We start from the raw sequence: 112,331 nt of genomic DNA, 5'->3' as shown, positions 1-112,331 counted from the left end.
ATGCCCTGCAGCGCACGAGAGCGAGCGAAGACATGCTGCGGCTCGCGGGCCGCATGGCTCGGTTCGGGGGGTGGTCGGTGGATGCTCGCACGAAGCGCATCCGCCTCACCGACGACACACTGCGCATGTTCGGGATCTCGACAGAGATACCTCTCACCAACGAGGTCGCGTGGAACCTCCATCCTCCGGGCGACCGCGAGCGCGTTGCGGGCCTGCTGCAGCGATGCCTCGACACGGGCGAGTCGTTCGATGTTGAGTCGACCATGGTTACGACCGACGGCACGCGTCTCACGGTGCGAACGATCGGTGAGGCCGAACGCGGGAGCGATGGCTCGATCGTCAGGGCGCACGGTGCCGTGTGGGACATCTCTGAGTACGCCGTGGAACGCGGCCGCGCTCGCGATCTTGAAGAGCGCCTCGCGACGTCGCTGCGCACGATCTCAGACGGGCTGATCTTTCTCGACGCCTCGTGGCGTGTGACCTTCGTGAACCCCCGAGCCGAAGAGCTGCTCGGTAGGCAGGCTGCCGAGCTCGTGGAAACCGACCTGTGGAGCGTCTACCCCTCGACGATCGGAACCCCGTTCGAGACCGCCTTTCGACAGGCCGCCAACTCGCGCGAAAGCGTCGTTCACCAGGAGTGGGTCGAACTCACCGAGCGTTGGGTCGACGTCACGATCTACCCGGTCGAGACCGGCGTTGTGCTGCACATGCGCGATGCGACGGCCGACGTGTCAGCACGTGAACGAGAACTCGACACCACTCGGCGACTCGCAGAACAGGCAGCGTTGCTCGATATCGCGCGCGATGCCATCATCGTGCGAGGTCTCGACCACCGGGTGCGGTACTGGAACCGCTCGGCGGCCGAGCTCTACGAGATTCCCGTCGCTGAAGCGCTCGGCGCGGTGGTCACCGAGCTGATCTACGACGACCTCGACGAGTTCAACGCTGCAGCAGACGAAGTGATGCGCGAGGGCTACTGGGCGGGCGAGCTCATGCAGCGCACTCGCGGCGGCAGGTCGATCGTGGCCGACTGCCGATGGCAGGTGCTGCACGGTGCCGACGGTGAGCCCGAGGCCGTGCTCTGCGTCAATACCGACATCACGGCCTACCGCAGAGAGCAGGAGACTCGGGCGCGCTCGCAGCGCATGGAGAGCCTCGGCACGCTCGCGGGCGGCATCGCTCACGACCTCAACAACGTGCTGACCCCGATTCTCATGTCGGCTCAGCTGCTCGCGCACGATGAACGAGACCCCGGCCGACTCGAGTTGCTCGCGACCCTTGAATCGTCGGTGAAGCGCGGCGCCGAAATGGTGCGTCAGGTGCTCGCGTTCGCCAGAGGTGTCGAAGGTCGTCGCGAGAGTATTTCGATGGACAACTTGCTCGACGACGTCGAGACCTACGCGCGCGACGCCCTGCCACACACGATCGCGCTCGAGGTCAACCGCCCCGAATCGCTTGCCTCGTCGACGGGCGACGCGACTCAGTTCATGCAGGTCATGATTAATCTGCTTCTGAACGCACGAGATGCGATGCCCGAGGGCGGCCGATTACGGGTTACCGCAGCCATCGAGCAGCACGACACCGAGGTCGTCTCTATCGGGCACACGGCCTCGGCCGGCGAGTACGCAGTGTTCTCGGTCGAAGACTCGGGGCACGGTATGACGCCCGACGTCGTGGCGAAGGTCTTCGAGCCCTTCTTCACGACGAAAGACGCGGGCAAGGGCACAGGGCTGGGCCTCTCGACCACGCTGGCGATCGTGCGCAGCCACGGCGGCTTCTTGCAGGTCTACAGCGAGCCCGATCATGGCACGTGCTTTCGCGTCGGTGTTCCGATCAGTTCGACAGTCGAGCAATCGCGACCGACTCTGGCCGACGGCGAGCCGCTGCCTCAGGGAGCGGGCGAGCACGTGCTCGTCGTGGATGATGAAGAGTTCGTCAGACGCATCACGTGCCAGACCCTCGAAGCCCACGGTTTCCGCACGACACAGGCGTCGAATGGTCAGGAGGGGATCGACTTCATCGAGTCGGGCGGCGATCCCGTCGATCTGGTCATCACTGACATGATGATGCCCGTCATGGATGGCGCGGCGACCACCGCGTACCTCGAAGAGCATCACCCTGAGATTCCGATCATCGCGGCGAGCGGGTTGACCTCGCACGGCGATTCTTCCGCTTCGGTCGGCATGGGCGTGTCACGGTTCTTGCCGAAGCCCTACACCACGAGCCTGTTGCTGCGAACCGTTCGCGACACGCTTCACGAGCACGAGTCGACGAGAGCGGATCGAGAATGAGCACAGCCGAGAACCGGGCCCTGCGCGTCGTGATCGCCGACGACGACGCGTTCACCCTCTCGCTCGTCCGTGGCGGACTCGAAGCACAGGGCTACGCCGTCACCGCGACCACCTCAGTCGAGCAAGCGCTCGAAGCCGTGCGCGACACCGACCCGCACGCCGTGATCAGCGACCTCAACTTCGGCACCGCCGAGAACGGAGCCGACCTGCTGCGATTCGTCGCCGACGAGTTTCCGTGGGTTGGCCTGGTCGTGCTCACCTCGCATCGATCGCCTGAGCTCGCCGTTCCTGACCCACAGCGGATTCCTCGCGGTGCCGTCTACCTCGTGAAGTCGCAGCTCGGGCGCATCGACGAGCTGGCAGACGCCGTTCAACGCGCGATCAGCGGCGCACCGGATGATCACGCCGACCTCTTCGACGAACCGCACGACGACGGCGTGCCGTCGGTGACAGCGGCGCAAGCCGAAGTGCTGCGCATGCTCGCGGCAGGCGCGTCGACCCGAGCACTCGCCGAAGCGCGGGGCACAACCACGCGAGCGGTCGAGACGATGCTGCATCGCCTCTTCGTCGCACTCGGTCTCGATACAAGCGAGAACGCGAACCCCCGTGTCGCTGCTGTCACGATGTGGCAGCGTGGGGGGATTCGCGTTCGCTGAGACGGCGCGTCGCTCAGAAGGGGGTCGTCGCCCCCGCTGGTACCAACTCTGACTCTGCCGGTGCGGCGTCGAGCAGTGACCTGTCGGTCGCGCCATCGCCCTCGTCGGCCGCCGCGCCCGCGCTCGGCGACGTGTCAGACGCCTCGGCGCTGCCGCCCTCGCCGCGCGATGCGATGACACTGCGCGTGAAGGTCGCACGACCCCAGGTGAGGTCGTGCCCGATCGACTCTGCATCGATCTCGATGGTCGTGCCCGACTTCTCGCCGCTCTCCCAGTCGCGCACGCGCACGCGCCCGGTGACGATGACGCGCTGCCCCTTCTCGACCGATGAGGCGACGTGCACGCCGAGTTGGCGGAACGCCGTGATCGTGTACCAGTTCGTGTCGCCGTCGACCCAGGCGTTCTGACCGCGGTCGAAGCGGCGCTGGTTCGAGGCGAGCCGGAACGAGGTGATCGCGAGCCCCTCGCTCGTCGTAATGTGCCGGGGGTTCGTGGCGACGAGCCCGGTCAAAGTGATGATGTCGGTCATGGTGTCCTCCTGCGGATGAGTGTCGGGTGGGCGCCGACGGTTCGTGCCGGAGAACGCCGGCGCCCGTGCAGGAGTGTGCTCGTCAGCACGCGCGTCATCGAGCGAGCATCCGCGAACGGGGAGAGAACTCGCCACAGCCGCGGTGGGGAGGAGCGCGCGAGGCCGACCCGCTGGCTGTTCGGTCAGCAGGTCAGCCGCGGCGTCTGTCAGTGGCCGACAAACTCTGGCCGCTCGGCTCCCGGGCCCAGTGCGGCGTGCAGCGCGCGCTTCGCGACCTCGAGCGAGGCGAACGGTCCGCGCTCGTCAGCGTGCGACGCGATGCGCACTCTGTACCCCTGATCGTCGCGATGAATCGTGCCGACGGTGCCCGCGCCCCCGCGGGCCACCCAGGTCGTCGTCTCTGTCGATGCGCTCATGAGAGCCTCCTTCGTCGTCAGGCCGAACAGCTCTGGTGCGCGGCCGACGATACGCTCCTCAGCGACCCGTGTCGAGGGGGCGGATGCTCTCAGGAGGCCTTGACATACGAGGCGTACGACTGCCGAATCTTGTTGACCTTGGGCAGCGCGACAGCAAGGCAGTAGCCCTGCCCCGGGTTCTTGGCGAAGAAGTCTTGGTGGTAGTCCTCGGCGATGAAGTACTTCTCCAGCGGCGAGATCTCGGTGACGATGCCGCCCTCCCAGTACTCGGAGGCTCGGTCGCGTGCCGCCTCGAACAGAGCCTTCTGCTCGTCGTCGGCGTAGAACATGGCAGAGCGGTACTGCGTGCCCACGTCGTTGCCTTGACGGTTGAGCTGGCGCGGGTCGTGCAGCGTGAAAAACACGTCGAGAATGACGTCGGCGGGGATCACGTCGGGGTCGAACGTGACCGCGACCGCTTCGGCATGACCGGTCGACCCGGTGCAGATGAGCTCGTAGGAGGGGTTCTCGACGTGGCCGCCCGTGTACCCCGAGACGACGTCGTGAACACCGTCGAGCACGCGGTAGACCGCGTCGAGGCACCAGAAGCAACCGCCGGCGAGATGAAAGGTTCGCATGGCCGAATACTACGACCGAGCAGCGTGTGCTGGCCGGGTGCCGGCCGGTCATACGCTGTACTCATGCCTGACACTCATGACGCTTACACCGCCGCTGCTGACCGCTACGAGCTGCTCGAATATGCGCGGGTCGGGCGCAGCGGACTGCGTCTGCCGCGCATCTCGCTCGGCCTGTGGAACAACTTCGGCGACGACCGAGCGATCGAGACGCAGCGCGCGATCGTGCGTCGGGCGTTCGACCGCGGCGTCACCCATTTCGATCTGGCGAACAACTACGGCCCGCCCGCGGGCAGTGCCGAAGAAAACTTCGGCCGGCTGCTGCGCGACGATCTTCGGCCGTACCGCGACGAGCTCATCATCTCGACGAAGGCGGGCTACTACATGTGGCCGGGGCCTTACGGCGAGTGGGGTTCGCGCAAGTACCTGCTGAGCTCGCTCGACGCGAGTCTCACGCGGCTCGGGCTCGACTACGTCGACATCTTCTACAGCCACCGCCCCGACCCCGAGACCCCGCTCGACGAGACGATGGGCGCCCTCGCCACCGCAGTCACGAGCGGCAAGGCGCGCTACGCGGGCATCTCGAACTACGACGCGCAGCAGACGCGCGAGGCGCACCGCATCCTCGGCGAACTGGGTATTCCCCTGCTCATTCACCAGCCCCGATACAACATGTTCGATCGGCGCATGGAAGACGGCTTGCTGGATGCTCTCGCAGAGCTCGAGCTGGGCAGCATCGTCTTTTCTCCGCTCGCCCAGGGCCTGCTCACCGGGCGGTACCTCGACGGTATTCCCGCCGACTCGCGCGCGGCCGAGGGCCGGTGGATCAGCGGCGACAACATCGATGAGGCCTACTTGGGCCGAGCGCGGGCGCTCAACGCGATCGCCGAGGCGCGCGGTCAGTCGCTCGCGCAGCTCGCGCTGCTGTGGGTGCTGCGCCACCCCCAGGTCACGAGCGCGCTCATCGGCGCGAGCAGTGTGCGCCAGCTCGACAACAGCCTTGACGCACTGCACGGCGACGCCCTCACCGCCGACGAGCTCGCCGCCATCGAACCCCACGCGGTGCACGGCACCGGCTCGCGCTAGCCACGGCGGTGGGATACGTCTACGCGCTGCTCGCAGCGGTGCTCTTCGGGGCCAACGGTTCGGTCACCAAGATCACGATGGAAGCAGGGCTTTCTCCTGCGCAGGTCACCGAGTTTCGTCTCGTCGGCACGGCCCTCATCGCCGGGTTGGTGCTGCTCGTGATCGACCGCCGGGCCTTCCGACTACCGCGCGACCAGTGGCTCATCATGATCGTGCTGGGAGTATTCGGCGTCGCACTGCTGCAGGCGACTTACGCCGCAGCCGTACAGCTGCTGCCCGTGGGCATCGCGCTGCTGCTCGAGTACACGGCCGTGCTCATGGTGGCGCTCGTCGCCTACTTCGTGCTGAAAGAACCCGTCAAGGCGCGCCTGTGGGTCGCGATCGCTTTCGTACTCGTGGGTCTCGCCGTGGTCGCGCAAGTGTGGGCCAGCACCCTCGATGCGCTCGGCGTCGTGCTCGCCCTGGCCGCGGCCGTGTGCCTCGCGCTCTACTTCTTGGTCGGCGAGCGCCAAGTATCGCGCATCTCTCCCCTGGCGGTCTCGTTCTGGACCATGACGATCGCCGCGATCTTCTGGTCGTTTGTCAGCGGCTGGTGGGAGCTCTCGCCGGGCATCTTCTCGACCCCCGTCGACATCGGCGGGGCGGGTGCCGTGCTCGAGGTGCCCATGGCGGTTCCGCTGGCCTGGAACGTGGTGATGGGCTCGTTCGCGCCCTTCTTGCTCAGCCTCGCCGCCCTGCGTCATCTGCCCGCCACGGCGGCAGGCATTGTCGCCTCGAGCGAGGTTGTCTTCGCCTTCGCCGTGGCCTGGGTCTGGCTCGGCGAAGCGCTCGACCCCGTGCAGATCATCGGGGCTGGCATCGTGCTCGCGGGCATCATCGTGGCCCAGACCGCCCGCGCCGGAAAGGTGATTGACGCCGACCTGGCGCTCGATACGGGCCCTATCACGACGATCGCTCAGCGGCAAGAGGATGGCAGAAAGTAGCGTCTACCCCCAGACGGGGGGTACTCTGCCGAGCATGACATGGGGGAACGACTTTCTGGCGTGGTGGGCGTCTGACGACGGTTGGCGCGTGCTGACGAGTGCGGTGATTCCCGCACTCGCCATTCTCACGGCCGGCATCATCGCGGCACTCATCGGGCGCGGTGCGAGCCGACGCCTCATCGCGCTGCACCGGCAGGATGCTCTGGCGGCGGCCATCAGCGGTTTCATGCTCGCCGGGCGCAAGTCGGCGCAGTGGCACGACCTCACCGAGGTCGAACGCGCGCAGCTCGAGCATCTGGCGGCTGAGAGCGAGACGCGCATTCGGCTGCTGCCGATCGCGGGCTCGGCGCTCGCGGCGTCGTGGGCGTCGCACCAGCTCGAGTCGATGAAGCGCGACTCGTCGGGGTTTCGCTTTCAGGCGCAGCAGACCCTCGCGGAGTACCGCGACCGACTGGTCGAGTGGAGCGAGAAGCCCAAGTCGGCGAAGAAGCTGTTCGGGGCCGACCTCGAGCGCTGGTCGTTCGAGGTCGCCGACGACGCGCCGACGAGCCCGGCCGGCGCGGTCGTCGCCTCGCCCGTGAGCGACACCGAGGCCGCTTGGGTGTCGTCGCCGGGCGCCCTCGACGATCTGCCGCTGACTCCCGAGCCACCGACCTCGGTCGTCGCGCACACCGGCACGATGCCACTCATCATCACGCACCCGCGGCCTGCGAGCACCGTGCGCGATCGGCTGGTTCCCGGCTCGGCCTAAAGCTCAGTGGACCGCGCGCTCAGCGAGCATCGCGCTCAGTGCGTCGCCTCGTACGCCCGGCGCGACCACATTGACACGTGGTGGTGCATCTCAGGAATCAGCGGCTCGTGCTCGGGCTTCATGAGCACGCTGCGCATGATGCGCGCGCGCTCGGCATCCTGCTCGAGCTCGATGCCGCGGGCCTGTAGCTGGGCAGGTGTGACGACGTAGGTCGCCAAGTGTGTTTGCTGCGGGCGCGTCGTGTCGGCGGCCATCTCGAAGATCGCATGGCTCACCCTGTCGAGCTCAGCCATGGTGCGCACGCGCGGCAGGTACGTGATGATGTCGAGCTCGGGCCGCTGGTAGGGCTGCAAGATGTCGCTCTCGGCGATGAGCCCGTGCCAGGTCTGGGCGGCCCGGTAGCCGGGCAGCACGATGGCCCCGAGCCCCTGCATCGTGAGCGGAAAGACCTTGAGCGTGGCCCACAGCGCCGCCGCGCTCGCGCCCGCGCGTGAGCACTCGAGCTGTATCTCGCCGAAGTGCCGCTCGGTGCTCGCGAAGTAGGTGTAGGGCGACTCGTGGTGGTAGTACCGCAGAATCGACTGGTCGTTGAACAGCACCGCCCCGCAGCCGTAGGGCTGCAACCCGTGCTTGTGCGGGTCGACCACGACCGAGTCTGCCTGAGCGATAGCGCGGAAGTGGCGGGCGGTCTCAGTGTCGAGCTCGTCGGCGATGATCGAGAAGAAACCTCCGTACGCGGTGTCGACGTGCACGCGCGCGCCGTGCTCGCGAGCGAGCGGGATGATCTCCGCGAGCGGGTCGACGGCGCCGAGCCCCGTCGTGCCGAGGGTCGCGACGACGACGCCGATGCGGCCGGTGGCGAGCTCGCGCTCGAGAGCGTCGAGACTCATGCGCCCGTCGGCCTCCGTCGCGATTCCCACCGTGTCGATGCCGAGCACCTCGCCCATGCGCGAGTGCGTGTAGTGGGCATCCGTCGAATGGGCGATCGCCTTGCCGGGCGCGATCTCGCGACTGACCCACAGGGCCTCGAGGTTCGCCGTGGTGCCGCTCCACGTGAGGTGACCCATATAGTCATCGCCGTAGCCGAACATGGCGGCGAGCTGGTCGAGAACCTCGTGCTCCATGGCCGTGGTCGCACGGCTCGCGTCGATCGAGTGGTTGTTGGGGTTGAGCTGCATCGTCGCGACGTACGCCGCGACGGCCACGGGATGCGGCGGCTTGAGCATCTGGCCCGCGTACTGCGGGTGAAAGTACGGAAAGTCGACGTCGAGGCGCTCGACGAGCTCACCAAGCACCGCCTGAACATGGTCGACATCGACGTGCTGGCTGGGGTGGACGTCCCAGTCGCCGAAGGTCTCTTTGAGGGTCTGGATGCCCTGAATCGGCTGGTCGAGCAGCTCGCTCAGTGACACGGCTCGCTTGTGGCTCACGCCGCACTCCTTTGTGAGGATGGTTGTGCGTGCGAGTCTATCGCGGGGTCGTTCGGGGGCGTACGACCTCAGCCGTCGGTGCGCGAGAGTCGCCGCGTTCCGATGGCGAAGGAAGCACCGATGCCCAGCATCAGCGCTGCGAGGCCGCCGAGCAGGCTTGACGCGGCAGTGTCGGCACCAGTGGCGGCGAGTTCACTGCCAACCTCGGCCTCGCCGAATTCGAACGCTCCCGCATCAGAGCGGCCCTGCCGCTCTTCGCCGCGCTGATCGGTCTCGACCTCAAGGTCGGCCGGCTCGAGCACGGGAATCTCGGCCGACGAGGTGTCGATGTCGCTCCAGCGATCGTCCGCGGGGTCGCTGTCGGTCGGCTCGCTCAAGAACGTCACGGAGGGTGAGGGGCTCGGCTCGAGCGGCGGAACGGCATCGATGGCCGGGCTGCCCGAGACGAGTGCGACCGTCTCGCTCGGCCCGCCGTTGTCGGCCGCGCTCGGGGTGCTCGAGCCGAAGATCTGCGCCATCGTCAGGCCGAAGAGGGTGCTCTCATCGGGGTCGGGCAGGTTGTCGATCTCTTGCGCTTCTGTAGTCGTGAACAGGTTGCCCGCGAGGTCGACGAAGGCATCGCCGGTGTAGAGGTGATTGGTAGAAGTCGTCGAAGCGAAGATGTTGCCGCGAACCTCCATACCGAACTCACTCGCGATCGAGTCTCCGGTTTCCTCGCCGGGGCCCTCGTCTCCGAAGGCCTCGTTGTTCACGAAGGTGCTGAAGGTCACTCGGCCTTCGGGCGCCTCGATCGCACCGCCGATCACACCCGCGGTGTTGCCGACGAAGGTCGAGTTCGTGATGTCGACGTAGTCGTAGGCCTGAATCGCGCCGCCCAGATCATCGGCCTCGTTGTCGAGGAAGGTCGACGTCTCGAGCTGAACGACCTCGTACGCCAAGATCGCTCCGCCAGAGCCGGCGGAGATATTACTGTCGAAGGTGCTGCCTTCGCCGAAAACGACCTCGGCCAAGACGGCACCACCGAAGTCGGTCTCTGCTTCATTGCCGACGAACCATGAGTCGATCGTCGCCAGGCCGTAGGCAGAGACCGCGCCGCCGATGTCGGCCACGTTGTCGCGGAACACCGAATTGATCGCGACCACGGCGTAGGCGCTCACGGCACCGCCATCGAAGGCAGAACCGTTCTGGAGCGTCATTCCCTCGAAGATCACGTTCTCGCTGGAATCGGAGTTGACGATCTGCGTGACGCCACCGCCGTCGAGAACGGCACCGGTGAACGAGGCGAACGTGACCTCTTGGTCGACCAAGAGCGTCGACGAGATGTCGAACGTGCCGTTGAGGCAGATGAGCGGCGCGCCATCGTCGAGAAGTGCCTGAATGTCGGCGTTGTCGTCGGCGGGCGCCGTGAGCGTATTGTCGTTCGCCGTGCCGTCGTCGACGCAGTCAGAGGGCTCGGCCGCATAGACGGGTGCGGCGGCGAGAGCGCCGCCGCTCGCGAGCAGGCCGCCCAGGGCGACGAACGAACCGGCGCGCCGCATGCGGCGGACTCGGAACGCACTACCGGTCAACTGCTCAGCGTCAATGGCGGCCATCGGGAGACTCCTCGGGGTGGGATGTCGTGCACGCGCGGACGCGCATAGCGCGACGCGAGGTCGAGACAGAGCCTACAGTGAGGATGCTTCTGCATGAAGGACTTTCGAGGAGGAACCTGTGGTCACGTCGATCGTCTCGCTGCCCGCGCGGCACGCCGCCGAAAGGCCCGGCGAGCTCGCGCTCGTGAGCATCGACCGCGCCTGGACCTTCGCCGAGCTCGACGCGGCGGTCGCGGGCATCGCCGCGCGACTTCACGAAGCAGGAGTTCGACCGCGCAACGTGGTCGCGACTGACCTTCCCGCCGCTCTCGACTGGCTCGTGGGCCTTGCTCTGCTGCGGCTGGCGTCACGCGGACTGTCGCTCAACGGCATGACCACCGCACCGAGCACCGCGGTCGACGTGCTCGTGACGCGGCCAGGAGCCCGACTCGTGCCGAGCAGCCTCGTGGTCGAGGTCGACGAGTTCTGGGTGGCGGGCGGCCTTGAGCGAGCATCCGAGGCCCCGATGTTCGCGTATGCCCGGCCCGACTCGATCTGCCGCCTCATTCTCACGAGTGGCACTACCGGAGCACCGCGCGCTGCCGCGCTCACGGTGCAGGCGGTAGAGCATCGCCTCGCGCACCTGCACCACTACTGGAGTGACGAACGGCGCGAGCTCGAGCTGATGTCGCTCTCGACGACAGGCGGCTTCCACTCTGCGCTCGCGGCCCTTCAGCACGGTGTGCCCTACCTGGCGGTCGATCACATCAACGCGGCGTCGCTGCGACTCGCGGCCGAGCACGGAGTGCGCGTGCTGTGCGGGTCGCCCGTCCACCTTGGCACGGCGCTGCGCGTGCTCGCCGAGCACGACATCGCCCTGCCCACGCTCGACGAAGTGCGTGTGGCGGGTGCGGCCGCGAGCGACTCGCTGCTGCGGGCGATCGAGCAGCAACTGGGCGTGCCGGTGCGCGGCGTCTACGGGTCCACGGAGGGCGGTGGCGCGGCGATGCGGATGCTCGCGAGCGGTGACGACGCGGCCGCAGTCGGCGCGCCGCTGCCGGGGGTCGAGCTACAGATCGTCGACGACGCCGACAAGCCGGTCGCGGCCGGCGTCGACGGGTTCGTGCGCTATCGCGGACGCGGACTCGCGGCGGGGTATCTCGAGCACGGTGAGCTCGTCGAGGGCGACGTGCACGGGGGCTGGTTCTACCCGGGCGACACCGGCACGCTGCGCGACGGCCAGCTCGAGCTCGGCGGTCGAAAGAGCGAGGTGCTCAACCTCGGCGGCACCAAGGTCGACCCTGAGCGCATCGACGAGATCGCCCGCGAGTTCGTCGGCGTGCGCGATGCGGCCGCCTACCCGATCGAGCGACGACCGGGCATCGTCGAGATCGGTCTCGCGGTGGTTGCTGAGCCGCACTGCGACCTGCGCGCCCTCGATGCGCACTTGCGAAAGGTGCTTCCCGGTAGGTTTCCGACCGTCTTCGGCCGCGTCGCCGAAGTGCCGCGCAACCGCATGGGCAAAGTGCAGCGGCATCTGCTCACCACCGAATTCGCCCGGCGGTTCGCTGTGCCCGACGCGCCGCGCTGACGGCGGGTCGGTCTATCGACCGCGCGAGGCGCGCAGTGCCCCGAGCAGCAGCCGGAACGACAGCCGCGGCTCGGCGAGCTGATTGATCGTGCAGACGGCGTAGAGCCCGCTCACCGGGTCGGCGAACATCACGTGCCCGGTCATGCCGGCGTGGCCGTAGAGCAGCCCGGGCTTCGGCAGCCGGGTCAGCAGACGCGGCAGGCTCAGCGCCATGATGCCGACGCCATAGGTCACCCGCGGAAACAGCGGCAGGCGGTCGCTCAGCGCACGATCGAGCGTGGCCGGATCGAGCGCCTCACCCTCGAAGACCGCTCGCAAGAATCGCATCGTGTCAGCCGTGCTGGAGACGAGAGCGCCCTCCGCGCCCAATGAGCCCAAGCGGCGAGCGCCGCGGTATGACTGCGTGCCGTAGAGCAGCGGCGATGCGGCGTCGAAGTACTCGGTCGATTCGCGCGTCATCAGCGCCGTGTCACGCAGCCCGAGCGGCACGAACAGCTCGCGCTCGAGGGCGTCGGCGAGCGAGCATCCGTACAGGGTCTCGATGAGGCGCCCGACGAGCTGATAGTTCGTGAAGCTGTACTCGGCGCGGCCCGAGTGCGGGGCGAAGGCGGCGGTCATGCCGCGAGCGACCTCGAGGGTGTCGGCGTAGCTCCACCCGGGGTCGGTCTCCGTCAGCGCCGCGATATCGCTCTGCGGCTCGAGCGCCTTCGTCGCGTAGTAGTTCGGAATGCCCGAGGTGTGCGCGAGCACGTCGCGCACGGTGATCTCATCGGCGTGATCGACGTCGCCGAAGCGGTTGAGCCCGACCAGATCATCGCGGGGCAGGATGCTCACGAGCGGCTGCTCGAGCGTCAGGTCGCCTGCGGCGACCTTGCGCAGCACGAGCACGGCGGCGAAGGTCTTGGTGCTGCTCGCGATCGCGTGCGTCGCCCGTGAACCGGGCGCCGCCCAGCTGTAGTCGATCGTGCCCGCGCGATCGCCGACTCGCAGCTGCAGCTCGCTCACCCGCTGGTCGCGGCTGAGCTTCTCGCACACCCGATCAAAGCGCTGCTCGTGGGTGGTCATGGTGCGAGGGTAGCGTCGGACGTGCTCAGCGACCGGTTCGCTCGAGCCAGTCGAGCAGAGCCGCGACGAACTGCTCGGGCCTTTCTTCGTGCGGAAGGTGACCCGCTTCGTCGATGACGACGAGCTCTGGCCGGTTGATCGCACCCCCCAACTCGGTCGCGAGGCGCTCGGTATCGTCGGTCGGCACGACTGTGTCAGCATCGCCCGTGATGAGCAGGGTCGGCTGCGAGATCGACGCCACCTGAGCGAGAAGGTCGTTGTCGCGCGGCGCTGTCGTGAAGCGCCAGAAAGCTTGCTCCCAACCGATGACCGTCAGCGGTGCGCGATAGCCCTGTCGCACCTCGTCGGTCAGCAGCGACTGGTCGACGAAGCTCTGCACGAGCAGTTGCTCACCTGATGTCGCGATGCCCTGCACCAGCATCGGGCCCAGTCGCTCGATCTGCGGCAGGCCGAGCATAGGGGCGAGCCAGGCGGGCACCCCGCCGGTCGAATAGACGGCGGGAGCGACGAGCACGAGCTGATCGATGATCTCGGGGTTGAGTCGCGCATACTCAGCGGCGAGGAGACCCCCGGCAGAGTGGCCCACCAGTATGACGTCGCGATCGGGGGCGAGGTCGGTGAGCAGGGCGTCCAGCAGCGCCAGGTTGCCGGGCGTGCCGTAGGGGTTCTCCCCTGACCACTCGGTCGGCCTCTCGGTGAATCCGAAAGCGGGGCGGTCGTAGGCGATGACGTCACCCGCCTCGGCCAGCGGCTCGATCACTTCACGCCACGAGAAGGTGCTCGCACCGAAACCGTGCATCAGGACGATGAGCGGGGGTTGAGCATCACCCCCGGTGTAGTTGGCGGTCTCCACGTGCACCTGGAGCCCACTCGCGGCCAGAAACCGCGCATCGTCGCCCGCTGCCTCGGTCGCGGTGAGCGTGCCACTGGACTCGAACGGAATCAGGAACGGCACGATGAGGAAGGCGAGCACGCCGCTTGCCAGAGCGATCAGCATGATGCGTCGAAACCGCCTCATGGCTGGAGAGTACGCCCCCCCGGCAGGAATCGAACCTGCGACCAAGAGATTAGAAGGCTCTTGCTCTATCCACTGAGCTACGGAGGGATGCCTCAAGGGTATCGGAGGGGGGCAACGGCAGCGCCCCGCGCCTCCCCCCGAACGGGTCTCGACCTCCCCCTATCGGTGAGGGGTGCTCAGAGGTTACGGTGAGCAAGCAGATCTCATCTTCTTGCGCTTCTGCACATTCCTCTCGACAGAAAGTTGTGCCACTGTGCCCGTTGCACCCCCTCGCCCGAGCCGTTGGTCGCGCCCTGCAGTGACGTTCGTCGCCACCGTGGCCGTCGTTGCCTCGCTCGCCGTCGCGCCTGCCGCCACCGCTGCCAGCACCGACGATGTTTTCGACCCGTCGATCATCGGCGGCACCGCCATCTCTATCGATCAAGCGCCTTGGCAGGTCGGCCTCGTCTTCTCGGACGCGTCGAATGACTACCTGGGGCAGTACTGCGGCGGCTCGATCGTGTCGTCGTGGGAAATCGTGACGGCCGCGCACTGCGTGGTCTTTGAAGGCTCGGTGCTCGCGCCGTCTGACATTCGGGTCATGACGGGCAGGGCGACTCTCAGCACCTCGGCACGCACCGGAGTGTCAGTGCAGTCGATCACCGTGCACCCCGGGTTCGATGAATCGACCTATGAGTCCGACGTCGCCGTGCTGCGTCTGGCCGAACCGATCGCTCTGACGCCGGGCGTGCAGCAAGCGATCCCGCTGCAGCAGTCAGTGGTCGGTGACGGCGTCGCGGCGCGCGTCACCGGCTGGGGCAACACCTCGACGACCGGTTCAGACTTTCCGACCCAGCTGAGGCAAGCCACCGTCAACACGGTGTCAGACGCATCGTGCGATACCGCGTACGCCGCCGAAGAGTTCACTGCGTCGACGATGCTCTGTGCCGTCGGCCCCGGCTTTACGACCGACACCTGCCAGGGCGACAGCGGCGGGCCGCTCGCCGTGCAATCGGGCGGCACCTGGTACCTCGCCGGCATCACGAGCTGGGGATACGACTGCGCCGACTCGCCCTACCCAGGCGTGTACACCGAGGTCTCGGCTTTCACCACGTGGATCAACGACCAGCTGCTCGGCTCCCCACAGGTCGCCCGCATTGCCGGCTCGAGCCGGTACACCACGGCGATTGCGATCTCGACGGCAGCATTCCCCGATCCCGTCTCGAGCGTGCCGGTCGTGCTTGTCGCATCCGGAACGAACTTCCCCGACGCTCTGAGTGCCGGACCGGTGGCCGCAGCTCTCGGCGGACCTCTGCTGCTCACGAACCCGACAAGCCTGCCGACCGAAGTCATCGCAGAGATCAATAGGCTCAACCCCGACGAGATCATCGTGGTCGGCGGCACCGGTTCAGTGTCGGCATCGGTCTACACCGCTCTCAGTGGCTTGGCACCCTCGATCAAGCGCGTCGGCGGCGCCGATCGGTACGCCACGTCACGCTTGATCACTCTCGAGGGCTTCCCCTCGGCGACCACCGCCTTCGTGGCCGACGGCCGCGGGTTTCCCGACGCGCTCGCAGCAGGCGCCGCGGCTGGAGCTTTCGGAGCACCCGTGGTGCTCGTACCCGGAGACGCCCCAGTCGTTCCGATCGACACGATGGTCTTCTTGAACTCGCTGGGCGTGAACGCCATCTACGTGGCGGGCGGACCAGGTGTCGTCTCGAACTTCGTGGTGTCGGCGCTCAACAACACGGCACCGACCACACGGCTGGCGGGTGCCGATCGTATCGCCACGGCGGTCGCCGTCAACGCGCTCGCCTTCTCGTCGAGCGAGTACGTCTATCTCACGAACGCGTTCTCGTTTCCGGATGCTCTTGCCGGAGGTGTGCTCGCCACTCGTGAGCCTGGTCCGCTCTTCACCGTGCCCGCGACGTGCGTGCCGGCCGCCGTGCTGTCGGCGATCGACGCGCTCGGGGCCAACGAAGTGCGCCTACTCGGCGGCACGGGAATCGTGACGGTCGGGGTGGCGGCTCTGCGCACCTGCTGACGAGAGCGATCAGTCGACGGTACTCGCTAAGGCGGTGAGCAGGCGCTGCAGAGTGGGCACTCCGCTCGCCCGCAGCACCTCGGCACCGTCGGCGCTGTAGATGATCGTTGTCGGAGTGCTCGTGAGTCCCAAGTCGGCGGCGCGGGCCTGATGCGCGGCGACGTCGCGCTCGGTGACCTCGAGGGCGGGCACGAGCCGTTGCGCTTCGGCGACGACCTCGCGCGCCCGATGACACGGGTCGCAGAAGGCGGAGGTGTAGAGGTCAAGGCGCACACCCCCAGGCTACGCGGGTCGCCTGAGCGCGCGACAAAGGGGATCAGAGCGCCTGGATAGACTGCACCGGTGAGTTCAACGACCGATCGTCTCGTCTGGATCGACTGCGAGATGACCGGTCTCGATGTTGAGGTCGACGACCTCATTGAGGTCGCCGTCGTCATCACCGACTACGAACTCGAGCCCGTGCATCCGGGTTTCCAGATTGTCATCGCGCCCACCGAGGCTGGCTTGGCGAACATGGGCGAGTTCGTGACGGCCATGCACGAGTCGAGCGGACTGCTGGCTGAGCTCGCCGAGGGAGTGCCGCTCAAGGATGCTGAGCAGCAGGTGCTCGCCTACATCGCGGAGCACGTGCCGACAGCCGGGCAGGCGCCCCTCGCTGGCAACACGATCGGCACCGACCGCGCGTTCATCACGAAGTACATGCCGACTGTCGACGCGCACCTGCACTACCGCTCGGTTGACGTGTCGAGCATCAAAGAGCTCGTGCGGCGCTGGTTTCCGCGCGTCTACTTCAATGCGCCGCCCAAAAACGGCGGGCACCGGGCTCTCGCCGACATTCTCGAGTCGATTCGCGAGCTCGAGTACTACCGCCGCGCGGGGTTCACGGGCGAACCCGGGCCGAGTTCTGACGACGCGCAGCTGATCGCATCAGAGGTCATTGCCAAGTGGGAGTCTCGGCTGTAATAGACTGTCGTGTCGGCTCTCGCGAGAGGGCTTGCATGGTGGGTATAGCTCAGCTGGCAGAGCGCCTGGTTGTGGTCCAGGAGGTCGCGGGTTCAAGCCCCGTTACTCACCCCAATTCGTATTTATCCCACGACGCTGTATCTGGTGCCGGTCGGCCTGTTCTGCGCGGCGATTCAGCGTCGACCGGCAGACTGGCCGTGTGACTCCCCCGGCCGCGGCTTCGCCTCAGCTCGACGAGAAACTCGTCGAGCTGCCGGTGCACGCCGCCGAAGTGCCGTGGCAGATCGTCGTGTGGAACGACCCGGTCAATCTCATGAGTTACGTCTCCTGGGTGTTCCGGCGTCATTTCGGGGTGGATGCTCGCACCGCCGAGCACCTCATGATGCAGGTGCACACCGCGGGGCGCGCGACTCTCGCCGAGGGCAACCGCGAGCACATGGAGCGTCACGCCGAGGCGATGCACGAGTACGGTCTGTGGGCCACCGTCGAGAGGGCGCCACGATGAAAATCAGCGCCGCAGAGCCCGATGACGACGACAGCGTCATCGGCATCGCCGTGGTCGAACCGGCAGAGGCAAGCATTCTCGTCTCGCTCGCCGACCAGCTGCAGGCTTTGCTGGCCGAGTCGCTCGAGTCGCCCGTCGACACCGACTCGGCCGTACTGAGGCTGTTGCCTGACGCCTATCGCTCTGACCCCGAGCTCGCCGACGAGTGGCGCCGGCTGAGCCGCCGGGGTCTCGTCGACCGTAAGATCGGCTTCGCGCACTCGCTCTCGAGCGCGCTCGCCCCCGGCGTCGAGAGCGACGAAGCGCGCACCGTTCGCCTCTCGACAGAGGTCGCACTCGACTGGGTGCGCGGCCTCGGCGATCTGCGCCTCGTCATCGCCGACCGCATGGGCATCGTCGTCGACGGCGACGAAGGCACCTTCGCCGAGCCCGGCCTGCGCGATGTCTACGACCTGCTGGCCTGGATGCAGGACGCTCTCGTGCAGGTGCTCGAGCGCGCAGAGCAGTCGTCGACGTCAGAGTCATCATGACCGACGAGGCGACGGCATCGCCGCTCGAGCTCGACGAGGCCGCGTTCGAAGAACTCGTCGTCGATGAGCTCGACGCCCTGCCCGACGAGATGGTCGAGGGGCTCGAGAACGTCGTCTTCGTGACCGAGGCTCGGCCCGACGACGGCTCACTCGATCTGCTCGGGCTCTACGAGGGCACGGCGCTCACCGATCGCGGGCAATACGGCTTCGGCGAGCTGCCCGACCGCATCATTCTCTACCGCGAGCCCTTACTCGCGATCAGCGCCGACCTCGACGAGCTGCGCGACCAGATTCACGTGACTCTCGTGCACGAGATCGCCCACTTCTACGGAATCGACGACGACGAGCTGCACCGCCTGGGGTGGGCATGAGTCGCGCGCGTCGGGTGCGCGGCATCGTGAGCGGGATGCTCGCTCTGGTCGTCGTCGCTGTGCTCGCCTATGCAGCCGCCGCCATGCTCAGCCCGTTGCCGCGGCTGCACGTCGAGCAGACGCTGAGCTCGGCCGTCGACGGCAGTTGGAGCGAATCGCTCACGCTGCCCGACGCGGGCTCGACGGCCGCTCTCGCCGAGAGCGGCTCCATCGTCGCGAGCGGCAGCACCGAGCCGCGAGCGATCGCGGGCGCCGCCAAACTCGTTCTCGTGAGCGTGGTGCTCGACGCCGAGCCGCTCGCACCGGGTGGAACGGGGCCAGCGATCACGATCGATCAGGCTGCAGTTGACCGGTATCGCGAACTTGATGCCGCCGGCGCCCGCACTGTGCCGGTGCAGTTCGGGCAGACCCTTACCCGCCGAGACCTCATCGCCGCGACCCTGCTCGGCTCGGGCAACAACACGGCGGAGCTGCTCATCGACGCCGTGTTCGGCGGGCTCGACGACTATCTCGAGGCGGCCGCCGCGTGGCTCGACGAGCAGGGGCTCTCGAGCACGACGGTGACCGACGGCACGGGTCTCGACCCCGGCTCGCGCTCGACCGCGAGCGACCTGGCGCGGCTCGGGCAGCTCGCGCTCGCGAATCCCGCCCTCGCCGACCTGCTCGACACCCGCCCGCGCACAACCTCGGCCGGTTCGAGTTTCAGCGACCAGGCCGCGTTTCTTCCCGAGCTCGGCACCGTCGGGCTCGTGCGTTCGTACACCGACGCGGCCGGCGTCTGCGTGCTGCTGGCCGTGCCGATGGGCGACGAGACGATCATCATCGCGATGCTCGGCCAGCCGAGCTACCCTGCCGCTGAATCGGCAGCCAGCGCGCTCGTCGCTGGCCTGCGCGAGGCCGTGCGCGAGGTTGAGGTCGTGGCCGCCGGGGGCGTCGTCGGCGTCGCGCGCTCCGCGTGGGGTCAGTCGACCGACCTGGTGGCGACCGAAGCGATTTCGGTCAGTTCGACCGAACTCGACGGCCTCGGTGTGCGCATCGAGACGGCTTCACGCTCAACGATTTTCCGCGGCGCAGACGCCGGCAGCCTCATCGTCACGGCCGGGGGCGAGCAGCAGACGGCGCGCCTTGAGTCGACGAGCGCCATCACCGAGCCGGGAGTCGCCTGGCGCTTCGCCGACCCCGCCACGGTGTTCGGCCGCTGGTTCGGCTGATCTACCTCAGCCGTCGATCACCTCGTCGGCGGTGCCGCGCGGATCGTGCAGGCGCGCGTGCCACTCCTCCTGCCGCGCCCAGCGCTGCCAGTTGCGCGCGAACTGCTCGCCATCGCGGGCGATCGCGCGACGGCGGCGCTCGTCGTCGGGCAGCTCGAGGTAGACGGCGTGATCGGCCAAGGCCCGTGCTGCAGGGCTGATCGCGCCGCAGCCCTCGACGACGAGCGGGCACATCGGGTCGAGGTCGTGCCATGAGCCGGGGCGAGCATCCGCCCAGTTCCACGACCGCCAGCGAGCGGGCTGCCCGGTCGCGAGCGCACGCAAGACGTGCCGCAGCACGTGGGCCTCGCCGGCCTCGAGGCCGTCCCACCCCGGATACACGTCGTCGAGACTCAGCAGCTGCGCGCCGGTCGAGCGCGCGAGCTCGGTCGCGTAGGTCGTCTTGCCCGAGCCCGACCGCCCGTCGATGAGGGTGATGCGCTCTCTACCCACCGACCACTCCGATCACGGGGTTGAACGTTCCGACGAGCACCGCCGTGGTCACCGCGGCGACCGACACGAGAACGGCGATCGCGACGACAGCGGTGTCGGATGCTCGCCACGGCGACGGCCGAATCCACGTGCGCGGCCCCGGGGCTCCGAACCCGCGCGCCTCCATGCCGATCGCGAGCGCCGACCCCCGGCGGATCGACAGCACGAGTAGCGCGAACACCAGACCCGCGGCACGCCGCACGCGGCCGCGATCGCCGAGGCCGCGCGCGCGACGCGCCCGCTCGAGCAGCCGCGCGTCGTCGCGCAGCACGGTCAACAGTCGCAGGGCTGCGACTCCCCCGAGCACGAAGCGACTGGGCAGGCGCAGGTTCTGACCGAGAGCATCCCCCAGCCGCGTCGCATCGGGCCGCGAGAACAGGGCGATGGCCGGAATCGCGATGGCCAGAATGCGCAGCAGGGTGGCGAGGGCCAGCTCGAGCGAGCCGTCGCTGATGCTCACGAGCCAGAACTCGGCGTAGACCGTGCCGCTCGGCTGGCCGTAGAAGACGATCGTGAGGGCGGCGAACGGGGCCGCGATGAGAATGGGGGCGATGCGCCGCAGCAGCAGACGGGCCGGGATGCCCAAGAAGGGTATGAGCATCAGCTGCAGGCCGAGGGCGACCGCAGCCGACACCACGTCGATCGTCGAGACGAGCAGCAGGGCCGGCACGAGCGAGGCCGCGATCGACGCGACCGGGTTGAGCCGCTCGCCGAGCCTGGTCTGCCCGCGCCTCGCACTCGCGCCCGACGAGCCCGCGCCATCCCCGCCCGCAGTCGCCTCGCCCCCTGTCGCCCCGCCCGCTGTCGCCTCGCCCGCTGTCGCCTCGCCCCGGAGTTCGCCCGGCTCGCGCGGCGTGTCGCCCGCGACACGCCGTGCCGGCTGCGATTCACCGGGTGGTTGCGACACCGCCGGTTGAGGAGCACGTGCTGCCAGGGCGACCTCGCGCGCGCCGAGTGCCTCGACGAGGGCGCGGTCGTGGGTCGCCATGACGACGGCTCCCCCGGCGTCGCGGTGCTCGGCAAGCAGGGTGGCGAGCTCGGCCCAGGTGCGCGAGTCTTGCCCGAACGTGGGCTCGTCGAGCAGCAGCACGGGCGGCGCGGTGGCGAGCGCGGTCGCGACCGAGAGCCGGCGCTGCTCGCCGCCGCTGAGTGAGAAGGGGCTCACGCCCGCGAGCCGGCGCAGCCCGAGCCGGTCGAGCAGCGCGTCGGCCCGGCCCGCCGCAACGTCGGCGCGCAAGGGCGAGTCGTCGAGCGACCCCGCACGCGGTGCGGAGAGCCCACGAGCACGGTCACCGCGGGCGCGAGCGAGCGCCCGCGGCCCGACGGCGAGTTCGTCACGCACGGTGCCCGCGACGAACTGGTGCTCGGGGTTCTGAAACACGACGCCGAAGCGGGCGGCGAGGTCGGACGAGCTCCAGTCGCCAGGCGCGCCCGCCTCAAGCGCCGCGATCGAGCCGGCGGCAGGCGGCAGCAGCCCTGCCAGAGTGAGCAGCAGCGTGCTCTTGCCGCTGCCGTTGGGTCCGGTCAGCGCGACGACCTCGCCCGCGCGCACCTCGAGGTCGAGCCCGAGACTGATCGACTCGCCCCCCGCGGGCTGCACGTCGAGCCCCGCCGTCTGCACGAGCACCTCGCCGAGCGGTGACGAGGCGGCGGGCGGATGCTCGGGCTCACGCCCCGGAACCCACACGCCGCGCGCCGCGAGCTCTGCACCCTGCGCGGCCAGCACCTCGTCGACGGGCCCGTCGGCGACCACACGGCCGCCATCGAGCACGATCACGCGATCGACGAGGGCAGCCCACACGTCCACGCGGTGCTCGACGACCACGAGGGTGAGGCCGCGCTCGCTCACGAGGTCGGCGACCGCCTGGGCGACCTGCTCGACGCCGGCCGGGTCGAGCTGCGCGGTCGGCTCATCGAGCAGCAGGGCCGCGGGCTCGAGCGCGAGCACTCCGGCGAGCGCGAGCCGCTGGCGCTGCCCGCCCGAGAGCCGGGCGCCCTCGGCGTCGGCGGGCAGGTCGAGCCCGACGGCCCGCAGCGACGAGTCGACGCGCTCGACGATCTGCGCGGCCGGCACCCCGAGGTTCTCGGGGCCAAAGGCCACGTCGTCTCGGGCACGGGCGAGCACGAGCTGAGCATCCGGATCCTGCAACAGCAGCCCGACGCGACCGCGCGTCTCAGCCACCGGGCGGTCGTCGACCGTCAGACTGCCGCGCTGATCGCCCTCGTCTGACCCGCCGAGCACGCCCGCCCATGCCTGCAGCAGCGTCGACTTGCCGCTGCCCGAGGCGCCGAGCAGCAGCACGCGCTCGCCCGGAGCGATGCTGAGGTCGACCCCGTCGAGCACGGGCGTCGAGCGGCCCGCGGGGGTCCAGCCCCAGTCGTGCGCCCCGAGCGCTGCGGCCGCGGTCGTCACGAGGTCGATGTGCGCTCCTGCGCCTCGGGGGCCGGGCTGGCCGACGCGGGCGCACCAGCCGCGACCTCGTCGACCTCCGTACGCTGCGCGATCTCGCGACCGGCCGCGAAGCGCGAGAGCGCACCCGTGCGCGCAAGGCCCCGCACGATGAGCCAGCTGCCGAGGCCCGCGATGACGGCGCCCGAGAGCATGGCACTCACGGCATACACGACCATGAACTCGGGTCGTGCGGCGGCGTAGTAGAACGTGAGGTCCATGATCGTGAGGCCGGCTCCCGCGCCCACTCCCGCGAGGATCGCGGGCACGAGGCCCCAGGCGCGGTAGAGCAGAATCGCGAAGACGAGCTCGGCCCCGAGGCCCTGCACGAGACCCCAGGCCAGGGCCGTCCAGCCCCAGAACCCGCCGAGCAGCGCCGAGACGGCGGCTGCGACGAGCTCACCATAGAGGGCTGCGCCGGGCTTGCGCACAATAAGCCCGACGAGCACGGCCGGAAACAGCCAGACCGCGTAGACGAGCGCCTGCAGGCCCGGCAGCACCGCCTCGATCGGCGCGGTGAGCGGCGAGTAGACGAGGTTCCACAGTGTGAAGACGAGCCCGCCGCCGACGCCGAGCACGCTCGCGATGACGATGTCGACGACGCGCCAGCGCATGCTCGGGCGCGCGGCGTGGGTGGAGGGGGATGCGGTGCTGGTCATATGCGTGCCTTTCGCTCAGCGCGGGCACGGCGTTCGCGCCCGCGAATTCGGTCGGCACGGGTGCGAGAAGTCCTCCCTGCGCCGGCATGATCCGGATCAGGTTCGACGGTCGAAGCTTGGAATGAGCTTCCTCTCAGCCCGGCTCACCGGACTCCCGTGTACGAGCACGAGTGTACGCCGACTCGTCGCCGACATCGAGCAGATCGCCGAGCGCGGCCGCCGCGAAAGCGATTCGGCGGGAACCTCACCATCGCTCACTAGTATGCGGGGATGGAATTCGTCTTCTCGCCCGAGCTGCTGATCGCCTTCGCCACACTGCTCGTGCTCGAGATCGTGCTCGGCATCGACAACGTGGTGTTCATCTCGATCCTCGCGGCGAAGCTGCCGCCCGAGCAGCAGAACCGGGCTCGCATCGTGGGTCTCTCGCTCGCCATGATCATGCGCATCCTGCTGCTGTTCGCGGCGAGCTGGATCATCAGCCTCACGAACGACCTCTTCGAGCTCTTCGGCATGGGCTTCTCGGGCCGCGACCTGATCTTGATTCTCGGCGGGCTCTTCCTCGTCTACAAGGCCGTCGTCGAAATTCACGAGAAGCTCGAGGGGGCCGAGGGCCACCAGCAGTCGAGTGGCAAGACCGTGACCTTCGCGGGCATCATCGTGCAGATTCTGCTCATCGACATCGTGTTCTCTCTCGACTCGGTCATCACCGCCGTCGGCATGGTCGACGAGCTGTGGATCATGATTGCAGCCGTCGTCATCGCCATCACTCTCATGCTCTTCACGGCCAAGGCGATCAGCGACTTCGTGAACCGCCACCCCACCGTCAAGATGCTCGCCCTCGCCTTTCTCGTGCTCATCGGGTCGACCCTCATCGCCGAGGGCTTCGACGTGCACATCGACAAGGCCCTCATCTACGGCCCCATCGCGTTCGCCATCGGTGTCGAGGTGCTGAACCTGGTCTACCGCCGCCGCCAGGCAAAGAAGCGTGCAGAGGCGATCGAGCCCGTCGAGCTGCGGCCGTTCCTCGTCAAAGACGAGGTTTCGGGTGACGTCACGCCCGTGCCGCTGCGCGGCGGTCGTCGCCCAGCGGCCGACTCGACAAATCACCCTGACGGCGCACCGTGACGTCTGCCGAGCAGCGGGCGCGCACCGTTGAGGCGGGCGCGGCGCAGAGCCCTGTTGTCGATGCGCTCGTGCGGCGCATTCTCGACCGGGCATCGACGACTGATGAGGGCTACCATCGCATCGGGCTGCTCGTCTCGGCCGCGCGTGCCGTCACCGAAGATCTCGAGCTGACGGCAGCCCTGCAACGCATTGTCGCCGTGGCCCGCGAGCTCGTCGGCGCGCAGTACGGCGCGCTCGGCGTCATCGGCCCCGACGGTGCCCTCGAGCGCTTCTTGCACTCGGGGCTGAGCGACGAGCAGGTGCGGCTGCTCGGCGAGCCGCCGAGCGGAAAGGGCATTCTCGGCGCCGTGATCACCGAGGGTGCGAGCATCCGTCTCGATCACTTGTCGCGTGACCCGCGGTCGGTCGGTTTTCCGCCTCACCACCCGCCCATGGACGCCTTTCTCGGCGTGCCCATCCATGTTGACGGCACGGTCTTTGGCAACCTCTACCTCACTGAGCGCAGCGAGGGTGCCTTCGACGACGTCGACGAATCGATCATCGCGGCGCTTGCGGCCATGGCAGGCACGGCGATCGCCAACTCGCGACTCTACGAGCAGTCGCAAGAAGACCGCCGCTGGCTGACCGCCTCAGAGCAGCTCACGCAGAACCTGCTGTCGGGCGCGATCGGCTCCGACGAGGTGCCAGCGATCGTCGACGTCGTGCGCCAGCTCTCGCACGCCCCGCATGTGGTCATCGTCAACGCCGATCACGCGGCGACGGATGCCCGCAGCGAGCTCGTCCGCCTGGCCGGCGATTCCGACCCCGGGCCCACGCTCATCGTGCCCATGCAGGGCAGCGCCGACCGCGAGTCGTGCGAGCTCGGCATCGCGCGCGGAGCGCACGGCCACCCGTTCAGCGCCGCCGAGCGCGAGACCATCACGCGCTTCGCACGGTCGGTAGCCATCGCGCGCGAACTCGCGGGGGCGCGCATCGACGAGCAGCGCATCGCGCTCGCCGATGAGCGCGACCGCATCGCGCGCGACCTGCACGACCACGTGATTCAGAGCCTGTTCGCCGTCGGGCTCAGCCTGCAGAGCGTCGTGGGTGACCCCTCCACGTCGAGCGGCGCACGCATCGCGGGGCAGGTCGACGCGATCGACTCGACGATCCGGCAGATCCGTCAGGCGATTTACCGACTATCGACGCCGGCGAGCGCGGGCATGCACAGCCTGCGAGCGCGCATCAACACGCTCATGCGCGAGACCCTTGAAGGCGAGACCCTCGATTCGCGCCTTGAGTTCGCGGGCCCCGTCGACACGCTCGTCAACACCGAGCTCGGCGACGAGGTCGCCGCCGTGTTGCGCGAGTCGCTCTCGAACGTCGTGCGGCATGCCCAGGCCACGGTGGTCGAGGCGAGCGTCGCGGTACGCGGTGCAGAGGTGATCGTGACAGTGCGCGACAACGGCGTGGGCATGCCCGAGACCGACCGGCGCAGCGGTTTAGGCAATCTCGAGGCACGTGCCCGCGAGCGCGGCGGAACTTTCGTGATTGAAAAGGCTTCACCTCAGGGAACTCAGGTGTATTGGAGCGTACCCTGGGAGGCACGATGAACATTCCTGTGAGCGTGTTCCTGCTCGACGATCATGAGATCGTGCGGCGCGGCATCGCCGACCTGCTCGAGCAGGAAGACGACATCAGCGTCGTCGGCGAAGCAGGGGTCGTCGCCGGGGCCGCCGACGCGATTCTCGCGTCGGGCGCGACCGTTGCCGTGCTCGACGGTCGGCTGCCCGACGGCAGCGGCATCGACGTCTGCCGAGACCTCAAATCAGAGCGCCCTGAGCTCGGCTGCCTCATTCTCACCTCATACGACGACGACGAGGCCGTGCTCGCTGCTGTGCTCGCCGGCGCCAACGGCTACCTGCTGAAAGAGGTGCGCGCGACGAGCCTCATCGAGGCGATCCGCCGCGTCTCGGCGGGCGAGATGCTGCTCGACCCTGCCGTCACCGAGCGCGTGCTGAGCCGCGCCCGCGAAGCGTCACCGCTCGACGGCTTGACTCCGCGCGAGACCGAGATTCTCGCCCTCATCGCCGAGGGCCTGTCGAATCGCGAGATCGGCGCGCGACTGTTTCTCGCCGAGAAGACGGTCAAGAACTACGTCAGCGGAATTCTCTCGAAGCTCGGCATGCAGCGGCGCACGCAGGCCGCCGTGCTGGCCGCCGAGTGGATGCCCAAGAACGGCCAGCAGCGCTGACCTGTCGTGCGGCTCACGCCACGGGCGCGGCGAGCAGCGACACGGTCACCGCGCCGCCCTTGGTCGACTGCACGCCGACCTGCTCGAACCCGAGGCGAGCGTGGAACGCCTGGCTGCCCGGGTTCGGCGGGTCGAGGTTGACCTCACACGTCACATCGCGCCGACCCGCTGCGCGCGCGGCCGCGAACACCTGCTCGTAGAGCATCGGGCCGAGACCATTGCCGCGCTCGCTCTCGGCGATGACGATGCGGTCGACATAGAGGTGGTCGACGCCGCGCGACTCGAAGTAGGCGTAGTTCTCGCTCTCGTAGGGCGACCCGGGGCCGATCGCGATGACGAAGCCCACAAGCTGCCCGTCGCGCTCGAGACCGAGGGCCAGCTCGGCGAGCTCGACGAGGCGCGCCAGGCCCGCCGGCTCGGTGATCGGCACGGCGGGGGTCGCGGCGTCGTTGAGCAGGGCGAGTTCGTCGGCGTCGGCGGCGGTGAGGGGGCGAATGAGCACGCCCCAGGCTAACAAGCAGCCCGGGCGATACTCTCTGCCCATGACCGCAGCTTCTGCCGCCCCGCTCGATGTCGACCTGCTCGTGATCGGGGGCGGCACCGCCGGACTCGTCGCCGCAAAGACGGCCGCCCGATTCGGTGTGAGCACGCTGCTCGTCGAGGCGCACCGCATGGGCGGCGACTGCCTCTACACCGGCTGCGTGCCCTCGAAGTCGCTCATTGCCGCGGCCGACGTCGCCGCGCGAGCCCGCGACGGCGCTCGGCTGGGCGTGCACGTCGACGGCGTGCGCGTCGACTTCGGGGCCGTCATGCAGCACGTGCACGCGGCGATACACGAGATCGAGCCGGCCGACTCGGCCGAAGTGGTCGAGGCGACTGGAGCCCGCGTCATCATGGGCCGCGCGCGCTTCACGGGGCCGCGCAGCGCCGAGGTCGCGCCGGTCGACGGCGCCGCGCCCCTCGCCGTACGCTTTCGCCAGGCCATCATCGCCACCGGTTCGGCGCCCGAGGTGCCCGACCTGCCCGGCATCGACGACGTGGCCGTGCTGACGAGCGATGACGTGTGGGATCTCACCGAGCAGCCCGAGCGGCTCGCCGTTCTCGGCGCGGGCGCGATCGGCTCTGAGCTCAGCCAGGCCTTCGCGCGCCTCGGCACCCGTGTGTCGCTCGTGCAGCGCAACACGCGCGTGCTGCCGAAAGAGGACCCCGACGCCTCGACTCTGGTCGCCGCGGCGATGGTGCGCGACGGCATCGACGTGCGGGTGTCGACGACGGTGGAGCGGGTCGAGCGGTCGGGCGATGCGGGTGCGGGCATCCTGCACCTCTCTGATGGGTCTGCCGTGCCCTTCGACCGCCTGCTCGTCGCGCTCGGCCGTTCGCCGCGTCTCGAGGGTCTCGATGTCGAGGCGGCCGGGGTGGCGCTCGACGAGCGCGGCTACGTGCAGGTCGACACCTCGCTGCGCACGAGCAACCGCCGCATCTGGTCGGCGGGCGACGTCAGCGGTCTGCCGCAGTTCACCCACATCGCGGGCGTCAACGGCAGCCTCGCGGCCACGAATGCGGCGCTCGGGCTGCGTCGCCGAGTGGATGCTGCTGCCGTGCCGCGCGTCACGTTCACGCACCCCGAGGTCGCAGCCGTGGGTCTCGCGCCCGCAGACGCCGAGGCTGAGAACTGCCACGTGGTCGAGGTGCAGCACGCGCACACCGACCGGGCGATCGCCGAGGGCGACGTTGCCGGCTTTGCGCGCATCGTCGTCGACCGCAAGGGCCGCGTGCGCGGCGCGGTCATCGTGGGCCCGCGGGCGGGCGAATCAATCGGTGAGGCTGCGCTCGCCGTGCGGCAGGGCATCCGCACGAGCGACATCGCGAGCACGACCCACCCCTACCCGACCTACAGCGACGCCTTGTGGAACGCGGCGATCGCCGACGTTCGAGTGCGGCTCGAGAGCGGGTCGATCGCTCCCGTGATCCGGCTGCTCGCGCGCTGGCGCCGCGTCACGACCCGTTAGCCCGCGCAGCCCCGCCTGCATCGCGCCGGTCCGCCGCTCGGCGGCCGTTCACGCCGCTGCCTCACGAGGTGCGCCGCGTCTGCCTCACGAGGCGCCCCGCGTCTGCCGCGCACCGCCTGCTGTTGCCGCGGGCCGACCGACGCGCCCCCTCGGCATAGCCTCCGCTGCACTTCAACGGATGCGGAACTATGCGAATGCGATTCATATTGTTCCGCATCCGTTGAAGTGTCCGCGGGTGGGGTCGGCGGAGGAGGGAACGAGCACGGGCATGGGCAGGTGCGGGACGTGGGCAGGGGCAGAGCGTGGCCGAGGACGGGCATGGGCGAGGGCGAGGCGTGGGCGAAGACGGGCGTGGGCAGGGGCGGGGCCGACGTTGCGACGCGGCGCGCGGATGGTCGCGGCACGGGGCACGCGATGGGGAGTTCAGCGCAGGGCGCGATAGCCCGCCACCATGCGCTGCACGGCACTCACGCCGACGAGGGCCGCCCAGCCGACGGCGATCGGCGCTGCCCAGAAGGGCAGAATCAGCCACAGCGCGTGCACGACGATTGTCTCGGTGCCCTCGGCGATGCGGCCGAGGAACGACAGCGAGCGGCCGTCGTCGAGCTGCCGCCCCGTGCGCTCGGCGATCGACGAGAACGCCAAGAAGGCCGCGCCGTTGATGTAGTACGCGAACAGCACCGCGAGAAAGGGCCACCAGGGGGCATCGAACGCCGTCGTCGCGCCGACCGCGACGCCGATGACCGTCGCGCCGTAGACGACGAAGTCGGCGGTGATGTCGAGGAAGCCGCCGGCCTCGCTGTGCGGGGTGCCGGGCGACTCGCCGACCTGAGCGGCGGGCGAGCCGGCGGGCGCAGCGCGGCGGCGGCGTGCGAGGGCGCCGTCGACTCCGTCGACGACGCGCGACAGAAGCCACAGCACGAGCGCCGCGGCCCACCACTGCAGCCCCGCGAAGACCGCCGATGCCAGCCCGATCATGAGTCCGGCGACCGTCAGACCATCGGGAGTGATGCCGGGGCGGTCGAGGGCGCGCGCGAGAGCATCCGTCGGCCGGGCGATGAGGGCGCGCATCGGGCGATCGAGCATCAGTTCTCCGTGTCTCGTTCGGTCTCGGGCGCGGCGGCCGCGCTGTCACGGCGTATTCGGCGCCCTCGCTCGGCCCAGATGGCTCCCGCGAGGGTGAGTGCACCGAGCACGCCGATCGCTACCCAGGCGGGCCAGCCGAACTCGAGGCCGAACGCGCCGAGTGCAACGTAGGCCGCCGACCCCGGAATGATGCCGATCGCCGTACCGAGGGCGTAGTCGCGCAGGCGTACTGCGGTCAGGCCTGCCCCGTAATTGATGGCGGTGAACGGGATGATCGGAATCAGTCGCACGCCGATGACCGCAGCGAGCCCGCGCCTGCGCAACAGTTCGTCGAGGCGGGCCACTCGCGTGCCCGTGTAGCGCTCCACGGCGTCACGGCCCAGCGAGCGGCCGAGCCCGAACGCCGCCGCCGCCCCCAGCAGCGCGCCGAGGTACACGAGGGCGAGCGCACCGGCGAAACCGAAGATCAACCCGGCCGCGACCGAGAGCACGTTCTTGGGCGCCGGAGTCAGGGTGATCGCCGCGTAGAGCGCCACGAACACCGCGCCGCCGGCCCAACCCCACGACGCGACCGTCTGCTGCACCTGTTCGAGCGGAGGAACTCCGACGATCAGCCCAACCGCTACGGCGAGGGCGACGAATACCCCGAGAGCGATGGCTCGAACGACCGAAGCCGACCAGCGGCGCGAGTGTCGCGCTGTGTAGTCGGGATCACACTGCGCGCTGCTCATGGTGCGTCAGTCTAGGTCGACGGGGCGTCGCGTACCCTGAAGTGCTCTTCACCGATTCTTCACCAAGGAGAACCCATGTCACCACAGCGCCGACACCGCTCGGGGGTCGCTCTGGCGATCACCTCCGGCCTCGTTATGACCCTGGCCGCGTGCTCAGCCCCGGCGAGCGCCGACGACCAGTCGTACGCGAGCTGGGACGAGGTCGTCGCGGCGGCCGAAGGCCAGACCGTCAAGCTCTGGATGTACGGCGGCGACGAGCAGGGCAACGCCTACGTCAACGACGTGCTCGTGCCCGCAGCGGCCGAGCTCGGCGTCACGCTCGAGCAGGTGCCGATCGCCGACACACCCGACGCCCTCAACCGCATTCTCAGCGAAGTGCAGGCGGGCGAGACCGACGGCGAAGTCGACCTCGTGTGGGTCAACGGCAACAACTTCGGCACCGGCAAAGAGGCCGGCGCGTGGGAGTGCGGCTGGACCGACCTGCTGCCCAACATGGCGCTGACCGACCCCGCTGACCCGCTGCTGCTCGACGACTTCGGCACGCCCGTCGACGGCTGCGAGGCTCCGTGGCACAAGGCGCAGTTCACTTTCGTCTACAACAGCGACACCGTCACCGACGTGCCGACCTCGCTCGACGAGCTGCTCGACTGGGCGCGCGCAAACCAGGGCCGCTTCACCTACCCGGCTCCGCCCGACTTCACGGGCTCGGTCTTCGTGCGCGAGGTGCTCTACAGCGTCAGCGGCGGGTACGAGAACGTGCCGCTCGCGTTCAGCCAAGACGACTTCGACGCCCTGACGCCGGCGCTCTACGCCGAGCTGCAAGACCTCGAGCCGAGCCTGTGGCGCGGCGGCGAGACCTACCCGCAAGACTCGAACGAGCTCAACCAGCTCTTCGCCGACGGCGAGGTCGACTTCACGATGACCTACGGCCCCGCGACGCTCACCGAGCTCGTGGCCAACGGCACGTACCCCGCCGGCACGAAGGTGCTCACGTTTGATGAGGGCACCGTCGGCAACGCGAGCTTCCTCGGCCTCGCCTCGACCTCCGGCAGCAAGGCCGGCGCGATGGTCGTCGCCAACCTCGCCCTCTCGGCCGAGCAGCAGGCGGCCAAGGCCGAGCCCGACGTGTGGGGCCAGTTCACGGTGCTCGACCTCGACCAGCTGAGCGACGAGCAGCGCGCACTGTTCGAGGCGCTGCCCGAGTCGCCCGTCGTGCCCAGCTACGACGTGCTGAGCGAGAACGCCAACCCCGAGCTCGCCGCCGCATGGGTCACGCCCATCGACGAGGGCTGGCGCCAGCTCGTGCTCACGCAGTAGGGCGCGCCACCATCGTCGCGATCGACCTCCCAGCGTCGGGAACCCGCACTGCGGGCTCCCGACGCTGGGTGTCGCTCGCGCTCGTCTCCCCCGCGCTGCTCATCGCGGGCTTCGTCGTCATCGGCGGCATCGGCATGTCGCTCGTGCAGAGCCTCGGCCTGCTACCGCTCGTCGGCGTTCCGAGCCTCAGCCTCGACGCCTACCTCGCCAACGGTGAGGAGCTGCTCATCGGAACGGGGCTCTCGCTCGCGATCGCGACGGCCTCGACCGTGCTCTCGTGCATCATCGGACTCACCGCCGCGGTCGTCATCACGCAGGGCCGTCGCACGGGCCGCATCGTCGCGGCGGTGAGCGCCCTCACCATCCCGATCCCCCACCTCATCGGCGCGGCCGCGATCGGCCTGCTGATCTCTGACGCGGGCATCATTCCGCGGATGCTCGGTATACCCGGCACGGAATGGCCCGACCTCGTCGGCGGGCCCTGGTGGGTCGCCGTCGTGCTCGAGTACACCTGGAAGGAGTCGGCGTTCGTCGCGCTCGTGGTCGCTGCGGTGCTCGCCACGCGCGTCGCCCGCTACGACGAGACGGCCGCGCTGCTCGGCGCGGGTCGTGCGCGACGGCTGCGCCACGTCGTCATCCCGCTCGCCCGCCCCGCGGTCATCGTGAGCGCCATCATCATCTTCGTCTACACGTTCGGCTCGTACGAGGTGGCCTGGCTGCTCGGCCGCCCCTATCCCGAGCCACTGCCCGTACTCGCCTTTCGCCTGTTCGACTCGATCACGCTGACCTCGCGGCCCGAGGCGGCAGCCGTCGCGGTCGTCACGACGGCGATCTCGCTCGCGGTCGTCGCGATCGGCATGGCCTGCCTGCGGCGCACGCCGCTGTGGAAGTAGGCGCCATGGCCATGCTGATCCCCTACGGGCAACGCGTCACCCCCGACGACCGCACGGTCTCGAGCCGCGGGCTCATGCGCCCGCGGCCGGGCGGTCGTGCCCTGCGCCTCACCGTCGCCGCGCTGCTCACCGTGTGGTTCGCCCTGCCGCTCGTGCCGCTGCTGCTGTGGTTCTTCGCCGACCGCTGGAGTGTTCCGGCCGCGCTGCCCACCGAGTGGGGCTTCGACGGGGTCACCTCTGCGCTCGCGAACGGGGCCGTGCCGGCGTTCGGGAGGTCCCTCGTGCTGGCGCTCGTCGTGGCTGCCATTGCGACGCCCATCGGGGCGATGGCGGCTCGTGCCCTGACACGAGGAGCCGTGCCGTTCCCGCGGCTCGTGAGCGGCATCCTGCTCGCACCCCTCGCCCTGCCCGCCTTCGTGGCCGTCATGGGGCTCACGATCGTGCTGCTGCGCGCGAGGGTTCCGGGGGTCGTCGGCGTGGTGATTCTGCTCGTCGCCGCCGCCCTGCCCTACACGGTCTACACGATGCGCGTCGCCTACGCGGCGCACGACCTCGCCTATGAAGACGAGGCGCGCACGCTCGGAGCATCCCGCTGGCACGTTCTCTGGCGCGTGCACCTGCCGCTCGTCGCCCCGGGACTCGCCCGCGCGGCCTTCCTCGCCTTCCTCGTCGGCTGGAGCGACTACGTCATCACCGTGCTCGTCGGCGGCGGCACGATCGTCACGCTGCCGCTGCTCGTCGCCTCGTTCGCCGCGGGGGTGGGCAATGACGCCGTCGTCGCCGTGCTCTCGGTGAGCGCGATCGTGCCCCCGCTCGTGCTGCTACTGGCTCTGGGCCGCTTCGGCCGCAGGTATCCAACCGCGAGCTACCTGCACGGGCCCACCGCCAGCCAGTCACCGAAAGGTTCACCGTGAGCGCCACTCTCGAGATCGACGCCCTGACCAAGGCATTTGGCGGCACGACGGCGCTTGACGGAGTCTCGTTCGCCGTCTCCGCCGGCGAGTGCCTCGCCGTGCTCGGCCCCTCGGGTTCGGGCAAGAGCACGGTGCTGCGGTCGATCGCCGGCCTCGACGTGCCGTCGAGCGGGCGCATTCTCGTCGACGGCACCGATGTCGCGGGGGTCGCGCCCGAGCGGCGCGGCATGGCGATGGTTTTTCAGCGTCCGCTGCTGTTTCCGCACTTGAGCGTGCTCGACAACGTCGCCTTCGTGGCGACAGTCGCGGGGCAGCCCAAGAGCGAGGCGCGCGCCGACGCCCGGCAGTTTCTCGAGCTCGTGCAGCTCGAGGGATTCGGCGACCGCTCGATCACGGCCCTCTCAGGCGGGCAGGAACAGCGCGTCGCGCTCGCCCGCGCGCTTGCCGCGCGCCCCCGCGTGCTGCTGCTCGACGAGCCGTTCAGCGCCCTCGACCCCGAACTGCGGGCCGACATGCACAACCTGCTCGGGCAGATTCGCCGCCAACTCAACCCGACGATCGTCATGGTCACGCACGACCGCGACGAGGCCGCCGTGGTCGCCGACCGCGTCGCCCTGCTGAGCACGGGGCGCCTTCTGCAGCACGACACCGTCGAGCGCCTCTACACGCGCCCGAAGTCGATCGAGGTCTCGCGCCTCATGGGCGGCCGCATCGAGCTCGCGGGCGAGGTGCGGTCAGGCGTGCACCATTCGGCGATCGGCTCGGTGCCGGCCCCCGACGGCGACAGCTGGGCCGACGGCCCGGGGATGCTCGTCGTGCGTCACGAGGCCGTGCACGTCTCGACGCTGCCGGTCGAGGTGCCGCCCGGCATGGTGGGCGTCGAGGTCGTCGTCGCCGATCGGCGCGCGCGCGGACCCCGCGCCGAGATCACGCTCGCGTGCGGTGACGGCGTGCTCGAGGCCGAAGTGCCCGCGAGCCGCCCCCTCGTGGTCGGTCAGAGCGCGACGGCGCACATCCCCCGCTCGGCGTGCACGGTCGTGCCCCTGCCGTAGCCGGGCACAACCGCACCCTGCCGTGGCAGGGCATCCCGACTACCAGCGCGATGCGCCTTCTTCTACGAGCTCGGCCGCGCGACCGTTCGTGATGCCCGTCGTCCGCTCGCCCTTCGGCTCGAGCGGCAGCAGCGTGCGCAGTCCGATGTTCTCGATCGGGTCGAGCACTGAGTGCTGCACGCAGGCGGGCACGATCTCGCCGGTCTCGGGGTGCGCCATGGCATACATGCACGAGCCGAGGCGCTCTTGCGTCTCTTTGATGAGCGGGTCATCGGCCACAACACCCTGCTGCATGAGCTGCCAGGCGGGCTTCACCTGCTCAGCATCCATGAAATTGTGCACGACGAACGTCTTGAAGCTGACCTTGCCCCGACGGGCCGCGCGAATCACGGCGCGCAAGCCGCCGCCGCGCTTCAGAATGCGGTTGACGAGCCCGATCATGGGCGGCAGGTCTTGCGGGTGGCTCAGCACGGCGCGCATGACCTTGATCGTGAGGGCCCAGGTCGGAATGTCGCCGAAGATCATGCCGCCGTAGTGCTTCAAGAAGCGGTCGCGCGCGGCGATGTCTTTCGGCTCGTCGGCGTCGAGCACCGAGGCGAAGCGGCCTTCGACCATGACGCCGACCGTGTGGCGGTTGCAGCGCGGGTCGCCGAACTGCACGGCCTTGTGCGGCAGCTTCTGGCCGACGCCGGCCTCGATGCGATCCCACACCGCGTCGATCGTGACCTCTTGAAAGTTCTCTTTCCAGCGGCGGTCGTCACCGATGAAGGCCGCGGGCTGAAACGACATCATGTCGTAGTTCATCTCGAGCACGTCGCGCGTGACCTGCTCGACCTCGTCGAGGTTGGTCGGCGTCACGGTCATGTTGTGCGCGAGGTACGAGTCGACCTTCTTCTGCTTCTTGAGATCCGCGAACATCTGCGCGAACTGCTCACGGAAGGGGTTGAGCTCGGCCTCGCTCTTCGGCCGCACGGCGCCGCGGCGACCGCGCATGAGCGAGTCGAAGTGTGCAGCGAACGACACCTTCTTGAAGACCGGCTTGCCGTCGTCGTCGAGCACGACGTCGAGCAGGTAGTCATAGTCGAAGTCGCCGTGCGTCATCGACATGGGCTCGCGGCCGACGGCGCGCATGGCGAGCAGCGTGTCGCGGTGCGCCTTGGCGGGCAGCAGGCTGACCTCGCCGCCGATGAGCTGGGCGTGCGCGCGCGGCCCGCGAATCTGGCGCAGCAGCCCCATCTGCTTCGTGACCTCGGTGACCGTGTGGTCGCCGTCGATGCGCACCTTGTTGGCGTCGGCCGAGTGGTAGCACGGCGAGCAGGTCAGGTTGCACTTCGGAAACACCCCGTGGGTGCCCTCGCACCCGACCGCGCACTTGCCGAGCAGTTGCTCAGGCGTCTTCGCATGCTCGGGCAGATTCTGCCACCGCAGGTCGAGCGCCTTGCGGGTCTCAGGGTGGATCGGGCGCGTCTGCAGCTCAAACTCGCGAAGGGCGGTGGTGATCGACATCGACAAACTCCTCGTGCAGGTCGCAAGACGACGATCGCTCGAGGCGACCACCGTGGCTCACGGTAGGCACAAGTAGTTCGGAGCCGTCGCCGATTCCGATGGGATGCTCGGTGTCAGCGGGTCGAGCAGGCTGCTTACTGAGCGCCGTTGGCCGCCAGCCACGACGCAGGGTTGATCGCGCGACCACCGATGCGCAGCTCGAAGTGCAGGTGCGGAGCCGTCGTGACACCCGTGCTGCCGACCGAGCCGACCTGGTCGCCGCCGCGCACCTCTTGGCCGACGCTCAAGGTCAACGAGCCGTTCTCCATGTGCCCGTAGACGCTCGAGATCGCCTGACCGTTGATGACGTGGTCGATGACGACATACACACCGAGCGAACTGCCCGAGGTGACGACCTTGCTGACGACGCCGTCGGCGATGGCGACGATCGGGTAGCCGCGACCGGGGTTCCAGTCGATGCCCTGGTGCATGGTCGAGCACGCGCCGCACGCGGCATCGCGCGGGCCGAAGCCGCTGCCGACGGGGGCGCCGATGCCGACCGGGTACTGCAGGGCCGGTCGAACATCGACCGTGTACTCGAGTGCCTCGAGCGGAGCCGCCTCGATCGTCGCGACCGACATCAGCTGCGTGCGCGGCGCCGGCTCGCCCGAAGGCTCGCTCGCCACGGCGATCGCGGCAGGAACAGTGTTGACGAGCAGTGCGCTCATGGCCACGAGGGCGGCAGCCGCGACGAGCGCGGTCTGTCGAAGTCGGTAAGGATTCAGGGCCGCTACGCGCGGCAGGGCAGGGTGAACCAAGTGGAGCATGAGGAGAAAAACACTTCCTGGTGGCGGCGGTCAGGCCGGAGACACGGTGAGTGCACGTCGTTGCGCGATTCGACCTCGCCGCGCTCGCAATGAGGAGGCGACCCATGAGGTCAGGAGGTCACAGCACCCGCCCGGTGGCCTTGTTCACACCGGCGGCACTCGCCCCTGTCAGCGTCGGCGCCAACACTCCAGCCTGACCCACGAACCTGTGAATCACCTGTTTCGGGTACGAACGATCAGGCGAGCGTCGTGCCGAAGGCCAGGCCGAGCAGGTAGGTAGCGGCCGCTGCGCCGTAGCCGATCGCCAGTTGGCGCAGGGCGCGCTTGAGCGGTGACGCCCCCGACAGCACGCCGACGATCGCGCCGGTGATAAGCAGTGCGATGCCGACGAGCACCGCCGCCGTCACGATCGCGGCAAGGCCTTCAAGCCCCAGCAGGTACGGGATGACCGGGATGATCGCCCCGGATGCGAAGAACGCGAAGCTCGACAGCGCGGCACCCCAGGCCGAGCCGATCGCGACGTGCTGCTCGGCTTCGGCCTCGGCGGCGCGTGCTGCCGCGACCGCGGGGTCGTAGTCGGCAAGCACCCCGCGCGCATGCTCAATGGCCTCAGTCTCGTCCATGCCGCGAGCGCGATAGACGAGCGCCAGTTCGTTCGCGTCGACGTCGAGGTTCGGCAGGGCCGTGTGCGCTTCGGGGTCAGGAGTCGAGGCGTCGAGCAGCTCGCGCTGCGACCGCACCGAGACGTACTCCCCCGCCCCCATCGACAGCGCGCCGGCGAGCAGGCCGGCGAGCCCCGTGAGCAGCACCGTGCCCGGGCCGAGCCCCGCCGCGCCGATGCCCATGACGAGGGCAAGGTTGCTGACGAGCCCGTCGTTGGCGCCGAACACTGCCGCACGGAAGGTGCCCGAGAGCCGCTGGCGTCCGCGCGCGGCGAGCCCGCGCACGACCTCACCGTGGATGCGCTCGTCGGCGGCCATCGCGGCCGTCGCGTGAGCATCCGTTTCATAGGGCGATCGTGATTCGGCGCGCTGGGCCAAAGCGAGCACGAAGACGCTGCCGAAGCGACGAGCGAAGAACGACAGGATGCGCGTGCGCACCGAGGCGGCCGGCACCCGATCGGCGTGCTCGCCCAGGAGGGCGACCCAGTGCGCCTCATGCCTAGCTTCGGCCTCGGCGAGGGCGAGCAGGATGGCGCGTTCCTCGCCTGTGCGGCGCGCGGCCAGGTCGCGGTATACAGCAGCCTCGGCGCGCTCGTCGGCGAGGTAGCCGCGCCACCGGCGCAGGTCAGCCGACGTCGGGGCCGCGGGCGCGTCGGAGGGCGCTGAGGAGTCGTGCTCGGTCACGTCGACAGTGTGCCAGCGCCGCGCAGAGCGCGCAGTTCGGCGGCCCGAAACAGCAGCGGGCTAGAGGTCGGGGCTGTGCGCCGCTACCAGCCCCAGGTGCCCTCGCCGCCCTTGAACGGGCCGACGATGTTCGCGGTGATCCAGCCGCCGTAGAAGTCGCCCTCTTGCGGCTGCACGGTCTCGCCGTCGATCGTGCAGCGATCCATGCGGCCGGGGTAGACTGAGACGAAACCGGCGATCGACTCGAAGCCGCGGCTCGGGGCGGCGTAGTGCCACGCCGCCTTCGGGGCGCGCACGTCGCCACTCACGACGTCGCTGTAGCCGGCGCGGCCCTTGAACTCGCAGAACGAGCTGCCCTCGGCGGGCTGCAGGGCGCCCTCGACGAACGCCTCGGGCGGCAGGTAGATGGCCGGCGGGTGGCTCGTCTCGAGCACGCGCACCGCGCTTGTCGTGTCGGCGATCACACGCCCACCGAGCTCGATCGTCACGCGGGCGTGCACGGGCTCGACGCGGGGCGGCCGGGGGTAGTCCCAGACCGACTCCTGACCCGGGCCGGGCTCGATGCGCTGCCGCTTCGCCATGGTCAGAACCCGAAGTCGCCGAAGTCGCCGAAACCGCCGCCGAAGTCTCCGCCCGCGTCGCCGCCGAAGTCGCCGCCGGCGAGGACTTCACCGCCGCCCGACGCATCAGCGCCGGGGTCGGCCGACTCGGCGCCGGCGGCATCCGTCGCGCCAGCATCCATGGGGGGCAAAAAGGCGCTCGCGAGGGCCGAGCCGATGACGTAACCCGCGACCGTGCCCAGCAGAGAGGCGCCGACCATCTGGCCGAACGAGGGGCCCGCGAGCGAGCGCTCCATCGTGCCAGGCTGACGCAGCTCTGATCGGGTGGCGGCGCGGGCGAGGGTGCCCGGCTCGTCGTCGACGGGAGCCTCGCCCGCAGGGGCCGTGCGCGCGAGCTCGTCGAACACGAGCCGCCGCTGTTCGGGGCTCAGCTTCGCAAAGGCCTCCGCGTGCACCTGCTCGATCGTCTCGGGCGGCGCCGTCTGCAACAGGTAGCGGTAGCGCTCGACGGCGCGGTCGTCGTCGGTGCGGGGGGCGGCTCGGCGCTGCTCCGGCTCGGGCGTGGGGGCACCGAAGAGGCGGTCGAAGAAGCTCATGCAGTCACTCCTGGGGGGTCGAGGCTTCTACGGTATGGGTCTTCGCTCGGCGATCGCTGTGCACTCGTCATGTAACAACTCGGTGAAGATGGCCCCGTTCTCTGCTGGGTGCACTACTCTCGGCAGTGAAGTTGATACGCCTCGGCGATCCGAACGTGCCGTGCAAGCAGTGCGTGCTCTCGTATAGAGCAGGATTCACGAGTGGTTCGACTGGTGGTTTCGACAGTCGAAACTCCGTGAGTAACAAGGAGTCAGTAATGACGACAGGCACTGTTAAGTGGTTCAACGCCGAAAAGGGTTTCGGTTTCATCACCCCCGATGACGGAAGCGCCGACGTGTTCGCGCACTTCTCCGCCATCCAGTCGAACGGGTACCGCTCGCTCGACGAGAACCAGAAGGTCGAATTCGACGTCGCGCAGGGCCCCAAGGGCCTGCAGGCCGAGAACATCCGCCCGCTCTAGTTCCCTCCCGTCTTCTCGAGTTCGCTCGAGCTGAGACACACGAGAGCCGCCCCCCGATGATGTGGGGCGGCTTTCGTCATTTCTGGCGACGTTTCGTCGCCAGGGTGTTCTCGGCCGACGGAACCCCTCGCCCAAGGACGCTGGTCGCGCTCGTCGCACTGAAAGCGACACCTCGTACGCTCACAAGCGTGCGAAACGGCGCAAACCGTGAGAAACGCGCACAGAGCACCTACTCGGCGGTCACGAAGTCGATGAGCTGCTCGACGCGACCGAGCAGGGCAGGCTCGAGGTCGGCGTAGCCGCGCACGCTACCGCGAATGCGGCGCCAGGCTGCCGCCCGATCGGCCGCCGACTCGTGCGGCCAACCGAGAGCTCGGCATGTGCCCGTCTTCCAGTCGATGCCGCGCGGCACGTCGGGCCACGCCTCGATACCCACCGACGACGGGCGCACCGCCTGCCAGATGTCGATGAACGGATGCCCCACCACGAGCACGTGCGCCGCGTCGACCCGCGCGAGCGCATCTGCGGCGAGCCGCGACTCTTTCGAGCCGGCCACGAGGTGGTCGAGCAGCACCCCGACGCGCCGCCCTGCTGACGGACCGAACTCGACCAGCCTCTCGGCCAGGTGATCGGCGCCCTCGAGGTGCTCGACCACCACACCCTCGACGCGCAGGTCGTCGCCCCACACCTGTTCGACCAGCTCGGCATCATGACTGCCCTCGACCCAGATGCGGCTGGCGCGGGCGACGCGGGCGCGAGCATCCGTCACCGCGAACGAGCCGCTCGCGGTACGCGCCCGTCCCGTCGGCGCGACCGTCGCGACCGGGGCCACGAGCCGCACCGGCTCGCCGTCGACGAGAAACCCGGCGCCGAGCGGAAACACGCGCACACGACCGTGACGGTCTTCAAGGTGCACGTTGCCGGCGTCGACGAGCACCACCGCGCCGACGAAGCCCGCGGCATTGTCGGCGGCATCTCCGTCGGGCAGCTCGACGACGAGCCCGTTGTCAGCGGGCAGTTCGGTCACCACCGTGCGCCCTGTCGCACGCCAATCGCCAGAGAGCACGTCTTCGCCGTAGTCACGCACCCCGCGAGGCTACGAGAGCAGACCGCCGCACGGCCGTCGGCTCGCCGCAGTCGCCGCAGTGCCGGGGTGAGTAGGGTGGCGGCGACGACTCGTGAATTCAAGGAGGCGCGCATGCGCACGACCGGGCAGCTCTTCCGCTGGGGCCTCACGAGCTTGCTGCTCGCCCCGCTCGCCTTCCTGGCCGCATTCGTCGCGGGCGGTGAGCCGGCCTTCGCCTGGCTCGGTCTCGCGCTCGTGCTGCTCGGCGGTCTACTCAACGCGCTCGCGATCGTGCGCGGAGTGAAGCGCATCGGCTCGGGTGCGCTGACGGCCGACCTCGACGGCGTCGACCTCGCGCAAGTCGGCCCCGACGCCCCGCGCCCGAACCCCGCTGAGCCGATCGTGCCGCGCCAGCGCATCATCTTCCCTCCCGAGCCCGCACCGCTGCCTGACCCGGGCCTGCGTCGCCGCGTCGGGCTCGGCGCGGCGGCCGCCCTACTGGGCCTCATCGCCGTGGGCGCCTACACGCTCGCGGTCGAGCAGCCGCTCGCGATCGCGCAGGGCATGCTGACGCTCGACGAGATCTACGGCGCGTGGGGCACTGCCTCGCGCATCGGCTTCACGATCACGCTTGGCATCTGGGTGCTGCTCTCGCTCGCAGTCGTGCTCGGGGTCGCAGTGCTCGCCCTGCTGCCGTCGATCGCCGCCGACCAGTTGCTGACGGAGCGACGGATGCTCGCCGCGGCCTGCATCGCCGGCAGCGCCATCGTCGTGGCCGCCGTCTTTCCGTACTTAAGCATCGGCATCAGCCTGCCCGACGACCTGCCCTTCCTCGCGAGCGGAGCCCAGAGCACCGGCAGCCTGCTCTTCGGCCTCACCGGCGTCGCCCTGAGCGCGACAGCCATTCTGCTCACGGTGCCCGACTGGAGGCGCCGACCGCGCTGAGGGCGCGGAATCCGTCGCCTCGGCATCGACCTTCGCCGCGGCGCTTGACACGCTCGCGGTTCTCTGGTTAGTTACTTGACTAAGTAACCAACACAGAGAACGGAGGTGAGCGTGGAAGAAGGCAGACCGATCTTTCGGCAGCTCGCCGAGCAGATCGAAAACCAAATCATCGACGGCTCACTCGTCGAAGGCCAGCAGGTGCCCTCGATCAATGAGTTCGCCGCGTTCCATCGCATCAACCCCGCGACGGCGCTCAAAGGCATCACGCTGCTCGTCGATTCCGGGGTGCTCTACAAGCGCCGCGGCATCGGCATGTTCGTCGCCGAGGGCGCGCGCGACTCGCTCATCGCCGCGCGTCGCGAGACGTTTCGCGACGTGTTTCTCCGACCCCTGCACGCAGAAGCGCGAGCCCTGGGCATCTCGCCCGACGAGCTCGCCGACATGATTCGAAAGGACGCCACCCCATGACCCCCGCCGTCGAGGTTCAGCACCTCACCAAGCGCTACGGCTCGATGAACGCCGTCGACGACGCCACGTTCTCGATCGCCGAAAACACCATCACCGGCTTGCTCGGCCGCAACGGAGCCGGCAAGACGACGCTCATGCGGCTCATCACCGGGCAAGAGTTCGCGACCTCGGGCACCGTGCGCCTCTTCGGCGCGCCGCCCGTCGAGAATGCCGCCGTGCTGCAGCACACGTGCTTCATCTCTGAGAGCCAGCGCTACCCCGACGAGTTCCGCATCAAGCACGTGCTCGCCGGCGCCCCGCGCTTCTTCGAGCACTGGGATGCCGAGTTCGCCGAGCAGCTCGTCGACGAGTTCAGGCTCACCCGCAAGCAGCTCATCAAGAAACTCTCGCGCGGTCAGCGCTCCGCCGTCGGCGTGATCGTCGGGCTCGCCTCGCGCGCGCCCCTCACGATCTTCGACGAGCCCTATCTGGGGCTGGATGCTGTGGCGCGGCAGGCCTTCTACGACCACCTTCTCGCCGACTACAGTGAGCATCCCCGCACCGTGATCTTGTCGACGCACCTCATCGACGAGGTCAGCCAGCTGCTCGAGCACGCGCTCGTGATCGACGCCGGCCGCATCGTCATCGACGCTCCCGTCGAAGAGCTGCGCTCGCACGCCGCGACCGTCAGCGGCCCGGCAGAAGCGGTCGAGCGGTTCATCGCCGGGCACGAGGTCGCGCATCGCGATCAGCTCGGCGGTCTGCTCAGCGCCACGATTGCGAACGTGACCGAGGTCGATCGCGACGCAGCTCGCGCGGCGGGTCTCGAGGTCGGCGCCGTGTCACTGCAGCAACTCATCGTGCGCCGCGCCGGGTACTCGGCGACGGATGCCCCCGCCATGATCTCGGAAGGAACGAACTCATGACCACCCTGACCGCGGACGCCCCGCGCTCGATGACCGCGCGGCCCCTGGGTCGCCGACTCTCGACCATCATGCTGCTGCAGCTCACCAACCCCATGACGCTGCTCGGCTGGCCCTTGACGATTCTGACCTTCATCTTTCTCGTCAACCTCGCGATCATCGGCATCATCACGACCGCGACCAACGGGGGCGCCGAGGTGACGGTGAACGGCGGCATCGGCTTCATCTGGGTCTACACGCTCGTGATGGCTGTGCAGAGCGTCAACCAGACGTTCCCGCTCGCCCTCGGCTTCGGCGCCACGCGCCGCGACTACCTGCTCGGCACAGGTGTGCTCTTCACGGCACTCTCGATCGGCTACGCACTGCTCGTTGCGACCCTGGCGATGGTCGAGCGAGCGACCAACTACTGGGGTGTCGGCCTGGCGTTCTTCGATACGGCGCGCGACGCGACGTGGTTCGAGATCTTCTACGGCACCCTTCTGATTCTGCTGCTCTTCGCCTCGATCGGGGCGGCAACAGCGGCGGTCTACGTGCGGTGGAAGGCGATGGGCATGTACGTGTTCTGGGCAGGACTCGTGCTCGGGCTTGTGGCCGCCGCCTACCTCATCACCGTGACCGAGTCATGGGGCGCCGTCGGCGAGTTCTTCGCGACCGCTGGCCTGCTCGGCACGATCATGTGGAGCTTCGTGATCACCGTGATCAGCGCGGCCGCGGCCTACCTGATTCTGCGCCGAGCCACCCCGACGAACACCTAGTCGGTCAGCAGCAGCCCGGTCGCGACGAGCTCGCGCACCTGGGGCAGCAGCTGCTCGCGCAAGGCGCCCTCGTCCACCTCGAGCAGGTGGGCGAGGGCGTTCGCGATCTCGGCGACCGTGAGCTCGCCGTCACTCGCGCCGACGAGGCCGGCGAGCGCAGCATCCGCGTCGATCGTGCGCGCGAAGCCGCCGCCCTGGCGCAGACGGATCACGGTCGGGTTCTCGTCGCCGGGCCAGTAGTGGCGCTCTTCGGTGACGTCCGGGGCGACCTGGAGCCTCAGCGCACCGAGCGCCTCGTCGTCGAGGGTCGCGATGGCGTCGTGCGCGCGCAGGCAGACCAGTAGGTGGTCGCCGATTCCAGCGGGGGTGCCGAGCGGAGAGCTCAGCGCCTCGGCGCGCAGCAGTCGCGGCAGGCCGGGGGCGACCGGCCGGCGCAGCAGCACGTAGCCGAAGCCGATCGCCGTCACCCCGCGGGCGGCGAAGTCGTCGAGCCACTCCCCCGCGAGCCGCTCGTACTCGGGGGTGCCGACGCGCGTGCCGCCATCGCGGATCCAGGTGGCGGCGTACTCGGCCGGGCTCTGCCGCTCGCGCTCGACGACCCAGCCGTCGAGGCCCGCCTCGTCGATCCAGCGGCGCACCCGGGTGAGCCCGTCGCCGGCGAGTTGGTCGCGGTACTCCCAGTTGCCGAGCAGGTGCGCGGTGCCGCCCGGAGTCAGGTGGTCAGCCGCGCCGCGCACGACCTGCTCGACGATCGCGTCGCCCACCCGGCCGCCGTCGCGGTACTCGTAGAGCGGCACACCGTCGCGGCGCGGCGTGATGACGAACGGTGGGTTGGTCACGATGCGGTCGAAGCGCTCGCCCGCGACCGGGGCAAAGAGGTCGCCCTGGCGCAGCTCGACGGCAGCGGTGCCTGCGCGCCCCGACTCGTCGGTCGCCGAAATTCCGTTGAGCGCGAGCGTGAGGCGAGCGCGGTCGAGCGCGCGGGCAGAGAGGTCGGTCGCGACAACCCGTCGCGCATGACGGGCCGCGTGCAGTGACTGGATGCCGCAGCCCGTGCCGAGATCGAGCACCGAGTCGACCGGCTCGGTGGGGATGAGTGCGGCGAGGGTCAACGACGCTCCCCCGACGCCGAGCACGTGGTCGGGCGGCAGCGCTGTGCCGAGCGCGAGCTCGCCCAGGTCAGAGGCGATGACCCAGTCGACGGCGCCCGAGCCGTCGATCGACGAGTAGGGGCGCAGGTCGAGCAGGGCGCGGCCGTCGGCGCCGACGAGGCCGAGCTGTCGGGCGCCCGCGGCGCCGAGCGTTGGCAACGCCGCGTCGAGCTGCGCATCAGTGGTGGCCTCGCCGAGCACGAAGAGCCGCGCGAGCGTCGCGGCGGGGCTCGGCGCGACGCCGTTCAGAGCGCGCACCGCCGGTACGCGGTCGCCGCGCGCGAGCGCCGCGTCGGCGTCGTCGCCCCAGAGCTGCCGCAGCCGGTCGACCGTGTAGTGCGCCGCGAGCAGGTCGGCGCGCAGCCGGGTCACGAGCGCAGCATCCACCCCCTCATTCTGCTGCCTGTCACAGATCACGGAGATTCGGATGCTCGCGGGCCTTTAGGCCCAGCGAATCGCCCTGACTCCGTCGTCTTTCCGTGATTCGTGACGCGGGCGGAATAGTTCGGGCTGGCGCGCGTTGGGGTCAGGGTGTCTATGCGATCGCATAGACCGGAGCTGATCGGCACACACCCCATCGGCTCAGACCGCCCACGACGAAGGAGAACCCCTCGTGACCACCATCACCGCCGACACCATTCCGGGCTACCGCGCCGGCACCTGGGTCATCGACCCCACGCACACCGAGATTGGCTTCAGCGTGCGCCACCTCGCCATCAGCAAGGTGCGCGGCGTGTTCGAGCGCTTCGACGCCACCGTGATCGCTGCCGAGAACCCCGCCGAGTCGAGCGTCACGGTCACGGTCGAGGTCGCCTCGATCAACACCAACAACGCCGACCGCGACGCTCACTTGCGCACCAACGACTTCTTCGCTCCCGAGCAGTACCCGACCATGACGTTCGTGTCGACCGGCCTGCGCGTTGACGGCGACCAGTTCTTGCTCGACGGCGACCTCACGCTGCGCGGCGTGACCAAGCCGATCACACTGAAGGGCGAGTTCGGCGGCATCGCGACCGACCCCTGGGGCAACACCAAGGCGGCCGCGAGCGGCACCGCCGTGATCAACCGCCACGACTTCGGGGTCAGCTGGAACGCGGCGATCGAGACCGGCGGCTTCTTGCTCGGCGACGACGTCACGCTGACGATCGACGCGCAGTTCGCGCTGCAGGCCTAGACAGCGCAGTTCGAACAGGCAGTGGATGCGGGGCGCCGAGCGCCCCGACCTCTCCCCACGCAGAACGGGGCGGCCCCAGAAGGGGCCGCCCCGTTCGCGCGTTGCGCGTCGTGACTACGGCAGCAGCACCGCGTCGATGACGTGAATCACGCCGTTGTCGCACACGATGTCAGCCGTGACGACGTTCGCGCCGTTGATCTTCACACCGTCGGTCAGGTCGACCGTGAGCTCGGCGCCGTTGACCGTGGCGGCCCTCATGCCATCGCTGAGGTCGGCGGCGTGCACGGCACCAGGAACCACGTGGAAGGTGAGGATCGAGGTGAGCGCCGGAATGTCGGCGAGCAGGCCCTCGACGGTGCCCTCGGGCAGCGCGGCGAACGCGTCGTCGGTGGGGGCGAAGACCGTGAAGGGGCCCTCTCCGTTGAGCGTGTCGACGAGTCCGGCAGCGCCGACGGCGGCGACGAGGGTGGTGAACGAACCGGCGCTGACGGCGGTTTCGACGATGGTGGCCATGGGGGTCTCTTCTCTAGCGATGAGGATGACGGCGCCTCAGGGGCGCCCGCTCGGAGCGTGCTGCCCGAGTGCTCTCACTCTGCGGCCTGCCGCCTGCCGTAAGCCCGTGCACCAGCAGTGCATCGCCCGCACGCCAGCCGACCATCGGCTGTGCGTCATGAACGGCCGGTGACGAAACGACTACGCGACGGGGTTTTCTTCGTCGACCGGGCGTTGCCGGCCGGTGGCCGCACCCGCACCCGTCACGATCGGCCCGGTCTCGGTCGACACGACGATCTCGGTGTCGGTGAGCGGGTGCGCGAGCTCGTCGGGCCCGAGCCGGGCGATGAGCAGGGTGAGCACGGCGAGCACGACGGGAATCGTGCCGGCGGCCAAGAAGGCGACGGGGATGCCGATGAGCTCGCCGACGGGGCCCGCAATCGCCATCGAGATGGGCATGAACAGCAGCGACACGAAGAAGTCGAGGCTCGAGACCCGACCGAGCATGGCGGGCGGCACGCGGCGTTGCAGCAGGGTTCCCCAGATGACGGTGGCGCCCGAGAACAGCACGCCGCACACGAACAGGGCCACGACCATGAGCCAGAGCTGGTCGGTGATTCCGATGACGACGAGAGGCGCGCATCCGAGACCCCACGCGGCGATCATGATCGTGAGATACCGGCGCGGCAGGCGCATCGAGGCGACCGCTATCGAGCCGAGAGCGCCGCCGACGCCGAAGGCCGCGAGGGCGAGGGCGAAGGCTCCTGCCCCGCCGCCGGTCTGGTCGCGCACGGCGAACGGCAGCAGCACCTCGATCGGCCCCATGATCACCAGCACGAGCAGCGCCGAGTAGAGCAAAGTCGCGAGCAGCCAGCGCGTGCGCACCATGTACCGCACGCCATCGCGCACGTCGATGAACACCGCCCGCAGCGCGTGCACCGGTTCATCGTCGGCCTCGCGGCGCACCGCTGTCGTGCGCATGAGGCCGAGCAGCACCGCGGCAAGGCCCTGCGTCACGGCAACGATCGCGAATCCGAGCCCCGGAGACAGGATGGCGATGGCCGCACTCGCCGCCGCGGGCCCCGCCGCCTGCATGACCGCGGGCCGCAGCACGCCCTCGATTCCGTTGGCCGCGAGCAGCTCGTCGGCCGGCAGCAGCGCGGGCAGCCACGCGGAGTATGCGGGGTAGAAGAAGCCGTCGGCCATGCCGAGCAGCAGCGACACGACCGCGAGGTGCCAGACCTCGATCGACTCGGTGAGCGCGAGCACCGCGACCGCGGCCATCGAGAGCGCCTTCACGGTTTCGACGACGGTGAGAATGCGCTTCTGCGGAATGCGGTCGGCCGCCACCCCGCCCAGCAACACGGCGAGCACGAGACCGATGCTGCCTCCCGTCGCGACGATCGACAGATCGATGGGCGTACCCCCGAGCTCGATCACCTGCCATACGACCGCAACGAGCCAGACTCCGGTGCCGAACAGCGAGAGCACGAGAGCGATCGCGAGCAGTCGATACTGACCGGTCGCGAAAGGTTGCAGGGCACGGGGCAACGAAGCCATGGCGCCATGCTAGCGACGCGGCTGCAGGTCGGTGACGTACGCTGAAGAGCGATGAGAGAACTGACCGCCGAGCAGATTCGGGCCTCGTTCGTGAACGCGAGCAACGCCGAGATCGAACGGATGACCCTGCCGGGCCTGCACGAGACCGTGTGGAGCGACCGCGAGTTTCTGGGCTGGCGCGACCCCGCCGGTTCTGCCCGCGGCTACATCGTGCACTGGGTCGACGACCGGCCCGTCGGCATCATGGTGCGCGCTGCGAGTTCACCGCTGCGCCCCGGCATCGGCGCGATGTGCTCGCTCTGTCACACCCCGCAGCCTTCGACGCAAGTGGTCATGTTCAGCGCCCCGCGCGGTGGCGAAGCCGGCCGTGACGGCAACTCGATCGGCACCTACATCTGCACCGACCTGGCGTGCTCGATCATGATCCGCATTCTGCCGGCGACGAGCGAGTTGAACCTGCACCGCGACGAGCTCATCGCGCGCCGCGCAGCGGGGCTGCAGCAGCGTGTGACCGCGTTCACAGCCAACATCCTCAAGACCGCCTAAGGCCGGCACTCCGACCGCCTAAGGCCGGCACTCCGACCGCATAAAGGAGGCCTGTCAGCGTTCGCGGTGACCCAAGATGTTGAACGGAATCGCCATCGACAGAGTCACCGACATGATGCCGATGAAGAAGGTCAGCGCCGCGAACTCTTCCGGCACCGCGAACGCATACGCGAAGAGCACGAACGACGCCACGAAGAGGGCGATGGAAACGATCACGGCGAGAATGTTCATGATGAGCCCATTGTGCCAGTTCTCGCCGCAATAATGGCGCATGACCTCCCCCGCTGCTGCTCAGTCTCGTCACCGCCCAGCCGGCCCCGCTCGACGCCGAGTGCGGGCGATCGGACTCGGCGCCCTCGGCGCCCTGCTCGTCGTCGTCTTCGGCTTCTTGATCTGGGCGAACACGCCCTACCGTGCTGATCGCGGCGCGACGCTCGAGGTGTTCCGCAACGGCGACATCTCAGTGACAACGGTCGACGAGGGAATTCTGATGCAGCCGGTCGGCGACAGCATCGATCTGGCCAGCGACCCGGTTGGGCTTATCTTCGTGCCCGGGGCGCGCGTCGAGCCCCACGCCTACCTGTTCCAGTTGAGCGGCGTCGTCGAAGAACACGGCGTGACGGTGCTCATCACGAAGCCGACGCTGAACCTCGCGTTCTTCGACACGCGCGGGGTCGAAGACTTCACGACCGCCGCCCCCGAGGTCGACCGCTGGTTCGTCGGCGGCCACTCGCTCGGCGGGGTGCGCGCATGCCTCATGACGCCCGGCACCGACCTCGAGGGGCTCGTGCTCTTTGGTAGCTACTGTGCTAACGATCTGAGCCAGTCGGGGCTGACGGTGCTGAGCATCGCGGGCGAGAACGATCTGCTGAGCGACCTCGCCACGATCGAGGGCGCGGCACCGCTGCTACCCGCCGACGCGCAGTTCGTCGTCATCGAGGGGGCGAACCACGCCGCGTTCGGCGACTACGGAGCCCAGTCGGGTGACGGCGAGCGCAGCATCACGAGCGAGCAGATGCGCGACGAACTCACGCGCCTGCTCGGCGAGGTGGTGCGCTAGCTCTTCTTGCGCGAGGCTGGCTTCTTGGCCTCTACCGGCACCGCCGTCGCGTCGTCGGCAGGCTCGGGGGTGGCCAGCGTGCTCGGGCCGGCCTCGACGGCGGCCGCACCCTCGGGCGTGAGGGCTGCGACCGACGAGCTGTCGGCGGCGACGACGACCGCGGGCAGCTTCTCGCGGTTCGCGAGGGCCATGAGCCACCAGAGCAGCGAGCCCACGAGAATGCCGCCGACAAGGGCGATCACCGGGGTCAGCAGAACCGGGCCGGCGATGCCGCTGTCGGTGAGCAGGTTGGCGATGCCGAGATAGATCCAGAAGAGCGCGATGTCGACGAGAGCCGCGACACCGATGGCGGCCATAGTCGTGCGCCAGGGGCGGTGCTGACCCGCGGCCGAGAGCATCCACCCGCTCACCAGAATCGACAGACCGATGAGAATGAGACTGCCGATCAGAAAAGCGATGACGATCCAGAACAAGATGTCAGAGCCTGCACCGATCGCCGCGAGAACGGCGTTGGCGTCCTCACCGCCGAGCGTGTTCGAGATGGCGCCGACGAGGCCCCCGAAGAGTGAGGCGGCGATGAGTGCCGCGAGCGACATGCCGAACGCGAACCATCCGGTCTGAAAGATCGTGTGCGCGACGGCGCCCGCGATCACGGCGCTCTGCGTCTGGTTGCGGGTGAGGGGTGTGGCAGCCATGGGTGCTCCTCGATTCGTGGGCTCGACAGCGAATCTAGCGCCTAGAGTGTCGGCATGCAGAAGACCGCGCTGCTCGTCGGCGGCTCTGGCCAGATCGGCACCGCGAGTGCCCGACGCCTGCTCGCACTCGGCTATCGCGTGACCATCGCGCATAGGGGCACGCGACCCCTCCCCCGCGATCTGGCCGGCGAGGTCGAGACGGTCACGCTCGATCGCAGCGAACCGCATGCTCTCGCCGAGCTCGCCCGCGGCCACGACCTCGTGCTCGACTGCATCGCCTTCAGCCCGGCTGATGCCGAGCCCTACGCGCGACTGGTCGGCGAGCTCGGATCACTCGTGGTCATCTCGACCGCCTCGGTGTACCTCGGCAGCAACGGCACGTGGATGGACATCGCGACGGGCCCCGACGACTTTCCGCTGCTGGCGGTGCCCGTCACCGAGCAGCACCCCACCGTCACCGACGAGCGCGAGGGCTACTCGACGCAGAAGTCGGCACTCGAGCGCGCGCTGCTCGGCGTCGACGGGCTACCCGTCACGGTGCTGCGCCCCGGCGCGATCCACGGCCCCGAGTCGCCGGCGCTGCGCGAGTGGTACTTCATCAAGCGCGCGCTCGACGGCCGTCGACGTGTACCCCTGACCGACATGGGCGAGAGCCGATTCGCCACCACGTCTACGGCCGTGATCGCCGAGCTCGTGCGGCTGGCGGCAGAGCATCCGGCCACCCGCATTCTCAACGCCGCTGACGAACCGGGGCCGACCGCCCTCGAAATCGGCCAGGCGGTGTTCGCCCATCTCGGCCACGAAGCCGAGTTCGACCTGCTGCCACGCGAGGCCGCGGGCGAGGTCGGAAGCCACCCGTGGGCAGTACCCACGCCGGTCGTTCTGAGCATGCAGGCGGCTCGCGATGAGTTGGGGTACGCGCCCACGGGTAGCCACCGCACGACCATCGGCCCGGCGATCGACTGGATGCTGGGCGAAGTAGCCGACACCGACTGGCGCGAGCGCTTTCCGGCCCTCGCCGACCGATACGGCGCCGCAGGGTGGTTCGACTACGAGGCCGAAGACTCGTTGCTCGGCGGCTGATCGGCACTCGCCGCGCGGTTCGCGGCAATGCGCTCGGTGATGTACGACACCACGATCGCCGAGGTCGTGCCGACGATGATGATGCCGCCGCCCATCAGCATGACGGCGAGAAACCGCCCCGTGGCGGTGACCGGGTAGGTGTCTCCGTAGCCGACCGTGGCGATCGTCACGACGGCCCACCACAGCGCGTCGCCGAACGTCGTGATCGTCGCGTCGACTGCGTCACGCTCGACCTGCAGTGTCGCCAGCGCAATGACGTAGACGAAGACGACGGCGTAGGTGAGAGCGTGCGCGATGACAGAACCTCGCACCGAGGCCCCGCTCTTGCCATTGAGAACGGGAATGTGCCGCAAGAGGTCGGCGACGCGTAGCGCGCGGAAGAGTGGAACGAAGACCGACAGCACGTCGATCGGGTGAGTGAACACGAACCGCCACCGGCGCCCGCGATCAGAGAGTGCGATACGCGCGACGAGATCGAGGGCGAAGGCCGCCCAGGTGGCGATGCCGACGACTGCCAGCACCACGATGAGCCAATCGGCCGGGTCGGTCACGAGCACGAAGACCGAGTAGGCGACAAAGAACAGCACGCCGAAGATGGCGAGCACGGGGGTTGTGCGCTGCTCCCAAGCGAGACGGCGGGTGTCGATGAGCCGTGCCTCCCCTCCCGGTCAGCGAATATCCCCCTGGCGTCGAGGGTTCCACGGTCAGAATAGTGCTGGCCGGGCGTGCTGGGGTCGCTTTACAATCACCCCATGACCCCCCACAGGTTGACGGCCGGTCGGTCGGCGATGATCGCGTTCGCGGCAGCTGCCTTGCTGTTCGTGGGCGGGTGCACACCCACCGAGCCTGCGGCGACCGAGCCCTCCGTCGAGCCGACTCAGGCGGTCGAGAGCACCCCGAGCCCGACGCCGACCTCCGAGGCGCTCGCCGACTTCGACATCGATCGGTTCCGCGCCGCGTCGCTCGAGCTCGCCGACGCAGACGCGGTCGGCACCGCCCTGGGCGGACTCGCTGCCGAGTTCGAGGAGTGCCCCTGGTACCCGATTCTCGAGAACCACAGCGAGTACAGCTCGACCTCGGCGAAATTCGACACCGACTTCTTCGGCCGCACCGACCTCGAGCCCAACGTGCGGTTCTTCTACACGATCTCGGGCGACGAGGTCGTGCCGCCCGGCATGCCCCGTAACCCTGAGGGCGTGGGGGTGGGGAGCACCCACGACGAGATTCGGGCTGCGTATCCGGGCGCTGTCGAAGCAGTGGAGTTCGCCGAGGGCCCGGGCGACATCGTGACGTTCACCGTGCGCAGACCCAACACCGACTCTGTGTACGTCTTCGCGAGTGACTCGTCGCACCCCGGGGTGATCAACATGCTGCAGTGGGGCCCCGACGCCGGCGGTCAGTGGTCGCACCTCTGCACCGGTCTGTAGCCGACCGGTCTTCTCGTTCGAAACGCTGACCGCCCTCAGGTTCAGCCCGGCTCCGAATGGTGTGATGACAGTACTCACCACGACTTCGGAGACGTCATGCCTCGCATTGCCCTCGACACCACCGTTCCGAACCTGACCGGTCGCCTCGCCGTCGTCACCGGCGCCAACAGCGGCCTTGGCTTCGGCCTGACTGGCCGACTCGCGGAGGCGGGCGCCGAGGTGGTCATGGCGGTGCGCAACCGCGCAAAGGGTGAGGATGCTCGCGAGCGGCTGCTCGCCCAGCATCCTGACGCGAACCTGCGGTTGCTCGACCTCGACCTCGCGTCGCTCGAGAGCGTGCGTGCGGCGGCGCACAGCCTGCTCGACGACGACCGCGGCATCGACATCCTCATCAACAACGCCGGGATCATGGCCGTGCCCGACCGCCGCGAGACGGCCGAGGGTTTCGAGCTGCAGTTCGGCAGCAACCACCTCGGGCCGTTCGCCTTCACGGGCCTGCTGCTGCCAGCCCTGCAGCGCGCTGAGGCGCCGCGCGTCGTCTCGACGAGCAGCCTCGCCGCGAACGCCGGGCGCTGGCAGTGGGACAACCTGAACGCCGAGAAGAAGTACAGCGCCTGGGGCGCGTACGGGCTCTCGAAGCTCGCCAACCTCGCCTTCGCGCGCGAGCTGCAGCGTCGCAGCGACCTCGAGGGTTGGGGCATCACGAGCACGGCAGCGCACCCGGGCGGCACGAAGACCAACCTGCAGTCGACCGGACCGCGCGACGGCAAGGCTCCGAGTGCCGCGCAAGAGAAGCGCTACGCGCGGTTCATGCAGGGCGTCGACACCGGAATCTTGCCCTCGCTGCACGCGGCGACGAGCCCTGACGCAACGCCCGGCGGGTACTACGGGCCGAACGGCTTTCTCGAGGTGCGCGGTGAGCCCGCGCCCGCGCGCCTGCCTCGCGGTGCGCGCGACGCGACGGCGGCCGTGATGCTGTGGGACACCTCTGAGCAGCTCACGGGCGTGCACTACGACGAGTACGCAGAGACGTTGTCTCGATAGTCAGGTTCAGCGGCGTACGCTGAACGTTTGTGACCGCCCCCTCGCACGCCGCTCGACGTGGTCACCTCGTCGACGTGCGACCGTTGCGCGAGAGCCCCGCGTTCGCGCGCATGTGGGCGGGCGCGGCGATTACCGGCATCGGCAGCCAGATGACCATCGTCGCGGTCGGGCTCGACATCTACGACCGCACCGCCTCGACCCTCGCGGTTTCGCTCGTCGCGGCGTTCGCGCTCGTGCCAATGGTGGCCTTCGGGCTCTACGGCGGCGTGCTCGCCGACTCGTTCGACCGCCGCAAGGTCGCACTCATTGCCGCGTTCGTCGCGTGGGGGTCGACCGCTGCGATCGCGGTCTACAGCTGGCTCGGCGTGCCCGAGATCTGGCCGCTCTACGCGCTCATCACCGTCAACACCGTCGCGGCCACGATGGTCGCGGTCGCTCGGCACGCGATGGTCGCGACGCTCGTGCGCATCGAGCTGCTGCCCGCGGCGGGCGCGCTCGGCGGCATCAGCGCCGGTGTGCAACTGACCGTCGGGCCGGCGCTCGCCGGGCTGTCGGTCGCCTACCTCGGCTTCAGCTGGACGTACACCGTCGACGTCGCTTTGTTCTTCGCCGCGTTCCTCGGGCTCTACACGCTGCCCGCGATGATCCCTGACGGCGACCGACGGCGGCCGGGCATCCGCTCGGTGATCGAGGGCTGGCAGTTTCTGCGCATCGCACCGAACATTCGCGCCTCGTTCGTGCTCGACGTCTTCGCCATGACGTTCGGCAACCCGCGCGTGCTCTTCCCGGCGGTAGGTGCACTGCTCATTGGCGGCGGGGCGATCACCGTCGGCATTCTGTCGGCAGCCAGCGCGGTGGGCATGCTCGTGCTCGGTCTGCTCTCGGGTCGCGTCGGCGGGGTGCGAGCGCACGGGCGCGGCATCGTCTACTCGGTCGCCGCCTACGGCGCCAGCATTCTGCTGTTCGGCGTGGTGCTGCTCATCGTCTCGACCCTGCCGATCGAGGTCGGCACCGACATCACGCAGGCGAACCTTCCGGCGCTCGTGGCCGCCTCGGTGCTGCTGGCCTTCGCAGGTGCGGCCGACACCGTGAGCATGATCTATCGCACAACAATGATTCAGGCCGCTGTGCCCGACATCATGCGCGGGCGACTGCAAGGGCTGTTCACGGTCGTCGTCACGGGCGGGCCGCGCATCGGCGACCTCTATGTCGGCGTGCTGAGTCTGACCGCGCTGTTGTGGTTTCCGCCGCTGCTCGGTGGTGTCGTCATCATCGTGGCCGCGGCCGTGAGTCTGCGGGTGTATCGCGGGCTGCGCGAGTACGACGCTCTCGACCCGAAGCCCTGAGCGCGCCCCGCTCGCGCCGCCGCAGACCCTGACAGGATGGGGTGACCGGGTCCCGACTCAGAAGGAGGCGACCCATGGCAGAACCAGGCGAAGGCCGCGTCGCGGTCTACATCGACTTCGACAACATCGTCATCTCGCGCTACGACCAGATTCACGGGCGAAGTGCGTGGCGCAAAGACAACGTCTACCGTCTGCCCGCGGGGCTCGCGGGGGCGACCGACGAGATCGCCGCCCGGCTCAAGCACGCCGAGGTCGACATCAGCGCCATTCTCGACTTCGCATCGAGCTTCGGCACGATCGTGCTCTCGCGCGCCTACGCCGACTGGTCGATCGGCGTCAACGCGAGCTACCAGGGCCAGCTCATGGAGCGCGCCGTTGACTTGACCCAGCTCTTTCCGGCGACGCAGCAGATGAAGAACGGTGCCGACATCAGACTGTCGGTCGACGTCGTCGAAGACCTCTTCCGGCTGCCCGACATCACGCACGTCGTCATCGCGGCCGGCGACAGCGACTACATCGCCCTCGCCCAACGCGCCAAGCGCCTCGGCCGCTACATCGTCGGTATCGGAGTCGCGGGCGGCACGAGCAAGAGCCTCAAGGCTGCGTGCAACGAGTTCGCCGACTACGACTCGCTGCCGGGAATCCGCCCCGCCGCCCACATCGCCGCCGAACTCGACGTGGCGCCCGACGCCGCAGCCGACGAGAAGTCGGCGCCCGCGAAGACCTCGCGCCGCGCCTCGAAAGCCGCCGCGACGAGCACTCCTCCCGAGTCCGCTGCTGACTCGTCGAGCGAGACGGCGACGACTAAGCGCGCCGCGAGTGCTCTGCTCGTGCGCGCCCTGCGCCTCGTGCACGAAGCCGACGACACTGATTGGGCGCATGCCTCGGCACTCAAGCAGCAGATGAAGCGCCTCGACCCCGCCTTCAACGAGAAGGCCCTCGGCTACAGCTCGTTCACCAGTTTTCTGAAGTCGCGCGCCAACATTGTCGAGCTTGATGAGTCGACGCAGACCCGGCTCGTGCGGTTGCGCGAGTAGCGCGCAGAAACGACAACGGCCCCACACACCCGAAGTGTGGGGCCGCTATCGCGAACGCGTGTCAGCAGCGTTCTCGCCATGCAGTCTTACGGACGCCCGCCGCCCACGCCCTCGGGCTTGCCGCCCTCGCGGGGCGCATCCTCGGTGCCGTCGGTGTCGTCAGTCTCGCCGCCGCGACCGCCGTTGCCGAAGCCGTTGCTGGCCCCGCCGTTGCCGGTGCCGTTTTCGGCGCGCTCGTCGGCCTTTTCTTCGCGCAGTTCGCGAGCCTGCTCCGACACCTCAGCGCCGAACTCCGCACCGACCTTGTCGGGGTCTTGCGCGCCTTGAACGACCCACGCGCTGAACTCCTTCGAGCCGACCGGCAAAGCGGGCTCATCGCCCACGCACTCGACGGTGCCGTCGTCGGTGCCGTCTTCGGCGCCCTCCTCCATGCCCTCGTCGACGGTGCTCTCGAGAGCTCCGCCATCGGTGCCCTCGCTCGCGCCGTCGTCGACCGTGCACTCGTCGACGAGCCCGTCGTCGGTGCCTTCGTCGTCGGTCACGATGATCGTCGAGACCACATCATCGAACGCGTCTTGCGCGGGGCCGGGCAGAGCGCCCGCGGCGCCCACTCCTGCGAGTCCGAGGACGAGCACGCCCGATGCTGCGGCCACCTTCGCGGCGATCCCGAGCCCTGCAATCGATGCAACCATCTTCTTGATCCCCTTGAGTCGTGTCGGTTCTGCGCCCGCGCTGACCCCCAGCGCCGGCTGTTCGAGGTAAGACGCGAGCGCAACGGAAGGCTGCGGTGCGACCTCGAGAGATGCACGGCGCACGTCGGCGATCGAGGCTGCGAGCCCTGCCAGCTCGGGGCGGCCCGCAGGGGTCTCGCCCGAGAGCAGCTGCTGCGCCTCGGCATCGGTGAACGTGTGCTTTCTCATCTCACTCTGCGCTATCGCTCGAAGGGGCTTCAGGGGTACGGGTGGCGTCGAAGTTCTTGCGCAGCCTTTCGAGTGCCCGCCGCTGCAGGGCATTGACCGCCCCTGGGCGCTTGCCCACCACCTCGGCCACCTGCTCGACGGTGAGGTCGGCGACGATGCGCAGCACGATGACGTCGCGCTGGTCTGCGGGCAGCGCCATGAGCAGGGCGTGAGCGTGCACGTCGCCCATTCGCGTCGTCGCTTCGTCTTCAGCGCTGGATGCCCGCCGCGGGTCTTCGGCCTCGACTAGCTCTACCGTCTCGCCGCGTCGGCCGCGCATGCGCAGCTCATCGACGAGTCGTCGGTAGGCGATCGAGAACACGAACGACCTGAACGCGTCAGCATCGCCGCGAAAGGTCGCGAGTCGGTCGAACACCGCGAGAAAGACTTCGCTCGTGAGGTCATCGGGCTCGCGCGAACCGCGAGCCTGCGCGAATGCGCCCACTGCCGGGGCGTGGTCGTTCCATAGTCGCGTGCACGCCCAGCTCGCCCCCGCTTTCGCGGCGGCGAGCACCGTCGCGAACGTCTCGTCGCTCGTGCTCCCCCTGGCGGCCATGGATTCACACGGTAGAGCCGAGACGCCCCCAGAGCCAAACGCGGCACACCGTTGGGCTGCGCGCTGCAAAGACGGCGGGCACGAGATCTGAGGGGCGGTGACGCCCTTGCTAGTACCGCTGGGAGAGCGTGTCAACGGGGTGACGGGTCAGTGCAAACACTCTTACCGTGGGCACCTCCCCCACCGACGACACCTCACGAAGGGAACAACACCATGACCTACGACCTCAGCGGCAAGAGCGTCGCCTTTCTGCTCACCGACGGTTTCGAAGACAGCGAGCTCACTGCTCCGTGGCAGGCCGTCACGGCCGCTGGCGCCGCGGCGGTGCTCGTCTCGCCGGCCGGGGGCTCGGTGACCGGCAAGAACGGCCACACCCAGTCGGTCGACCAGCCGGTGGGCGAGAGCGACGCCGACGCCTTCGACGCACTCGTGCTGCCCGGCGGCGTCGTCAACGCCGACCATATGCGCATGGATGCTGACTCGGTCGACTTCACGCGTGCATTCTTCGAGCAGCACAAGCCCGTCGGCGTCATCTGCCACGGCGCCTGGGTCATGATCGAGGCCGACGTCGTGCGCGGTCGCGAGCTCACAAGCTACCCGAGCCTGCGCACCGACCTCGTCAATGCGGGGGCCGAGTGGGTCGACGAAGAGGTCGTCGTCGACGCGGGGCTCGTGTCGAGCCGCACCCCCGACGACCTGCCCGCGTTCTGCGACAAGCTCATTGAAGAGATCGACGAGGGTGAGCACGCAGATCAGACGGCCTGACCACCGCGCCGCGCCGGGCAGAGTGCGGGGAAGGATGCTCGCGCTCTGCCGCGGTGCGCTCGACCCGCTCATGCGCGCGCCCCGGCCAGCCCGGCGATCGCCTGTTCGGTCGTGACGACGGTCGCGAACTCGCCGTGCAGGCTCGCGGCCGCGGCCCGCGCAACCTGCTCGGCAGGGATCACCGTTCCGTCGGGCAGCGCGCGGTCATGGCAGTGGGTCGCGTCGAGCACGAAGTCGACGTCGTAGCCGAGGTTGCCGGCCATGCGCGCGGTGGTCGAGCAGCAGTGATCGGTCGTGATGCCGCAGATCGTCACGGAGGTCGCACCCGCGTTCTGCAGCCACGCGTGCAGATCGGGGTCGCCGTAGAAGGCCGAGTTGACGTGCTTGGTGACGAGCAGGTCGTGCGGGCCATCGACCCCCTCGTGGAAGGCGTTGCCTGAGGCGCCCGGCGCCAGCGGTGATGCGGGCTGATTCGAGTCGTGCCGCACGAGCACGATCGGCAGCGCAGCCGCCCGCCAGGCGTCGAGCAGGCGCACGATGTTGGCTTCGGCGTCGGGGTTGTCGCGCGGCCCCCATGCGGGGTCGGCGAAGGCCTTCTGCGGGTCGACGACGATGAGCACGCGAGGGTGGGCGGTCATGGTCAGAGGCTAGCCGACCGCGCAAAGCGGGCCGTGGCTCTCTATCGCGCCCGACGCTTCACGACTAGATTGCGCTCGGGGCTCGTCTGGGCCCGCGCCGCCGATCAGAGGCAGACCATGACTGTTCGCATCGCCGCTACCACCCTCGCCCTCGTCACCGCCATCGTGCTTGCGGGGTGTGCCACCCCCGCACCGCCTGCGGCGGAGACCCCGGCCCCGACCGTCACCGTCACGGTCACGCCGACGGCCGAGACCGAGCCCGAAGCGCTTGCCGACTTCGGCTTCACCTACTTTCGCGGCGGTCAGCTTGGCGCCGCCGACTTCGCCACGTTCAGCACGCAGTTCGGCTCGCCCGTGACGGGAATCGCTGAATGCCCCTGGTACGCCCAGGTCGAAGAGCACTCGCCTGACGCCTGGACCTACGCGTTCACCGACCCCGAGGGCGTCGACCCCGGCATTCTGTTCTTCTACACGCAAGACTTCTCGGGCGGCAGCGCCCCGATGCCCCGCAACCCCGAGGGCGTTGGCGTCGGTTCCACGCAAGCCGAGGTGCTCGCCGCGTATCCCGGCGCCGTCGTCGATGCCTACGAAGACATCAGCGTCGGGCCGATGACCCGCATCACCGTCGATGACCCCGACAGCGACTCGATGTACGTCTTCGCCCTCACCGACGGCTCGCCCGTCGTCAACCTGCTGCAGTGGGGCACGATCGCCGGCGGCCAGTGGGCGCACCTCTGCCTGCCGCTGTAGCGCGCCCGCTCGAAGTCGTCAAGGCCGGAAGCTCGGCGAGAGCCTGCGCGTAGGCTGGGCGGGCATCCGCTGGATGCTCGCAGCTGATCTCGCGACCCAAAGGAATTCGCCGCATGTTCTTTCGACGCCGCACCGAGCCTGTGCCCCCCGCCAGCCCGACAGCGCCCACCATGCGCAGCATGTGGACAGACCGCCTCGGCGTCGCGGGCACGCGCAGCCTGCAGATTCTGCTCGTGCTGGCGCTCGCGAGCATCGTGGTCTACGCGCTGATCCAGCTGCGCATCGCGGTCATTCCTCTGCTGCTCGCGATCATCATCGCCTCGGCGTTCAGCCCCGTGATTTCGTGGATGCGCAACCGCGGCCTTCCCGCCATGGCCGCGGCGTGGATCACCCTGCTCGGCTCGCTGCTCATCTTCGGCGGCATCATCACGGCGATCGTGTTCGCGGTGCGCAGCCAATGGGCAGAATTGTGGGAGCAGGCGCAGACCGGATTCGACAAGCTACTGGCGTGGGTGCAGACCCTGCCGCTACCGCTCGACGACGTCGACTTCGAAGAGCTGCGCGACCAAGCCGTCGACTTTCTCACGAGCGCCCAATTCGGCTCGGGGGCGTTGACGGGCGTCGTCGCGGTGGGCGAGTTCGCCACGGGGTTCATTCTCTTCTTGGTGATCTTGTTCTTCTTCCTGAAAGACGGCGACCGCATCTGGGCGTTCTTCTTGCATCGCTTCGACGGCGTGCGCAAGGCCCGCGGAGAGCGCGTCGGCCGCACGGCCGTCACCACGCTCGGCGGTTACATTCGCGGCACGTCGATCGTCGCGCTCGTCGACGCGCTCGGCATCGGAATCGTGCTGGTCATTCTGCAGGTGCCGTTGGCCCTGCCGCTCGCCGTCATCGTCTTCATCACGGCCTTTATTCCGCTCGTGGGCGCGACGCTCGCGGGTATTCTCGCCACGCTCGTCGCCCTCGTCGCCAACGGGCCGATCATCGCGCTCATCGTGCTCATCGCCGTCATCGTCGTCAACCAGCTCGAGGGCAACTTCTTGCAGCCCGTCGTCATGGCGCAATCGCTCAAGCTGCACCCGCTCGTGATCTTGCTCGCCTTGAGCGCGGGCACGATTCTTGGCGGCATCGTCGGTGCGGTGCTGTCGGTGCCGATCGCCGCAACGGCCTGGGCGATCATCAAGACGTGGGATGCCCCGGGCTCTCAGCTCGAGACCGCGCCGAAGCGCCGCACGCGCTAGCCGAGCAGGGCAAGCACGGCGTCGACCGTGCGCAGGTTGCGCGCCGTGCCGACGACGTCGAGCGCGCGCAGCAATCGGGCGACGTCGAGCTCGGCACTGCCAGCGCCGTGCTCGTAGCGCACGTGCAGGTCGTCGCCGATCAGCGCCCACTCGTCGGCGCCTGCGGGCACCTCGGCGGCCTTCTCGTGCGCGGCCGACTCGGGCACCGCGCTCAGCGGGATCAGGTACGAGAAGCGAGGGTCGACGATCGAGAACGGATGCGCATCCCGCGCCGCGCGCAGCGCCGCCGCACCACGCACGATGACCTCGCGACGAAACCCGAAGCGCGACTCGACGTCGGCCTCCAGCTGCTCGGCGAAGGCCAGCGGGTCGCCCGGTGGCGTGGCGATGAGGTTGCCCGACGCGATGTAGGTCTGCACCTCGGTGGCTCCGAGCTCGACGGCGAGAGCGCGTAGCTCGGCCATCGGCAGCTTCGCGGTGCCGCCGACGTTGACGGCGCGAAAGAAGAAGGCGTGCCTCACGAGAAGTCGGCCAGTTCGATGCCGACCTGCGCGGTGCTGCCATCGTCGAGCCCCTCGGCCTGCCGCACTGCCTTCTTGATGGGCAGCAGATAGGCCTGGCGCTTCGAGTCAGGAAAGAGGCTTGTCATCCACTCACTGCCGCCGATACGCACGCGCACCCGCACACTGCCGAACCCGTTGGTGAAGCCTTCGGTGCGCGCGTCAATCTCGTCGCTGATGTCAACGGGCACGGTCACGAAGAACCAGGCCGCCTTGCCCTCCCACTCCCAGAGCAGGGCGGCGAAGTCGTAGGCCGGCGCTCGACCGGTGCGGGATGCTGGCACGCGGCCATTCTGCCGCACCTGTCCGACGTGCTGTCAGACGCCGACGAGAACCGCGATGTGCTCGGGCCCGGTACCGCAGCATCCACCCATCACGGCGAGGTTAGGAAGCTGCTTCGTCAACTCGTCGTATGACGTGCTCAGCAGGTCGAGGTCGCCGGCGTCGAGCTCGGTGGCCTCGTCAAGCTCAGCGTGGGTGAGAGTCGAAGCGTTGGGGCTCAGCTTCACGATGCGGCTCAGCCACTCCCCCTCGTCGAATCCAGGGGCGATGTGGGTGGGGTGGGCGCAGTTGATGATGAACCCAGCGGGTGTCGCGTCGTTGTCGACTCGCGTCACAGCCTCGGCCAGCGGCGTGCCGTCGGGCAGACGGCCGTCGGTCTCGACCGTGAAGCCGATCAAGACAGTGATTTCGGCCTCCCGGCCCGCGCGCGCAATGCCGATGCCCTCCTCCGTTCCCGTCAGCGTATAGGCGCCCACCGCATCGGCACCCGCAGCCGCGAAGGCCTCGACCTGACCGCGGTGGTAGTCGGCCGCCTCGGCGGGGTCGACCCTCTCGCCAGCGACGTAGCCGTCACCGCGGGGGCCGATGGCGCCGATGATGCGCACGTCGTGAATGTCGCTGTACGAGTCGCGCAACTCGTGCAAGAACTCGACTGCGACCCGATTGACGCGATCGAGCGCCGCACGGTCGTAGCCGAGCTTGGCTCCCCAGTCGGGGTTCGCCCGCCAGGTCGGCGACTCGAGGGTGAGTCCGGTTCCCGCTCGTCGCGCGACCGCGGCGTAGCTGTCGTAGTAGGCGCGCAGCACTTCGCGGCCCGACGCATCGTCGAGCAACGGGAAGGCGGCGAACTCGGGCAGGTCGACCCCGTGGTCGTAGATGAGCCCGGTCTCGAGCCCGCCGTCGCTGATGTAGCGACCGGAAAGCCATGAGGTGCTCGTCGTCGCAGTCATGGTGTCTCCTCTGTTCGTAATCAGACTGTTTGGTCTAGTTCTAGCAGACTGTCTGGTCTGATACAAATGGACCATGCCGAAAGATGGAACCATCAACCGCGAACGCATTCTCGAATCGGCCACGCACCTGGTCATCGAGAACGGGTTCGCCGCCACCTCGCTCGACCAGGTCATCGCAGCGGCAGGCACGTCGAAGGGCGCGTTTTTTCACCATTTCGCGTCGAAGTTCGATCTGGCGCAGGCGTTGACCGAGCGGTATGTCGAGGCCGATATCGCCGTGCTGAATGGTGCACTCGTTGCCACCAGCGACATTGTCGACCCCGTCGATCGACTCATCGCCTTCATGAGATTCTTCGAGGACGGAGCCGACGAGTTGATGGAAGAGCAGAGCAGCTGCCTCTACATCTCGGTGCTCACTGAGCAGCAGCTCATCACGCACGGCACGGCTCAGTCGATCAACCGCGCCATCGAGGCGTGGCGGCACGAGATCGTTGACCTGCTCACTGCGGCCGCCGCGTCGGCCGCAGTCGACCTCGGAGACCTGGATGCGCTAGCTGATCACGTCTTTGTGACCTTCGAGGGCGCATTCCTGCTCTCTCGGTCGACCGGCGAGCCATCGCACATGCGCACGCAGCTGGGCGTCGTGCGGCGACTGCTCGAAGGCGTTTTGCGGGCGCGGTGACGTTGCGTCGACGAACTCAGGCGGTTCGTCGCCGAACGACAACTCCCACGACACCGAGCACGAGCAGCAGCGCCGCGATTGCGGCGAGACCGAACGCCCCGGTAGTGGCAGCGCCCGTCGCGGCGAGCTGCGCACCAAGCACGAGTCCGCCGGGCTGACCCCAGATCTCAGCCTGGGTGGTCATCGGGCCGAGGTCGTCGATGACAAAGGCCGAGTCGAACTTGGTGTCGGCATCGTCGAGCGGGATGTCGGGCACGTCGTTCTCGTCGTAGGGGATCGTCACGAGCGTGTAGGTGCCGGGCTCGAGGTCGACGATGAGTTCGGAGAAGTACTCGTCGAGGAAGCGGTTCTGACTGTCTCGGGCGCCGCCGGCGTAGTCGAACTCTTCGTCGATCAAGGTGTCGATCGCCTCGCTGTCATCGTTGCAGTCGATGAACCCGGCGTCGGTGTTGGCAGGGTCGAAGGTGCTGTAGAGCACGAGCGCCGGGTCAGAGAAAGGGTTGTAGGTGCCCCACGGGTTCGGCGGGGTGCCGTCGCCGGTGGGCGTGTAGTCGTAGTACAGGCCGCCCTCGTACGGCGTGTAACCGGTGACGCGGAACGTGTACGTGCCCGCGGTGAGCACCGTGAAGACCTGGGTCACGTAGGGCTTGGCACCGTCGTCCACGCAGTCGTACACCGGGCCGTCTTCACCGGTAGCGAAGTTCGCGATCGGTCCGCTCGAACCGGCGTGGCTGGCGTCGAGCTCGTGCAGCAGCGAGCCGCCGGGGTTGTCGAGGGATGCGGTCAGGTAGTACTCGACCTCGAAGTAGCCCTCGTCTTCAGGCCAGTTGACGCTGAAGTCAGTGTTCGGCTCAATTGTCACGACCGTGCTGCCGTCTGACGGGTTCACTCCGATCGACGACGGAGAGTCGACATCAGCGAGGTCTGAAACGTCGAAGTCGTCGCCCAGAAGTTCGCAATCGAAGGTGATCGTCAGCGATCCGCCGGGCACATGGTAGAGCTCGGCATAGAAACCGAGCTCGTCGATGTCGTACTGCGCGAGGAAGGCGTCGCAGTCGACCTCGAGCTCGTAGTTCGGGAAGGCCGACACGGCGGTGATTCCTTCGTCAACGACGGCCGGGTAGACGACAGGCGCAGCGGACGCGACGGCGGCCGGCGCGAGCAGTGCTGCGAGAGCGATGCCACTGGCGGTCAGGGTGACGGAGGCGCGGGGGAATCGACGCAAGGCGGGGCTCATTTCGTGCGAGGGAGATTTGTCAGCAGATTATCAGCGAAACCCCTCGTTTCGGGAGTCATAGCGAAAGAACTTCGCTATGAAAACTCACCTCTTGGGGTCAGTTCATGAGCCTTTCCTCCAGCGCTGCATGCGCCTCGAGTGCACCGCGCGTAGGCGCGATCGCACTAAGCCCTCGGCAGAGCCGGTCGAGCGCCTCGACATCGACGACCCCCGACTCGGGCCACGAGCGCAGTGCGCGTTCGAGGGCGTGGGCGAGAGCATCCTCTGCCAGATGAAGATCGCGCGTCGAACTGGCGACGAGTGCGAGCAAGCGGCCGTACGACTCCCGCGCCGCACGTGCAGCGGCGAGCGCAGCGCGGCATCGAGGTCGGCCACGTCGATCACGACGGTGCCGCCGAGCTGCTCGCGCGAGTCGGCGAAGGGGCCATGCCCTCCGCGAGTGCCTCGGGGCCGAGGTCGTCGGCCGACATGTCGGGGTAGTGCATGAGCAGGGTGTAGCGCATGGTGTCTTTCCCTTCGCGGACCGTGGGTCGATCCTGCCAAAGAGATGACGATCGAGGCAGGGGCAAATCGCCGCGGCCGTCAACGCTGTCGCGGCCGGCTCGCGCCTCATGGTCATCGACGGCGACGACGCCTCGCCGCGCGCAATCTGGGGCTGGCTGCTCGTCGAGGTCACGTCGCAGGGAGTGCGCGTGCACGGTCACCCCACGAGGCCAGACATGACGCGCACGATCGCGGCGCTAGAAAGTGTCGACGCCGCACCGGGTGCCATCACCTCGAGCACCCGCAACTCAGCGCGACGCGATCGTCGTCGTGACGACGAAGCTGTTCGCGATCATCGCCGCCATCGTGCGCGCGACAGCCTGCGAGGCGGCTTCAGCGCCCCAGTTTCCTTGCTTGAGCTCTTCGGCCCGCGTGATCGCCACAGAGTTCCACGGAATCTCGCGGTGAAGGTGCGACAGCACGCCCGCTCCGTACACGAGCGCGATGAGCGCGGCGATGCGGGGCGTCGGTTCCGCCCCGTCGACGAGTACGTCGTATACGCCCGCGATCAGCGCCTCACGTCGACCCGTGTAGCCCAGCGACAGCTTCTTCGACGGGAAGACGCCGAGTACCTTTCGTTTTCGCTCGACGAGGTCGCCGCGGTCAATGAGCCGCTGCAACACCGGCGCGCGCAAGGTGGGGCCGATGGCCGCGAGCACCGTTTGCACGTTGCGCGGCTTCTGGGCGACGTATTGCCATGCCGAGAGCAGCAGCGGGTCATCGGGCGCGGCGTCGGCAATAGCATCCACTTTCGCCAGCATCGATATCTCGCTCGTGGCCGTGACGCGTTCCTCGATAGCGAGGTCAGCCAGCATGGCACCAGCGAGCGCATAGAACAGGAGGTTCTCGCCCGCGAACGTGCCCGAGGAGGGCTGGAACAACACCAGCAGCAGTTCTTCGGCCAGGGTCGGATGATCGGTAGCGGTGGTGTCGGCGACGGCGTCTGGGTCGTTCTGCATCATCAGACTCCCAAGGTGACGAGCGCGAGCCACGCGAGAACGGTCGCCAGCACCGTCCAGAAGATGATCGCGACACCCTGCCAGAGCAGCACCCAGCCTTTCGGAGTGCCTGACGCGACGAGCATGGCCGACATGAACTGCGTCGGAATCGCGAGCGGGCCCAGGATGCTCGCTCCGGGCACGCCGAAGCGAACGACCCAGCGCGCGAAACGCTGTCGGCCCTTCGACTGCGGCTTCTGCGGTTCGGGTCGCTCCTCGGTCAACACCGATGATCCTGCGCCGTTGCGGCGAGCGAGCGCGAATTCTCGCGTTCGCGAGGTGACCGCGACCACGCCGACGACCGCGGCAAAGTTGCCGATCATGGCTGCGGCGGCCGCGATGAAGGGGTTGATGCCGCCGGCCACGCCGATGAGCGCGCCCACTTCGCCTTCGATGAACGGAACCGTAGCCGCCAGCATGATGATGAATGGCTGCACAAATGCGGGCACCTGGGCAACGAGGTCTTGAAAGTTGACGATGAGATCGGCAACGGGATTCATGGTGGTGTTCTCCTGTCTGAGTAGAGCCGAAACCGGCCCAGAAGACAGTAGAAACTGTGTTCTCAGAACACAGTCAAGAGGTGTCTTCTTCTTTCGCGAGGAGTTCGCGAGCGAGCACCCCGGCTCGAACGAACACGTCGAGTTGCGCTGGGTTGTAGAGCTCGACCATCGCGTCGGCGATGGTCTGCCCCGTGTCGGCGGGGCGGCCGACCATCTGAGCGCCGGGTTCGCTCAGCCAGGGGTATTCACGCATCTGCCGCGCCAAGAACGGCGCCATCGCTTCACTGAGACGCTGGCGGGTGGCGTCATCGGCGTCGGGGGCGAGCGCGTCGACTTCACCACTCACCGGATTCGTGGCGAGGTCGTCTTCGACCATGCGCTGAATGTCAGTCAGGGCGTCGGAGTCATACAGTCGGCCGAACACGTGCAAGATCGAGTTGTCGGCCTCTGACAATTGCGAGGCCACGGAACTGAAACCTGCCGGCGAGTCGGCCGGAGCATCGTCGCGCACGATCGCGGCGAGTTCCTCTCTCGCCTTCGTCAGGCGGTCGATCTGCGCGCCGAGTTCGGCGTCCAGAGTGCCGAGCAGCTCGCGATCGGTCGCGCCGCCACTGACGTCGCCGATCTGCGCGAGCGGCACCCCGAGGTCGACGAGCCGTCGAATGCGCAGCAGGCACACGAGATCGCGCACGCCGTACTGCTTGTAGCCGTTGACGCGGCGCTCTGGCTCGTCGAGCAGCCCGAGCCGGTGGTAGTGGCGCACGGTGTTGACCGTCGTGCCGGCGAGGTCGGCGAGTTCGCGGGTGCTCCAGGCCATGAGGCCGCTCCCCTCTCGCGCAATCGCTGCTACTTCCTCGAATCTACTCGGGGCGCCATTCGGTGTCGGTCCAGAGCATCCGTCGCAGCACCGGGCGCTCGATCGCGCTCCACAGACTGCTGACCGCGAGGTAGATCGCGGCCCCGAACGGCACGATCAGCGCGGGGATGATCGTGACGAAGGGCAGGATGCCCATGAGGCTCGTCATCGCGGGCGGGAGTTCTGCTTGCGGGACGCCCCGCTGGAGCTTTCGCATAGACGCGCGCAGGAGCATCCCGGCCCCGACGAGCACGACCGTGATGATGGCGACCAGCGCGAACGCGCCCGGTGTGCCGGTGAAGAGGGCGGCGCCGAGCGGTTCGCCGAAGCCGACTCCGAGCAGTGTCTCTGTTCGCAGGGGATTCGGGTCGCCGTTGATCGCGGGGCTCGCGAGCACGAGGTAGAGCACCGAGACGATGGGGGCTTGCGCGAGCATGCTGCCGAAGCCGGCGACGGGCGAGACCCCGGAGTTCTTGTACAGCTGCATCGTGCGGCGCTGCAGTTCTTCGGGGCGTTTCTTCCAGCGGCGGCGCAGTTCGGCGAGGGGCGGCGCAAGGCGTCGGCGTGCGCCTTCCGCCCGCACGAGGCGAATGTCGAGCGGAATGAGCAGGATGCGCACGGCGTGCGTGATGAGCACGACAGCGAGCGCGGCTGCGCCTGAGCCGACGAGTGGCTCGAGCAGGTCGATGAACCGGTGCAGGCCAACGGCGCCGAGCTGCACGAGGGGTCCGATGATGGGCAGGGTCGTGAAGTCCATGGAGGGTCTCCAGAAGTCGAAGGGATGCGGGGGGTCTGGCCGCCGCATCCGTCGGTTCCGGGGTGGACCGGTGACGGAGCGTGTGCGCGTGTGCGCGGTTAGGCGGCCGAGGCCGCCGCGCCGGGAGCCCGCGAGAGGGGTCGACCGGCGGTGGTGGGGTGCGAGGGCTGGGCCTGCACGGCGAGCGACTCGCGGTGCGCTCGGGCGCGTGAGCCGACGGTGATGGCTCCTAGCGCTGGAGCGCGCACTGCCTGCAGCGCGATGAGGGCGATACCGGCGAGCAGCACCGTGGTGGTGAGCACCGTCGCGGTCGCGAGCGTGCTCGGCTGGCCGAACGCGACGGCGATGAGCATCGCAACGCTGCCCACAAGGGCGAGGCGGTGCAGGCGCTCGGTCATGATGTCAGCGTAGCGCCGCCACCGGTGCCGTCGCTCAGCCCTTCCGCGACGCGCGTGAGCAACGCGCCAGCGTAAGACTCGTTGCCCACTCCGGTCGCTCCGCGGAGCCCACGCGAAGACAGCAGTCGGGCCATGTGCGCCCGCGAGTCATGACTCCACCGGGTATGCAGCTCGGTCGCGAGCCCGGGGCCGAGCAGTTCAGCGATGTCTCGGCCCAACAGGTGGCCTGCGGCCGCGTGCAGATCGAACTCGGGTGCGCGCACAAGATGCGAATGCTGCAACGCCAGTCGCTCCATCGTTGTCGCATCGCTCACGAACCACGCCAGGGCGACGCCGAAGTCTCCCGCGTCTTTCGTCTCACCCAGAGCTGAGCGCTCAAGCCAGGCGTGCAGCTTCAGGGCGGCGAAACCAGCAACCGTCGGCACTCGGCACGTCAGTCGCCAGGCTTCGGGAAGGGTCATGGGCGTGGCGGTGTCGAACACCGGTCGCAACGCTCCGACACTGAAGGGCTCGTTCATCCACGGAGGACGAATCGAGCCCGGCGGGTCTTCGACCGGCCCGAACGGAATGATGTCGACTCTGACCCCAGCGACGGTGAACATCATCCCTCTCGGCCCGAAGGGGGTGAGTCCGGCGAAGGTGTCTGCATACTGGCGCCAGTCGTCGACCGCGAGCACCAAGTCGACGTCGGTGGTCGCGACAAGACGCAGGTCGGGGCTCAGCTGGGAGGCAAGGATGTCGCGGGCCTCAGCGCCAATAGCGAGCAGATCGACGGGATGCTCGAGCACAGCATCCATCTCGGCGAGTACTACACCGAGCGGGGTCGTGAGGTCGAGGGCGACGTTCATAGTGCGTGTGTAGCGCGCAGCGCCGACGCTGCTTCGCGGCGACGGGGGTCGGGTGATGACGACAAGTCGGCGAGAACGAGCAACGTGGGGGCCAGCGACGGCTCGGCCACCTCTGTGGCATCGGGGTTCCGCCAAAATCGCTTCTTGACGGTGATGTTGCCGTTCACGTCACGCACCCAACGGTTGCGAGCCACCAGATCGGCCGTGAGTTCGTCGACATAGACGATGGCTTCGCTGGGCCTCAGAAGGTGCGGCACGGCCGGGTCGCCGCTCACGTTCACGGCGCCGCTGATGGCCCTCACGTCAGGGGTGCGAAAGCGTCCCAACTGGTGCGCCGCGCCGAGGCCTGTGGGGTAAGCGGCGAGCCAGGCCGAGAGTAGGCGCTCGCACGACTCCGGTGAACTCGGCCACAACTCTACTTCGTGACGCAGTTCGGTAAGAGTGCGATGCGCAAGACCCACTGAGGTTCCGGCGACCTGCGCGATCGTTCTCACATCCGCCTCCTGCAGACCCTCCCACTGCAGAATCGCGAAGATCACTTGCGCGCGCTTGGTGCTGAACGCGTTGCGCGGCGTGCGGAGCGGAGGCGCCTCGTGGGCCTGTGTGTCGGTGCGCCGGCCCCGCACGTCGATGTACCAGTCGTCAAGGTCGATGTAGGCATTGCCGGCCGCATCGACGAAGTTGACGCGGCGGGAGCGCAAGGCGTCTGCCGCGCGCGTCGACACACGCTCGCCGATGCGAATCGTGTGGTGGGCGTCGAGATCCGCTCCGTCGCGAAGGAGCCCTGTAAGGGTGAGTTCACGGTGGGGCGCAAGCGTCACGCCTTGTGTGACGGCTCTGCCCTGAAGGCGCACGCGGATGCTGCCGTCGGGCGCTTCACTGAGCACCGTGGATGTCAGGCCGTACTCGCAGAGGCGATCGAGGCAGCGGTCGACGAGCGGAGTCGTCGCGACGATATGTTCACTGCTCATACTTGTTCACTTTATCTGAAAACATTGCGGAAGTGAACGCTGCGATTCGACTCACTCTCGTCGCCCGGCGATGTGAACAGTTCGTCAGCCAGGGATGTAATGTACCGCTTCTGGAACATTCGTTCCGTTTCTGGGACACTAGGCGTATGGACCTCAGCACGCCCGGCGCCGACCTGCTCGGCCCAATTCGAGCACGCGTCATGGCCGCGCTCGCCCGAACCTCTGAGCCAGCCTCGGGCCGAGAGGTCGCACGGCTCGCGGACGGGCTCGCCCCAAGCTCGACACACCGCGAGCTGCAGGCACTCGTCGAGATCGGGCTCGTCACCGCTCGACGCAGCAGCCACGCCACGACTTACACCCTCAATCGCGAGCACGTGCTGTGGCCACCGCTCGCCGAGATTCTGGGCAGTTCCGTGCGAGTCGAGCAGCGCATCCGCGAATCAGTTGAACGACACCTGGCCGACGAGGTGTCATGCGCGCTCTTCGGATCCGTCGCCCGAGGAGATTCGACGCCCTCGAGCGACATCGACCTGCTCATCGTGACTGACACGGAGCCTGGTGAGGTTGTGGATGCTCTCGACCGAGTTCGTGACGACCTGGCACAGTTCACCGGCAACAACCCCCAGCTCATCGCCGTCACTCGCCCGCAGGTGCGGCGCATGGTCGCCGCGAGCGATCCGCTCGTCGCGTCGTGGGAGGCAGACCTGCGTATGGTCTGCGGCCCCGACGTGCGAGACCTCCTCCGAAAGGCGAGCCCCTGACCCCTCGCACGACCCCGATGTCTCGAGCAGACTCACTCGCCCGGGCCAAGCATGCCCGCGGATTCGTCAGCGCCGCCGAGATCGTCACCGAGTTCGCCGACGAGATCGGCGACGAAGCCGTCTCGACCGTCGTGTCGTCGCTGGCCGTGCTCGCCGGAATCGCGGCAGCCGATGCGATCTGCGGTGTCGCGCTCAAGCAACGTTCGTCAAGTGACGATCACGCTGAAGCGGTGGGGATGCTCGCCACCGTCAGCCCGAGTGGCGAGAACTACGCGCGCGACTTCAGGCGGCTCATCGCGGCGAAGTCAGGCGTGCAGTACAGCCCTCGGCTCGTGTCGCCTGCCGTCGCTCGCGGCCTGGTGAAGTACGCACGCCGACTTGTCGACGGGATGGAGCGCGAGTTGCGCGGGCCTGGGGGCTAAACACCGGTGAGCGCACCAACCCAGGCGCGAGACGGACGCTCACCCTGTTCCAATGACGCCCCCGCACAGGGGGTGCCGCTGCACGCCCGTGACCGACAGACTGGAGGGAGGCTCGCATTTCTGCGCACCAGCGCGGCCGAGCGGCAGCCGGGGGGCGGCATGAGCGAGGCGGGCAGGTCGGCGGGCGTCGAAGCCGCGCGCCTCGTCGCGCTCGCTGACGCGTTCGACGAGCGGGCCGCTCTGGCCAGAGCCGAAGCCGAACGGTGGCTGATCGGCCACCGCACCGAGCGGCAGGTGGCCGGCACGCTCGCGCCCTTGACCGCGTGTGGCTACACCTTTCTGCACGACAGAGGCTGGCCCGGCGCCCGGCGCGGCAGCCGCGCCCAGATCGACCACGTGCTTGTCGGGCCCGGCGGCGTCTTCGTCGTCGACACGAAGGGCTGGCGCGATGTGACCGTGGCGGGAGGCCGCGTCTTCCGCGGGCAGGCCGACGTCACCGACGACCTCGCGGGGCTCGCCGACGTGGGCGTGAGCACCGAGGCGGCGCTCGTCGAGCTGGGGCTCGCTCCGGGTGAAGTGCGGGTGGTCGTGGTGCTCGCGGGTTCCGCCATGGACCCGGTGCCGCTCGCGAGCCTGGGCGGCCTGGTGGTGGTCGGCGAGCGGAGGGCATCCGCGTTCATCAACGGGTTCGGCAGGCGCCTGACCGAGCGCCAGCAGAATGTCGTGCTCGGCGCGGTCATCCAGCACTTTCCGGTGCTGGGCGACGAGCCGGTGCCGCTCGACCTGAGCGTGCCCGACCCGGTGCTCGACGAGCCCGCCCTGCTGACCGTCGACGAGGTGGCCGACACGTTCCTGGCCGGGATGCTCGCCGCCCCGATCGAGGAGTGGATGGCCTTTCTGCACCCCGAGCAGGCGAAGCTCGTGCGGCGCAGCTTCTCGGGCCCCGCGCGCATTCGCGGCGCCGCGGGAACCGGCAAGACGGTCGTCGGGCTGCATCGGGCGGCATACCTGGCGCGCGGCACGACGGGCCGCGTCATCGTGACGACGTTCGTGAAAACGTTGCCGGCGGTACTCGGCACACTGCTGCACCGGCTCGCCCCCGAGACTGTTGAGCGCGTCGAGTTCACGGGAGTGCACGCGTTCGCGATGCGGGTGCTGCGCGAGCGTGGGCAGCGGGTGAGCCTCGACTTCACGGCGGTGACGCAGGCGTTCAACTTTGCGTGGGGCACGGTCGGGCGCCGCGGGCCGCTGTTCGCGATCGATGCGAACCCGCGCTACTGGCGCGACGAGATCGCGTCGGTCATCAAGGGTCGCGGACTCACGACGTTCGAACAGTACGCCAACCTGCCGCGAGCCGGTCGGCGTCGCCCGCTACGGGTCGAGCAGCGGCGCGCGGTGTGGGAGCTGTTCCAGGCGTACGAGGCGGCACTGCGCGACCGCGGGCTCGTCGACTTCGAAGACCTGGTGCTGCGCGCCGAAGCCTCCCTGCGCGAGACCCCGATGCAGGGCGTCGACCACGTCATCATCGACGAGGCGCAAGACCTGTCGTGCGCGATGCTGCGCATGCTGCACGCGATCGTCGGCGACCGCCCCGACGGCCTCACGCTCATCGGCGACGGCCAGCAGACCATCTATCCGGGCGGCTACTCGCTCGCCGAGGCGGGCATCTCGGTCGCCGGCCGCGGAGTCGTGCTCTCGACCAACTACCGCAACACCCGCGAGATCGCGGCGTTCGCAGCGGCCGTCGTCGAGGGCGACGAGTTCGTCGACATCGAGGGCGGGCCGGGGCGGGCGGATGCTGCGCTCGATGTTCCCCGAACGGGCCCGTCGCCCGTGCTCGCGTCGTTCAAGTCTGTCGCCGAGCATGATGGGGCGCTCGTGTCGCAGGTGCGCACGCTCGTCGCGTCAGGCGTCGACCCCGGCGACATCGGCGTGCTGACGGCGACGAATCGGGATGCTCTCGCCATGGTCACCGCGCTGCGCGCTGCCGGGTTCGACGTCATCGAGCTCGAGAGCTACGCGGGCCTCAGCGCCCCGTCGATCAAGGTCGGAACGATCAAGCGCGCCAAGGGCCTCGAGTTCAAGCAGGTGCTGCTGGCGCGGGTCGATGGGTCGTTGCTCTCCCCGGCTGCTACCGGGCTCGACGAGGGCGCGCTCGAACGGCGGGAGATCGAGCGGCGGGAGTTGTATGTCGGCATGACTCGCGCCCGCGACGGGTTGTGGGTTGGCGCCACCTCGAGCCAGCGGACAACGTGAGAGATTGGCCACGACGGTGGATCGGGGACAGGGTGGCGATGAAGATGACCCATGTGCAGATGAAGGTGTCCCACGTCCAAGGGGCACGATGAGGATCGGGAGCCATCTACATGCTTAAGAAAATCGTCCGCGTAGAAGACTTCCGCGCAATGAAGGCGTGGTCCTCGGGTGTCGAGTTCGTGACCGTCAATCTCATCTATGGCTTGAACGGGTCAGGCAAGTCCACGTTCGCATCGCTCTTCGACCATGTCGTGCAGAACCCAACTGAAATCGGCAACGTCCGCGTAGAGATCCTCGACGCCGCCGATTCTCCCCGCACACTCTCTGCCGTCGATGACTTTTTCTGGCCGAACGTCCGCGTGTTCAACCGCGCTTACGTCGCACGCAATATTCGGTTCGACGAGTCGAGCGGTCCAGATGCGAGCGCGCTCTTGACTCTCGGCGAACGACAGATCGAAGCGGAGGCTCGACAAGAAGCGATCCAAAGTCGACTTGATGCCATCAGCACCGAGCAGGACGTCGCTGGGCGTCAGCGCGACCAAGCCCAGACCAGTCAGAACCAACTGGCGACTCGCACTGCGTCGCAAATCGCGCAAGAACTGCAGTTGGTCGGCGGGCGCTACGCAGCACGCTCCTACCGGGCTCCGGAGGTGAAAGCTCTCCTGGTCGACCGCGCCGCGCTCGCCAGCGGACAGTCTTCCGATGTCGAAGAAGACTTGAAGACTGTCACAGCGTCGCCGATGAGTGAGGTACCGCTCGAACCATCAACGATCGTCGATCTGTCAGCATTGTCGAACCGCCTTGAGCAGCTCAGGGCTCGAACGGTCACTTCGGCGCCGATACCCGAACTCGCGAACAACCCTCAAGCAGAGCGTTGGGTACAGTCGGGCTTGCCACTTCACGAGCATGCCACGACCTGTTACTTCTGCATGAACGAGTTAACCGCAGGGCGAAGGGCGGATCTGGATCGCCATTTCGATGCCAGCCTTATTGCGCTTCAGGCCGACCTCGCCGCCTTCAGATCCGAAATCTCGGCCGCGGTTCAGAGCGCGCGAACCTCCATCGCTGAGCTGCCGGCGACGAACCTTCTTTTCGAGTCATTCCGAGCGGACTACGGCCGTGCGCGCGAAGCGGCCGATGAAGCACTTGAACTCTATGTGGCCTATGCCGCAGCGCTGGAGAGTCTCGCGACTGAGAAGAGTGAGCGCCTCTTCTCTGCGCTCCCGGTCGGGGCACTACCCCCTTACGAGTCTCCCGACCTCGCTGCTGCGGAGAAGCTGGTCGATGAGCACAATAACCGCGTGGGGTCTCTAGAGACCATGCGCTCGGAGGCAGCGCAGCGGATCGAGCATTCGCGGATCGTCTCGATCACTGAAGAGTACGACGGCTATCAGACAACAATCGAGACGAACGGTGCGATTCTTGCGGCTCTCACAGAGGAGAGGGCAACACTCCTCGAGGAGCGCGACGCCCTTCCGACCACCGAACTCGACCCTCGGCCGCTAGCTGAGTCGCTGAACTCCGACTTGGCCTATCTCCTCGGCCGCGACGAGTTGAGGTTCGCTGTCAACGGGGACCACTACGAGATTCAGCGAGGTGGCGAGCCTGCACGCCACCTCAGCGAAGGCGAACGCACCGCAATCTCCCTCCTCTACTTCCTGTGCAGCCTCAACGGCCACGAAGTCGAACAGGGACGCGTAACCGTCGTCATCGACGACCCGATATCGAGTCTCGACAGCAACGTGCTCGTTGGCGCATCGTCGCATCTTTGGGGCCGGCTCGTGGACGCCCCGACTCCGCGCCAGGTCTTCATTCTGACTCACAACTTCGACCTTTTCAGGATGTGGAGCAATCAGTTCCAACAGCGACGTCAACCATGGCGTCGAACTCGACCGGCAGCTCTCTTTGAGATGCGGATACGGGCCGTCACGATGGGTGGCGTCGCGCGACGGCTCCCGGTCATCACTGAGTGGCCAGCGGACTCGGCGATCCAGAAACGCATTAGGTCCGAGTATCACTACCTATTCTGGCGGTTGGCACACACATTGGAGGATTGCCGGAACAACCCTTCGATCGAGAGCGATCTCGATGCCGCAGCAATCCTTCCGAACATCGCACGTCGGGTGCTCGAGGATTTCTTCGCCTTCAAGTACCCGGACCTCATCGACAACTTTGAGGGCTCAGTGACCCGGGCGAACGAGAATGCTGACCCGACTACCCAGCGGCGCATCTTGCGCTTCCTTCACCAGTACTCGCACAACGGCGAAGCCGACACCAGCCGGGGCGTTCCCCGGCCCGAAGCCGTCACGGTCCTAACAGCAGTCTTCGACCTAATGAAAGTGATCGACTCCGATCATCTGAGCTCAATGTGCGCCGCGCTCGATGTTAATGAAGCCTCGTTGACGAGCTCTGCCGAGTCAGCGACGTAGATCGAGCCCCACGCCCGCTCACCGATCTTCTCCAGCACGTCGGGCTTCTGCGTCAGGACCGCACCGGCCGCCAGTATGAGGGCTCGGTTTTCAAGGACGACCTGGAGTCATCGGCCGGGTGACACACATCACTCGTTCGCGGCTTTACTGGCCCATGTCGCTGACAGCGAAGCAATGAGTTCACGTATCTCGGCTTCATCGCGCACTCGAACTCCGACACCCTCCTTGATCATGCCGTCGAGGCTGACTGCGAACTCCTCGTCGTCTCGGTTTATGGCCACCTTGATTTGAGGCGTGTAGTCGGTGGGAAGCAGTGTGGGGTAGAGGCCCCCTGCTTCGCCGCGTTCGAAGCAAACCTCGTCGCCCTCGACTGCGAGAAGCATTGTCCGCGGAGTTCGCCCGGCTCGACCGACGGCTACGCCCGATGGCCCAACTGCGAACATCAGAAATGGTGGCCAGCGCTTGCTCAAGCGCCTCAGTCCGGGCACCGCCGAATCTGCTGTGGGATTGGACCTGACATGGCACGCGAAAGAGACCATCGGTTCGCCAACCAACTCACTGAGAGCGTGATCGAGCGCTTCGAACCTCCTCAGGTACCCGCTGCCAGGACGAAGCATCACGAGCATCAGGATGACGGTCACCAGCCCTACGACCGCGACGGAGCCGGCGATGATTTCGCGATCATCGTCGAATCGAGGCGCGAGAGGCCCCCACAAGAAGAGGGCGATGAGCAACCCGCACACTGCCAGCAGGCCGGCCGAGACACCCAAGAGCCGACGCCATGCGGAAGCCCGCTCGCCCATGTCTGGCTAGGCCTGCGCCCGCTCCAGCACCAGCTCGCGCACGCGCGCCGCATCGGCCTTGCCGCCCATCGACTTCATCACGGCACCGATCACGGCTCCGGCGGCCTGCACCTTGCCGTCGCGGATCTTCTCCAGCACGTCGGGCTGCTGCGCCAGAGCCGCATCGACCGCGGCGATGAGAGCACCGTCGTCCGAGACGACCTCCAGGCCCCGAGCCGCGACGACCTCGGCCGGCGTTCCCTCCCCCGCGATGACACCCTCGACCACCTGGCGAGCGAGGCGGTCGTTGAGCGCACCTGAATCGACCAGGGCCACAACCTCGGCCACGTGAACTGAGCTGATGAGCGACGCGGGCTCAGCATCCTGAGCATTCGCGATGCGGGCGATCTCGCCCGTCCACCACTTGCGGGCCTGCTGGGGGGCGGCTCCGGCGGCGACCGTGTCGGCGATCTCGACCAGGAGCCCCGAGTTCACGACGTCGCGGAACTCCAGCTCGGTGAAGCCCCACTCTTCGCGAAGACGACGGCGTCGGGCCGCGGGGGGCTCAGGAAGAGCATCCCGAAGCTGCTCGATCAGCGCCGGCGACGGCACCACCGGTAGCAGGTCGGGCTCGGGAAAGTAGCGGTAGTCGTCGGCGTCGCTCTTGACGCGTCCGGGTGAGGTGGTGCCGGTGTCTTCGTGCCAGTGGCGGGTCTCTTGCTGAATGGTTCCGCCCTTGGCGAGAATCGCCGCCTGGCGCTGGATCTCGTAGCGCACCGCGCGCTCGACCGACCTAAACGAGTTCACGTTCTTCGTCTCGGTGCGCGTGCCCAGCTCTTTCTGGCCGCGCGGACGCAGCGAGACGTTCGCGTCGCAGCGCAGGTTGCCGCGCTCCATGCGGGCCTCGCTGATGCCGAGGGCGCGCACAATGTCGCGGATGGTGCTGACGTAGGCCTTCGCGAGCTCGGGGGCGCGGTGCTCGGCGCCGTAGATCGGCTTCGTCACGATCTCGACGAGCGGAACCCCGGCGCGGTTGTAGTCGACGAGGCTGTATTCGGCGCCCTGGATGCGGCCCGTCGACCCGCCGACGTGCGTCAGCTTGCCGGCATCTTCCTCCATGTGGGCGCGCTCGATCGGAACCTGTACGAGGCTGCCGTCTTCCAGCTCGATCTCGAGGCTGCCCTCAAAGGCGATCGGCTCGTCGTACTGGCTGATCTGGTAGTTCTTCGCGAGGTCGGGGTAGAAGTAGTTCTTGCGGCTGAACGTGCTGCTCGGCGCGATCTCGCAGCCGAGCGCGAGGCCGAGCGAGATGGCGAACTGCACGGCCTGCTCGTTGACGACCGGCAGGCTGCCCGGCAGGCCGAGGCACACGGGCGTGATCGCCGTGTTCGGGTCGGTGATGTTATTCGCGGCGAGGGCGGGGTTGGGCGCGTCGGAGAACATCTTCGTCTTCGTGCTGAGCTCGACGTGCACCTCGAAGCCGAGCACGGGCTCGAAGAGTTCCAGTGCCTTGTCGAAGTCCATGAGTTCTGCGCGCGCCATGGGGTCAATCTTATGGGCGCGGATGCTGGCCCTTGGTCGGGCGCCAGCCTCAGCCGCGCGGCACCGTGCCCTGCGCCGCGCGCGATCGGGCGCGGTCGCGGGCGGCGGAGAACATCCACCCGATCCCGTCGATGAGGGCGTGCAGCGCGATCAGCAGCACGGCGGCGGCCGCGGGCCACTGCAGCTCGGCGATGAGCACGATGCCCACGATGACCGACACGTGCAGCGAGATGATGCGGCCGTAGGCGCTGAGCATGAGGCGCGACCCGCGCTGCTCGGGCAGCGGGCCGAACCGGGCGGCGAGCACTTGGGCTGAGCCGCCGATGATCCACACGAGCAGGGCGCCCCACCAGTTCACCGGAGTCTCGCTGTCGACCGGCACGAACACGCCCGCGATGATGAGCACCACGAAGATTCCGTGCACGAGGGTGAAGATGCCGTAGTGCAGGGCGAAGAAGCCGGCGAGGGCTCGACCGGCACCGGGGCCGCGCACTCGGCGGCCATTGATGGTGAGGTTGCCCACGACCTCGGGGTCGTCGCCGCCGGGCGCGTCGGCCGACCGCAGCAGCTTGATGAGCATCGCGACGCCGAGGCTGATGTTCTCGAGCCAGTAGAGCAGCACGATCTCGCGCCAGTCCCAGCCGAGCAGCAGCACGCCGATAAGCGGCAGCGCCGTGTAGGCGAGCAAGGTGATCAGGCGGGGCATGGTGCTTGATTCTTGCAGGGGCTGGATGCTCGCAGAAGGCTCATCGCACCGACGACCCGCTCTGCTCGGCTGCGGCCTGACGGCGCCGCACTGGTGCGCCCTGCCATCGCCCCTCTGCCCCGCCGCCTGGGACGCTCGGCCTCGCCCTCTCGGCGCCTCCTGCTGCCCCCTGGCCTGGTCCGCTCGGCCACGCCCTATCGGCGGTCTCGTGCTGCCCCCTGGCCTGGTCCGCTCGGCCACGCCCTGTCGGCGGTCTCGTGCTGCCCCCTTGCCTGGTCCGCTCGGCCACGCCCGGCCTCCGCCTCTCCTCCCCAACCGCGCCTCGAAAGTTCTTATCCACGAGTGTTGCTCGACATCTGTACACCAGTTCTATAGTGCGAGAGAATCAGGTATGCATTCTTCGAACACAGAAACCCAGGCCCTGGGCGGGTCTGTTGCTGTGCTCGAGCGGCCTGCGTTCAACACCCCTGCGGTCGACAACCCCGGGTTCGACAGCCCTGATGTCGACGACGACGGCACTGTCGACGACCGCCGCGATACCGCCAACTCGCCGTTCGCGGTGCCGGCACTCGCGCTGCTGCAGCGCACGACCATCGCGCACCTCCCCGACGATGCGCTTATGACGCTGCACAGTGATTTTGCCGAACTGCGCCAGCGCACCGACTCCAACCTCGCCGTGCTCGCCGACGAGATCGCCCGACGCTCGCATCACACGCTCGGGCACGACGGGCTGGCGCAACGTCTCGGTAGCCGCACACCCGAGAACCTCATCCAGCGGCTCACCGGGGTCGGCGCGCGTGAGGCCGGGGCGATGGTGCGAGTCGGGTCGATGCTCGCGGGCGCTGAAGGCCTGCTCGGGTCCGATGACCCTGCGACGACCACCGACCTGCCTGCAGGGGCTACCGACCTGATCGCCTCCGAGAACGCCTGGCTGCGTCCGCTCGCCGTAGCTGTAGGCGAGGCGCGCCTCTCTGTTGAGGCTGCCGACGCCATCGGCCGAGGGCTGGGCCAGCCCACCGTCGGTGTCACTCCAGCTCACCTCGAGAGAACCGCATCCCAACTGGCCGCCGAGTCGGCCCTGCTCACGGTCGAACAGCTCGCGGTTCGTGCTCGACAGGCGCGGGCGTTGCTCGACCTCGAGGCCGAGTCTGAACTCGTCGACGACCGTGAAGCCGCCCTGCGAGACCGGCGATACCTGCACCTCACGCGCCAAGCCGATGGCATGACACGGCTGAACGCGCTCCTCGACCCCGAATCGGCAGCGCTCGTGCGCGACGCCGTCGATGCCGCGACTTCACCGCGTCGAGACGGCCCGCGCTTCGTCACTTCTTCCGAGCAGGGCTCTGACGAGCTGGATGCAAACGAGAACGATCGCGCCTTGCGGATGCTCGCCGACACCCGCACCACGCCGCAGATCGCGCTCGACGCAGTAGTCGAGCTGATCCGTCTCGGTGGCGAGGTTGCACCCACTGAGGTCATCGGCGTGCGATCCCCGGCCGTGCAAGTGATCGTGGCCGAGCGCGACCTGCGCGAGCACCGTGGCCTCGGGTTCTTCGAAGGGCAGACCGAGCCGGTCGGCACCACGACAGCTGAACGTCATGTCTGTGCAAGCGGGGTCGTGCCGATCGTCATCAACGAGGTCGGCGATGTGATCGCCCTGGGCCGCGAGTCGCGGCTGTTCACGCGACGCCAGCGCATCGCCCTCGCCGCCCGCGACGGCGGGTGTCGATTCCCCGGGTGCGATCGGCCACCCTCCTGGACAGAAGCGCACCACATCGTGCCCTGGAGCTCAGGCGGCTCGACAGACCTCCACGACGGAGTACTGCTCTGTCGACATCACCACCTGCTGCTGCACAACAACGGCTGGCGGTTCGCGCGGGTCGACGGAGACCTGCACGTGATTCCGCCACCCGACATCGACGCCGAGCAGAGACCGATACCCACACCCAGTAAGAGCGTGCCCCTCGAGCGCGCCCGCGCGGGGTGAGCCCCGTGCGCTTAGCCCAGTGCCGGAGCCTTCGCCCAGAGCGGCCCACCCCACTGCTGCTCGAGCAGAGCCTCGATACCCGCACCCACGTCGTACAGGCGCGCATCCTCGCGCGCCGGCGCCATGAGCTGCAGGCCAACCGGCAGCCCGTCTTCAGGAGCCAGACCCATAGGCAGACCCATGCCGGGCACTCCCGCCAAGTTCGCCGGAATCGTCGTCACATCGTTGAGGTACATCGCCAGCGGGTCAGCCATCTTCTCACCGAACCGAAACGCCGTAGTCGGCGCACTCGGCGACACCAGAATGTCGGCCTGCTCGAAGCACGACGCAAAATCGCGCTGAATCAGCGTGCGCACCTTCTGCGCACTGCCGTAGTAAGCGTCGTAGTAGCCCGCCGACAGCGCATACGTGCCCAGAATGATGCGGCGCTTTACCTCGGGCCCGAACCCGGCCTCACGAGTCGCACCCATGACGTCTTCGACCGTTCCGGTCACATCAGCACGCATGCCGAACCGCACCGAGTCGAACTTCGCCAGATTGCTCGAGGCCTCCGCCGGCAGAATCAGGTAGTACGCCGCGATCGCGTACTCGAAGTTCGGCGCCGACACCTCGACGATCTCGGCACCCGCACCAGCCAGCAGCTCGAGGGTTTCAGCGAAACGCTGAGATACGCCGGCCTGGAAGCCTCCGCTGTCACCGCGCAGCTGCGTCACGACACCGACGCGCAATCCCTTGAGCGACTCACCCGAGGCACCGCGACGCGCCGCCTGCTCCATCGAGGGCCAACTCTCCGGGATGCTCGTCGCATCGCGCGGATCATGCCCACCGATGACGTCGTGCACGAGCGCAGCATCCAACACCGAGCGCGACACCGGCCCGACCTGATCGAGCGACGACGCAAGCGCGATCGCACCATAACGACTGACGCCACCATAGGTGGGCTTGACGCCGACCGACCCGGTGACGGCAGCCGGTTGACGGATGCTGCCACCGGTGTCACTCCCGAGTGCGACCGGCGCTTCGAAAGCCGCGACCGCCGCGGCCGAACCGCCACCCGAACCGCCGGGAATGCGCGTGAGATCCCACGGGTTCTTTGTCGGACCATAGGCCGAGTGCTCGGTGCTCGACCCCATGGCGAACTCGTCCATGTTGGTCTTGCCGAGCGGAATCATGCGCGCCGCACGCAGTCGCGCGACGACTGTGGCGTCGTAGGGCGGAACCCAGCCCTCGAGAATCTTCGAGCCCGATGTCGACGGCATGTCGAGCGTGCACAGCACGTCTTTGATGGCGATCGGCACTCCGGCGAGCGCCGGCAGCGAGACCCCGGCTGCACGATCGGCGTCGACCTGCGCGGCCGTCTCGAGCGCGGCAGCGTTGACGTGCAAGAAGGCGTGCACATCACCGTCGACCGCGGCGATGCGATCAAGATGAGCCTGCGTGACCTCGACGCTCGAGACCTCGCCTGCGGTGAGGTGGGCTGAGAGTTGCGCAGCAGAGAGACGCGTGAGGTCGCCAGTGCTGCTGGCCGTGCCGCCAGTGGTCGCGCCCGTGCCGCCGCTCACTGCTCCTCCCCCAGAATCGCCGTGACGCGAAAACGGCTGCCGTCGTGGTCGGGCGCCCCCGCCAGAGCCTGCTCAGTCGTGAGGGTCTCGCCAATCTCGTCGGGGCGCATGCCCCCGACCAGCGGAATCGGGTGACTCGTCGCGGGCACATCGTCACCGGCGACCTGCTGCACTGTCGCCACAGCGTCGACGATCGCACCGAGCTCGCCCGTGAGCTGCTCGATCTCGGCCTCGGTCAGGGCGATGCGCGCTAGTGACGCAAGATGCGCGACGCGCTCGGGAGTGATTTCAGACATCAAAGCTCTCAGACATGACGGTTCGCAGACAACGGGGTGCCCCAAGTGGCCTTCGTCGGGGGATGCTCCAGTCTACTGAGCGCACCGCAACCACCTCCGCCGCGCGTCACGCTGCCCGCCCCCAACGTTTCACCCCGCTCGAGCGTCGAGAAGAGTAGACATCTCTGTCAAGAAAGTGAGGGCCACCATGGTGCGCAGTCGACTCGTCAGAACTCTCGCGGTCGGGATGCTCGCCGTGAGCATCCCGATGCTCTCCGCCTGCTCGGGGCTCACGAGCGGCACCACCGCGCTGCAAGGCGAGTGGGTGCTCGATGGCGGCAGTGACGCCGGCGGCGTGTTCGTCGACAGTGCGAATCCGGTAACCCTCGTATTCGAGGGCGACTCGGTGAGCGGCCGGTCGCCCTGCGGCAACGTCTACAGCGGGCCGGTCATCGAGGGGCCGGGCGCGGCGGGCAGCGGCACGCTGCGGCTCGGAGGCCTGAGTCGCACCGAGATGGGCTGCCTCGAGCAAGACCAGAACCAGCTCGAGAGTCGCTACTTCAGCGCCCTCGAGGCAGTCGACCGCGTCGCGGTGAGCGATGACGGCGAGAGTCTCGAGCTCACAGGCGACGACGTGTTCGTACGGTTCACCCTGAGCGAGAAGCGCGAGGGCTGAGGCCCGCATCGCGCGAAGGGCAGGGCGAGAAGCGGGCTCATGCGGGCGAACGTGACTGCTGACGTGCCTGCTGGCGTGACTGCTGACGTGCCTGCTCGCGAGCCTGTTCGCACCCGGCGCCCCCGTCTCAGCGCGGGCGGCACTCGCTCTCGCCCAGCAGAGTGCTCGCACTCTCGCTCACCCGCAGCACGAGCAGCTCGCCCTCGGCGCTCTCGCCCTTCACCTCGATCACATCACCGATGTCGGTTCGGGTGACACGCATGCCCTGGTCGTTCCACGCCGACTCGACCCGATCGGCGGCAACAGAGGCGAGAACGGGCGCATCGCCCACTCGCAGGGCGGGGTACCGTTCGCCCGCCACCCAGAGCGGAATCACGCACTCCCGCGGTGTCGGATCATCGAGCACGTCCCAGTCGCCACCCACGATGTCCTGCGTGTCGTCGAGGGCAGCGAGAAAGCGATCGTGCGCTTCGGCGTCGGTGACGGGCGTCGCCTGCTGCACCGCGCATCCGCTCAGACCGGCCACCACGAGCCCGACCGCGCCGAGAACGGTCGCGACGGCGAGAGGGGTGCGGCGATGCATGCGCTCAGGCTAGTGCGCGCGCGCCGAACGACGCTCGATCATGTTCGAGCCACGAATGTCGCGCGAACGGAGGAGCGCTGTGCACGTGGCGAACGGGAGTCATGGCAAGCGCGCCGGAGCCAGAAGTCAGCGCAGCAGCACTCAGCGCAGCAGCGCGAGCGTGCGTCCGGCGTCGCGCTGAGAGCCGTCGGTGACGAGCTCGCCCTTGTCGATGCCGATGAGCGCGAGGTTGCGCATCGACTCGGTGCCCGGGCTGAAGTACTCGTTGTGGCCCATCGATGAGGCGAGCATCCGATTCGTGATGACGTCGACTGCTCCCGCCACGCTCATGACCTGCGCACCGTACTCGCTCGCTCCGGGGTCGGAGCCGAAAAACGAACTGTTCGGAATCGGATCCCACGCCGCCTCGGCCACGAAGACCTCGCCGCGCACATTCAGGTCGCGGATGCTCTGCGCCGGACTACCCGGTGACCCCATCATCGCGAGCGCATCGACGGTGGTGCTCTGCTCGAGCGCCATGAGCGCCGCAGTCGAGCCGTACGAGTGGGCGAGCAGCGAGACGAACGGCTGATCGTCACCGCGCAGAGTCTGCAGCCCGTCGATCGTGGCCGCGATCGCATCACGCCCCTCATAGGCAAGGTCGAGGCTGCCGACGTTGAGCAGGTGAGGGGTCTGGTAACCGATCCACGCCACGGTCGCCACGGTCTCGACCTCGGTCGCAGCACCGGCTTCGGCCAGCAGTGAGAGCCACGACACCTGCTCGTCGTAGAGGCGCGCAGCCGTGTCGGTCCACTCGACGACATTGCCGCTCACGGTGATGAACATGCCCGGAATCAGGTAGCTCACGTAGTCGGCCGTGTCGAGGTCGCCGAGCACGATCGTCGCCTTGCCCTCGTCAAGGGTGTCGAGGGTCAGCAGCGAACGCGGGGGGTTCGCCGCAGCCGGGCCGAGCGCGTCGGCGATCGAGTAGAGCATCTGCAGCCGGTTCAGGTTCTGGGCAGCGACGGCTCGACCAGCATCCAGCCCGTGTAGTTCGAGCTCACGGATCGTCGAGCGCAGCTCTCGACGGTTCACATCATTGCGCACGGCGTAGGGAATGCCGTCGAGGTTGCCGATCAGTTCGGGGGCCACCGCGGTCATCGACCGCCGTGCCGTGTCATCAAGACCTGCCCACCAGCCGCTCACCTGCGTGGCGGCCGGGGGAGCCTCCAGCAGTGCGCGGAGAAGTTGGGGGTTCTCCTCCACGTAGTCGGTCACCGCGGTGGGGGGCATCGCGGTGAGAGCGTGCAGCAGAGAAACGCCAGTCGTTCTGGTCACGCTCAAGGTCGATTGGGGGGGGACCGGAGCTGTGGAGGCGGTACTCGGCTGGGTACTGGTGGGCAGGTCGATGCTCCGCTCGAAAGCGGAAGTCGAGGGTGTCGCGATGATCGAGATGGCAGGCGGTGCAGAGTTTTCGGGCGCGGAAACAGGCCCCGCGACCGTGACGACGGTGAGCGAGGCGATGAAAATACTGATCGCTTCGAGCAGCAAGCCGTGAATCCCCTCACTACCGAGGGTCTGGGCTTCCCCACTTCAGTACCCTCGGCGCAGTTTCATGCTAGGGGAAAAGCACCCCACTTTGGGGGTGAAACGAAAGTTCTTCCCAATTCACACTCAGTCTTTACATGGCCGACATCTGGGAAGGGAGTGTGAAAACCGGCTCTCGCTATGCCGGAGGCAGTGAGTCTGGCCCTTCGCTGACCAGAATCGCGAACTGCTCGGCGTCGATGATGCGCAGCCCGAGCTCTTCGGCTTTCGCGAGCTTCGAACCGGCTCCGGGGCCGGCCGCCACGAAGTCGGTCTTCTTCGACACACTCGACGCGGCCTTGCCGCCCGCCGCGATGATCGCTTCTTGGGCACCTTCGCGCGTGAAACCCTCGAGAGATCCCGTGGCGACGACGGTGAGCCCCGCGAGCACTCCCCCGGCGGCGGCCGCCGCACCTGGTCCGGCGTGACCTGGCGTCGCCCACTGCACTCCGGCAGCCGCCCAGCGCTCGACAATCTCGACGTGCCAGTCGACCGCGAACCACTCCTGCACGGCCTCGGCGATGATCGCCCCCACGCCATCGACGGCCGCGAGCTCGTCGAGGGTTGCCGCCCTGATCGCGTCGAGTGACCCGAACCAGTCGGCCAGCGCACGAGCGGCAACCGGGCCGACATGGCGAATATTGAGCGACACGAGCATGCGCCACAGCGGCTTAGTCTTGGCCTTCTCGAGCTCGTCGAGAAGCTGCAGCGCCAGCGCACTCGGCACGGCAGCCGGCTGACGACGGATGCCCCGCGCACGAATCTCGGCCGGCTCGAGCCCTTCAGCCTCGGGCCCGTACTGCTGCTCGATCTTGCGGAACGGCGAGCGCAACTTGGCCTCGCCCTCGTCGTCGAGCTTGGCGAGCCCCGTCTCGGCATCGCGCACGACCACTTCGATGGGCAGCAGCTGGTCGAGCGTGAGGTCAAACAGGCCCGCCTCGGTGATCAGCGGCGGAGCATCCGGAATCTGGGGCTGCGTGAGCGCGGCCGCGCTGATCTCACCGAGGCCTTCGATGTCGAGGCCACCACGACTGCCGATGTGCTCGACACGGCCGCGCACCTGGGCGGGGCAGCTGCGTGCGTTGGGGCAACGCAAGTCGATGTCGCCCTCTTTCGCCGGAGCGAGCGGCGTGCCGCACTCGGGGCAATCGCGCGGCATAACGAACTCGCGCTCGGTGCCGTCGCGCAGCTCGACGACGGGCCCGAGCACTTCGGGGATCACGTCGCCGGCCTTGCGCAGCACGACCGTGTCGCCGATGAGCACGCCCTTGGCCTTGACGACGACTTGATTGTGCAGCGTGGCCTGGCGCACCTCACTGCCGGCGACGCGCACCTTCTCCATGACCGCGAACGGAGTCGCGCGACCCGTGCGGCCGACGCTCACGACGATGTCGAGCAGTTTCGTGTTCACCTGTTCGGGCGGGTACTTGTAGGCGATGGCCCAGCGGGGGGCACGACTCGTGGCGCCAAGCTCGCCGTGTAACTCGAGCTCGTCGACCTTGACGACGACACCGTCGATCTCGTGCTCGACGGCGTGGCGGTGCTCGCCGTGGAAGGCGATGAACTCGGCGGCGCCGGCGGCAGTGTCGTGCACGCGGAAGTGCGTGCTGATCGGCAGCCCCCAGCGCTCGAGTAGCTCGTAGACCTCGCTCTGCGCGGTGACGGGCGGGTTCGGCCAGGCGCCGATACCGTGCACGAGCATCCGCAGTCGGCTCAGTCGGTCACGCATGCGCACGAGTTGCTCGGCGTTCTTGCCCTCAGCCTTCTGGCGCAGGCTGCCGCTCGCGGCGTTGCGCGGGTTGGCGAACTCGCGCTCGCCCGCCGCGCGCTGCAAGGCGTTGAGCTCGTCGAATGCCGCCTTCGGAATGAACACCTCGCCGCGCACCTCGACGAGGTCGGGCAACTCTGCGGTGTCGCCAGCGAGCCGGGTCGGGATGCCCGAGAGTTGCAGCACGTTGGGCGTCACGTCTTCGCCCACGCGTCCGTCGCCGCGCGTGGCCGCCGTGACCAGAACTCCGCGCTCGTAGCGCAGGTTGAGGGCCAGCCCGTCGATCTTGAGCTCGCACAGCCAGCGCACCGGGCGCCCTGCGTCGCGCTCGACCTTCGCCGCCCACTCGGCGAACTCGTCGACGTTGAACACGTTGTCGAGGCTGAGCATGCGCTCGGCGTGCTCGACCGGGGCGAACATCGTGGTCTCGGCGCGACCGCCGACCGTCTGCGTCGGTGAGTCTTGGCTCTGCAGCTCGGGGAACGCATGCTCGATGAGCTCGAGCCGCCGCACCATCGCGTCATACGTGGCGTCGTCGTCGAGCACGGTGTCGCGCGAGTAGTAGGCGTCTCGCAACTCAAGGATGCGACTCGTGAGCGCCTCGACCTCGGCCCGGGCCTCGTCGCGGGTCAGGGTCTCGACATCGCGCTCGTCGACGGGTTTCTCAGCCACGCGCACAGTCTAGGAGCGCGCCCTGACTCTGCGGCTAGGGGCCGAGGACTCGGTCGAGGTAGGGGTTCGTGAAGACCCGGTCGGGGTCGAGTCGGTCGCGCACGGCGAGGAACTCGTCGAAGTGCGCGTAGGCGGGCCTCAGATCATCCGCCGTGCGGCTGTGCAGCTTGCCCCAGTGCGGGCGGCCGTCGTGCGCGCGCAGGATCGCCTCGGCGGCGGCGAAGTAGTCGTGAGCATCCTCGCGGTGGTAGCGGTGCACGGCGATGTAGCTGCTCTCGCGGCCGTGCGCGGTCGAGAGCCACACGTCGTCGGCGGCCGTTGCGCGCACCTCGATCGGAAACGAGATGCGCCAGCCGTTTGCCTCGATCACGCGGTCGAGCTCGCGCATGACGGGTGCGACGGCGTCGAGCGGCACCGAGTACTCCATCTCGCGGAACCGCACGCGCCGCTCGCTCGCGAACACGCGGTGCGAGAAGTCGGCGGCCTGTCGGTTGAAGGCCACGCCGCACGCGAGCCGGTTGAACCCGGGAATCGTGCCGGGCGCGATCGAGCCGATGCGGCACAGCACCTCGTAGAGCCCGTTGCCGAGCAGGTCGTCGTCGACCCAGCGCTTCACGCGACCGACCGGCTGCCGCGGGGCATCGGCGGGCAAACGCGTGTTGCTGCGGGTGAGGGCGAGTTTCGTGTGCGGAAACCAATAGAACTCGACGTGGTCGGCCTGCGTCGACCGGTTCGGCCAGTCGTCGAGAACGTCATCGAGGGGCTCCGGATGCTCGTCTGCCGCGAGCACGAACGTCGGCACCGTCTGCACGGTGAGGTCGACGAGCACCCCGAGGGCTCCGAGCCCGAGGCGCGCGGCGGGCCACAGCTCGGCGTTCAGGGTCGGGCTGATGGGCAAGAGGTGACCGTCGGCGGTGGCGAGGGTCACCTTCCGAAGTTGCGTGGCCAGGCCGCCGAATGCCCGACCCGTGCCGTGGGTGCCGGTGCTGAGCGCCCCCGAGATCGACTGCACGTCGATGTCGCCCAGGTTTTCGAACGCGAGGCCGTGCTCGTGCAGAAGCGCCGAGGCGGCGTGCAGCTTGGTGCCGGCCGCGAGGGTGACGAGACCGGTGGTGGCGTCGAGGTGCGTGAGGCCGGCCAGGTCGGTCAGGTCGAGCTGCACGCCCGGCGCGACGGCAATGCCCGTGAACGAGTGGCCCGAGCCGATCGCCTTGACGGGCAGCCCGTCGGTGCGAGCCCGCGCGATCGCGGCGACGACCTCGTCACCGCTCGCCGGGCGCTCGACGCGCGCGGGCGTCACCTGCTCGGTGCGAGCCCAATTGCGCCACGGGCGCGAGGCGCGTGTGCGCCTCGCGCTGGTTTCGGAGGTGGCCGCCGTTGCCTGCGTGCCCCTCAGCCGGGTTGCGTGCGCCTCGGTCGCGCTGCTCTCGCTCACAAGAACACCTGCCCTTCGCCGCGATACGTCGGCAGCTCGCCCACCACCCGGTCGCCGTCGACGACGTGGAAGGCGTCGAGGTGCTCGCTGAGCTCCCCCGCCTTCGTGTGGCGCAGCCAGACCTTGTCGCCCACGTGCAGCGTGCGGGCGGCGGCCCCGCGCAGAGGAGTCTGTACTTCTCCGGCACCCTCGGAGCCGAGCATCCGCAGGCCTTCGGGCCACACCACCTGCGGAACGCGGTCGGCGCCCGCGGGCCCGCTCGCGATCCAGCCGCCGCCCAACAGCGTGGCGATGTCGTCGGTGGGGCGGCGCACGACCGGCAGGGCGAACGCAGCAGCGGGCGCGGGCGTGAAGCCGCGGTACGTGTCGAACAGGTGCGGGCCCATGAGTCCGCTGCCGGCGGCGAGCTCGGTGACGCTGGGGTCGGCGGCGGTCGACTCGAGGCTTCCGGTGCCGCCGCCGTTCACGAACTGCAGGGGCGTGCCCGCGGCCTCGGCGATTGCGCGCACGGCGGCGACGGCACGACCACGACGGTCGGCAAGCTCGGCACGAGACCGTCGCTGGATGCCGCGCACGAGCGCACCGCGCACCGGCCGCCCCGGCGGCGCGTCGCCGAGACCGGCGATCTGCGCCTCATAGGCCATGACCCCGACGAGCGTGAAGCCGGGGCGCTCGGTGACCGTGCGGGCGAGGGCAGCGAGCTGCTCAGGTTCGTGCAGCGGACTGCGTCGCACCCCGAGATGGCCGAGCGGGCCGCGCCAGCTCGCATCGAGTTCGAGCGCGATGCGGATGCTCGGCCTCGCGCCCGGCGGGGTGACCGAGTCGATCAGATCGAGGTGGGCGACGTCGTCGATCATGAGTGTTACGCGCGCGGCCAGCTGCTCGTCGGCCGCGAGCCGCGCGAGGGCCGCGCGATCGGTCGTGGGGTAGCCCAGCACGACGTCGTCGATGCTGCCGTCCGCGCTGCCCGGGGTGCCCGCGCTCGTGCCGCCCGTCGCGCGCGGGGTCGCGAGCCACAGCGCCTCGGGCAGCGTGTAGGCGAGAACTCCCGCGAAGCCGGGGTGCGCGAGCACCGCGTCGAGCAGGCCGCGCACGCGGATCGACTTGCTCGCCACCCTGATGGGCACTCCCCCGGCACGACGCACGAGGTCGGCGGCGTTGAACGCGAATGCCGCGCGATCGATGACGCCCAGCGGCGGGTCGAGGTGCGCCGTTGCGGCGGTCAAGCGCGGCCAGAAGTCGGCGGGCGCGGCGCCAGGGCGCGTCGCGGGCGCGTCAGTCAGGCGCAGCAGCTCGGCGGTCACGGCGCCAGTCTAGAGAGCGGCGGGCCCCGCGAGGCTCGGTGCGCCTGGCCCTACTGCGCCGCGACGAGGTCGGCCGCGACCGTGCGGTCGATCGTGCACTGTCCGAGCACACGAGTGCCTACGTAGATGACCGCGGTTTGGCCCGGCGCGACGCCGAGCAGTGGCTCGCTGATCGTGACGACGAGCTCGCCATTGGCGACGCGCGCGACCGCGGGCACGGGGTCGGCGTGAGCGCGCACCTGCACGTGGCAGTCGAACGGCAGGAGGGCATCCGGAGCATCGGGCCCCGCAGAATTGTCGACGGCGGTGATGCCGCTCGCGACCGGGTCGAGCCCCGCCCACGTGAAGCGCCGCCCGGCGAGCTCGCGGATCGCGAGCGCCTCGCGCGGGCCCACGACGACCTCGTTCGAGCTCGGGCGCACCTCGAGCACGAAGCGCGGGCGACCATCGGGTGCGGGCACGCCGAGGTTGAGTCCACGGCGCTGACCGACCGTGAAGCTCGTGGCCCCGTCATGCGCCCCCACGACCTCGCCCGATCGGTCGACGATCGTGCCTTCGGTGGGCGGGATGCGGTCGGCGAGCCATCCGCGGGTGTCGCCGTCGGGAATGAAGCAGATGTCGTGACTGTCGGGCTTCTGCGCCACCGTCAGCCCCCGCGCCTCGGCCTCGGCGCGCACGACGGCCTTCGACGGCGTCGTGCCGAGCGGAAACATCGAGTGCGCGAGCTGCTCGGTTGTCAGCACGCCGAGCACGTACGACTGGTCTTTGGCCTCGTCCGATGCGCGGTGCAGCTCGCGATTGCCCGCGGCGTCGGTGACGATGTGGGCATAGTGGCCGGTTGCGACGGCGTCGAAGCCCAGCGCGAGAGCCTTCTCGAGCACGGCCGCGAACTTGATGCGCTCATTGCAGCGCATGCAGGGGTTCGGGGTGCGACCCGCGGCGTACTCGGCGATGAAATCGTCGACGACGTCGGCGCGGAAGCGCTCGCTGAAATCCCACACGTAGAAGGGGATGCCGAGCTTTTCGGCCGCTCGACGCGCGTCGAGGCTGTCTTCGATCGTGCAGCAGCCGCGCGCTCCGGTGCGCAGGGTTCCGGGCATGCGGCTGAGCGCCAGGTGCACGCCGACGACGTCATGGCCGGCGTCGACCGCGCGCGCAGCGGCCACGGCGCTGTCGACGCCGCCGCTCATCGCTGCCAGAACTCGCATGCTTCCAGGGTACGCGGCTCCGCTTGGTGCGCGCTCAGCGGCCCAGGCGCGGAACCTGCGCCGCGAGACCCGCCGCCTGCGCGCGCTCGACCGCGGCCGGCAGCGCAGCCAGCAGCGCGTCGATCTCGTCGACCGTGGTCGCCGGGCCGAGGGTGACGCGCAGGGCGCCGCGAGCATCCGCTTCGCTCAGCCCCATCGCGAGCAGCACGTGCGAGGCCTCGGGAACCCCCGCCTGGCACGCCGAGCCCGTCGAGACGGCGAAGCCCGCCGCATCGAGCAGCATGAGCAGCGAGTCGCCCTCGGCGCCCGGCACGGTGAAGTGCAGGGTGCCGGGCAAGGCGAGGGCATTGAGCTCGGTCGAGTCGAGGCGGCCGCCCGAGGCATGAGCCGCGTCGCCGGAGTGCGCATCGGTCATCGCCCGAGCGACCGCGCCCGCGGCCCCGCTGATCACCGCCTGCGGCACCGACCGACGGATGCCCTCCGCGAGCCGCTCGCGCAGCGCGCGCTTGTGCTCCGCACGCTCGTCGAGCTCGGCGTGAGCAAGCTCGGCCGCGACAGCGAAGGCCTCGGCGCCCGCGGCGTCCATGGTGCCCGAGCGCCCGCGCTGCTGCGAGCCGCCGTGCAGCAACGGCACGACCTCGGCCGTGCGACGCAGCACGAGCGCCCCGACCCCGACGGGTCCGCCGACCTTGTGGGCTGATATCGAGACGGCCGACACCCCGTGCGGCAGCGGATCGAGCCGCACCTGCCCGTAGGCCGCGATCGCATCGACGTGCACGGGTACGCCGACTGCCGCAGCGAGCGCCGCAGCCTGCGCGACCGGCTGCAGCGTGCCGACCTCGTTGTTCGCCGCGAGCATCGTGAGTAAGGCCACGTCAGAACCGTCGCCGAGCGCCTCGGTCAGGTGGTCGAGGCGCAGGGCTCCGAGCTCTTCGACCTCGAGCCAGACCAGTTCGGCGCCCTCGTGCTGGGCGAGCCACTCGACCGCGTCGAGGGTGGCGTGGTGCTCGGCGCGCGGCACCAGCAGGCGCGATCGAGGTCGCGCGTCGCCCGAACCGGCAGCACGCGCGCCGCCCGGGCGCGATGCTGACGCGTTGCGAGCCCAGAACATCCCCTTGATCGCGAGGTTCACCGCCTCGGTGCCGCCGCCCGTAAACGTCACCTCGATCGCCTCGACGCCGAGTGTTGCCGCGATGCGCACGCGAGCGTCGTCGACCATGGCGCGCGCCCGCTGGCCGGCCGAGTGAATCGACGAAGGGTTGCCCTGCAGCTCGAGAGCGTCGAGGTAGGCCTCGCGCACGGCCGCAGGCATCGGCGAGGTGGCGGCGTGGTCGAGGTAGATCACGGGGCCTCCTCTCGGCAGGGGTGCGACACGGGTGTGCGACACGGCGCTGCGGGACCGATCGCCGACAAGCGTCGCGGGGGCGGTGAACAGCGCGCGGTGCCAGTTGACCTAGCCTAAGACGCATGGCCTCGATGGATGCGCTCGGGCACCTCGGGGTGCGGCAGACCTCGCGCGGCGGCGAGCTGCGCGTCTGGAGCGAGCACGCAACTTCGATGCAACTGTGCATTCTCGCGGCCGACGACCCCTCGTGGATCACCGAGACGCACGAGCTGCAGCGCAACCGCTTCGGAGTCTGGCGCACGACGACGCGATCACTCACCCCGGGCACGCGCTATGCCCTGCGAGTCGACGGCCCGACCGGCCCGACCCACTCTTACGACCCCGAGCGCCTGCTGCTCGACCCGTATGCGCGCGGCCTTGCCCGCACCCCCGACGGCGACTGGCGCGCCTATGTGCAAGACGACGCCTTCGACTGGGGCGGCGCGCAGAAGCCGCGCATCCCCCTCGATCACACGGTGCTCTACGAAGCGCACGTCAAGGGCCTCACCAAACTCGCCCCCGAACTGCCCGACGACCTGCGGGGCACCTACGCGGGGCTCGCACACCCCGCCACGATCGCGTACCTGAAAGACCTCGGCATCACGACGATCGAGCTGCTGCCCGTGCATCAGTTCGTGAGCGAACAGCGCCTGCAGGGCCAGGGGCTCATCAACTACTGGGGCTACAACACCCTCAACTTCTTCACCCCGCACGCGGCCTACGCCACGCGCCACGCGCAGTTCGGCGGCACGGGCGCGGTGCTGCGCGAGTTCAAGGGCATGGTCAAGCTGCTGCACGAGGCCGGCCTCGAAGTCGTGCTCGACGTGGTCTACAACCACACCGCCGAAGAGGGGCCCGAGGGGCCGACCACGAGCCTGCGCGGCATCGACAACGCCGCCTACTACCGCCACACCCCCGACGGCGACTACATCGACACCACCGGCTGCGGCAACACCGTCGACTTCTCGCGCCCCGCCGCCCAGCGCCTCGTGCTCGACTCGCTGCGCTACTGGGCGAACGAAGTGCAGGTCGACGGCTTCAGGTTCGACCTCATGGCGACGCTCGGGCGCGATGCGAACACCGAGTTCGACCCCGGGCATCCTCTTCTGCGCGCGATTCTCGACGACCCGGCCCTGCAGGGCGTGAAGATGATCTCAGAACCCTGGGATGTCGGCATGGGCGGGTGGCAGGTCGGCAACTTTCCGGCCGGGTACCACGAGTGGAACGACGGCTTTCGTGACCGGGCGCGCGCGTTCTGGCTCACCGACATCGGAACCGACCGCAGCCACGGATTGGCGCCCGAAGGCATCGGATCGCTCGCCCGCCGCATCACGGGCAGCGCGCACGTCTTCGCCGAAGAGCGCGGACCCCTCGCGAGCGTCAACTTCATCACCGCGCACGACGGCTTCACGATGGCCGACCTGGTCTCGTACAACGCGAAGCACAACCTCGGCAACGGCGAAGACAACCGCGACGGCACCGACAACAACCGCTCGTTCAACCACGGCGTCGAAGGCCTCACCGACGATGCCGTGATCACGACCGTGCGCCGCAAGGCGATGCGCAACCTCATGGGCACCCTGTTGCTGAGCGCGGGCATGCCGATGATCACCGCCGGCGACGAGATCGGGCGCAGCCAACGCGGCAACAACAACGCCTACTGCCACGACAGCGAGCTCACCTGGCTCGACTGGCAACACGACGGCTGGCAAGAAGACTTGTATCGCGTGACCCGTCGACTGCTGCAACTGCGGCGTGAGAACCCCGCGCTGCGCCCGCTGCGCTACGGCCGCTGGGGCGAGACCGTGCCGAACGCGACGCAGATGGACTGGTACAACAAGGACGGCGAAGCGATGACGATGGAGGACTGGGATTCACCTGAAGAGCGCACCCTGCAGTACCTCGCGGCCTCCACGCCCGAGTTCGAAGACTTCAACCGCATTCTGCTCATCGTGCACGGCCTCGAAGTCGAGGTCGACGTGAGGCTGCCCGCCCACGAGGGCGTCGTCGGCTACACGGTGCTGTGGGACAGCTCGCACGACGACATCGCCCAGGTCGAGCCGCACCACACCCCGGGCGAGACCATCACCCTCGGGCCCACGTCGATGCTGCTGCTGCGGGCACATGACTGAGGGCTGCTGCGGAGGTCGGAGCACGGCTCATGGCTAGGTCGGCACCGCAGGCAGGGCCGACGACTCCCGCGACGGTCGCGCTGACCGCTGCGGGCATCCCGTTCACCGCCCACACCTACGTGCACGACCCCGCGACGTCGAATTTCGGTCTTGAAGCCGCCTCCGCGCTCGGCCTTGATCCCGATCGGGTCTTCAAGACGCTGCTGGCTGAGGCGGACGGCCGACTGTGCGTCGGCATCGTTCCGGTGACGGGGATGCTCGATCTCAAGGCCCTCGCCGCTGCCGTCGGCGCCAAACGCGCCGTGATGGCCGACCCTGCCGTCGCCGAGCGCAAGACGGGCTACGTCGTCGGAGGCATCTCGCCCATCGGCCAGAAGACGGCGTTGCCGACCGTGCTCGACGAGACTGCCGAGCTCTGGCCGACGATCTTCGTCTCGGGTGGTCGCCGCGGATTCGACATCGAGCTCGCGCCCGATGCCCTGCTGCGCATCACGAGCGGTCAGGTCGCCGATATCGCGCGCTGACCGCCCGCGGCGGTGCTCAGTTCAGGGGTCAGTGCGCGACGGCGATGAGCCCGAGCTCGGCCGGGTTCGCCAGCAGAGCGTGGCGCGGTGTGACGCGCACCGTGTAGCCGAATGATCCCGCGCGCTCGAGCGAGACGGTTCCCGCGAAGGCGGCCGGCTGGCCGAGCTCGTGGTGTGCGAGCTCGAGCGGCTGACGGTGCACGTCGACGAGGTCATCGCCATTGCGAGCGCGACCGAAGGCCACCTCGACGAGCACGTCGTCGGCGGTCAGCCCAGCGAGCTGCACGTGCGCGCGCACCGTGAGCTGGTCGCCCACCTGCGGCGACTGCACTCCGCCCGACTCCACATGCGTCACGGCGACGTGCGGCCACTCTTGCGCCACCCGGGCTTTCCAGGCGGAGAGCTCACGAGCTGGGCGGTGATCGTCGGCCGTGATCGCACGCTCGGCGTGCGCCGCCGGCACGTAGAGGCGCTCAACGTACTCGCGCACCATGCGGTCGGCCGAGAGCTCGGGCGACAGGGTGGCGAGAGTGTGCCGGATGCTCTGCAGCCAGCGCTTCGGCAGGCCGTCGGCGTCGACGTCGTAGAACCTCGGGGCGATCTGGTGCTCGATGAGGTCGTACATCGCCTCAGCCTCGAGCTTGTCGCGCTCGGCACCGTCGCCCGCGGCATCGGCGGTCGGAATCGCCCAGCCGTTCTCGGCGTCGTAGTACTCGTTCCACCAGCCGTCGAGAATGGAGAGGTTGAGAGAGCCGTTGAGGGCCGCCTTCATGCCGGATGTTCCGCACGCCTCGAGCGGACGCAGCGGGTTGTTCAACCAGATGTCGGTGCCCGGGTACAGCACGCGGGCCATGCCGATGTCGTAGTTGGGCAGGAACACGATGCGGCGACGCACCTCGGGGTCGGCCGCGAACTGCACGAGCTTCTGAATCAGGGCCTTGCCGCTGTCGTCGGCGGGGTGCGACTTGCCGGCGATCACGAGCTGCACGGGGCGCTCGGGGTCGGTCAGGAGCGCGCGCAGGCGGTCTTGATCGTGGAGCATGAGCGTCAGGCGCTTGTAGGTGGGCACGCGACGCGCGAAACCGATCGTCAGCACGTCGGGGTCGAGCAGCTCGGTCATCCAGCTCGGTGCCGCGACGCCGGGGTTCTGCTCGGCCCACGCGGCGATCGTGCGTGCTCGTGCATCGCGCACGAGCTGCTCGCGCATCGCGCGGCGCACCGACCAGAGGTCGGCGTCGGTGACGGCGTCAGAGTTCCAGTCGCACGACGAGGTCTCGTAGGTGCCGAGCTTCTGCTTCGCGAGCGAGACCATGAGCGGGTCGGTCCACGTGGGCGCGTGCACGCCATTGGTCACCGAGGTGATCGGCACGTCATCCTGATCGAAGCCCTCCCAGAGCGCTCCGAACATGCCCCGCGAGACGTCGCCGTGCAGCTGCGAGACACCGTTGGCGCGTTGCGCGAGCCGCAGGCCCATGACGGCCATGTTGAAGACGGCAGGGTCGCCGCCTTCGTAGTCTTCGGTGCCGAGCGCGAGCACGTCGGGTGCACTCACCCCGGGCAGCAGCGAGGTCGAGAAGTAGCGCTCGATGAGCTCGCCGTCGAAGCGGTCGATGCCCGCGGGCACGGGAGTGTGGGTCGTGAAGAGTGTGCCGGCGCGCACGATCTGCAGCGCCTCGTCGAACGAGAGGCCGTCAGAGATCAGGTCGCTAATGCGCTCGAGCCCCAAGAAGCCTGCGTGGCCCTCGTTCGTGTGGAAGACCTCGGGGGCAGGGGTCTGCGAGAGCTCGACGTAGCGCTTGATGGCGCGCACGCCGCCGATGCCGAGCAGCAGCTCTTGCAGCAGGCGGTGCTCGCCGCCGCCGCCGTAGAGCCGGTCAGTGACGCCGCGCAGCTCGTCGGTGTTGTCGTGAATGTCGGTGTCGAGCAGCAGCAGCACGACGCGGCCGACGGTCATCTGCCAGACCCGCGCGTGCAGGGCGTCGCCGCCGGGAAGCGTCAGCGAGACGCGCGCCGCACTGCCGTCGTGCTCGCGCAGCATCTGCATCGGCAGGCCGTCGGGGTCGATGACGGGGTAGGTCTCTTTCTGCCAGCCGTCACGGTCGATCGCCTGGCGGAAGTAGCCGGCGCGGTAGAACAGACCAACGCCGATCAGCGGCACCCCGAGGTCGCTCGCGCTCTTGAGATGGTCGCCCGCGAGAATGCCGAGGCCGCCCGAGTACTGCGGAATCGCCGACGCGATGCCGAACTCGGGCGAGAAGTAGGCGATGCGCGCGGGGGCGTCGTGCAACCCCTGGTACCAGCGGGGGTTCTCGAGATAAGCCGTGAGGTCGGCGCGCAGAGCTTCGGCGTCGGCGATGAACTGCGCGTCGTGGGCGAGCTCGTCGAGTCGAGCCGGGTCGACGCCGCCGAGCAGTGCGATCGGGTCGTGGTCGAGTAGTTCCCACCGCTCGGGGTCGATACGGGCGAACAGCTGCTTGGTCGGCTCGTGCCACGACCAGCGCAGGTTCGCCGCGAGCGCCGTCACGGCGTTCAACGATTCGGGCAGCACGGTTCGCACAGTGAAGCGGCGGATCGCCTTCACAGTCATCACTCCTCGACGTGGGGCGGGTGGGGGCACCCCGACCACCCACTCTAGGCGGGTCGAGCGCGAGTTCCGCAACCGGTTCCAGATTGGCGCCGAGCGAGCGCCGCCACCGCTGCGCGCACGCACTTCCGTCGCACCGAGATCGACCCCGCGTCGGCAGCCCGCCGTTAACCCGAACAGGACCGGCCTCGCACGGGGGCGAGACTCGGTCCTGTTTCACCACGCCATTCGGGTTGGCGTGGTCGTTCGGCGCGGGCGGCCCGCCGAGTTCGGGTCTCTCGGCGGTACGTCGCGTGCTCATCACACTGTATGCGTGCGCATACACGCCCGCCAGCTTCTGACGAAAGTTCGCGTACCCCGCGCGGGGTACATTTTGTCCGCCACATGGAGGACACACGCGGTTGTCGGCCTGGTTCACGTCGAATCGGCCCCCGCCCACCCGGTGCGGGCCGGCTCTGTCAACCATCTGCGGTCATCGCGCGCACGATTCACTCCCGGCGTAGGGTCGTAGCGTGGCAACGACGCATCGCTCCTCCTTCTCCCACCGCATCGGGCGCATCCCGATCCGTCACCTGAGCCCGGTTCAGCCGGAGAATCGATGGCCGAGCACCGCGTTCGTCGGCGAGGTGGTGCCGTTCGCCGCGACCGTCTTTCGCGAGGGCCATGACCTGCTCGGCGCCGAACTCGTGCTCACGGCCCCTGACGGCACCGACTCCCGCCACCCGATGAGCATCGGCGCGCCCGGCACCGATCGCTGGCATGCCGAGGTGCAGGTCGAGCAGCCCGGAGACTGGACGTGGCACGTCGAGGCCTTCGCCGACGACTGGGCCACGTGGCTGCACGCCGCAACCGTCAAGATCGCGGCCGGCGTCGACGTCGAGCTCATGCTCATCGCGGGCGCGCAGCTGCTCGAGCGCGCTATCGCCGATGCCGGCACGACGCCCGCCGCGGCAGTGCTCACGGAAGCCCGGGCGGCGATGCGCAAGATGACGCTGACCCCGAGCGCGCGGCTCGCCGTCGCCACCGATGCGCGTCTCGCCGCAGCGTTGGCCGAGCACCGCCCGCTCAGCCTGCGCACCGTGAGCGAGCAGCTCGTGCTGCGCGTCGAGCGCACGCGCGCCGCCGTCGGCAGCTGGTACGAATTCTTCCCCCGATCAGAAGGGGCCAAGCAGAAGCGCGATTGCTCCTGGCAGAGCGGCACGTTTGCGACAGCTGCGAAGCGCCTGCCGGCCGTCGCCGCGATGGGGTTCGACGTGCTGTACCTGCCGCCGATCCACCCGATCGGACGCGTCAATCGCAAGGGGCCCAACAACACGCTCACCCCTGGCCCGCACGACCCCGGCAGCCCGTGGGCGATCGGCTCTACCGAGGGCGGGCACGAGGCCGTGCATCCCGATCTGGGCACCGTCGCAGACTTCGAGGCTTTCGTCACCGCCGCCGCGCAGAACGGGCTCGAGATCGCCATCGACCTGGCGCTGCAGTGCGCGCCCGACCACCCCTGGGTTGCCGAGCACCCGGAGTGGTTCACGACACTGCCTGACGGGTCGATCCAGTACGCCGAGAACCCGCCCAAGAAGTACCAAGACATCTACCCGCTCAACTTCGACAACGACTTTGACGGCCTCAGCCGTGAGGTGCTCAAGCTCGTGCTGCTGTGGATCGACCGAGGGGTGCGCATCTTCCGGGTCGACAACCCGCACACCAAGCCGCTGCATTTCTGGGAGTGGCTGCTCGAGCAGGTGCGCCTCGTGCACCCCGACGTCGTCTTTCTCGCTGAGGCCTTCACCCGCCCCGCCATGATGCAGTCGCTCGGTGCCGTGGGCTTCCAGCAGTCGTACACCTACTTCACCTGGCGCAACACAAAGCGCGAGCTCGAGCAGTACCTGGCCGAGCTCAGCCACGAGACGAGCGCCTTCCTGCGCCCCAACCTCTTCGTCAATACCCCCGACATCCTCACCGAGTACCTGCAGTTCGGGGGCGTGCCGGCTTACAAGACCCGTGCCGCCATCGCGGCGACAGCGAGCCCCACGTGGGGCGTCTACAGCGGGTACGAGCTCATCGAGAACATCGCCCGACCCGGCAGCGAAGAGAACATCGACAACGAGAAGTACGAGTACAAGCCGCGCGACTGGGCTGCCGCCGCGAAGGCCGGAACGACGATCGCGCCCTATCTCACGAATCTGAATACGATCCGGTCGAGGCACCCCGCCCTGCGGCAGCTGCGCAACCTGACCGTGCATGCGAGCGACGACGAAGCGATTCTCGTCTACTCGAAGGTGCTGCCGGGGCGCTTCGTACGGAGTGGCCGCACCGACGGCATCATCGTCGTCGCCAACGTCGACCCGCACTCGGCTCGCGAGACCACGGTGCACCTCGATCTGGAGGCTCTCGGCCTCGAGCCCGGCGCGACCTTCGACGTGAAAGACCTCATCACGGGCGAGCGCTACCGCTGGGGTGCCGACAACTATGTGAGACTCGACGCTTTCATCGAGCCGGTGCACATTCTGCGCATCGACTACCCGAAGGGCATGTGATGGCCGAGAAGAAGACCACGCCAAAGAAAAACGCTCCCCCGATCGAGAGCTCGACGCCGTCCCTCCCACTTCTGCACCCCGACCATCGCCGAGCGCTCGTCGAGGGCAGGCACCCCCGGCCGCACGACGCATTGGGGCAGCACGTCGTCGGTGCAGGCTGGCTTGTGCGAGTCGTGCGCCCCCTCGCGGCAAGCGTCACGATCGTGCGCGCCGACGGCAGCGAACACGCGCTCACCCACGACGCCGACGGGCTCTGGCACGGGCTGCTGCCGGGCGGCCCCGCCGACGGTCAGGCCTACACGGTCAGCACGACCTACGACGGCGGACCCGACTGGCATGCCGATGACCCCTACCGCTTCGTGCCGAGCGTCGGCGACATCGACCTCTACCTGTGGGGTGAGGGCCGTCACGAGCAACTCTGGCAGGTGCTCGGCGCCCACCATCGCCCGCACGAGGGCATCGATGGCACGAGCTTCAGCGTCTGGGCGCCGCACGCCCAGGCCGCGCGCGTCGTGGGCGACTTCAACAGCTGGAACGGCGTCGGCCACGCGATGCGCCGCCTCGACGACAACGGCGTGTGGGAGCTCTTCGTGCCCGGGCTCGACGCCGGCTCGACGTACAAGTTCGAGCTGCTCACGGCCGAGGGCGCGTGGGTGACCCGCGCTGACCCCATGGCCCGCTACACCGAGACTCCCCCGGCCACGGCATCCGTCGTCGGCGACTCGCACTATGACTGGAACGACGGCGACTGGATGGCCCGCCGTGCGGCGAGCAACCCGCACGACGCCGCCATGAGCGTCTACGAGATGCACCTCGGCTCGTGGCGGCCCGGCCTCAGCTATCGCGAGATCGCCGACCCGCTCATCGACTACGTCACTCAGCTCGGCTTCACCCACATCGAGTTCATGCCGCTCGCTGAGCACCCCTACGGCCCCTCGTGGGGCTACCAGGTCACCGGCTACTTCGCGCCGACCTCCCGATTCGGGCACCCGGATGACCTCCGGTACCTGATCGACCGCCTCCACCAGGCCGGCATCGGCGTGATCATGGACTGGGTGCCGGCGCACTTTCCGAAAGACGAGTGGGCGCTCGGCCGGTTCGACGGTGCGGCCCTGTACGAGCATCCTGACCCTCGACGCGGTGAGCACCCCGACTGGGGCACCTACATCTTCGACCTCGGCCGTAGCCAGGTGCGCAACTTCCTCGTCGCCAACGCTCTCTACTGGCTCGAAGAGTTTCACATCGACGGCCTGCGCGTCGACGCCGTCGCGAGCATGCTGTATCTCGACTACTCGCGCTCAGAAGGCCAGTGGCTGCCCAACGCGCAAGGCGGGCGCGAGAACCTCGAGGCGATCAGCTTTCTGCAGGAGGTGACGGCGACCGCCTACAAGCGCGTGCCGGGCATCGTCATGATCGCCGAAGAATCGACCTCGTGGCCCGGCGTCACGAAGCCCACGAGCCAAGGCGGCCTCGGCTTCGGCATGAAGTGGAACATGGGGTGGATGCACGACACCCTCTCGTACATGGCGCGCAACCCCATGTGGCGTTCGCACCACCACGGCGAGATCACCTTCAGCTTCTTGTATGCGTTCAGCGAGAACTTCTTGCTGCCGATCAGCCACGACGAGGTCGTGCACGGCAAGGGCTCACTGCTCGCCAAGATGCCCGGCGACCAGTGGCAGAAGCTCGCCAACGTGCGCGCCTACCTCGCGTTCATGTGGGCGCACCCCGGCAAGCAGCTACTGTTCATGGGCCAGGAGTTCGGTCAGCCGAGCGAGTGGAGTGAAGAGCGCGGGCTCGACTGGTGGATTCTCGATCAGCCCGTGCACCAGGGGCTGCACCGACTCGTCAGCCAGCTCAACCGCGTGTACCGCGAGACGCCCGCTCTGTGGCAACTCGACAATTCTGCCGCCGGTTTCGAATGGCTCGAAGGCGGGGATGCTGGCAACAACGTCATCGCCTTCGAACGCCGCGACGCACACGGTGCGCCCATCGTGGCGGTCGTCAACTTCAGCGGCAACCCCGTCGAGTCGTACCGGCTGCCGCTGCCGCGCGAGGGCCGCTGGCGCGAAGTCATCAACACCGACGCTGGCGAGTTCGGCGGGTCGGGGGTCGGCAACTTCGGCAGCGTCGAGGCGACCGCCACGCCCTGGGGTGGGCGACCGGCCTCGGTCGAGCTGACCCTGCCGCCGCTCGCGGCGCTGTACTTGCAGCCGGAGTAGGTCTCCCGCGCGTCAGAACAGCAGTGCGGTGAGTGCGCGGCGAGCGACAATGGTGCGCTCGTCGTCGGCACCGACGATCTCGAAGAACTCGAGCAAGCGGGTGCGCACGAGTGCCTTGCCGTCGGCATCTGCCGTCGGGAAGACGCGCAGCAGGCGCGCGAAGGCGTCGTCGACGTGCCCTCCGCTGAGGTCAAGGTCGGCGACGGCGAGCTGAGCATCCACATCATCGAGCGCGGCGGCCCCCGCCGACCTCACCGCGGCCGCATCGAGGCCCTCGAGCCGCTGCAGCAGCGAGACCTGCGCAAGGCCGGCGACGGCGAGCTGATCGCGCGGGTTTTGGGCGATCGCCGTGCGATACGCGCTCGCGGCCTCGTCGTAGTCGCCCGCGCTGATCGCGTCGAAGGCCTGCTGGTGCAGCGGCGGCAACGGCGGCTCATCGGGCTCGTCGGCCGGCTCGGCACCCTCGGTCGGCACCATTCCGGTGACGCCGTTCTGCGCGGCGAGCTCGAGCACCTGGTCGAGCACCTGGCGCACCTCGGCGTCGCCGGGAATGCCGACGAAGAGCGGCAGCGGTCGGCCGCCGACGAGCGCAACCACGGCGGGAACCTGCTGAATCTGGAAGGCCTGCGCGAGTTGGGGGTTGCGGTTGCCGTCCACTGTCGCGAGCGCGAGCCGGCCGCCGTACGCCGCGATCACCGACCCGAGCACCGGAGCGATGTTGTCGGCGTAGAACTCGACGATCACGGGCACCGTGCGCGAGAGCTCGACCACCTCGCCGAACGACGCCTCATCGACGTCGCGGGCGATCGATGCTGGTGCGCCGGCGGCTGGTTCGCCTCCCGACGGAGCAGCAGGGGCCTGTGCCGCACGCACGAGCGACGACAGGTCGACGGCGCCTCGCAACGAAGCGCTGGTCATGCGGGGGTCGGTCACGATACCTCCGCGGCGTCGATGAGCCCCTGGGTGTAGCCGAGCTGCACGATGAGCGCGTCGCTGCCCACGGGAGGCACGTAGAAGAGCACCTGAATACCGTACGTCGCCGAGATGCCGCGCGTGCTCTGCGTGCGCCCCGCCAGAGCTGCCACCGGCGCGGGCGCGTTGATCGCGGCACCGGCCTGCGTGGGCGTGACGCGCTCAGACTCGGTGAGATACACGGCCACGAGCGCGCCGCCGTCGTTGGTCACGAACGAGACGATCTCGGCCTCACCCACGGCACCGTCGAACCGGATAGCCGCAGTCTCGGGCAACGCCGATCGCCGTGCGTTCTTCGCCGCGAGGCCGATCTGCTCGATAAGCGTGTCGCCCTCGACCTGGAACAACGGATACGACTCGCTCTCTTCACCGAGCAGCAGAATCTCGGAGTACCCGGCCGCGACGTCGGCGGGTGCGACCGCGAGCAGGGTCGTGTCGCTCTGCAGCACCGGGGTGCCCAAGGCGGCGGGGGCCACCTCCGGGCGCTCGGCATCTTCAGCGAGCGTGACCGTGACTGCGTAGTGCACCTTGTACTGACTGCGCGGGTCGTCTTGCACGAGCACGAGCGCGAGCGGCGGCGTGGCAGACTCTTCGCCTTCGTCATTCACCACGACCGGAGCCTGCACGATCGCGAAGACGCGGCGCGGCCAGGTGTCGCCCTCTTCGGGAAGCCGCTGGGGCAGGGTGATCTGCACGTCTCCGGTGGGGATGACCGGAAGGATGGCGTACTCGGCCTCATCGTCGCGAATTTCGTAGCTCGCCTGGCGCAGCTGCAGCGCAGGCCCCGCGAGTCGTGTCGCGGCGAGCGCCGGGTCGGTGTCGGTGTCGGCCTGCTCGAGGGTGGTGCCCACACGAGTAATGATGCGCTCGAGCTGGTTCTCGGTCACGGCCACTGCTGGGGTCTCCGTGCCGGGAGTCTCGGTCGGGGCCGGGGTCTGGCCGGCGAGCGTGGCTCCGCCGGTCGTGCAGGCACCGAGCAGGAGAGCGCCCGTGACCAGCACGGGCACGAGGGCCACGCGCGACGCCGCGCGACGGCCCTTGGGTCGGCCGATGAGGGTGCGCCCCGCCGGCAACCGGTAGCGCGACGGTTTCGGAACCTTGGGCATCTTGGGGGTCTTGCGCCGAGGGCCCCGCTGGCGACGCATGTGCAGGAGTGCCCAGAGCAGCAGGAGCAGCCCAATAATGAGCGCGGCGACACCGCCCAGAATCAGCACAGTCGAGAAGGGCGTACTCGAGTCGAGTGGCCACGTCACCGACACCTGCTGGGGCGCCGGCAGGGTGCCGTCGGAGACGATGAGCATCGAGACGTTCTCAGGCACGTTGAGGGTCACGCCCAGTTCGGCCTCGCCGAGGTAGTCGCCAAACCAGAGGTCGCCGCCGAACGGGCTCGGCACCGAGGCTTCTGTGCCCACCACGGTCTCGCTGACGAGCTCGCCCAGCTCTGCGTCGAAAGTCACGAGGTTGTACGTGGCGGGGCCCACCCAGGCCACGACATCGGCGGTGCGGCCGTACGCCGCGGCAATGGCATCGGTCTCGGTCGCCACGTCGCCTTCGGGCGCCACGGTCTGCGCCGGCGAGGGGTCGATCGCCGGGGTCTCCGACGGCTCCGGTTCCGGAATCGGGGGCGCGACGACGCCGCCCGTGATGGCGATCGTCTGTCGCCCCTCGTACGCGTTCAGGGCGGTGCCGTCGATGATGGTGACAGCAGCCGGGCTGTCGAGCTCGAGGCTCGAGGTGACGCGGTCGGGAGGCGCGAGGATCGTGCGCTGCGCGACCCCCAGTCCGACTCCGACGACGGCGACAAGGAAGAAGACGATGGCGGCGATGAATCGCACGGGGAAGCTCCTTTCGTGCTGGTTCGACGCGATCGAGCGATCGCGGGCCACGATCATCCGGCGGTAGAGGGGGTGATCACGGTGCAGGTGCACCGACTCTCCCCGCGCTCGACATCGGGCGATAACCGTCGAGACGACGGTCGACCAGCAGAACAACGACATTCCAGAATAGCCGATGCTCGCCTGGTAGCCCATTCGAGAGTCGAATGTGCGGGGACGACGGCCTCGCTTGAGCCGGTTCGCCTGCCCTCCTGCACGACTACACTCGAACGCATTCCCCCCTCGAACCCCCGGAGAAGAACGTGGCAGACACCGAGTACGACTTCGGCTCAGAAATGCGCGGATACAAGCGCGAAGAGGTCGACCGCGCACTGCAGGAGATTCGCCGAGAACTCATCAAGGCGAACTCCGACCGCGCCGATGCGGCGAAAGAAGTAGGACGGCTGCAAGCAGTCATCGACGACCTGCAGGCAGAACTCGACGAAGTCGGACGACCCACCTACAGCGGCCTCGGCACCAAGCTCGAGCAGACCCTGCGCATCGCCGAAGAGCAGTCGACACGACTCATCAGCCAGGCCGACATCGACGCCGAGAAGCTGCGCGCCGCCGCGCAGTCAGAAGCCCAACGTCTGCAGGCCGAGACGGCCGAGCGCACCGAGCGCATGGTCGCCGAGGCCGCCGAGCGGTCGGCCCAGCTGACCGATTCCGCCGTGCGCGATGCCGAACAGGCCGTGGCCCGGGCGCGCGCCGAGGCCGACGCCCTCATCGATGAGGCGACGCGCGAAGCGGCCGCCATCCGCGGCGCTGTCGCCACCGAAGCCGCCGAGGCACGGGCAACCGCCAAGCGCGAGGCGGCAGCGCTGCGCGCCGAGACCGAACGCGAGCTCGCCGAGCTGCGCGTCGTGACCGACCGCGAGGTGGCCGAAGCGCGCGAGGCAGCCGGAGCGCTCGCTCGAGAGACCGAGCAGGCGCGCGTCACGTTCGAGAGCGACGACACCACACGGCGCGCTCAGCTCGACGACGACGTGCGTCACGCCCGCGCAGCCCTCGCCGCCGAGCTCGAGCAGAAGCGCGAAGCCGTCGAGTCAGACCTCGCTCGGCGCGAGCAAGAGTGGTCGGCCGAAGAAGAGCGTCGCCGTGCCGAGCTCGAGCACCTCGAGACGCGTTCGCGCGAAGCCCTCGAGAAAGAGATCACCGCTGCGCGGGCATCGCTCGCCCACGAGCTCGACGCCGCCCGCATCGCCCTCGAGCACGAGGTCGAGAGCACGCGTACTGCTCTCGCCGAAGAGCTCGATGGTGTGCGCCGCACCACTGAAGCACAGCAGGCGACGCAGCGCGCAGAGCTCGAGCGCGAGATCGCTGAGGCTCGAGCAGCCCACGAGACCGCCGTCGCGCAGCAACGTGCTGCCCTCGAGCGCGACGCTGCGACGCAGCGACGCACTCTCGCCGACGAGGCAGCGCGTGTTGCCGCGCAGCTACAGCATGACCGCGACGAGCACCGTGCACGGCTCGCCCGCGACGCCGAGCAGGCCCGCGTCGACCTCGACGTCGAGCTCACCGCGCGCCGCGACGAGGCCGAGCGCGAGTACCTCACGCGGCAGCAAGACGCTGTCGCCCAGACCCAGCGCTACCTCGACGAGGCAACCGCGCAACTCACGGCGGCCCAGGAACGGGCCGCGACAGCGCGCGCGGAGGCCGAGCAGCTGTTGCGCAGTGCGAACGACGAGGCTCAGGCCGCCCGATCGGCGGCCGATGCGACCGCCCGATCGGTGCTCGAGAACGCCGAGACCCGAGCAGCCGAACTGCGGCGCTCGGCCGAAGAGCGGTCGGCTGCTCTCATGGCCGATGCCGAAGAGCGGCTCGAGCGGCTGCGCGTCGAGCGCGACGCCGTGGCGGGCTATTTCGAGGGCCTGCAAGGGGTACTGTCACAGGCGGAGACGCTGACCAAGCGCGAGGTGTGATCCCTCCTCGCGACGCGCAAGAAGGGCAATCGTGAAGATTCAGAACGCGTTCAGGCTCGGGCTCTTCGGAGGCCTGGGCGTGCTCATCGCCGTGCTCATCGGCGGCGCCTTCGCCTCGCTCGCGACGATTCTCACCTACATCGGTGCGGCGATCTTCATCGCGCTCGGTCTCGACCCGCTCGTCACCTGGCTCGAGAGCCGCAAGTGGCCCCGATGGGCCGCGATCCTCACCGTGCTCGTCGGGGTGCTCGGGCTCTTCGTGGGTCTCGTGTTCGCGATCATCCCCGTCGTGATCGAGCAGTCAACCAAGCTCGTCAATCAGATCACCGAGTACGTCACGAACATCGAGTCGCTCGACCAGTTCTTCGAGCAGATTCAAGCGGTCATCCCGATCGAGATCATCGATGTGCGGCTCGCCGCGCAAGAAGCCCTCGCCTACCTGACGAACCCCGACAATCTGGCACAGATCGGCGGCGGTGTCTTCTCGGTGGGCGTCTCGATCGCCACAGGCATCTTCGGCGCCCTCATCATCTTGATTCTCACCCTGTACTTCACGGCATCGATCGGGAACATCAAGCGCGCCCTCTACCGTCTCGTGCCGAAGTCGCGTCGAGAGAAGTTCATCGACATCGCCGAGCAGGTGGCGCACGCCGTCGGCCGCTACGTCGTCGGCCAGGTCTCGCTCGCCCTCATCAACGGAGTGCTGAGCTTCATCTTCTTGAGCGCGATCGGCGCCGCCTACCCCGCACTGTTCGCCTTCATCGCCTTCTTGTTCTCGCTCGTGCCGCTCGTCGGAACCCTCACCGGCTCGATCATCATCGTGCTCACGCAGCTGCTCGTGAACCCCGAGTCGATGCTCACCGTGATCGTCGCGGGCGTCTACTACCTCGTCTACATGCAGGTCGAGGCCTACCTGCTGAGCCCGAACATCATGAACCGCGCCGTCAAGGTGCCCGGCGTCGTCGTCGTCATCGCGGCGCTCATCGGCGGCACCCTGCTGGGCATTCTCGGCGCGCTCATCGCGATTCCTGTCGCGGCCTCGATCCTCATCGTCATCGATCAGGTTCTCGTGCCGAAGCAGGAGGAGAAGTAGACGGGCACTGTGCCGCCCGCGAGGGCGACGACGACGAGAGCAGCCCCTATGGCCACTCGGTCGGCAACGGCAGCACCGCCGGATTGAGCCGCTCGACGATCTCGGTCAGCACGCGATAGGTCTGGTTCTCACCCACCCACAAGTGCTTGCCGCCCTCGACAGCCACGAGCTCGCACTCCGGCACAACGGAGAACCGCTCGGCAGCCTCGGCCGGGCGCAGGTAGTCGTCGAGCTCAGGAATGACCGCCACCAGCCGCTTGCCACTGCCTGCCCACTGCGCCAGCTCGCTCTGCTCGGTGCGGTGCAGCGGCGGCGAGAGCAGCAGGGCGCCGACGACCGGATGCTCGAGCCCGTGCTTGAGCGCGACCTCGGTGCCGAACGACCAGCCGAGCAGCCAGGGGTCGGGCAGCTTGTGATCGGCGACGAACGCCATGGCCGCATCGAGGTCGAATCGCTCGTCGTCGCCGTGGCCGAACTCGCCCTCGCTCGTGCCGCGCGGCGAGCTCACCCCGCGGAAGTTGAAGCGCAGCACGGCGATGTCGGCCATCGCCGGAAGTCGTGCGGCTGCCTTACGCAGAATGTGCGAGTCCATGAACCCGCCCGCCGTCGGCAGGGGGTGCAGGCAGACGAGCGTCGCGACGGGGTCGTGCGACTCGGGCAACGCGAGCTCGCCGACCAGGGTGAGCCCGTCAGCGGTACGCAGCTCGATCTCGCGGCGCACCGCGGGCAGTAGGGTCGCGGCTCGCACGAGCTCGGTCACGGTTCCATCCTCCAGCAGTAGCTGTGCCAGTGCCGCCGGGCGGAGAGCTCGGCGTCGTCGCTCATGGGGCCGTCGGCGCGCCAGGCGACGATGTGGGCCTGGCCGATCGGCACCTCCGCGCGGCACCCGGGGCAGCTGTAGACCTTCACCGAGGCGGCGGCTGAGACCGACTGCACCGAGAAGGCTCCGGCTCGCTTGATCTCGGTGCGCTTCAGACCCGTGCGTAGCCGTTCGAGGTCGAGTGCATCGTCTGCGGCGTGTGCGCGGTCAGGCGTGCGCCGCGAACGCGGCCGATTGCTGCGAGGCATGGATGCTCTCGCCTAGTACCAGCCGACGCGCTGGCTGTGCGCCCACGCGCCACAGGGCGTGCCGTACCGGCCGCTGATGTAGTTGAGGCCCCAGGTGATCTGCGTCGCGGGGTTCGTCGCCCAGTCTGCGCCGGCGCTCGCCATCTTGCTGCCGGGCAACGACTGCGGAATGCCGTAGGCGCCAGAGCTCTTGTTGTGCGCGTAGACGTTCCACCCCGACTCTTTCGCCCAGAGGGCGTAGAGGCAGTTGTACTCAGACGTGCTCCAGCCGCGAGCGGCGACCATCTGTGCGGCAATGGCCTGCGCGGTACCGGGATCGGGCGTGCCGACGGCGGGAGCGACACCGTAGGTGACGACTTGCGAGGTCTTCCAGGTCACGCGTTCGACGCTGCTGACGTAGTCGTCGGTGGCGATGATGACCTGCGGCTCGTGGTCGGGTGCAGGCGCCGTCGTGATCGCCGTCGTCGCCGTCGACGAGGTCGGGTCGATGATGGTCGCCATGACGAGCGCCAGACTCGCGAGCGAGGCGAAGACGGGCAACGACCACGGCGCACGCACGTGCCGCTCAGTCGCGACGGGTCGCCGAACAGCGCCCCCCGCGCCAGCGACGATCGAATCGTCGCTTACTGCAGTGGAGCGCGTCGTCGCCGTTTGCCACCGTTCCACAGTCCGAGAAGTCTACCCGAGCCCGTGGCGGGGCTCAGCGAACGGCCAGCATCAGGTCGACGACGGTGTCGAGCAACAGATCGACCTGCGCCTCGTGGTAGCCGCGAAACTTCGATCGAAAGGCGATCGTGCGCACGGTCTCGACCGGCAGCGACCTGCTCTGCTCGAAGTACGCCGAGATGCGGCTCGCGAAGGCGTCGACGTCTTTCGGGTGGTAGCCGCGCGTGAACGGGCTCACGCGCCTGAAGCGCTTGCCCTCGCCGCGCGCGAGACGGTCGATGATCTCTTGAGCCGTCGCGCGG

The 112,331-nt window shown here is 68.6% G+C and carries 109 protein-coding genes, 2 tRNA genes, 1 pseudogene and 1 riboswitch (2 of these 113 running past the window's edge); of the genes and pseudogenes, 50 read left to right on the top strand and 62 right to left on the bottom strand.

Going from position 1 to position 112,331, the window contains the following annotated elements:
* On the top strand, positions 1-2,291 hold the 3' portion of the coding sequence (locus tag KL788_RS13800) for a PAS domain S-box protein (protein ID WP_293172963.1). Its footprint begins 406 nt before the window's first position; the window shows 2,291 of its 2,697 coding nt (coding positions 407-2,697); its start codon lies beyond the left edge, outside the window; its stop codon occupies positions 2,289-2,291.
* The gene (locus tag KL788_RS13795) at positions 2,288-2,947 is read left to right on the top strand and encodes a response regulator (RefSeq protein ID WP_293172960.1); all 660 of its coding nucleotides are present in this window, start codon (positions 2,288-2,290) and stop codon (positions 2,945-2,947) included. The genes KL788_RS13800 and KL788_RS13795 overlap by 4 nt, the downstream gene beginning before the upstream one ends.
* A gap of 13 nt (positions 2,948-2,960) precedes the next feature.
* Here KL788_RS13795 and KL788_RS13790 read toward each other — a convergent pair whose 3' ends face one another.
* From KL788_RS13790 to msrA, 3 genes are all read right to left on the bottom strand, one after another.
* Positions 2,961-3,476, bottom strand: a complete 516-nt coding sequence (locus KL788_RS13790) for a single-stranded DNA-binding protein (RefSeq protein WP_293172957.1) — start codon at positions 3,474-3,476, stop codon at positions 2,961-2,963.
* A gap of 206 nt (positions 3,477-3,682) precedes the next feature.
* The gene (locus KL788_RS13785) at positions 3,683-3,892 is read right to left on the bottom strand and encodes a methyltransferase (protein ID WP_293172954.1); all 210 of its coding nucleotides are present in this window, start codon (positions 3,890-3,892) and stop codon (positions 3,683-3,685) included.
* Positions 3,893-3,981: 89 nt separating this feature from the next.
* Positions 3,982-4,509 carry a peptide-methionine (S)-S-oxide reductase MsrA gene (msrA, locus tag KL788_RS13780; protein WP_293172951.1) on the bottom strand — a complete coding sequence of 176 codons (528 nt, stop codon included), beginning with the start codon at positions 4,507-4,509 and terminating at the stop codon, positions 3,982-3,984.
* A gap of 63 nt (positions 4,510-4,572) precedes the next feature.
* Between msrA and KL788_RS13775 the strand changes: the two genes are divergently transcribed.
* Genes KL788_RS13775 through KL788_RS13765 form a run of 3 tightly spaced genes read left to right on the top strand, consistent with a single transcriptional unit; the run spans position 4,573 to position 7,326 of the window.
* On the top strand, positions 4,573-5,592 hold the full coding sequence (locus KL788_RS13775; RefSeq protein ID WP_293172948.1) for an aldo/keto reductase: 1,020 nt from the start codon (positions 4,573-4,575) through the stop codon (positions 5,590-5,592).
* An 8-nt stretch (positions 5,593-5,600) separates the two neighbouring features.
* Positions 5,601-6,575, top strand: coding sequence for an EamA family transporter (locus tag KL788_RS13770; protein WP_293172945.1), 975 nt, complete (start codon positions 5,601-5,603; stop codon positions 6,573-6,575).
* 34 nt (positions 6,576-6,609) lie between these two features.
* Positions 6,610-7,326: a hypothetical protein gene (locus KL788_RS13765; RefSeq protein ID WP_293172943.1), complete on the top strand. Its 717-nt coding sequence runs from the start codon at positions 6,610-6,612 to the stop codon at positions 7,324-7,326.
* 35 nt (positions 7,327-7,361) lie between these two features.
* On the opposite strand, the gene KL788_RS13760 is transcribed toward KL788_RS13765, so the two are convergent.
* Together KL788_RS13760 and KL788_RS13755 are read right to left on the bottom strand one after the other, a co-directional pair.
* Positions 7,362-8,756: a pyridoxal phosphate-dependent decarboxylase family protein gene (locus KL788_RS13760; protein ID WP_293172940.1), complete on the bottom strand. Its 1,395-nt coding sequence runs from the start codon at positions 8,754-8,756 to the stop codon at positions 7,362-7,364.
* 68 nt (positions 8,757-8,824) lie between these two features.
* A complete protein-coding gene (locus KL788_RS13755) occupies positions 8,825-10,348 on the bottom strand; it encodes a choice-of-anchor Q domain-containing protein (RefSeq protein WP_293172937.1) in 1,524 nt (507 codons plus the stop codon).
* A gap of 118 nt (positions 10,349-10,466) precedes the next feature.
* Between KL788_RS13755 and KL788_RS13750 the strand changes: the two genes are divergently transcribed.
* Entirely contained in the window at positions 10,467-11,918 is a 1,452-nt protein-coding gene (locus KL788_RS13750; protein ID WP_293172934.1) for a class I adenylate-forming enzyme family protein, read from the top strand.
* 12 nt (positions 11,919-11,930) lie between these two features.
* On the opposite strand, the gene KL788_RS13745 is transcribed toward KL788_RS13750, so the two are convergent.
* From KL788_RS13745 to KL788_RS13735, 3 genes are all read right to left on the bottom strand, one after another.
* Entirely contained in the window at positions 11,931-12,983 is a 1,053-nt protein-coding gene (locus tag KL788_RS13745) for a serine hydrolase domain-containing protein (RefSeq protein WP_293172931.1), read from the bottom strand.
* 25 nt (positions 12,984-13,008) lie between these two features.
* The gene (locus KL788_RS13740) at positions 13,009-14,001 is read right to left on the bottom strand and encodes an alpha/beta fold hydrolase (RefSeq protein ID WP_293172928.1); all 993 of its coding nucleotides are present in this window, start codon (positions 13,999-14,001) and stop codon (positions 13,009-13,011) included.
* Between the two features lie 14 nt (positions 14,002-14,015).
* Positions 14,016-14,088: transfer RNA gene (locus KL788_RS13735), tRNA-Arg, on the bottom strand.
* A gap of 211 nt (positions 14,089-14,299) precedes the next feature.
* Between KL788_RS13735 and KL788_RS13730 the strand changes: the two genes are divergently transcribed.
* Complete coding sequence (locus KL788_RS13730) at positions 14,300-16,024, top strand: trypsin-like serine protease (protein WP_293172925.1); 1,725 nt, start codon at positions 14,300-14,302, stop codon at positions 16,022-16,024.
* A gap of 9 nt (positions 16,025-16,033) precedes the next feature.
* Here KL788_RS13730 and KL788_RS13725 read toward each other — a convergent pair whose 3' ends face one another.
* A complete protein-coding gene (locus KL788_RS13725; RefSeq protein ID WP_293172922.1) occupies positions 16,034-16,297 on the bottom strand; it encodes a glutaredoxin family protein in 264 nt (87 codons plus the stop codon).
* Between the two features lie 69 nt (positions 16,298-16,366).
* Between KL788_RS13725 and orn the strand changes: the two genes are divergently transcribed.
* The 6 genes from orn (at position 16,367) to KL788_RS13695 (ending at position 19,604) form a co-directional block, all read left to right on the top strand.
* Entirely contained in the window at positions 16,367-16,987 is a 621-nt protein-coding gene (orn, locus tag KL788_RS13720) for an oligoribonuclease (RefSeq protein WP_293172919.1), read from the top strand.
* Positions 16,988-17,025: 38 nt separating this feature from the next.
* A tRNA-His gene (locus KL788_RS13715) sits at positions 17,026-17,101 on the top strand.
* 85 nt (positions 17,102-17,186) lie between these two features.
* Entirely contained in the window at positions 17,187-17,492 is a 306-nt protein-coding gene (gene clpS / locus KL788_RS13710) for an ATP-dependent Clp protease adapter ClpS (RefSeq protein ID WP_293172917.1), read from the top strand.
* Positions 17,489-18,022 carry a DUF2017 family protein gene (locus tag KL788_RS13705; protein WP_293172914.1) on the top strand — a complete coding sequence of 178 codons (534 nt, stop codon included), beginning with the start codon at positions 17,489-17,491 and terminating at the stop codon, positions 18,020-18,022. Before clpS ends, KL788_RS13705 begins: the two co-directional genes overlap by 4 nt.
* Positions 18,019-18,393: a metallopeptidase family protein gene (locus tag KL788_RS13700; RefSeq protein ID WP_293172911.1), complete on the top strand. Its 375-nt coding sequence runs from the start codon at positions 18,019-18,021 to the stop codon at positions 18,391-18,393. The genes KL788_RS13705 and KL788_RS13700 overlap by 4 nt, the downstream gene beginning before the upstream one ends.
* Positions 18,390-19,604: a hypothetical protein gene (locus KL788_RS13695; RefSeq protein WP_293172908.1), complete on the top strand. Its 1,215-nt coding sequence runs from the start codon at positions 18,390-18,392 to the stop codon at positions 19,602-19,604. The genes KL788_RS13700 and KL788_RS13695 overlap by 4 nt, the downstream gene beginning before the upstream one ends.
* A 6-nt stretch (positions 19,605-19,610) precedes the next feature.
* On the opposite strand, the gene KL788_RS13690 is transcribed toward KL788_RS13695, so the two are convergent.
* From KL788_RS13690 to KL788_RS13680, 3 genes are read right to left on the bottom strand one after another with little or no spacing between them, the layout of a single operon-like run.
* Positions 19,611-20,096 (bottom strand): ATP-binding protein, encoded by a 486-nt coding sequence (locus KL788_RS13690; protein WP_293172905.1) that lies wholly within the window; start codon positions 20,094-20,096, stop codon positions 19,611-19,613.
* Positions 20,089-22,548, bottom strand: a complete 2,460-nt coding sequence (locus KL788_RS13685) for an ATP-binding cassette domain-containing protein (protein WP_293172901.1) — start codon at positions 22,546-22,548, stop codon at positions 20,089-20,091. Before KL788_RS13685 ends, KL788_RS13690 begins: the two co-directional genes overlap by 8 nt.
* The gene (locus tag KL788_RS13680) at positions 22,545-23,243 is read right to left on the bottom strand and encodes an ECF transporter S component (protein WP_293172898.1); all 699 of its coding nucleotides are present in this window, start codon (positions 23,241-23,243) and stop codon (positions 22,545-22,547) included. The genes KL788_RS13685 and KL788_RS13680 overlap by 4 nt, the downstream gene beginning before the upstream one ends.
* A gap of 56 nt (positions 23,244-23,299) precedes the next feature.
* Positions 23,300-23,411: riboswitch (TPP riboswitch) on the bottom strand.
* A gap of 102 nt (positions 23,412-23,513) precedes the next feature.
* Here KL788_RS13680 and KL788_RS13675 point away from each other — a divergent pair.
* From KL788_RS13675 to KL788_RS13665, 3 genes are read left to right on the top strand one after another with little or no spacing between them, the layout of a single operon-like run.
* Positions 23,514-24,368: a TerC family protein gene (locus KL788_RS13675; protein WP_293172895.1), complete on the top strand. Its 855-nt coding sequence runs from the start codon at positions 23,514-23,516 to the stop codon at positions 24,366-24,368.
* Complete coding sequence (locus KL788_RS13670) at positions 24,365-25,960, top strand: GAF domain-containing sensor histidine kinase (RefSeq protein WP_293172892.1); 1,596 nt, start codon at positions 24,365-24,367, stop codon at positions 25,958-25,960. The genes KL788_RS13675 and KL788_RS13670 overlap by 4 nt, the downstream gene beginning before the upstream one ends.
* Positions 25,957-26,601 carry a response regulator gene (locus tag KL788_RS13665; protein ID WP_293172889.1) on the top strand — a complete coding sequence of 215 codons (645 nt, stop codon included), beginning with the start codon at positions 25,957-25,959 and terminating at the stop codon, positions 26,599-26,601. Before KL788_RS13670 ends, KL788_RS13665 begins: the two co-directional genes overlap by 4 nt.
* Positions 26,602-26,614: 13 nt before the next feature.
* On the opposite strand, the gene KL788_RS13660 is transcribed toward KL788_RS13665, so the two are convergent.
* Positions 26,615-27,103, bottom strand: coding sequence for a GNAT family N-acetyltransferase (locus tag KL788_RS13660; protein WP_293172886.1), 489 nt, complete (start codon positions 27,101-27,103; stop codon positions 26,615-26,617).
* 40 nt (positions 27,104-27,143) lie between these two features.
* Between KL788_RS13660 and KL788_RS13655 the strand changes: the two genes are divergently transcribed.
* Complete coding sequence (locus KL788_RS13655; protein ID WP_293172884.1) at positions 27,144-28,610, top strand: dihydrolipoyl dehydrogenase family protein; 1,467 nt, start codon at positions 27,144-27,146, stop codon at positions 28,608-28,610.
* 423 nt (positions 28,611-29,033) lie between these two features.
* Here the strand turns inward: KL788_RS13655 and KL788_RS13650 are convergent, their stop codons facing one another.
* Together KL788_RS13650 and KL788_RS13645 are read right to left on the bottom strand one after the other, a co-directional pair.
* Entirely contained in the window at positions 29,034-29,696 is a 663-nt protein-coding gene (locus tag KL788_RS13650) for a CDP-alcohol phosphatidyltransferase family protein (protein WP_293172881.1), read from the bottom strand.
* The gene (locus tag KL788_RS13645) at positions 29,696-30,427 is read right to left on the bottom strand and encodes a TVP38/TMEM64 family protein (protein ID WP_293172878.1); all 732 of its coding nucleotides are present in this window, start codon (positions 30,425-30,427) and stop codon (positions 29,696-29,698) included. The genes KL788_RS13650 and KL788_RS13645 overlap by 1 nt, the downstream gene beginning before the upstream one ends.
* Positions 30,428-30,502: 75 nt before the next feature.
* On the opposite strand from KL788_RS13645, the gene KL788_RS13640 reads away from it, so the two are divergent.
* The 4 genes from KL788_RS13640 to KL788_RS13625 all read left to right on the top strand — a co-directional run bounded on the left by KL788_RS13640 (position 30,503) and on the right by KL788_RS13625 (position 34,603).
* Positions 30,503-31,744, top strand: coding sequence for an ABC transporter substrate-binding protein (locus KL788_RS13640; RefSeq protein WP_293172876.1), 1,242 nt, complete (start codon positions 30,503-30,505; stop codon positions 31,742-31,744).
* Between the two features lie 68 nt (positions 31,745-31,812).
* Positions 31,813-32,637: an ABC transporter permease gene (locus KL788_RS13635; RefSeq protein ID WP_293172873.1), complete on the top strand. Its 825-nt coding sequence runs from the start codon at positions 31,813-31,815 to the stop codon at positions 32,635-32,637.
* Positions 32,638-32,642: 5 nt separating this feature from the next.
* The gene (locus tag KL788_RS13630) at positions 32,643-33,551 is read left to right on the top strand and encodes an ABC transporter permease (protein ID WP_293172870.1); all 909 of its coding nucleotides are present in this window, start codon (positions 32,643-32,645) and stop codon (positions 33,549-33,551) included.
* Positions 33,548-34,603 carry an ABC transporter ATP-binding protein gene (locus KL788_RS13625; protein ID WP_293172867.1) on the top strand — a complete coding sequence of 352 codons (1,056 nt, stop codon included), beginning with the start codon at positions 33,548-33,550 and terminating at the stop codon, positions 34,601-34,603. Before KL788_RS13630 ends, KL788_RS13625 begins: the two co-directional genes overlap by 4 nt.
* A gap of 39 nt (positions 34,604-34,642) precedes the next feature.
* Here KL788_RS13625 and KL788_RS13620 read toward each other — a convergent pair whose 3' ends face one another.
* The 5 genes from KL788_RS13620 to KL788_RS13600 form a co-directional block, all read right to left on the bottom strand.
* Entirely contained in the window at positions 34,643-36,109 is a 1,467-nt protein-coding gene (locus tag KL788_RS13620; RefSeq protein ID WP_293172864.1) for a hypothetical protein, read from the bottom strand.
* A gap of 134 nt (positions 36,110-36,243) precedes the next feature.
* On the bottom strand, positions 36,244-36,915 hold the full coding sequence (locus KL788_RS13615; protein ID WP_293172861.1) for a M23 family metallopeptidase: 672 nt from the start codon (positions 36,913-36,915) through the stop codon (positions 36,244-36,246).
* Between the two features lie 236 nt (positions 36,916-37,151).
* Positions 37,152-38,261 (bottom strand): VIT1/CCC1 transporter family protein, encoded by a 1,110-nt coding sequence (locus KL788_RS13610; RefSeq protein WP_293172858.1) that lies wholly within the window; start codon positions 38,259-38,261, stop codon positions 37,152-37,154.
* An 83-nt stretch (positions 38,262-38,344) separates the two neighbouring features.
* Positions 38,345-38,842, bottom strand: coding sequence for a DUF427 domain-containing protein (locus KL788_RS13605; RefSeq protein WP_293172855.1), 498 nt, complete (start codon positions 38,840-38,842; stop codon positions 38,345-38,347).
* Between the two features lie 2 nt (positions 38,843-38,844).
* Positions 38,845-39,417, bottom strand: coding sequence for a hypothetical protein (locus KL788_RS13600; RefSeq protein WP_293172852.1), 573 nt, complete (start codon positions 39,415-39,417; stop codon positions 38,845-38,847).
* A 257-nt stretch (positions 39,418-39,674) separates the two neighbouring features.
* On the opposite strand from KL788_RS13600, the gene cspE reads away from it, so the two are divergent.
* Positions 39,675-39,878: a transcription antiterminator/RNA stability regulator CspE gene (cspE, locus tag KL788_RS13595; RefSeq protein WP_055860048.1), complete on the top strand. Its 204-nt coding sequence runs from the start codon at positions 39,675-39,677 to the stop codon at positions 39,876-39,878.
* Between the two features lie 229 nt (positions 39,879-40,107).
* On the opposite strand, the gene KL788_RS13590 is transcribed toward cspE, so the two are convergent.
* Complete coding sequence (locus KL788_RS13590; protein ID WP_293172839.1) at positions 40,108-40,965, bottom strand: DUF3097 family protein; 858 nt, start codon at positions 40,963-40,965, stop codon at positions 40,108-40,110.
* A gap of 111 nt (positions 40,966-41,076) precedes the next feature.
* On the opposite strand from KL788_RS13590, the gene KL788_RS13585 reads away from it, so the two are divergent.
* The 4 genes from KL788_RS13585 (at position 41,077) to KL788_RS13570 (ending at position 44,014) form a co-directional block, all read left to right on the top strand.
* The gene (locus tag KL788_RS13585; protein ID WP_293172836.1) at positions 41,077-41,889 is read left to right on the top strand and encodes a hypothetical protein; all 813 of its coding nucleotides are present in this window, start codon (positions 41,077-41,079) and stop codon (positions 41,887-41,889) included.
* A gap of 111 nt (positions 41,890-42,000) precedes the next feature.
* Positions 42,001-42,357 carry a GntR family transcriptional regulator gene (locus tag KL788_RS13580; RefSeq protein ID WP_293172833.1) on the top strand — a complete coding sequence of 119 codons (357 nt, stop codon included), beginning with the start codon at positions 42,001-42,003 and terminating at the stop codon, positions 42,355-42,357.
* Positions 42,354-43,262 (top strand): ABC transporter ATP-binding protein, encoded by a 909-nt coding sequence (locus KL788_RS13575; RefSeq protein ID WP_293172830.1) that lies wholly within the window; start codon positions 42,354-42,356, stop codon positions 43,260-43,262. Before KL788_RS13580 ends, KL788_RS13575 begins: the two co-directional genes overlap by 4 nt.
* Positions 43,259-44,014 carry a hypothetical protein gene (locus KL788_RS13570; RefSeq protein ID WP_293172827.1) on the top strand — a complete coding sequence of 252 codons (756 nt, stop codon included), beginning with the start codon at positions 43,259-43,261 and terminating at the stop codon, positions 44,012-44,014. Before KL788_RS13575 ends, KL788_RS13570 begins: the two co-directional genes overlap by 4 nt.
* On the opposite strand, the gene KL788_RS13565 is transcribed toward KL788_RS13570, so the two are convergent.
* Positions 44,011-45,552 carry a DUF7059 domain-containing protein gene (locus KL788_RS13565; protein WP_293172825.1) on the bottom strand — a complete coding sequence of 514 codons (1,542 nt, stop codon included), beginning with the start codon at positions 45,550-45,552 and terminating at the stop codon, positions 44,011-44,013. The genes KL788_RS13570 and KL788_RS13565 overlap by 4 nt on opposite strands.
* A gap of 235 nt (positions 45,553-45,787) precedes the next feature.
* Between KL788_RS13565 and KL788_RS13560 the strand changes: the two genes are divergently transcribed.
* Positions 45,788-46,339, top strand: a complete 552-nt coding sequence (locus tag KL788_RS13560) for a YceI family protein (protein WP_293173365.1) — start codon at positions 45,788-45,790, stop codon at positions 46,337-46,339.
* A 114-nt stretch (positions 46,340-46,453) separates the two neighbouring features.
* On the opposite strand, the gene KL788_RS13555 is transcribed toward KL788_RS13560, so the two are convergent.
* Together KL788_RS13555 and KL788_RS13550 are read right to left on the bottom strand one after the other, a co-directional pair.
* A complete protein-coding gene (locus tag KL788_RS13555; protein WP_293172822.1) occupies positions 46,454-46,852 on the bottom strand; it encodes a fasciclin domain-containing protein in 399 nt (132 codons plus the stop codon).
* A gap of 180 nt (positions 46,853-47,032) precedes the next feature.
* Complete coding sequence (locus KL788_RS13550) at positions 47,033-48,391, bottom strand: MFS transporter (RefSeq protein ID WP_293172819.1); 1,359 nt, start codon at positions 48,389-48,391, stop codon at positions 47,033-47,035.
* Between the two features lie 51 nt (positions 48,392-48,442).
* On the opposite strand from KL788_RS13550, the gene KL788_RS13545 reads away from it, so the two are divergent.
* Positions 48,443-48,937 (top strand): FBP domain-containing protein, encoded by a 495-nt coding sequence (locus tag KL788_RS13545; RefSeq protein ID WP_293172816.1) that lies wholly within the window; start codon positions 48,443-48,445, stop codon positions 48,935-48,937.
* A gap of 54 nt (positions 48,938-48,991) precedes the next feature.
* Here the strand turns inward: KL788_RS13545 and KL788_RS13540 are convergent, their stop codons facing one another.
* Positions 48,992-49,168, bottom strand: coding sequence for a hypothetical protein (locus KL788_RS13540; protein WP_293172813.1), 177 nt, complete (start codon positions 49,166-49,168; stop codon positions 48,992-48,994).
* 40 nt (positions 49,169-49,208) lie between these two features.
* On the opposite strand from KL788_RS13540, the gene KL788_RS13535 reads away from it, so the two are divergent.
* Positions 49,209-49,997, top strand: coding sequence for an alpha/beta hydrolase (locus KL788_RS13535; protein WP_293172810.1), 789 nt, complete (start codon positions 49,209-49,211; stop codon positions 49,995-49,997).
* On the opposite strand, the gene KL788_RS13530 is transcribed toward KL788_RS13535, so the two are convergent.
* Positions 49,994-50,692, bottom strand: coding sequence for a hypothetical protein (locus KL788_RS13530; RefSeq protein ID WP_293172807.1), 699 nt, complete (start codon positions 50,690-50,692; stop codon positions 49,994-49,996). The two genes, KL788_RS13535 and KL788_RS13530, sit on opposite strands and share 4 nt — an antisense overlap.
* A gap of 54 nt (positions 50,693-50,746) precedes the next feature.
* On the opposite strand from KL788_RS13530, the gene KL788_RS13525 reads away from it, so the two are divergent.
* Positions 50,747-51,775 (top strand): NAD-dependent epimerase/dehydratase family protein, encoded by a 1,029-nt coding sequence (locus tag KL788_RS13525; RefSeq protein WP_293172804.1) that lies wholly within the window; start codon positions 50,747-50,749, stop codon positions 51,773-51,775.
* Here KL788_RS13525 and KL788_RS13520 read toward each other — a convergent pair.
* Positions 51,742-52,380 (bottom strand): potassium channel family protein, encoded by a 639-nt coding sequence (locus KL788_RS13520; RefSeq protein ID WP_293172801.1) that lies wholly within the window; start codon positions 52,378-52,380, stop codon positions 51,742-51,744. The genes KL788_RS13525 and KL788_RS13520 overlap by 34 nt on opposite strands.
* Before the next feature lie 147 nt (positions 52,381-52,527).
* On the opposite strand from KL788_RS13520, the gene KL788_RS13515 reads away from it, so the two are divergent.
* The 4 genes from KL788_RS13515 (at position 52,528) to KL788_RS13500 (ending at position 56,629) form a co-directional block, all read left to right on the top strand.
* Positions 52,528-53,202 carry a hypothetical protein gene (locus KL788_RS13515; protein WP_293172798.1) on the top strand — a complete coding sequence of 225 codons (675 nt, stop codon included), beginning with the start codon at positions 52,528-52,530 and terminating at the stop codon, positions 53,200-53,202.
* A gap of 96 nt (positions 53,203-53,298) precedes the next feature.
* The gene (locus KL788_RS13510; protein WP_293172795.1) at positions 53,299-54,246 is read left to right on the top strand and encodes an SDR family oxidoreductase; all 948 of its coding nucleotides are present in this window, start codon (positions 53,299-53,301) and stop codon (positions 54,244-54,246) included.
* Positions 54,247-54,275: 29 nt separating this feature from the next.
* Positions 54,276-55,592, top strand: coding sequence for an MFS transporter (locus tag KL788_RS13505; protein WP_293172792.1), 1,317 nt, complete (start codon positions 54,276-54,278; stop codon positions 55,590-55,592).
* A gap of 74 nt (positions 55,593-55,666) precedes the next feature.
* Complete coding sequence (locus KL788_RS13500) at positions 55,667-56,629, top strand: NYN domain-containing protein (protein ID WP_293172790.1); 963 nt, start codon at positions 55,667-55,669, stop codon at positions 56,627-56,629.
* Positions 56,630-56,715: 86 nt separating this feature from the next.
* Here KL788_RS13500 and KL788_RS13495 read toward each other — a convergent pair whose 3' ends face one another.
* Both KL788_RS13495 and KL788_RS13490 read right to left on the bottom strand, forming a co-directional pair.
* Entirely contained in the window at positions 56,716-57,549 is an 834-nt protein-coding gene (locus tag KL788_RS13495; RefSeq protein ID WP_293172787.1) for a hypothetical protein, read from the bottom strand.
* A gap of 1 nt (position 57,550) precedes the next feature.
* Entirely contained in the window at positions 57,551-58,144 is a 594-nt protein-coding gene (locus KL788_RS13490; protein ID WP_293172784.1) for an RNA polymerase sigma factor, read from the bottom strand.
* Between the two features lie 213 nt (positions 58,145-58,357).
* Between KL788_RS13490 and KL788_RS13485 the strand changes: the two genes are divergently transcribed.
* Complete coding sequence (locus tag KL788_RS13485) at positions 58,358-58,909, top strand: type 1 glutamine amidotransferase domain-containing protein (protein ID WP_293172781.1); 552 nt, start codon at positions 58,358-58,360, stop codon at positions 58,907-58,909.
* Positions 58,910-58,977: 68 nt separating this feature from the next.
* Here KL788_RS13485 and KL788_RS13480 read toward each other — a convergent pair whose 3' ends face one another.
* Positions 58,978-59,547, bottom strand: coding sequence for a cysteine hydrolase family protein (locus KL788_RS13480; RefSeq protein ID WP_293172778.1), 570 nt, complete (start codon positions 59,545-59,547; stop codon positions 58,978-58,980).
* A gap of 117 nt (positions 59,548-59,664) precedes the next feature.
* Between KL788_RS13480 and KL788_RS13475 the strand changes: the two genes are divergently transcribed.
* Both KL788_RS13475 and KL788_RS13470 read left to right on the top strand, forming a co-directional pair.
* The gene (locus KL788_RS13475; protein ID WP_293172775.1) at positions 59,665-60,297 is read left to right on the top strand and encodes a hypothetical protein; all 633 of its coding nucleotides are present in this window, start codon (positions 59,665-59,667) and stop codon (positions 60,295-60,297) included.
* Between the two features lie 179 nt (positions 60,298-60,476).
* A complete protein-coding gene (locus KL788_RS13470) occupies positions 60,477-61,538 on the top strand; it encodes an AI-2E family transporter (protein WP_293172772.1) in 1,062 nt (353 codons plus the stop codon).
* Here the strand turns inward: KL788_RS13470 and KL788_RS13465 are convergent.
* The 3 genes from KL788_RS13465 to KL788_RS13455 are packed head-to-tail and all read right to left on the bottom strand — an operon-like array spanning position 61,535 to position 63,330.
* Entirely contained in the window at positions 61,535-62,059 is a 525-nt protein-coding gene (locus KL788_RS13465; RefSeq protein ID WP_293172769.1) for a DUF1697 domain-containing protein, read from the bottom strand. The genes KL788_RS13470 and KL788_RS13465 overlap by 4 nt on opposite strands.
* Positions 62,056-62,382: a DUF1905 domain-containing protein gene (locus KL788_RS13460; RefSeq protein ID WP_293172766.1), complete on the bottom strand. Its 327-nt coding sequence runs from the start codon at positions 62,380-62,382 to the stop codon at positions 62,056-62,058. The genes KL788_RS13465 and KL788_RS13460 overlap by 4 nt, the downstream gene beginning before the upstream one ends.
* A gap of 33 nt (positions 62,383-62,415) precedes the next feature.
* Positions 62,416-63,330: a homocysteine S-methyltransferase family protein gene (locus KL788_RS13455; RefSeq protein ID WP_293172763.1), complete on the bottom strand. Its 915-nt coding sequence runs from the start codon at positions 63,328-63,330 to the stop codon at positions 62,416-62,418.
* A 73-nt stretch (positions 63,331-63,403) separates the two neighbouring features.
* Here KL788_RS13455 and KL788_RS13450 point away from each other — a divergent pair, with 73 nt between their 5' ends.
* Positions 63,404-64,012, top strand: a complete 609-nt coding sequence (locus KL788_RS13450; RefSeq protein WP_293172760.1) for a TetR/AcrR family transcriptional regulator — start codon at positions 63,404-63,406, stop codon at positions 64,010-64,012.
* Positions 64,013-64,028: 16 nt separating this feature from the next.
* Here the strand turns inward: KL788_RS13450 and KL788_RS13445 are convergent, their stop codons facing one another.
* The 10 genes and pseudogenes from KL788_RS13445 to KL788_RS13400 all read right to left on the bottom strand — a co-directional run bounded on the left by KL788_RS13445 (position 64,029) and on the right by KL788_RS13400 (position 71,120).
* Positions 64,029-65,249 (bottom strand): hypothetical protein, encoded by a 1,221-nt coding sequence (locus KL788_RS13445; protein WP_293172757.1) that lies wholly within the window; start codon positions 65,247-65,249, stop codon positions 64,029-64,031.
* Between the two features lie 97 nt (positions 65,250-65,346).
* Positions 65,347-65,559, bottom strand: coding sequence for a hypothetical protein (locus tag KL788_RS13440; protein WP_293173371.1), 213 nt, complete (start codon positions 65,557-65,559; stop codon positions 65,347-65,349).
* Positions 65,560-65,636: 77 nt separating this feature from the next.
* Positions 65,637-65,792: pseudogene (locus tag KL788_RS13435) on the bottom strand (hypothetical protein); the annotation flags it as partial.
* Between the two features lie 248 nt (positions 65,793-66,040).
* Positions 66,041-66,754 carry a GOLPH3/VPS74 family protein gene (locus KL788_RS13430; RefSeq protein ID WP_293172754.1) on the bottom strand — a complete coding sequence of 238 codons (714 nt, stop codon included), beginning with the start codon at positions 66,752-66,754 and terminating at the stop codon, positions 66,041-66,043.
* A complete protein-coding gene (locus KL788_RS13425; protein ID WP_293172751.1) occupies positions 66,754-67,290 on the bottom strand; it encodes a small multidrug efflux protein in 537 nt (178 codons plus the stop codon). Before KL788_RS13425 ends, KL788_RS13430 begins: the two co-directional genes overlap by 1 nt.
* Before the next feature lie 73 nt (positions 67,291-67,363).
* Positions 67,364-68,107, bottom strand: coding sequence for a MerR family transcriptional regulator (locus tag KL788_RS13420; RefSeq protein ID WP_293172748.1), 744 nt, complete (start codon positions 68,105-68,107; stop codon positions 67,364-67,366).
* A 43-nt stretch (positions 68,108-68,150) separates the two neighbouring features.
* The gene (locus KL788_RS13415; RefSeq protein ID WP_293172746.1) at positions 68,151-68,903 is read right to left on the bottom strand and encodes a YidC/Oxa1 family membrane protein insertase; all 753 of its coding nucleotides are present in this window, start codon (positions 68,901-68,903) and stop codon (positions 68,151-68,153) included.
* Positions 68,904-69,001: 98 nt separating this feature from the next.
* The gene (locus tag KL788_RS13410; protein ID WP_293172743.1) at positions 69,002-69,301 is read right to left on the bottom strand and encodes a hypothetical protein; all 300 of its coding nucleotides are present in this window, start codon (positions 69,299-69,301) and stop codon (positions 69,002-69,004) included.
* Positions 69,298-70,149 carry a hypothetical protein gene (locus KL788_RS13405; protein ID WP_293172740.1) on the bottom strand — a complete coding sequence of 284 codons (852 nt, stop codon included), beginning with the start codon at positions 70,147-70,149 and terminating at the stop codon, positions 69,298-69,300. The genes KL788_RS13410 and KL788_RS13405 overlap by 4 nt, the downstream gene beginning before the upstream one ends.
* Positions 70,146-71,120, bottom strand: a complete 975-nt coding sequence (locus tag KL788_RS13400) for a type IV toxin-antitoxin system AbiEi family antitoxin (protein ID WP_293172737.1) — start codon at positions 71,118-71,120, stop codon at positions 70,146-70,148. The genes KL788_RS13405 and KL788_RS13400 overlap by 4 nt, the downstream gene beginning before the upstream one ends.
* A 146-nt stretch (positions 71,121-71,266) precedes the next feature.
* On the opposite strand from KL788_RS13400, the gene KL788_RS13395 reads away from it, so the two are divergent.
* From KL788_RS13395 to KL788_RS13380, 4 genes are all read left to right on the top strand, one after another.
* Entirely contained in the window at positions 71,267-71,881 is a 615-nt protein-coding gene (locus tag KL788_RS13395; protein WP_293172734.1) for a nucleotidyltransferase domain-containing protein, read from the top strand.
* A 17-nt stretch (positions 71,882-71,898) separates the two neighbouring features.
* Positions 71,899-72,303 (top strand): hypothetical protein, encoded by a 405-nt coding sequence (locus KL788_RS13390; RefSeq protein WP_293172731.1) that lies wholly within the window; start codon positions 71,899-71,901, stop codon positions 72,301-72,303.
* 159 nt (positions 72,304-72,462) lie between these two features.
* On the top strand, positions 72,463-74,559 hold the full coding sequence (locus tag KL788_RS13385; RefSeq protein WP_293172728.1) for a UvrD-helicase domain-containing protein: 2,097 nt from the start codon (positions 72,463-72,465) through the stop codon (positions 74,557-74,559).
* 110 nt (positions 74,560-74,669) lie between these two features.
* Positions 74,670-76,988, top strand: a complete 2,319-nt coding sequence (locus KL788_RS13380; RefSeq protein ID WP_293172725.1) for an AAA family ATPase — start codon at positions 74,670-74,672, stop codon at positions 76,986-76,988.
* Positions 76,989-77,116: 128 nt separating this feature from the next.
* Here the strand turns inward: KL788_RS13380 and KL788_RS13375 are convergent, their stop codons facing one another.
* The 3 genes from KL788_RS13375 to KL788_RS13365 are packed head-to-tail and all read right to left on the bottom strand — an operon-like array spanning position 77,117 to position 80,258.
* Positions 77,117-77,791 (bottom strand): hypothetical protein, encoded by a 675-nt coding sequence (locus KL788_RS13375; RefSeq protein ID WP_293172722.1) that lies wholly within the window; start codon positions 77,789-77,791, stop codon positions 77,117-77,119.
* A gap of 6 nt (positions 77,792-77,797) precedes the next feature.
* Positions 77,798-79,312: an Asp-tRNA(Asn)/Glu-tRNA(Gln) amidotransferase subunit GatB gene (gene gatB, locus KL788_RS13370; protein ID WP_293172719.1), complete on the bottom strand. Its 1,515-nt coding sequence runs from the start codon at positions 79,310-79,312 to the stop codon at positions 77,798-77,800.
* A gap of 49 nt (positions 79,313-79,361) precedes the next feature.
* Positions 79,362-80,258, bottom strand: a complete 897-nt coding sequence (locus KL788_RS13365; RefSeq protein ID WP_293172716.1) for a DUF6498-containing protein — start codon at positions 80,256-80,258, stop codon at positions 79,362-79,364.
* A 151-nt stretch (positions 80,259-80,409) separates the two neighbouring features.
* On the opposite strand from KL788_RS13365, the gene KL788_RS13360 reads away from it, so the two are divergent.
* Positions 80,410-82,005 (top strand): HNH endonuclease signature motif containing protein, encoded by a 1,596-nt coding sequence (locus tag KL788_RS13360; protein ID WP_293172713.1) that lies wholly within the window; start codon positions 80,410-80,412, stop codon positions 82,003-82,005.
* Between the two features lie 11 nt (positions 82,006-82,016).
* On the opposite strand, the gene gatA is transcribed toward KL788_RS13360, so the two are convergent.
* Together gatA and gatC are read right to left on the bottom strand one after the other, a co-directional pair.
* Positions 82,017-83,567 (bottom strand): Asp-tRNA(Asn)/Glu-tRNA(Gln) amidotransferase subunit GatA, encoded by a 1,551-nt coding sequence (gene gatA, locus KL788_RS13355; protein WP_293172711.1) that lies wholly within the window; start codon positions 83,565-83,567, stop codon positions 82,017-82,019.
* Complete coding sequence (gatC, locus tag KL788_RS13350) at positions 83,564-83,863, bottom strand: Asp-tRNA(Asn)/Glu-tRNA(Gln) amidotransferase subunit GatC (RefSeq protein WP_293172708.1); 300 nt, start codon at positions 83,861-83,863, stop codon at positions 83,564-83,566. Before gatC ends, gatA begins: the two co-directional genes overlap by 4 nt.
* Positions 83,864-84,050: 187 nt before the next feature.
* Here gatC and KL788_RS13345 point away from each other — a divergent pair, with 187 nt between their 5' ends.
* Complete coding sequence (locus KL788_RS13345; protein ID WP_293172705.1) at positions 84,051-84,518, top strand: META domain-containing protein; 468 nt, start codon at positions 84,051-84,053, stop codon at positions 84,516-84,518.
* A 127-nt stretch (positions 84,519-84,645) separates the two neighbouring features.
* Here KL788_RS13345 and KL788_RS13340 read toward each other — a convergent pair whose 3' ends face one another.
* The 7 genes from KL788_RS13340 to KL788_RS13310 all read right to left on the bottom strand — a co-directional run bounded on the left by KL788_RS13340 (position 84,646) and on the right by KL788_RS13310 (position 94,399).
* Positions 84,646-85,101 (bottom strand): hypothetical protein, encoded by a 456-nt coding sequence (locus KL788_RS13340; RefSeq protein ID WP_293172702.1) that lies wholly within the window; start codon positions 85,099-85,101, stop codon positions 84,646-84,648.
* Positions 85,102-85,242: 141 nt separating this feature from the next.
* Positions 85,243-86,418 carry an alpha/beta hydrolase gene (locus KL788_RS13335; protein WP_293172699.1) on the bottom strand — a complete coding sequence of 392 codons (1,176 nt, stop codon included), beginning with the start codon at positions 86,416-86,418 and terminating at the stop codon, positions 85,243-85,245.
* A gap of 388 nt (positions 86,419-86,806) precedes the next feature.
* Positions 86,807-89,107: an NAD-dependent DNA ligase LigA gene (ligA, locus tag KL788_RS13330; RefSeq protein ID WP_293172696.1), complete on the bottom strand. Its 2,301-nt coding sequence runs from the start codon at positions 89,105-89,107 to the stop codon at positions 86,807-86,809.
* A 34-nt stretch (positions 89,108-89,141) separates the two neighbouring features.
* Positions 89,142-90,503 (bottom strand): D-arabinono-1,4-lactone oxidase, encoded by a 1,362-nt coding sequence (locus tag KL788_RS13325; protein ID WP_428846141.1) that lies wholly within the window; start codon positions 90,501-90,503, stop codon positions 89,142-89,144.
* Positions 90,504-90,538: 35 nt separating this feature from the next.
* Positions 90,539-91,846, bottom strand: coding sequence for an amino acid deaminase/aldolase (locus KL788_RS13320; protein WP_428846125.1), 1,308 nt, complete (start codon positions 91,844-91,846; stop codon positions 90,539-90,541).
* Between the two features lie 50 nt (positions 91,847-91,896).
* Complete coding sequence (mnmA, locus tag KL788_RS13315) at positions 91,897-93,054, bottom strand: tRNA 2-thiouridine(34) synthase MnmA (RefSeq protein ID WP_293172690.1); 1,158 nt, start codon at positions 93,052-93,054, stop codon at positions 91,897-91,899.
* Between the two features lie 34 nt (positions 93,055-93,088).
* On the bottom strand, positions 93,089-94,399 hold the full coding sequence (locus tag KL788_RS13310) for a cysteine desulfurase family protein (protein WP_293172687.1): 1,311 nt from the start codon (positions 94,397-94,399) through the stop codon (positions 93,089-93,091).
* 122 nt (positions 94,400-94,521) lie between these two features.
* On the opposite strand from KL788_RS13310, the gene glgX reads away from it, so the two are divergent.
* Complete coding sequence (gene glgX, locus KL788_RS13305) at positions 94,522-96,570, top strand: glycogen debranching protein GlgX (protein ID WP_293172684.1); 2,049 nt, start codon at positions 94,522-94,524, stop codon at positions 96,568-96,570.
* Between the two features lie 29 nt (positions 96,571-96,599).
* The gene (ybaK, locus tag KL788_RS13300) at positions 96,600-97,094 is read left to right on the top strand and encodes a Cys-tRNA(Pro) deacylase (RefSeq protein ID WP_293172681.1); all 495 of its coding nucleotides are present in this window, start codon (positions 96,600-96,602) and stop codon (positions 97,092-97,094) included.
* A gap of 28 nt (positions 97,095-97,122) precedes the next feature.
* Here the strand turns inward: ybaK and glgP are convergent, their stop codons facing one another.
* On the bottom strand, positions 97,123-99,675 hold the full coding sequence (gene glgP, locus KL788_RS13295) for an alpha-glucan family phosphorylase (RefSeq protein ID WP_293173360.1): 2,553 nt from the start codon (positions 99,673-99,675) through the stop codon (positions 97,123-97,125).
* A 515-nt stretch (positions 99,676-100,190) separates the two neighbouring features.
* On the opposite strand from glgP, the gene KL788_RS13290 reads away from it, so the two are divergent.
* Positions 100,191-102,212 (top strand): alpha-1,4-glucan--maltose-1-phosphate maltosyltransferase, encoded by a 2,022-nt coding sequence (locus tag KL788_RS13290; RefSeq protein ID WP_428846124.1) that lies wholly within the window; start codon positions 100,191-100,193, stop codon positions 102,210-102,212.
* The gene (gene glgB / locus KL788_RS13285) at positions 102,212-104,434 is read left to right on the top strand and encodes a 1,4-alpha-glucan branching protein GlgB (RefSeq protein ID WP_293172678.1); all 2,223 of its coding nucleotides are present in this window, start codon (positions 102,212-102,214) and stop codon (positions 104,432-104,434) included. Before KL788_RS13290 ends, glgB begins: the two co-directional genes overlap by 1 nt.
* A gap of 12 nt (positions 104,435-104,446) precedes the next feature.
* Here glgB and KL788_RS13280 read toward each other — a convergent pair whose 3' ends face one another.
* On the bottom strand, positions 104,447-105,352 hold the full coding sequence (locus tag KL788_RS13280) for a tetratricopeptide repeat protein (protein WP_293172675.1): 906 nt from the start codon (positions 105,350-105,352) through the stop codon (positions 104,447-104,449).
* An 11-nt stretch (positions 105,353-105,363) separates the two neighbouring features.
* The gene (locus KL788_RS13275) at positions 105,364-107,403 is read right to left on the bottom strand and encodes a hypothetical protein (RefSeq protein WP_293172672.1); all 2,040 of its coding nucleotides are present in this window, start codon (positions 107,401-107,403) and stop codon (positions 105,364-105,366) included.
* A 140-nt stretch (positions 107,404-107,543) separates the two neighbouring features.
* Between KL788_RS13275 and KL788_RS13270 the strand changes: the two genes are divergently transcribed.
* Positions 107,544-109,202, top strand: a complete 1,659-nt coding sequence (locus tag KL788_RS13270; RefSeq protein ID WP_293172669.1) for a hypothetical protein — start codon at positions 107,544-107,546, stop codon at positions 109,200-109,202.
* A gap of 31 nt (positions 109,203-109,233) precedes the next feature.
* Complete coding sequence (locus tag KL788_RS13265) at positions 109,234-110,295, top strand: AI-2E family transporter (protein ID WP_293172666.1); 1,062 nt, start codon at positions 109,234-109,236, stop codon at positions 110,293-110,295.
* A gap of 46 nt (positions 110,296-110,341) precedes the next feature.
* Here KL788_RS13265 and KL788_RS13260 read toward each other — a convergent pair whose 3' ends face one another.
* The 4 genes in view from KL788_RS13260 to KL788_RS13245 are tightly spaced (at most 34 nt apart) and all read right to left on the bottom strand, a layout consistent with a single transcriptional unit that may run on beyond the window.
* A complete protein-coding gene (locus tag KL788_RS13260; protein ID WP_293172663.1) occupies positions 110,342-111,055 on the bottom strand; it encodes an alpha/beta hydrolase in 714 nt (237 codons plus the stop codon).
* Positions 111,052-111,363 carry a hypothetical protein gene (locus KL788_RS13255; RefSeq protein ID WP_293172660.1) on the bottom strand — a complete coding sequence of 104 codons (312 nt, stop codon included), beginning with the start codon at positions 111,361-111,363 and terminating at the stop codon, positions 111,052-111,054. Before KL788_RS13255 ends, KL788_RS13260 begins: the two co-directional genes overlap by 4 nt.
* A gap of 12 nt (positions 111,364-111,375) precedes the next feature.
* Positions 111,376-112,029, bottom strand: coding sequence for a transglycosylase SLT domain-containing protein (locus tag KL788_RS13250; protein ID WP_293172657.1), 654 nt, complete (start codon positions 112,027-112,029; stop codon positions 111,376-111,378).
* A 34-nt stretch (positions 112,030-112,063) separates the two neighbouring features.
* Positions 112,064-112,331 carry the 3' end of a DivIVA domain-containing protein gene (locus KL788_RS13245; protein ID WP_293172654.1) on the bottom strand. The gene runs 287 nt beyond the window's last position, so only the last 268 of its 555 coding nucleotides appear in the window; its start codon lies beyond the right edge, outside the window; the stop codon is at positions 112,064-112,066.

The sequence above is a fragment of the Microcella sp. genome (assembly GCF_019739195.1).
GTDB lineage: Bacteria > Actinomycetota > Actinomycetes > Actinomycetales > Microbacteriaceae > Microcella.
The sequence above is the reverse complement of the archived record's forward strand: the minus strand, read 5'-3'. Positions and strand labels throughout refer to the sequence as shown.

Excerpts from the sequence above, each read along its gene's own strand:
- KL788_RS13410 (WP_293172743.1), bottom strand. The coding sequence starts at position 69,301 with ATGACCGAGCGCCTGCACCGCCTCGCCCTTGTGGGCAGCGTTGCGATG.
- KL788_RS13275 (WP_293172672.1), bottom strand. The coding sequence starts at position 107,403 with ATGTCGTTGTTCTGCTGGTCGACCGTCGTCTCGACGGTTATCGCCCGA.
- KL788_RS13775 (WP_293172948.1), top strand. The coding sequence starts at position 4,573 with ATGCCTGACACTCATGACGCTTACACCGCCGCTGCTGACCGCTACGAG.
- msrA (WP_293172951.1), bottom strand. The coding sequence starts at position 4,509 with ATGCGAACCTTTCATCTCGCCGGCGGTTGCTTCTGGTGCCTCGACGCG.
- KL788_RS13645 (WP_293172878.1), bottom strand. The coding sequence starts at position 30,427 with ATGAGCAGCGCGCAGTGTGATCCCGACTACACAGCGCGACACTCGCGC.
- KL788_RS13790 (WP_293172957.1), bottom strand. The coding sequence starts at position 3,476 with ATGACCGACATCATCACTTTGACCGGGCTCGTCGCCACGAACCCCCGG.
- KL788_RS13570 (WP_293172827.1), top strand. The coding sequence starts at position 43,259 with ATGACCACCCTGACCGCGGACGCCCCGCGCTCGATGACCGCGCGGCCC.
- gatB (WP_293172719.1), bottom strand. The coding sequence starts at position 79,312 with ATGGCGCGCGCAGAACTCATGGACTTCGACAAGGCACTGGAACTCTTC.
- ybaK (WP_293172681.1), top strand. The coding sequence starts at position 96,600 with ATGGCTAGGTCGGCACCGCAGGCAGGGCCGACGACTCCCGCGACGGTC.
- KL788_RS13575 (WP_293172830.1), top strand. The coding sequence starts at position 42,354 with ATGACCCCCGCCGTCGAGGTTCAGCACCTCACCAAGCGCTACGGCTCG.
- KL788_RS13360 (WP_293172713.1), top strand. The coding sequence starts at position 80,410 with ATGCATTCTTCGAACACAGAAACCCAGGCCCTGGGCGGGTCTGTTGCT.
- KL788_RS13585 (WP_293172836.1), top strand. The coding sequence starts at position 41,077 with ATGCGCACGACCGGGCAGCTCTTCCGCTGGGGCCTCACGAGCTTGCTG.
- KL788_RS13480 (WP_293172778.1), bottom strand. The coding sequence starts at position 59,547 with ATGACCGCCCACCCTCGCGTGCTCATCGTCGTCGACCCGCAGAAGGCC.
- KL788_RS13765 (WP_293172943.1), top strand. The coding sequence starts at position 6,610 with ATGACATGGGGGAACGACTTTCTGGCGTGGTGGGCGTCTGACGACGGT.
- KL788_RS13665 (WP_293172889.1), top strand. The coding sequence starts at position 25,957 with ATGAACATTCCTGTGAGCGTGTTCCTGCTCGACGATCATGAGATCGTG.
- KL788_RS13615 (WP_293172861.1), bottom strand. The coding sequence starts at position 36,915 with ATGCTCCACTTGGTTCACCCTGCCCTGCCGCGCGTAGCGGCCCTGAAT.
- KL788_RS13490 (WP_293172784.1), bottom strand. The coding sequence starts at position 58,144 with ATGGCCGCCAGGGGGAGCACGAGCGACGAGACGTTCGCGACGGTGCTC.
- KL788_RS13785 (WP_293172954.1), bottom strand. The coding sequence starts at position 3,892 with ATGAGCGCATCGACAGAGACGACGACCTGGGTGGCCCGCGGGGGCGCG.
- KL788_RS13345 (WP_293172705.1), top strand. The coding sequence starts at position 84,051 with ATGGTGCGCAGTCGACTCGTCAGAACTCTCGCGGTCGGGATGCTCGCC.
- KL788_RS13495 (WP_293172787.1), bottom strand. The coding sequence starts at position 57,549 with ATGAGAAAGCACACGTTCACCGATGCCGAGGCGCAGCAGCTGCTCTCG.
- KL788_RS13340 (WP_293172702.1), bottom strand. The coding sequence starts at position 85,101 with ATGCATCGCCGCACCCCTCTCGCCGTCGCGACCGTTCTCGGCGCGGTC.
- KL788_RS13740 (WP_293172928.1), bottom strand. The coding sequence starts at position 14,001 with ATGAGGCGGTTTCGACGCATCATGCTGATCGCTCTGGCAAGCGGCGTG.
- KL788_RS13515 (WP_293172798.1), top strand. The coding sequence starts at position 52,528 with ATGACCCCCCACAGGTTGACGGCCGGTCGGTCGGCGATGATCGCGTTC.
- KL788_RS13620 (WP_293172864.1), bottom strand. The coding sequence starts at position 36,109 with ATGTCGATCACCACCGCCCTTCGCGAGTTTGAGCTGCAGACGCGCCCG.
- KL788_RS13375 (WP_293172722.1), bottom strand. The coding sequence starts at position 77,791 with ATGGGCGAGCGGGCTTCCGCATGGCGTCGGCTCTTGGGTGTCTCGGCC.
- KL788_RS13470 (WP_293172772.1), top strand. The coding sequence starts at position 60,477 with ATGTGGACAGACCGCCTCGGCGTCGCGGGCACGCGCAGCCTGCAGATT.
- KL788_RS13605 (WP_293172855.1), bottom strand. The coding sequence starts at position 38,842 with ATGGCGAAGCGGCAGCGCATCGAGCCCGGCCCGGGTCAGGAGTCGGTC.
- KL788_RS13555 (WP_293172822.1), bottom strand. The coding sequence starts at position 46,852 with ATGGCCACCATCGTCGAAACCGCCGTCAGCGCCGGTTCGTTCACCACC.
- KL788_RS13550 (WP_293172819.1), bottom strand. The coding sequence starts at position 48,391 with ATGGCTTCGTTGCCCCGTGCCCTGCAACCTTTCGCGACCGGTCAGTAT.
- cspE (WP_055860048.1), top strand. The coding sequence starts at position 39,675 with ATGACGACAGGCACTGTTAAGTGGTTCAACGCCGAAAAGGGTTTCGGT.
- mnmA (WP_293172690.1), bottom strand. The coding sequence starts at position 93,054 with ATGCGAGTTCTGGCAGCGATGAGCGGCGGCGTCGACAGCGCCGTGGCC.
- KL788_RS13705 (WP_293172914.1), top strand. The coding sequence starts at position 17,489 with ATGAAAATCAGCGCCGCAGAGCCCGATGACGACGACAGCGTCATCGGC.
- KL788_RS13500 (WP_293172790.1), top strand. The coding sequence starts at position 55,667 with ATGGCAGAACCAGGCGAAGGCCGCGTCGCGGTCTACATCGACTTCGAC.
- KL788_RS13395 (WP_293172734.1), top strand. The coding sequence starts at position 71,267 with ATGGACCTCAGCACGCCCGGCGCCGACCTGCTCGGCCCAATTCGAGCA.
- KL788_RS13255 (WP_293172660.1), bottom strand. The coding sequence starts at position 111,363 with ATGCCTCGCAGCAATCGGCCGCGTTCGCGGCGCACGCCTGACCGCGCA.
- KL788_RS13430 (WP_293172754.1), bottom strand. The coding sequence starts at position 66,754 with ATGATGCAGAACGACCCAGACGCCGTCGCCGACACCACCGCTACCGAT.
- KL788_RS13630 (WP_293172870.1), top strand. The coding sequence starts at position 32,643 with ATGGCCATGCTGATCCCCTACGGGCAACGCGTCACCCCCGACGACCGC.
- KL788_RS13545 (WP_293172816.1), top strand. The coding sequence starts at position 48,443 with ATGAGAGAACTGACCGCCGAGCAGATTCGGGCCTCGTTCGTGAACGCG.
- KL788_RS13755 (WP_293172937.1), bottom strand. The coding sequence starts at position 10,348 with ATGGCCGCCATTGACGCTGAGCAGTTGACCGGTAGTGCGTTCCGAGTC.
- KL788_RS13745 (WP_293172931.1), bottom strand. The coding sequence starts at position 12,983 with ATGACCACCCACGAGCAGCGCTTTGATCGGGTGTGCGAGAAGCTCAGC.
- gatC (WP_293172708.1), bottom strand. The coding sequence starts at position 83,863 with ATGTCTGAAATCACTCCCGAGCGCGTCGCGCATCTTGCGTCACTAGCG.
- KL788_RS13530 (WP_293172807.1), bottom strand. The coding sequence starts at position 50,692 with ATGGCTGCCACACCCCTCACCCGCAACCAGACGCAGAGCGCCGTGATC.
- KL788_RS13680 (WP_293172898.1), bottom strand. The coding sequence starts at position 23,243 with ATGACCAGCACCGCATCCCCCTCCACCCACGCCGCGCGCCCGAGCATG.
- KL788_RS13425 (WP_293172751.1), bottom strand. The coding sequence starts at position 67,290 with ATGAATCCCGTTGCCGATCTCATCGTCAACTTTCAAGACCTCGTTGCC.
- KL788_RS13640 (WP_293172876.1), top strand. The coding sequence starts at position 30,503 with ATGTCACCACAGCGCCGACACCGCTCGGGGGTCGCTCTGGCGATCACC.
- KL788_RS13455 (WP_293172763.1), bottom strand. The coding sequence starts at position 63,330 with ATGACTGCGACGACGAGCACCTCATGGCTTTCCGGTCGCTACATCAGC.
- KL788_RS13445 (WP_293172757.1), bottom strand. The coding sequence starts at position 65,249 with ATGAGCCCCGCCTTGCGTCGATTCCCCCGCGCCTCCGTCACCCTGACC.
- KL788_RS13450 (WP_293172760.1), top strand. The coding sequence starts at position 63,404 with ATGCCGAAAGATGGAACCATCAACCGCGAACGCATTCTCGAATCGGCC.
- KL788_RS13485 (WP_293172781.1), top strand. The coding sequence starts at position 58,358 with ATGACCTACGACCTCAGCGGCAAGAGCGTCGCCTTTCTGCTCACCGAC.
- KL788_RS13700 (WP_293172911.1), top strand. The coding sequence starts at position 18,019 with ATGACCGACGAGGCGACGGCATCGCCGCTCGAGCTCGACGAGGCCGCG.
- KL788_RS13380 (WP_293172725.1), top strand. The coding sequence starts at position 74,670 with ATGCTTAAGAAAATCGTCCGCGTAGAAGACTTCCGCGCAATGAAGGCG.
- KL788_RS13695 (WP_293172908.1), top strand. The coding sequence starts at position 18,390 with ATGAGTCGCGCGCGTCGGGTGCGCGGCATCGTGAGCGGGATGCTCGCT.
- KL788_RS13795 (WP_293172960.1), top strand. The coding sequence starts at position 2,288 with ATGAGCACAGCCGAGAACCGGGCCCTGCGCGTCGTGATCGCCGACGAC.
- KL788_RS13525 (WP_293172804.1), top strand. The coding sequence starts at position 50,747 with ATGCAGAAGACCGCGCTGCTCGTCGGCGGCTCTGGCCAGATCGGCACC.
- KL788_RS13475 (WP_293172775.1), top strand. The coding sequence starts at position 59,665 with ATGACTGTTCGCATCGCCGCTACCACCCTCGCCCTCGTCACCGCCATC.
- KL788_RS13510 (WP_293172795.1), top strand. The coding sequence starts at position 53,299 with ATGCCTCGCATTGCCCTCGACACCACCGTTCCGAACCTGACCGGTCGC.
- KL788_RS13600 (WP_293172852.1), bottom strand. The coding sequence starts at position 39,417 with ATGAGCTTCTTCGACCGCCTCTTCGGTGCCCCCACGCCCGAGCCGGAG.
- KL788_RS13280 (WP_293172675.1), bottom strand. The coding sequence starts at position 105,352 with ATGACCAGCGCTTCGTTGCGAGGCGCCGTCGACCTGTCGTCGCTCGTG.
- KL788_RS13540 (WP_293172813.1), bottom strand. The coding sequence starts at position 49,168 with ATGAACATTCTCGCCGTGATCGTTTCCATCGCCCTCTTCGTGGCGTCG.
- KL788_RS13385 (WP_293172728.1), top strand. The coding sequence starts at position 72,463 with ATGAGCGAGGCGGGCAGGTCGGCGGGCGTCGAAGCCGCGCGCCTCGTC.
- KL788_RS13390 (WP_293172731.1), top strand. The coding sequence starts at position 71,899 with ATGTCTCGAGCAGACTCACTCGCCCGGGCCAAGCATGCCCGCGGATTC.
- KL788_RS13650 (WP_293172881.1), bottom strand. The coding sequence starts at position 29,696 with ATGCTCGATCGCCCGATGCGCGCCCTCATCGCCCGGCCGACGGATGCT.
- KL788_RS13655 (WP_293172884.1), top strand. The coding sequence starts at position 27,144 with ATGACCGCAGCTTCTGCCGCCCCGCTCGATGTCGACCTGCTCGTGATC.
- KL788_RS13675 (WP_293172895.1), top strand. The coding sequence starts at position 23,514 with ATGGAATTCGTCTTCTCGCCCGAGCTGCTGATCGCCTTCGCCACACTG.
- KL788_RS13405 (WP_293172740.1), bottom strand. The coding sequence starts at position 70,149 with ATGAACGTCGCCCTCGACCTCACGACCCCGCTCGGTGTAGTACTCGCC.
- KL788_RS13420 (WP_293172748.1), bottom strand. The coding sequence starts at position 68,107 with ATGGCCTGGAGCACCCGCGAACTCGCCGACCTCGCCGGCACGACGGTC.
- KL788_RS13415 (WP_293172746.1), bottom strand. The coding sequence starts at position 68,903 with ATGGACTTCACGACCCTGCCCATCATCGGACCCCTCGTGCAGCTCGGC.
- KL788_RS13535 (WP_293172810.1), top strand. The coding sequence starts at position 49,209 with ATGACCTCCCCCGCTGCTGCTCAGTCTCGTCACCGCCCAGCCGGCCCC.
- KL788_RS13400 (WP_293172737.1), bottom strand. The coding sequence starts at position 71,120 with ATGAGCAGTGAACATATCGTCGCGACGACTCCGCTCGTCGACCGCTGC.
- glgX (WP_293172684.1), top strand. The coding sequence starts at position 94,522 with ATGGCCTCGATGGATGCGCTCGGGCACCTCGGGGTGCGGCAGACCTCG.
- glgB (WP_293172678.1), top strand. The coding sequence starts at position 102,212 with ATGGCCGAGAAGAAGACCACGCCAAAGAAAAACGCTCCCCCGATCGAG.